The sequence below is a fragment of the Bradyrhizobium sp. Leo114 genome (assembly GCF_055229415.2).
The window spans coordinates 1-111706 of record NZ_JBUYEN020000022.1 but is presented as its reverse complement, the minus strand read 5'-3'; the positions used below and the strand labels follow the sequence as shown (position 1 = coordinate 111706).

The 111706-nt window shown below is 62.6% G+C and carries 111 protein-coding genes and 2 pseudogenes (1 of these 113 cut by a window edge); 90 read left to right on the top strand and 23 right to left on the bottom strand.

Annotated features, from left to right (window positions below; all coding sequences use genetic code 11):
• The 7 genes from ACZIRK_RS25735 to katG all read right to left on the bottom strand — a co-directional run.
• Positions 1 to 965 carry the beginning of a Tm-1-like ATP-binding domain-containing protein gene (locus tag ACZIRK_RS25735; RefSeq protein WP_463328334.1) on the bottom strand. It extends 1255 nt beyond the left edge of the window, so the window shows 965 of its 2220 coding nt (coding positions 1-965); the start codon lies at positions 963 to 965; its stop codon lies off the left edge, out of view.
• A complete protein-coding gene (locus ACZIRK_RS25730) occupies positions 958 to 1740 on the bottom strand; it encodes an ABC transporter ATP-binding protein (protein ID WP_130223928.1) in 783 nt (260 codons plus the stop codon). The genes ACZIRK_RS25735 and ACZIRK_RS25730 overlap by 8 nt, the downstream gene beginning before the upstream one ends.
• Complete coding sequence (locus ACZIRK_RS25725) at positions 1733 to 2803, bottom strand: branched-chain amino acid ABC transporter permease (RefSeq protein ID WP_130223930.1); 1071 nt, start codon at positions 2801 to 2803, stop codon at positions 1733 to 1735. The genes ACZIRK_RS25730 and ACZIRK_RS25725 overlap by 8 nt, the downstream gene beginning before the upstream one ends.
• 1 nt (position 2804) lies before the next feature.
• A complete protein-coding gene (locus tag ACZIRK_RS25720) occupies positions 2805 to 3815 on the bottom strand; it encodes a branched-chain amino acid ABC transporter permease (RefSeq protein WP_463328333.1) in 1011 nt (336 codons plus the stop codon).
• 276 nt (positions 3816 to 4091) lie between these two features.
• Positions 4092 to 4919 (bottom strand): helix-turn-helix transcriptional regulator, encoded by an 828-nt coding sequence (locus ACZIRK_RS25715; RefSeq protein ID WP_028162202.1) that lies wholly within the window; start codon positions 4917 to 4919, stop codon positions 4092 to 4094.
• Positions 4920 to 5043: 124 nt separating this feature from the next.
• A complete protein-coding gene (locus ACZIRK_RS25710) occupies positions 5044 to 6294 on the bottom strand; it encodes an ABC transporter substrate-binding protein (RefSeq protein ID WP_456642701.1) in 1251 nt (416 codons plus the stop codon).
• 319 nt (positions 6295 to 6613) lie between these two features.
• On the bottom strand, positions 6614 to 8788 hold the full coding sequence (gene katG, locus ACZIRK_RS25705) for a catalase/peroxidase HPI (RefSeq protein WP_463328332.1): 2175 nt from the start codon (positions 8786 to 8788) through the stop codon (positions 6614 to 6616).
• A gap of 126 nt (positions 8789 to 8914) precedes the next feature.
• Here katG and ACZIRK_RS25700 point away from each other — a divergent pair, with 126 nt between their 5' ends.
• Positions 8915 to 9862 carry a LysR substrate-binding domain-containing protein gene (locus tag ACZIRK_RS25700; RefSeq protein WP_463328331.1) on the top strand — a complete coding sequence of 316 codons (948 nt, stop codon included), beginning with the start codon at positions 8915 to 8917 and terminating at the stop codon, positions 9860 to 9862.
• Here ACZIRK_RS25700 and ACZIRK_RS25695 read toward each other — a convergent pair.
• Positions 9859 to 10869, bottom strand: coding sequence for a LacI family DNA-binding transcriptional regulator (locus ACZIRK_RS25695; protein WP_463328330.1), 1011 nt, complete (start codon positions 10867 to 10869; stop codon positions 9859 to 9861). The two genes, ACZIRK_RS25700 and ACZIRK_RS25695, sit on opposite strands and share 4 nt — an antisense overlap.
• A gap of 121 nt (positions 10870 to 10990) precedes the next feature.
• On the opposite strand from ACZIRK_RS25695, the gene ACZIRK_RS25690 reads away from it, so the two are divergent.
• Entirely contained in the window at positions 10991 to 11863 is an 873-nt protein-coding gene (locus tag ACZIRK_RS25690; protein ID WP_463328329.1) for a phytanoyl-CoA dioxygenase family protein, read from the top strand.
• A gap of 87 nt (positions 11864 to 11950) precedes the next feature.
• Positions 11951 to 13300: an MFS transporter gene (locus tag ACZIRK_RS25685; RefSeq protein WP_463328328.1), complete on the top strand. Its 1350-nt coding sequence runs from the start codon at positions 11951 to 11953 to the stop codon at positions 13298 to 13300.
• An 83-nt stretch (positions 13301 to 13383) separates the two neighbouring features.
• Here ACZIRK_RS25685 and ACZIRK_RS25680 read toward each other — a convergent pair whose 3' ends face one another.
• Positions 13384 to 14049, bottom strand: coding sequence for a VOC family protein (locus ACZIRK_RS25680; protein WP_463328327.1), 666 nt, complete (start codon positions 14047 to 14049; stop codon positions 13384 to 13386).
• 45 nt (positions 14050 to 14094) lie between these two features.
• Positions 14095 to 15456 (bottom strand): epoxide hydrolase family protein, encoded by a 1362-nt coding sequence (locus ACZIRK_RS25675; RefSeq protein WP_463328326.1) that lies wholly within the window; start codon positions 15454 to 15456, stop codon positions 14095 to 14097.
• 234 nt (positions 15457 to 15690) lie between these two features.
• Here ACZIRK_RS25675 and ACZIRK_RS25670 point away from each other — a divergent pair, with 234 nt between their 5' ends.
• The 6 genes from ACZIRK_RS25670 to ACZIRK_RS25645 all read left to right on the top strand — a co-directional run bounded on the left by ACZIRK_RS25670 (position 15691) and on the right by ACZIRK_RS25645 (position 20407).
• Entirely contained in the window at positions 15691 to 15837 is a 147-nt protein-coding gene (locus ACZIRK_RS25670) for a hypothetical protein (protein WP_165435076.1), read from the top strand.
• A gap of 361 nt (positions 15838 to 16198) precedes the next feature.
• Positions 16199 to 16636, top strand: a complete 438-nt coding sequence (locus ACZIRK_RS25665) for a hypothetical protein (protein ID WP_463328325.1) — start codon at positions 16199 to 16201, stop codon at positions 16634 to 16636.
• The gene (locus ACZIRK_RS25660; RefSeq protein WP_463328324.1) at positions 16633 to 17490 is read left to right on the top strand and encodes an alpha/beta fold hydrolase; all 858 of its coding nucleotides are present in this window, start codon (positions 16633 to 16635) and stop codon (positions 17488 to 17490) included. Before ACZIRK_RS25665 ends, ACZIRK_RS25660 begins: the two co-directional genes overlap by 4 nt.
• Positions 17491 to 17510: 20 nt before the next feature.
• Positions 17511 to 18707 (top strand): ABC transporter substrate-binding protein, encoded by a 1197-nt coding sequence (locus ACZIRK_RS25655; protein WP_028162213.1) that lies wholly within the window; start codon positions 17511 to 17513, stop codon positions 18705 to 18707.
• 51 nt (positions 18708 to 18758) lie between these two features.
• A complete protein-coding gene (locus tag ACZIRK_RS25650) occupies positions 18759 to 19643 on the top strand; it encodes an NAD(P)-dependent oxidoreductase (RefSeq protein ID WP_463328323.1) in 885 nt (294 codons plus the stop codon).
• Positions 19644 to 19651: 8 nt separating this feature from the next.
• On the top strand, positions 19652 to 20407 hold the full coding sequence (locus tag ACZIRK_RS25645; RefSeq protein ID WP_463328322.1) for an IclR family transcriptional regulator: 756 nt from the start codon (positions 19652 to 19654) through the stop codon (positions 20405 to 20407).
• A 13-nt stretch (positions 20408 to 20420) separates the two neighbouring features.
• On the opposite strand, the gene ACZIRK_RS25640 is transcribed toward ACZIRK_RS25645, so the two are convergent.
• A complete protein-coding gene (locus ACZIRK_RS25640) occupies positions 20421 to 21101 on the bottom strand; it encodes a GntR family transcriptional regulator (protein ID WP_463328321.1) in 681 nt (226 codons plus the stop codon).
• A gap of 141 nt (positions 21102 to 21242) precedes the next feature.
• Here ACZIRK_RS25640 and tcuA point away from each other — a divergent pair, with 141 nt between their 5' ends.
• The 3 genes from tcuA (at position 21243) to ACZIRK_RS25625 (ending at position 24112) form a co-directional block, all read left to right on the top strand.
• The gene (gene tcuA / locus ACZIRK_RS25635) at positions 21243 to 22634 is read left to right on the top strand and encodes an FAD-dependent tricarballylate dehydrogenase TcuA (RefSeq protein WP_463328320.1); all 1392 of its coding nucleotides are present in this window, start codon (positions 21243 to 21245) and stop codon (positions 22632 to 22634) included.
• Entirely contained in the window at positions 22621 to 23727 is a 1107-nt protein-coding gene (gene tcuB / locus ACZIRK_RS25630; protein WP_463328319.1) for a tricarballylate utilization 4Fe-4S protein TcuB, read from the top strand. Before tcuA ends, tcuB begins: the two co-directional genes overlap by 14 nt.
• Before the next feature lie 82 nt (positions 23728 to 23809).
• Positions 23810 to 24112 (top strand): putative quinol monooxygenase, encoded by a 303-nt coding sequence (locus tag ACZIRK_RS25625; RefSeq protein ID WP_463328358.1) that lies wholly within the window; start codon positions 23810 to 23812, stop codon positions 24110 to 24112.
• Between the two features lie 12 nt (positions 24113 to 24124).
• Here ACZIRK_RS25625 and ACZIRK_RS25620 read toward each other — a convergent pair whose 3' ends face one another.
• Both ACZIRK_RS25620 and ACZIRK_RS25615 read right to left on the bottom strand, forming a co-directional pair.
• Complete coding sequence (locus ACZIRK_RS25620; RefSeq protein WP_028162218.1) at positions 24125 to 24712, bottom strand: ANTAR domain-containing response regulator; 588 nt, start codon at positions 24710 to 24712, stop codon at positions 24125 to 24127.
• Positions 24709 to 25884, bottom strand: a complete 1176-nt coding sequence (locus ACZIRK_RS25615) for a transporter substrate-binding domain-containing protein (protein WP_463328318.1) — start codon at positions 25882 to 25884, stop codon at positions 24709 to 24711. The genes ACZIRK_RS25620 and ACZIRK_RS25615 overlap by 4 nt, the downstream gene beginning before the upstream one ends.
• Before the next feature lie 420 nt (positions 25885 to 26304).
• Here ACZIRK_RS25615 and ACZIRK_RS25610 point away from each other — a divergent pair, with 420 nt between their 5' ends.
• From ACZIRK_RS25610 to ACZIRK_RS25570, 9 genes and pseudogenes are all read left to right on the top strand, one after another.
• The gene (locus ACZIRK_RS25610; RefSeq protein ID WP_463328317.1) at positions 26305 to 27705 is read left to right on the top strand and encodes an amidase; all 1401 of its coding nucleotides are present in this window, start codon (positions 26305 to 26307) and stop codon (positions 27703 to 27705) included.
• 17 nt (positions 27706 to 27722) lie between these two features.
• A complete protein-coding gene (locus ACZIRK_RS25605; protein ID WP_130223970.1) occupies positions 27723 to 28721 on the top strand; it encodes an acetamidase/formamidase family protein in 999 nt (332 codons plus the stop codon).
• 33 nt (positions 28722 to 28754) lie between these two features.
• Positions 28755 to 29993 carry an urea ABC transporter substrate-binding protein gene (locus tag ACZIRK_RS25600; RefSeq protein WP_456642684.1) on the top strand — a complete coding sequence of 413 codons (1239 nt, stop codon included), beginning with the start codon at positions 28755 to 28757 and terminating at the stop codon, positions 29991 to 29993.
• An 82-nt stretch (positions 29994 to 30075) separates the two neighbouring features.
• A complete protein-coding gene (locus ACZIRK_RS25595; RefSeq protein ID WP_028162223.1) occupies positions 30076 to 30942 on the top strand; it encodes an ABC transporter permease subunit in 867 nt (288 codons plus the stop codon).
• A gap of 11 nt (positions 30943 to 30953) precedes the next feature.
• Positions 30954 to 32027, top strand: coding sequence for a branched-chain amino acid ABC transporter permease (locus ACZIRK_RS25590; protein WP_463328316.1), 1074 nt, complete (start codon positions 30954 to 30956; stop codon positions 32025 to 32027).
• Position 32028: 1 nt separating this feature from the next.
• Complete coding sequence (locus ACZIRK_RS25585; protein WP_463328315.1) at positions 32029 to 32748, top strand: ATP-binding cassette domain-containing protein; 720 nt, start codon at positions 32029 to 32031, stop codon at positions 32746 to 32748.
• Positions 32738 to 33448, top strand: a complete 711-nt coding sequence (locus ACZIRK_RS25580; protein WP_130223980.1) for an ABC transporter ATP-binding protein — start codon at positions 32738 to 32740, stop codon at positions 33446 to 33448. The genes ACZIRK_RS25585 and ACZIRK_RS25580 overlap by 11 nt, the downstream gene beginning before the upstream one ends.
• A 76-nt stretch (positions 33449 to 33524) precedes the next feature.
• Positions 33525 to 34286, top strand: coding sequence for an SDR family NAD(P)-dependent oxidoreductase (locus ACZIRK_RS25575; protein WP_456642681.1), 762 nt, complete (start codon positions 33525 to 33527; stop codon positions 34284 to 34286).
• 92 nt (positions 34287 to 34378) lie between these two features.
• Positions 34379 to 35780, top strand: a pseudogene (locus tag ACZIRK_RS25570) (amidase).
• A 15-nt stretch (positions 35781 to 35795) separates the two neighbouring features.
• On the opposite strand, the gene ACZIRK_RS25565 reads toward ACZIRK_RS25570, so the two are convergent.
• Positions 35796 to 35951, bottom strand: a complete 156-nt coding sequence (locus tag ACZIRK_RS25565) for a hypothetical protein (protein WP_463328314.1) — start codon at positions 35949 to 35951, stop codon at positions 35796 to 35798.
• A gap of 208 nt (positions 35952 to 36159) precedes the next feature.
• Here ACZIRK_RS25565 and ACZIRK_RS25560 point away from each other — a divergent pair, with 208 nt between their 5' ends.
• The 6 genes from ACZIRK_RS25560 (at position 36160) to ACZIRK_RS25535 (ending at position 41741) form a co-directional block, all read left to right on the top strand.
• Positions 36160 to 36729: a cytochrome c oxidase subunit 3 family protein gene (locus ACZIRK_RS25560; protein WP_463328313.1), complete on the top strand. Its 570-nt coding sequence runs from the start codon at positions 36160 to 36162 to the stop codon at positions 36727 to 36729.
• 1 nt (position 36730) lies between these two features.
• Positions 36731 to 36997, top strand: a complete 267-nt coding sequence (locus ACZIRK_RS25555; protein ID WP_463328312.1) for a cytochrome C oxidase subunit IV family protein — start codon at positions 36731 to 36733, stop codon at positions 36995 to 36997.
• Between the two features lie 105 nt (positions 36998 to 37102).
• Positions 37103 to 37555, top strand: coding sequence for a c-type cytochrome (locus tag ACZIRK_RS25550; protein WP_028162230.1), 453 nt, complete (start codon positions 37103 to 37105; stop codon positions 37553 to 37555).
• Positions 37556 to 37595: 40 nt separating this feature from the next.
• Complete coding sequence (locus ACZIRK_RS25545; protein WP_130223990.1) at positions 37596 to 38942, top strand: cbb3-type cytochrome c oxidase subunit I; 1347 nt, start codon at positions 37596 to 37598, stop codon at positions 38940 to 38942.
• A gap of 62 nt (positions 38943 to 39004) precedes the next feature.
• Positions 39005 to 39817 carry an AAA family ATPase gene (locus tag ACZIRK_RS25540; protein WP_463328311.1) on the top strand — a complete coding sequence of 271 codons (813 nt, stop codon included), beginning with the start codon at positions 39005 to 39007 and terminating at the stop codon, positions 39815 to 39817.
• A 10-nt stretch (positions 39818 to 39827) separates the two neighbouring features.
• Positions 39828 to 41741, top strand: a complete 1914-nt coding sequence (locus tag ACZIRK_RS25535; protein ID WP_463328310.1) for a nitric oxide reductase activation protein NorD — start codon at positions 39828 to 39830, stop codon at positions 41739 to 41741.
• A gap of 245 nt (positions 41742 to 41986) precedes the next feature.
• Here ACZIRK_RS25535 and hemN read toward each other — a convergent pair whose 3' ends face one another.
• From hemN to nirK, 3 genes are all read right to left on the bottom strand, one after another.
• Positions 41987 to 43339, bottom strand: coding sequence for an oxygen-independent coproporphyrinogen III oxidase (hemN, locus tag ACZIRK_RS25530; RefSeq protein WP_463328309.1), 1353 nt, complete (start codon positions 43337 to 43339; stop codon positions 41987 to 41989).
• Positions 43340 to 43485: 146 nt separating this feature from the next.
• Positions 43486 to 44349, bottom strand: a complete 864-nt coding sequence (locus ACZIRK_RS25525) for an SUMF1/EgtB/PvdO family nonheme iron enzyme (protein WP_130223998.1) — start codon at positions 44347 to 44349, stop codon at positions 43486 to 43488.
• A gap of 65 nt (positions 44350 to 44414) precedes the next feature.
• Positions 44415 to 45536, bottom strand: a complete 1122-nt coding sequence (gene nirK / locus ACZIRK_RS25520) for a copper-containing nitrite reductase (protein WP_130224000.1) — start codon at positions 45534 to 45536, stop codon at positions 44415 to 44417.
• A gap of 172 nt (positions 45537 to 45708) precedes the next feature.
• Between nirK and ACZIRK_RS25515 the strand changes: the two genes are divergently transcribed.
• The gene (locus ACZIRK_RS25515) at positions 45709 to 45921 is read left to right on the top strand and encodes a DUF1858 domain-containing protein (RefSeq protein WP_130224002.1); all 213 of its coding nucleotides are present in this window, start codon (positions 45709 to 45711) and stop codon (positions 45919 to 45921) included.
• An 8-nt stretch (positions 45922 to 45929) separates the two neighbouring features.
• On the opposite strand, the gene ACZIRK_RS25510 is transcribed toward ACZIRK_RS25515, so the two are convergent.
• Positions 45930 to 46652: a Crp/Fnr family transcriptional regulator gene (locus tag ACZIRK_RS25510; RefSeq protein WP_130224004.1), complete on the bottom strand. Its 723-nt coding sequence runs from the start codon at positions 46650 to 46652 to the stop codon at positions 45930 to 45932.
• A 188-nt stretch (positions 46653 to 46840) separates the two neighbouring features.
• Here ACZIRK_RS25510 and ACZIRK_RS25505 point away from each other — a divergent pair, with 188 nt between their 5' ends.
• On the top strand, positions 46841 to 47296 hold the full coding sequence (locus ACZIRK_RS25505) for a pseudoazurin (RefSeq protein ID WP_130224006.1): 456 nt from the start codon (positions 46841 to 46843) through the stop codon (positions 47294 to 47296).
• Between the two features lie 199 nt (positions 47297 to 47495).
• Here ACZIRK_RS25505 and ACZIRK_RS25500 read toward each other — a convergent pair whose 3' ends face one another.
• Positions 47496 to 47627: a hypothetical protein gene (locus ACZIRK_RS25500; RefSeq protein WP_283806988.1), complete on the bottom strand. Its 132-nt coding sequence runs from the start codon at positions 47625 to 47627 to the stop codon at positions 47496 to 47498.
• A gap of 253 nt (positions 47628 to 47880) precedes the next feature.
• Between ACZIRK_RS25500 and ACZIRK_RS25495 the strand changes: the two genes are divergently transcribed.
• From ACZIRK_RS25495 to ACZIRK_RS25470, 6 genes are all read left to right on the top strand, one after another.
• Positions 47881 to 49188 carry a hypothetical protein gene (locus ACZIRK_RS25495; protein ID WP_245474561.1) on the top strand — a complete coding sequence of 436 codons (1308 nt, stop codon included), beginning with the start codon at positions 47881 to 47883 and terminating at the stop codon, positions 49186 to 49188.
• A 21-nt stretch (positions 49189 to 49209) separates the two neighbouring features.
• Complete coding sequence (locus ACZIRK_RS25490) at positions 49210 to 49716, top strand: DUF2249 domain-containing protein (protein WP_130224010.1); 507 nt, start codon at positions 49210 to 49212, stop codon at positions 49714 to 49716.
• On the top strand, positions 49713 to 50027 hold the full coding sequence (locus ACZIRK_RS25485) for a metal-sulfur cluster assembly factor (RefSeq protein WP_028162241.1): 315 nt from the start codon (positions 49713 to 49715) through the stop codon (positions 50025 to 50027). The genes ACZIRK_RS25490 and ACZIRK_RS25485 overlap by 4 nt, the downstream gene beginning before the upstream one ends.
• Before the next feature lie 234 nt (positions 50028 to 50261).
• The gene (locus ACZIRK_RS25480) at positions 50262 to 52121 is read left to right on the top strand and encodes a flagellar hook-basal body complex protein (RefSeq protein ID WP_130224012.1); all 1860 of its coding nucleotides are present in this window, start codon (positions 50262 to 50264) and stop codon (positions 52119 to 52121) included.
• 43 nt (positions 52122 to 52164) lie between these two features.
• Complete coding sequence (flgK, locus tag ACZIRK_RS25475) at positions 52165 to 54057, top strand: flagellar hook-associated protein FlgK (RefSeq protein ID WP_463328308.1); 1893 nt, start codon at positions 52165 to 52167, stop codon at positions 54055 to 54057.
• Positions 54058 to 54064: 7 nt separating this feature from the next.
• Entirely contained in the window at positions 54065 to 55633 is a 1569-nt protein-coding gene (locus ACZIRK_RS25470; RefSeq protein WP_463328307.1) for a flagellar biosynthesis protein FlgL, read from the top strand.
• Here the strand turns inward: ACZIRK_RS25470 and ACZIRK_RS25465 are convergent.
• Positions 55630 to 56403 (bottom strand): IclR family transcriptional regulator, encoded by a 774-nt coding sequence (locus tag ACZIRK_RS25465; protein WP_463328306.1) that lies wholly within the window; start codon positions 56401 to 56403, stop codon positions 55630 to 55632. The genes ACZIRK_RS25470 and ACZIRK_RS25465 overlap by 4 nt on opposite strands.
• Before the next feature lie 179 nt (positions 56404 to 56582).
• On the opposite strand from ACZIRK_RS25465, the gene ACZIRK_RS25460 reads away from it, so the two are divergent.
• The 34 genes from ACZIRK_RS25460 (at position 56583) to ACZIRK_RS25295 (ending at position 89848) form a co-directional block, all read left to right on the top strand.
• Positions 56583 to 57548, top strand: a complete 966-nt coding sequence (locus tag ACZIRK_RS25460) for a Bug family tripartite tricarboxylate transporter substrate binding protein (RefSeq protein WP_463328305.1) — start codon at positions 56583 to 56585, stop codon at positions 57546 to 57548.
• A 37-nt stretch (positions 57549 to 57585) separates the two neighbouring features.
• Positions 57586 to 58203 (top strand): flavin reductase family protein, encoded by a 618-nt coding sequence (locus tag ACZIRK_RS25455; RefSeq protein WP_463328304.1) that lies wholly within the window; start codon positions 57586 to 57588, stop codon positions 58201 to 58203.
• Positions 58204 to 58226: 23 nt separating this feature from the next.
• Complete coding sequence (locus tag ACZIRK_RS25450; protein ID WP_463328303.1) at positions 58227 to 59549, top strand: MFS transporter; 1323 nt, start codon at positions 58227 to 58229, stop codon at positions 59547 to 59549.
• A gap of 24 nt (positions 59550 to 59573) precedes the next feature.
• Positions 59574 to 60434, top strand: coding sequence for a fumarylacetoacetate hydrolase family protein (locus ACZIRK_RS25445; protein ID WP_463328302.1), 861 nt, complete (start codon positions 59574 to 59576; stop codon positions 60432 to 60434).
• A 4-nt stretch (positions 60435 to 60438) separates the two neighbouring features.
• Complete coding sequence (hpaH, locus tag ACZIRK_RS25440; RefSeq protein ID WP_456642659.1) at positions 60439 to 61242, top strand: 2-oxo-hept-4-ene-1,7-dioate hydratase; 804 nt, start codon at positions 60439 to 60441, stop codon at positions 61240 to 61242.
• Between the two features lie 23 nt (positions 61243 to 61265).
• The gene (locus ACZIRK_RS25435; RefSeq protein ID WP_130224030.1) at positions 61266 to 61658 is read left to right on the top strand and encodes a RidA family protein; all 393 of its coding nucleotides are present in this window, start codon (positions 61266 to 61268) and stop codon (positions 61656 to 61658) included.
• 10 nt (positions 61659 to 61668) lie between these two features.
• Positions 61669 to 62538, top strand: coding sequence for an amidohydrolase family protein (locus tag ACZIRK_RS25430; protein WP_463328301.1), 870 nt, complete (start codon positions 61669 to 61671; stop codon positions 62536 to 62538).
• Between the two features lie 276 nt (positions 62539 to 62814).
• The gene (locus ACZIRK_RS25425) at positions 62815 to 63474 is read left to right on the top strand and encodes an HAD family hydrolase (RefSeq protein ID WP_463328300.1); all 660 of its coding nucleotides are present in this window, start codon (positions 62815 to 62817) and stop codon (positions 63472 to 63474) included.
• A gap of 9 nt (positions 63475 to 63483) precedes the next feature.
• Complete coding sequence (locus ACZIRK_RS25420) at positions 63484 to 64437, top strand: sugar-binding transcriptional regulator (RefSeq protein WP_463328299.1); 954 nt, start codon at positions 63484 to 63486, stop codon at positions 64435 to 64437.
• A 158-nt stretch (positions 64438 to 64595) separates the two neighbouring features.
• Positions 64596 to 65909 carry an ABC transporter substrate-binding protein gene (locus ACZIRK_RS25415; protein ID WP_028162255.1) on the top strand — a complete coding sequence of 438 codons (1314 nt, stop codon included), beginning with the start codon at positions 64596 to 64598 and terminating at the stop codon, positions 65907 to 65909.
• A gap of 63 nt (positions 65910 to 65972) precedes the next feature.
• Positions 65973 to 66881, top strand: coding sequence for a carbohydrate ABC transporter permease (locus ACZIRK_RS25410; RefSeq protein WP_463328298.1), 909 nt, complete (start codon positions 65973 to 65975; stop codon positions 66879 to 66881).
• A gap of 3 nt (positions 66882 to 66884) precedes the next feature.
• On the top strand, positions 66885 to 67715 hold the full coding sequence (locus ACZIRK_RS25405; RefSeq protein WP_456642187.1) for a carbohydrate ABC transporter permease: 831 nt from the start codon (positions 66885 to 66887) through the stop codon (positions 67713 to 67715).
• A gap of 18 nt (positions 67716 to 67733) precedes the next feature.
• The gene (locus ACZIRK_RS25400; protein ID WP_463328297.1) at positions 67734 to 68738 is read left to right on the top strand and encodes an ABC transporter ATP-binding protein; all 1005 of its coding nucleotides are present in this window, start codon (positions 67734 to 67736) and stop codon (positions 68736 to 68738) included.
• A gap of 13 nt (positions 68739 to 68751) precedes the next feature.
• Positions 68752 to 69525 (top strand): SDR family NAD(P)-dependent oxidoreductase, encoded by a 774-nt coding sequence (locus ACZIRK_RS25395; protein WP_463328296.1) that lies wholly within the window; start codon positions 68752 to 68754, stop codon positions 69523 to 69525.
• 28 nt (positions 69526 to 69553) lie between these two features.
• On the top strand, positions 69554 to 71221 hold the full coding sequence (locus ACZIRK_RS25390; protein ID WP_463328295.1) for an FGGY-family carbohydrate kinase: 1668 nt from the start codon (positions 69554 to 69556) through the stop codon (positions 71219 to 71221).
• Positions 71212 to 72147 carry a carbohydrate kinase family protein gene (locus ACZIRK_RS25385; protein WP_463328294.1) on the top strand — a complete coding sequence of 312 codons (936 nt, stop codon included), beginning with the start codon at positions 71212 to 71214 and terminating at the stop codon, positions 72145 to 72147. Before ACZIRK_RS25390 ends, ACZIRK_RS25385 begins: the two co-directional genes overlap by 10 nt.
• Positions 72148 to 72561: 414 nt before the next feature.
• Positions 72562 to 73749: an ABC transporter substrate-binding protein gene (locus tag ACZIRK_RS25380; RefSeq protein ID WP_463328293.1), complete on the top strand. Its 1188-nt coding sequence runs from the start codon at positions 72562 to 72564 to the stop codon at positions 73747 to 73749.
• 10 nt (positions 73750 to 73759) lie between these two features.
• Positions 73760 to 74626, top strand: coding sequence for a branched-chain amino acid ABC transporter permease (locus ACZIRK_RS25375; protein WP_463328292.1), 867 nt, complete (start codon positions 73760 to 73762; stop codon positions 74624 to 74626).
• Between the two features lie 3 nt (positions 74627 to 74629).
• Positions 74630 to 75670, top strand: a complete 1041-nt coding sequence (locus tag ACZIRK_RS25370) for a branched-chain amino acid ABC transporter permease (RefSeq protein ID WP_463328291.1) — start codon at positions 74630 to 74632, stop codon at positions 75668 to 75670.
• 149 nt (positions 75671 to 75819) lie between these two features.
• A complete protein-coding gene (locus ACZIRK_RS25365) occupies positions 75820 to 76545 on the top strand; it encodes an ABC transporter ATP-binding protein (RefSeq protein ID WP_463328290.1) in 726 nt (241 codons plus the stop codon).
• A complete protein-coding gene (locus ACZIRK_RS25360; RefSeq protein ID WP_463328289.1) occupies positions 76542 to 77237 on the top strand; it encodes an ABC transporter ATP-binding protein in 696 nt (231 codons plus the stop codon). Before ACZIRK_RS25365 ends, ACZIRK_RS25360 begins: the two co-directional genes overlap by 4 nt.
• Complete coding sequence (locus ACZIRK_RS25355) at positions 77237 to 78625, top strand: MmgE/PrpD family protein (RefSeq protein ID WP_463328288.1); 1389 nt, start codon at positions 77237 to 77239, stop codon at positions 78623 to 78625. The genes ACZIRK_RS25360 and ACZIRK_RS25355 overlap by 1 nt, the downstream gene beginning before the upstream one ends.
• Positions 78622 to 79431: an SDR family NAD(P)-dependent oxidoreductase gene (locus ACZIRK_RS25350; protein WP_208825907.1), complete on the top strand. Its 810-nt coding sequence runs from the start codon at positions 78622 to 78624 to the stop codon at positions 79429 to 79431. Before ACZIRK_RS25355 ends, ACZIRK_RS25350 begins: the two co-directional genes overlap by 4 nt.
• A gap of 47 nt (positions 79432 to 79478) precedes the next feature.
• Positions 79479 to 80672: a CaiB/BaiF CoA transferase family protein gene (locus ACZIRK_RS25345; RefSeq protein ID WP_474418535.1), complete on the top strand. Its 1194-nt coding sequence runs from the start codon at positions 79479 to 79481 to the stop codon at positions 80670 to 80672.
• On the top strand, positions 80662 to 81456 hold the full coding sequence (locus tag ACZIRK_RS25340; protein WP_463328286.1) for an enoyl-CoA hydratase/isomerase family protein: 795 nt from the start codon (positions 80662 to 80664) through the stop codon (positions 81454 to 81456). Before ACZIRK_RS25345 ends, ACZIRK_RS25340 begins: the two co-directional genes overlap by 11 nt.
• Before the next feature lie 12 nt (positions 81457 to 81468).
• A complete protein-coding gene (locus tag ACZIRK_RS25335) occupies positions 81469 to 82404 on the top strand; it encodes a hydroxymethylglutaryl-CoA lyase (RefSeq protein ID WP_130224062.1) in 936 nt (311 codons plus the stop codon).
• Positions 82405 to 82415: 11 nt separating this feature from the next.
• The gene (locus ACZIRK_RS25330) at positions 82416 to 83618 is read left to right on the top strand and encodes an acyl-CoA dehydrogenase family protein (RefSeq protein ID WP_130224064.1); all 1203 of its coding nucleotides are present in this window, start codon (positions 82416 to 82418) and stop codon (positions 83616 to 83618) included.
• Between the two features lie 10 nt (positions 83619 to 83628).
• Positions 83629 to 84663, top strand: coding sequence for an MmgE/PrpD family protein (locus ACZIRK_RS25325; RefSeq protein WP_463328285.1), 1035 nt, complete (start codon positions 83629 to 83631; stop codon positions 84661 to 84663).
• Complete coding sequence (locus ACZIRK_RS25320) at positions 84653 to 85000, top strand: hypothetical protein (RefSeq protein WP_463328284.1); 348 nt, start codon at positions 84653 to 84655, stop codon at positions 84998 to 85000. The genes ACZIRK_RS25325 and ACZIRK_RS25320 overlap by 11 nt, the downstream gene beginning before the upstream one ends.
• The gene (locus ACZIRK_RS25315; RefSeq protein WP_463328283.1) at positions 84997 to 85821 is read left to right on the top strand and encodes an aspartate/glutamate racemase family protein; all 825 of its coding nucleotides are present in this window, start codon (positions 84997 to 84999) and stop codon (positions 85819 to 85821) included. The genes ACZIRK_RS25320 and ACZIRK_RS25315 overlap by 4 nt, the downstream gene beginning before the upstream one ends.
• A complete protein-coding gene (locus ACZIRK_RS25310) occupies positions 85818 to 86705 on the top strand; it encodes an MBL fold metallo-hydrolase (protein ID WP_463328282.1) in 888 nt (295 codons plus the stop codon). The genes ACZIRK_RS25315 and ACZIRK_RS25310 overlap by 4 nt, the downstream gene beginning before the upstream one ends.
• A gap of 82 nt (positions 86706 to 86787) precedes the next feature.
• Entirely contained in the window at positions 86788 to 87834 is a 1047-nt protein-coding gene (locus tag ACZIRK_RS25305) for a LacI family DNA-binding transcriptional regulator (protein WP_456642170.1), read from the top strand.
• Between the two features lie 632 nt (positions 87835 to 88466).
• On the top strand, positions 88467 to 88922 hold the full coding sequence (locus ACZIRK_RS25300) for a type II 3-dehydroquinate dehydratase (protein WP_130224074.1): 456 nt from the start codon (positions 88467 to 88469) through the stop codon (positions 88920 to 88922).
• Complete coding sequence (locus tag ACZIRK_RS25295) at positions 88919 to 89848, top strand: 2-hydroxyacid dehydrogenase (protein ID WP_463328281.1); 930 nt, start codon at positions 88919 to 88921, stop codon at positions 89846 to 89848. The genes ACZIRK_RS25300 and ACZIRK_RS25295 overlap by 4 nt, the downstream gene beginning before the upstream one ends.
• Here ACZIRK_RS25295 and ACZIRK_RS25290 read toward each other — a convergent pair.
• Positions 89816 to 90763 carry a LysR family transcriptional regulator gene (locus ACZIRK_RS25290; protein ID WP_463328280.1) on the bottom strand — a complete coding sequence of 316 codons (948 nt, stop codon included), beginning with the start codon at positions 90761 to 90763 and terminating at the stop codon, positions 89816 to 89818. The two genes, ACZIRK_RS25295 and ACZIRK_RS25290, sit on opposite strands and share 33 nt — an antisense overlap.
• A 91-nt stretch (positions 90764 to 90854) precedes the next feature.
• On the opposite strand from ACZIRK_RS25290, the gene ACZIRK_RS25285 reads away from it, so the two are divergent.
• The 7 genes from ACZIRK_RS25285 to ACZIRK_RS25255 all read left to right on the top strand — a co-directional run bounded on the left by ACZIRK_RS25285 (position 90855) and on the right by ACZIRK_RS25255 (position 97322).
• Positions 90855 to 92309, top strand: a complete 1455-nt coding sequence (locus tag ACZIRK_RS25285; protein ID WP_463328279.1) for a 4-hydroxyphenylacetate 3-hydroxylase family protein — start codon at positions 90855 to 90857, stop codon at positions 92307 to 92309.
• Entirely contained in the window at positions 92306 to 92812 is a 507-nt protein-coding gene (locus tag ACZIRK_RS25280) for a flavin reductase family protein (protein WP_456642166.1), read from the top strand. Before ACZIRK_RS25285 ends, ACZIRK_RS25280 begins: the two co-directional genes overlap by 4 nt.
• 11 nt (positions 92813 to 92823) lie before the next feature.
• Entirely contained in the window at positions 92824 to 93231 is a 408-nt protein-coding gene (locus ACZIRK_RS25275) for a RidA family protein (protein ID WP_130224081.1), read from the top strand.
• Between the two features lie 176 nt (positions 93232 to 93407).
• The gene (locus tag ACZIRK_RS25270) at positions 93408 to 94445 is read left to right on the top strand and encodes an ABC transporter substrate-binding protein (protein ID WP_463328278.1); all 1038 of its coding nucleotides are present in this window, start codon (positions 93408 to 93410) and stop codon (positions 94443 to 94445) included.
• A gap of 78 nt (positions 94446 to 94523) precedes the next feature.
• A complete protein-coding gene (locus tag ACZIRK_RS25265; protein ID WP_463328277.1) occupies positions 94524 to 95378 on the top strand; it encodes an ABC transporter permease in 855 nt (284 codons plus the stop codon).
• Complete coding sequence (locus ACZIRK_RS25260; protein ID WP_463328276.1) at positions 95375 to 96190, top strand: ABC transporter permease; 816 nt, start codon at positions 95375 to 95377, stop codon at positions 96188 to 96190. The genes ACZIRK_RS25265 and ACZIRK_RS25260 overlap by 4 nt, the downstream gene beginning before the upstream one ends.
• Positions 96174 to 97322: an ABC transporter ATP-binding protein gene (locus ACZIRK_RS25255; RefSeq protein WP_463328275.1), complete on the top strand. Its 1149-nt coding sequence runs from the start codon at positions 96174 to 96176 to the stop codon at positions 97320 to 97322. Before ACZIRK_RS25260 ends, ACZIRK_RS25255 begins: the two co-directional genes overlap by 17 nt.
• Before the next feature lie 11 nt (positions 97323 to 97333).
• On the opposite strand, the gene ACZIRK_RS25250 is transcribed toward ACZIRK_RS25255, so the two are convergent.
• Complete coding sequence (locus ACZIRK_RS25250; protein WP_463328274.1) at positions 97334 to 97987, bottom strand: DUF1028 domain-containing protein; 654 nt, start codon at positions 97985 to 97987, stop codon at positions 97334 to 97336.
• 39 nt (positions 97988 to 98026) lie between these two features.
• On the opposite strand from ACZIRK_RS25250, the gene argE reads away from it, so the two are divergent.
• From argE to ACZIRK_RS25230, 4 genes are all read left to right on the top strand, one after another.
• A complete protein-coding gene (gene argE / locus ACZIRK_RS25245) occupies positions 98027 to 99202 on the top strand; it encodes an acetylornithine deacetylase (RefSeq protein WP_463328273.1) in 1176 nt (391 codons plus the stop codon).
• 17 nt (positions 99203 to 99219) lie between these two features.
• A complete protein-coding gene (locus ACZIRK_RS25240; RefSeq protein WP_463328272.1) occupies positions 99220 to 100212 on the top strand; it encodes an NAD(P)H-quinone oxidoreductase in 993 nt (330 codons plus the stop codon).
• On the top strand, positions 100205 to 100828 hold the full coding sequence (locus ACZIRK_RS25235) for a glutathione S-transferase family protein (protein WP_463328271.1): 624 nt from the start codon (positions 100205 to 100207) through the stop codon (positions 100826 to 100828). The genes ACZIRK_RS25240 and ACZIRK_RS25235 overlap by 8 nt, the downstream gene beginning before the upstream one ends.
• A 71-nt stretch (positions 100829 to 100899) precedes the next feature.
• Positions 100900 to 101325 carry a GlcG/HbpS family heme-binding protein gene (locus ACZIRK_RS25230; protein ID WP_130224095.1) on the top strand — a complete coding sequence of 142 codons (426 nt, stop codon included), beginning with the start codon at positions 100900 to 100902 and terminating at the stop codon, positions 101323 to 101325.
• Positions 101326 to 101680: 355 nt separating this feature from the next.
• Here ACZIRK_RS25230 and ACZIRK_RS25225 read toward each other — a convergent pair whose 3' ends face one another.
• A complete protein-coding gene (locus tag ACZIRK_RS25225; RefSeq protein ID WP_463328270.1) occupies positions 101681 to 103258 on the bottom strand; it encodes a winged helix-turn-helix domain-containing tetratricopeptide repeat protein in 1578 nt (525 codons plus the stop codon).
• Between the two features lie 134 nt (positions 103259 to 103392).
• Here ACZIRK_RS25225 and ACZIRK_RS25220 point away from each other — a divergent pair, with 134 nt between their 5' ends.
• The 10 genes and pseudogenes from ACZIRK_RS25220 (at position 103393) to ACZIRK_RS25175 (ending at position 111493) form a co-directional block, all read left to right on the top strand.
• Positions 103393 to 104142 (top strand): SDR family oxidoreductase, encoded by a 750-nt coding sequence (locus ACZIRK_RS25220; RefSeq protein ID WP_456642158.1) that lies wholly within the window; start codon positions 103393 to 103395, stop codon positions 104140 to 104142.
• A gap of 54 nt (positions 104143 to 104196) precedes the next feature.
• Positions 104197 to 105150 (top strand): helix-turn-helix transcriptional regulator, encoded by a 954-nt coding sequence (locus ACZIRK_RS25215; RefSeq protein ID WP_463328269.1) that lies wholly within the window; start codon positions 104197 to 104199, stop codon positions 105148 to 105150.
• 176 nt (positions 105151 to 105326) lie between these two features.
• Entirely contained in the window at positions 105327 to 106532 is a 1206-nt protein-coding gene (locus tag ACZIRK_RS25210) for an NAD(P)/FAD-dependent oxidoreductase (protein ID WP_463328268.1), read from the top strand.
• 80 nt (positions 106533 to 106612) lie between these two features.
• A complete protein-coding gene (locus tag ACZIRK_RS25205) occupies positions 106613 to 107569 on the top strand; it encodes an MBL fold metallo-hydrolase (RefSeq protein ID WP_463328267.1) in 957 nt (318 codons plus the stop codon).
• Positions 107570 to 107706: 137 nt separating this feature from the next.
• Positions 107707 to 107898, top strand: coding sequence for a DUF3313 family protein (locus ACZIRK_RS25200; protein WP_463328266.1), 192 nt, complete (start codon positions 107707 to 107709; stop codon positions 107896 to 107898).
• A gap of 154 nt (positions 107899 to 108052) precedes the next feature.
• The gene (locus ACZIRK_RS25195) at positions 108053 to 108340 is read left to right on the top strand and encodes a hypothetical protein (RefSeq protein WP_474418534.1); all 288 of its coding nucleotides are present in this window, start codon (positions 108053 to 108055) and stop codon (positions 108338 to 108340) included.
• Positions 108324 to 108815: pseudogene (locus ACZIRK_RS25190) on the top strand (efflux RND transporter permease subunit); the annotation flags it as partial. The gene ACZIRK_RS25195 and the pseudogene ACZIRK_RS25190, both read left to right, overlap by 17 nt.
• Before the next feature lie 49 nt (positions 108816 to 108864).
• Positions 108865 to 110169, top strand: coding sequence for an efflux RND transporter permease subunit (locus tag ACZIRK_RS25185; RefSeq protein WP_463328265.1), 1305 nt, complete (start codon positions 108865 to 108867; stop codon positions 110167 to 110169).
• Positions 110170 to 110262: 93 nt separating this feature from the next.
• On the top strand, positions 110263 to 110712 hold the full coding sequence (locus ACZIRK_RS25180) for a hypothetical protein (RefSeq protein WP_463328264.1): 450 nt from the start codon (positions 110263 to 110265) through the stop codon (positions 110710 to 110712).
• Between the two features lie 469 nt (positions 110713 to 111181).
• Positions 111182 to 111493: a hypothetical protein gene (locus ACZIRK_RS25175; protein ID WP_463328263.1), complete on the top strand. Its 312-nt coding sequence runs from the start codon at positions 111182 to 111184 to the stop codon at positions 111491 to 111493.
• Positions 111494 to 111706: the final 213 nt, after the last annotated feature.

Here is a 111706-nt window from a genome sequence, read left to right as displayed (position 1 = left end):
TGCACGGTGGCCGCAGGTTCGCGTCGCTGCCGGGTGCTCTCTTCGAGCCGTGTGACGCCGGCCGAATGCGTTCGCGCGGCGGCCTCGATGCGGGCGATCGGCACCGGCTGCGACCAGCGCGTCGGCGGCGTGGGGTTGGAGATGTAGATGCGGACCGGGCCCTTGGCACGTGCAGGCTGCGGCGCGGCGTCCGGCTCGGGCTTTGCGGGGCCGGCGTCGATATCGGCTGCAACATCGCCATGGAGCCCGACGCCGAGTAGGCGCTGCTGCAACTCGCGGTCGGCGGCGAGCCGCACGGAATCGATGATGCGGTTGATGCGGCCGTTGACCATGATGGCGACGTTCTTGGAGACCGCCGTCGCCACGCCGATGTTCTGCTCGATCACCAGCACCGACATGTCGCCGTCTTCGCCGAGGCGGACCAGCATCTCCTCGACCTGTGCGACGATCACCGGCGCCAAGCCCTCGGTTGGCTCGTCCATGATCAACAGATGCGGATTGGTCAGCAGCGCGCGCGAGATCGCGAGCATCTGCTGCTCGCCGCCGGAGAGCTGGCTGCCGCCATGATCCTTGCGCTCGGCTAGGCGGGGGAAGGTGTCGTAGATCCGCTCGATCGTCCACGGGCCGCGGCGCATCCCGCCGGCGAGCTGCAAATGCTCGTCGACGCTGAGCGAGCGCCACAGGCGCCGCCCCTGCGGCACATAGCCGACGCCGAGCCGCGCGATCCGGGCCGGGCTCATGTGCGTGACGTCCTCGCCGCGAACGCGCACGGAACCACCGCTGGCCCGGACAAGGCCCATGATGGTCTTGCACAGCGTGGTCTTGCCCATGCCGTTGCGGCCGACCACCGAGAACACGCCGGAATCGAGCGTGAGGTCGACGCCTTGCAGCGCATGCGAATGGCCGTAGTAGACGTCGAGGCCTCTGACCTCCAAGGCGGGCGCGGCGCGGCGGATATCACTCATGTCCACCTCCGAGATAGAGCTCCTGCACTTCGGGATCGGACTCGATCTCGCGCGGCAGGCCCTCCTTGAAGACGCGGCCGTTGTGCATCATCGTGACGCTCTCGACGACGCGCAGCGCGACGTCCATGTCGTGCTCGATGATGATGTAGCCGATATGCGCAGGCAACGAGGTCAGTATCTCGATCAGCTCGAGCCGTTCCGCCGGCGACAGGCCCGCCGCCGGCTCGTCGAACAGGATGAAGCGCGGCGCGCCGGCGAGTGCGAGCGCGATTTCGAGCTGGCGCTGCTGGCCATGGGCGAGCTCGGCGACGCGCTGGTCTTTCACGGCGGTGAGGTGGACCGCCTGCACCAGCGTCTCCGTCGCCTGCATGAGCGCATCGTTCGCTCCCGGACGCAGGAAGGAGAAGCGTCCGCGCGAGACGCCGCGGCAGGCGAGGTAGACATTGTCCTGCACGGTGAGGCCCGGGAACAGCGCCGATATCTGGTAGGTGCGGCGCAGGCCGCGGCGGATCCGCTCATAGGGCGGAAAGCGGGTGACGTCCTCGCCGAAGAAGCGGATGGTGCCGGACGAGGGCGGGAAATCGCCAGTGATGCAGTTGAACAGCGTGGTCTTGCCGGCGCCGTTGGAGCCGAGCACCGCGCGCCGCTCGCCGGGCCGCACCGTCATCGTCACGTCGGTGAGCGCGGCCAGCGCGCCGAACAATCGCGTCACGCCACGCAATTCCAGCGCGGCGCCGGCGCCGACCGCGGAGAGGCGATGGGCGGCGCTATCCATGGCGGCGTCCAACGGTGCTGCTTGAGGTTCGTGTCTGGCGGCGGCCCCAGCGCTCCCAAAGGCCGATCACGCCATCCGACGACCAGAACACGATCGCGAGGAAGCCGAGCCCGATCAGGAGGCGGAAGCGATTGCCGTCGAGTCCGAATTTGATCAGGACATCGAGCGCGAAGGTGCGCAGGATGACGAAGATGAGCGCGCCGATGAAGGGGCCGACCGGCCGGGTGATGCCGCCGACCACGGCGATGATCAGGATGTCGATGCAGCGTTCGACGCCGACCGAGCCGGGCGAGATCTGCCGGTAGTTCCAGACCTGCAATACGCCGCCGAGCCCGGCAATGAAGGATGCGAACGCATAGGCCGCGACGCGGTGCGCGTTGACGTTGAAGCCGAGTGCCGCCATGCGGCGGGAATTGTCGCGCACGCCTTGCAGCGCAAGCCCGAATGGGGCGCGCGAGACATATAGGACTGCGAAATAGCAGAGCGCGGCGACGCCGAGGACTAGATAGTAGAAGGGGATATCGGAGCGCCAGTCGACCCCCCAGAACTGCGGCGTGGCGACCGTGTTGATGCCGGTATGGCCGTTGAAGATGGCCCAGTTCTGGTTGGTGAAATAGTAGAACGCCGCGCCGATCGCGAGCGTGATCATGATGGTGTAGATGCCCTCGGTGCGGACCGCGAGCGCGCCGCCGAGCGTGCCGAAGATCGTCGCGAGTACCAGCGCCATTGGCGTCGCCAGCCACCACGGCCAGCCGAGGCTGATATTGGCGTTGCCGCTGACGCCGAACACCGCGACCATGTAGCCGGCGAAGCCCGCAATGGTGAGCTGCATCAGGCTGACCATGCCGCCATAGCCGGCGAGGAACATCAGGCTGAGCGCGATAATGCCGAGGATCAGCGAGGTGCCGAAGATCTCGATCAGGAAGAAGCCGTTCGCGATCAGCGGCATAATCACGAGGATCAGCGCGACCAGCCAGGCGGCGGGATTGTTGAGCTCGGGCCAGGCACGGAACTTCGGACGTTCCACCGCGGTCGCTGGTGCATGAAGCTGCGTCAACGACATGTCATCGCCTCGCGAGCAGGCCCTGCGGCCGCAGCGCCAGGACCAGGACCATGATCAGGAAGGTGACGACGATGGCGTAGGTCGGGATGTAGACCGAGCCGAGCTGCTCGGCGAGACCGATGATGACGGCGCCGAGCGCAGCGCCCGGGATCGACCCCATGCCGCCGACGATCACGACCACGAGGGAAGCGAGCAGGAAGCGCGTATCCTCGCCCGGCGAAATTGATTGGAAGGTGCCGCCGACCACGCCCGCGATGCCGGCCAATCCTGCGCCGAGCGCGAACACCAGCACGAACACGGCCTGGATCTGCACGCCGGTCGCGGCCAATATGTCGCGATCATCGACTCCCGCCCGCACGATCATGCCGATCCGCGTGCGGTTCAGCGCCAGCCACATCGCGATGCCGATCACGACAGAGGCAGCGAAGATCGCGAGCCGCACCATCGGATATTGCAGATAGACCGGCTCGCCGGAGGATTTGACCGCGGTGATGAACGGAAGCTGCACCGGGCCGATCAGCCAGCTCGGCGTCGGGATCTGGTAGAAATCGCCGCCGAACACCCACAGCATCAAATCGGCAAACACGATCGCAAGCCCGATCGTCACCATGGTTTGCCGCAGGTCCTGCCCCTCCATGCGGCGGAACACCAGGATCTGCAGGAGCACGCCGACGAGGCCGACCGCGAGGAAAGCAACCGCGAAGCTCAAGATCCAGGAGCCGGTCCAGGCGCTGATGGCGTAGCCGACATAGCCGCCGAACAGGTAGAGCGAGCCATGCGCCAGGTTGACGTTGCGCATCAAGCCGAAGATCAGCGTGAAGCCGCTCGCGACGAGGAAATAGAGGCCGCCGAGCGTGATGCCGTTGAAGATGGCGTTGAGGAAGACGCGCTTGCGGCCGATCGCCTGCTCCAGGCCGGGCGGCCACACCGCGAAGACCAGCCACAGCAGGAGCGCGACCGCGATGATCGCGATCAGCGCCCATGCCGGATGGCGTTCGATGAACCGTGCCATCGACGTGCGTTCCCTCAAGGCTCGCGATCGTCTTTTTCGGATCGCGTTGTCCGCATCTTAGTGCGGGCCGAGCGGGCGGATTTGACCGGGAGTATCTTTTATCGGCTCAAGGATCAGGTCGGATTGCATCCGCAGGCCGCGCTGCGCTCCCTCTCCCGCTTGCGGGAGAGGGATGGGGCGAGGGTGTTTCCGCATTGGGACTCCCGATGCGGAGAGAGCCCTCACCCGGCGCTTACGCGCCGACCTCTCCCGCAAGCGGGAGAGGTGAAGTCGGCGTTACGGGCGCAGCACCTTGGCGGCGCGGCGGTAGTCGGTCGGGGCCATGCCGACATTGGCGGCGAAGAAGCGGGTGAAGCCGCTTTGCGAGGAGAAGCCGAGATCGTAGCCGATATCGGCGATCGGCGCTTCGGTGGCGACCAGCGCGTCCAGCGCCTGCTCCATCATCACCGTATTGCGATAGAGGTGCGGCGTGACGCCGGTCTGGGTGCGGAACAAGCGATAGAAGTGCGGCCGCGACAGGCCGGAGGCGCGGGCGATCGAATCCAATTCGATCTCGGCGCCGGGACTTTCGGACAATAGTTTGACGGATTTGCGGATGCGAAAATCGGTGATCGCCGCAGTCGTGCGAATTTCCTGCCGGGCTTCGGTTTGCCGCCAGCTTTCCTCGTAGCTGAGATCGATCAGGCGCCGCAATTCGCCATCGAGGCTCTTGAGCGAGGGGGCACCGCACACAAGCGCCGCGGTGTGGCGGATCAGCCGGTCGAGCGTGTCGCTGCGTTTGAAATGAGTGCGGCCGAAGCGCAGGCCCTGCGTGCACGGCGTGTCGGGCGCAAACCATTCCGCGTTGACATAAAGCACGAAGAAGATCGCGCCCCTGTCCATGTCCGCCGGCAGGAAGTTGTGCGGCTCCCACGGGTTGACTGCGACGACGGAATCCTCGGTGAGGAGCCGCCGCTGATCGCAGACGTCGATCTGCGCCGGTGTGCCGCCGACATGGAAGATCAGATGTCCTTCGCGGTGCGCATGCACGTTGAAGGGACGGTTCAACTGATAGACCGTCGCGCGACCGAACCGGCCGTGGAAGACGGCAAGCGCTTTGCTCATGCCCTCCCTCCCGCGGGATGTTCTTGTCTTTTGCAACCAGCGTTCAACATCCGGGAAGAGAACGCAAGCGCAACGACGCCTCGCTCCCGTCGCCGACGGTCAGTTCGCACCTGCAAAAATTAGGTCAGTACTTCTTGCATTCCGGAATAGTGCGGCTCGGCAGGCCGATCTTGGCGAACACCGCCGGATCGTAACCGAGCGTCTGGTTCACGTTCGGGATCACCTTCACGACCTTGCTGAACAGGGCGCCCTTGCCGTCATCCACCACCTCGGTCACGAAATTGGTGCCGATTGCCTGCCGGTTGGAATCGAGCTTGATCTTGCCGTTGGGCGCGTCGAGCTCGATCTTGGCCAGCGCGTCCTTGAGCTTTGCCTGGTTATTGCTGAGGTCGCCATTGACCTCACGCAGCGCCAGGATCAGCGCCATGGTCGAGCCGTAATAATTGGTGGCAAGCAGCGAGGGGCTCGGGAAGCGTTTGTTCGGCGGGAAGGAGTCCTGATAGGCCTTCACGAATTTCTGCCAGCCGGGATCCTCCCAGGTGTCGGCCTGGCCGCTCGCGGCGATGGTGCCGATCAACGCGTTCTTGGCGTTGCCCTTGGAGGACAGGATGGTCTGGTCGATCATGATCGAGCCGCCCATCAGATGCGCCTTGCCGCCGGCCTGCTGATACTGGTTGAGGAAGTTGACGGCATCGGCACCGCCGAGGCCGAGATAGATCGCATCGACATCGTCGGGCAGAGCGGCGATCACGGAGGCGAAGTCCTTGGTGCCGAGCGGCACCCATTGCCGGTTCGTGACCTGTCCCCCGGCGCCGCAGAATTCAAGCACGAGACCGAACACCTGAGTGTAGATGAAGGAGTAATCCTCACCGACGGTCGCGATCTTGCGATAGCCCTTGGTGTCATAGGCGTATTTGCCGAGACCGACCTGCCACTGCGCGCCGTCCATGTTGTAGCGGAAGAAGTTCGGGGCCGGGTCGACATAGGTCGTCTCCTGCGCACCGGACGCGGCGTTGACGAAGGTCAGCTCGGGGCGGGACTTGGCAAAATTCTTCACCGCGATGCCTTCGTCGCCGGAGAGCGGCGAGAGCAGGATCTGCACCTTGTCCTGCTCGATCAGCTTGCGCACCGCGCGCACCGCGGAATCGGGTGTCGCATCCGTCGAGGCGATGACGAATTCGAGCTCCTTGTCGCCGACCTTCTTGCCGAGCGTATTGAGCGCGGTCTGGAAACCGCGGATGCCGTCCTCGCCAAGCACGGTGTAGGTGCCTTCGAGCGTTGCGGTGACGCCGACCTTGATCTTCTCCTGCGCGACTGCGGCGCCCGAAAGCAACAGGCTGCCTAGCGCGATCAGTCCCACACTGCCTTTCAACATCGCTCTCCTCCTCCCATTTTGCAGCGTCTTGCATGCGGCCCGCGTGTTTGCGACGGCCGCGACGTCTGGTTGTTGGGCGAAAGCTAACCGATGGCGGATGCAGCGCGGACGTCTCCGCGCCGCGCGGCTTGACGGGCAGTCTCATTTTGCATGCTGCGCCGCAGCGGGATCTGGTGGAGGATTGTCGTGCGGGCGGGTCAGTTGAGGCGGATAGGTGGGGCCGACGCCGGCACGGCACGGTGGACGCAAAGAGGGCGGCGCTTCGAGTTGAAACGCCGCCCTGATTTCTTGGTTGTCGCTTGCGACAGCCTCTAGCGCCTCAAGCGGCCGCTCTGAGGTCGTAGCGATCGAGGTTCATGACCTTGGTCCAAGCCGCCACGAAGTCCTTCACGAACTTCTCCTTCGAGTCGGTGCAGGCATAGACTTCGCCGATCGCGCGGAGCTGCGAGTGCGAACCGAAGATCAGGTCGACGCGGGTCCCGGTCCACTTCAGCTCGTTGCTCTTGCGGTCGCGGCCCTCGTATACGCCATTCCCGACGTCACTCCACTGCGTGCGCATGTCGAGCAGGTTGAGGAAGAAGTCGTTGGTCAGCGTGCCGGGCTTGGTGGTGAGGACACCATGCTTCGACTGGCCGACATTGGCGCCGAGGACGCGCAGTCCACCGAGCAGGACCGTCATCTCCGGCGCGGTGAGCCGCAGCAGTTGCGCGCGGTCCACCAGGGCTTCCTCGGGCTGCATGAACTGATGCTTTTTGCCGATGTAGTTGCGGAAGCCATCGGCCCGCGGCTCGAGCGGGGCGAAGGAGGCGACATCGGTCTGCTCCTGCGAGGCGTCCATGCGTCCGGGCGCGAAGGGGACCTTCACGTCGGTGCCGCCGTCCTTGGCGGCCTTCTCCACCGCGGCGCTGCCGGCGAGCACGATCAGGTCGGCGAGCGAGACCTTCTTGCCGCCCTTCTGCGATCCGTTGAACTCGCTCTGGATGGCTTCGAGCTTCTGCAGCACGCTCTTGAGCTGCGCCGGCTCGTTCGCCTCCCAGTCCTTCTGCGGGCTCAAGCGGATGCGCGCGCCGTTGGCGCCGCCGCGCTTGTCCGAGCCGCGGAAAGTGGACGCCGAGGCCCATGCGGTCGAGACCAGCTGCTGCACCGACAGGCCGGAGGCGAGGATCTTCGCCTTCAGCGCTTCGACATCCTTGTCGTCGATCAGCGGATGATCCACGGCCGGGATCGGGTCCTGCCAGATCAGCGTTTCCTTCGGCACCAGCGGGCCGAGATAGCGCACGATCGGACCCATGTCGCGGTGGGTGAGCTTGAACCAGGCGCGGGCGAAGGCGTCCGCGAACTGGTCGGGGTTCTCATAGAAGCGGCGTGAGATCTTCTCGTAGGCGGGATCGAGGCGCAGCGACAGGTCGGTGGTCAGCATGGTCGGCAGACGCTTCTTCGATTTGTCGAACGGGTCCGGGATCGTCGCTTCCGCGCCCTTTGCCTGCCACTGCCAGGCACCGGCCGGGCTTTTCACCAACTCCCATTCGTACTTGAACAGGTTCTCGAAGAAGTAGTTGCTCCACTGCACCGGGGTCTGGGACCAGATCACCTCGGGGCCGCCGGTGATCGCATCAGCGCCGATACCGGTGCCGAATTTGCTCTTCCAGCCGAGGCCCTGATCCTCCAGCGCACCGGCTTCCGGCTCCGAACCGACGAGCGACGGATCGCCGGCGCCGTGGGTCTTGCCGAAGGTGTGGCCGCCGGCGATCAGCGCGACGGTTTCTTCGTCGTTCATCGCCATGCGGAAGAAGGTCTCGCGGATGTCGTGCGCCGCGGCGACCGGGTCCGGCTTGCCGTTCGGGCCTTCCGGATTGACGTAGATAAGGCCCATCTGCACCGCGCCGAGCGGCTCGGCCAACTGGCGCTCGCCGCTGTAGCGTTCGTCGCCGAGCCAGGTACCTTCCGGACCCCAGTACAGTTCTTCCGGCTCCCAGACGTCGACGCGGCCACCCGCGAAGCCAAACGTCTTGAAGCCCATCGATTCCAGCGCGACGTTGCCGGCAAGAACCATCAGGTCGGCCCAGGAGATCTTGCGGCCGTATTTCTGCTTGATCGGCCAGAGCAGGCGGCGGGCCTTGTCGAGGTTGGCGTTATCCGGCCAGCTGTTGAGCGGAGCGAAACGCTGCTGACCGGCGCCGGCGCCACCGCGGCCGTCTGTAATGCGGTAAGTGCCCGCGCTGTGCCAGGCCATGCGGATCATCAGGCCGCCGTAGTGGCCGAAGTCGGCGGGCCACCACTCCTGGGAGTCCGTCATCAGGGCGGTCAGGTCCTTAATGACCGCGTTCAGGTCGAGCGTCTTGAATTCCTTGGCATAGTCGAACTCCGCGTCCATCGGATCGGACAGGTCGGAATTCCGGTGCAGGACCTGGACGTCCAAGTGTCCTGGCCACCAGTCACGGTTGGTAAATCTGTGTTTTCCGCCCGCGACCGGGCATTTTGTCTTGTCATCCATCATCGCCTCCTTCGGCAGTTTCTGGTCGGGTCTGGTTGGCAGTTTCTGGTCGGTCTTGAACGACTCTAAACGACCGTTATCATCAGGTGAAATTGACTTTCGTGATTGTACCGATAAGATATCCTGATGATCCAGTTTACCCTGCGACAGCTTCGTTACTTTGACGCGCTGGCGCGTCACGGCCATTTCGGGCGTGCGGCGGAGGCATGCGCCATCACGCAGCCGGCGCTCTCGATGCAGATCAAGGAATTGGAAGAGGCGCTCGGCGGCGTGCTGATCGAGCGCAGCGCCCGGCAGGTCGTGCTGACGAAGTTCGGCGAAGAACTCGCCCAGCGCGTCCGCGAAATCCTGCGTTCGGTCGATGAACTCGGGGACTTCGCGCGGGCGTCGCGGGACCAGCTCGTCGGGCGCTTGCGCATAGGCATGATTCCTACGATTGCTCCCTATCTGCTGCCCAAGGTGATCGGCAATCTCACGCAGATGCATCCTGAACTCGACATTCACGTCCGCGAGACGGTGACGCCGAAGCTGATCAAGGAACTGGCGGAAGGCCGGCTCGACACGGCCATTGTCGCCCTGCCGGTGTCCGAACCTTCGTTGACCGAGGTCGCGCTGTTCACGGAAAATTTCCTGCTGGTGCGGCCGGGCGAGGATGAGGGAACGCCGGTGCCGAGCAGCGAAGCGCTGCGCGAAATGAAGCTTCTCCTGCTGGAGGAGGGACATTGCTTTCGCGAACAGGCGCTGTCGTTCTGCAACATGAAATCATCGCCGCCACGCGAGGTGCTGGAAGCGAGCTCGCTGTCCACGCTCGTCCAGATGGTCGGCGCCGGCATCGGCGTCACCTTGATTCCGGAAATGGCCATGGGGGTGGAGACACGCTCGGCATCGGTGTCGATCGCCCGTTTCAAGGACCCGCAACCGTCGCGAACCATCGGCATGGTCTGGCGCAAGACCAGTCCTCTCGCCAGACAGCTCATGCAGATTTCCGAAGTGGTTTGTCTGTCAGCCGATGCGTTGCGCGAGCAGCGCATTCCAAAGTCTTCAGCGCGATCACGATCGCCGATCGCGCGCTAGCCGCTGTCGCGCAGCACCAGTTCGAAGCCGAGATCGATCCGGCGTTCGCCGCCGCGCTCGAGCGTCAGTGTCGCCGCGGTGCGGCCGATCGCATCGCCATGGACGCTGATGGTGCTCAGACTCGGCGAGATCAGCCGTCCCATCTCGAGATCGCCGAGGCCGACGACCGCGACCGGCTGCGCCGCGGCCGGGCCGTCGCGCAGCAGCCCGGCCTTGCGCAGGCCGGCCATGAAGCCGATGGCATGAGCGTCATTGGCTGCGAACACGGCATCGACACCGGGCAAGTTCGCATGCGCGGCGACACTGCCGGACGCGTTGCGTTCGAGGATCAGCCGGCGCGGCGGTTGTAACCCGTGCGCCAGTGCGTGGTCCTCAAAGCCGAGCCATCGCCGCGTGCCGCGCGGGTCGTCGCCGCCGATGAAGGCAAGATGCTGACGCCCTTGCGCGATGAAGTGCCGCGCGACCGCGACGCCGGCCTCGTAATTGTCGAAACCGGCAACGGCATCGATCGGATCGATCGGCAGCTCCCAGGTTTCGACGATCGGAATCCGCGCGTGACGCAGCAGGCGCTTGCCGTCCTCGGTTGCGGGCGAGCCGACCATGATGATCGCTTCCGGCCGCCGCGACAGCAGCGCCGCGAGCATGCGGTCCTCGCGTGCGGCGTCGTAGCGCGACTGCGCGAGGATCACGGAATAGCCGAGCGGTTCAAGCTTGTCAGAGAGGCCCTGCACGGTGTCGGCAAAGATCGAGTTGGCGATCGTCGGCACCAGGACGCCGACCGAATTGGTCTTCGCACTCGCAAGCGCTCCGGCGACCAGGTTGGGCACGTAGCCGAGTTCCCGCATCGCCTTCTCGACCCGGGCGCGGGTTTCCGGCGCGACCAGATCCGGCAATCGGACCACCCGGCTCACGGTGATCGATGAGACGCCGGCGCGTTTCGCCACCGCCGACAGCGTCGGGGCCGCCTCTTCGGAAATGATTTCGGTCTCGGTCAGGTTGGAACCCATAGTGGAGGTGAATCTGCACGATTCCGGATTGCGCATCCATAGTGACAGCGCTAGCATTGCATATGATAGCGCTAACATTCGGCCATAGTAGCGCTAGCATAACGAAAGGAGGAACCGCCGTATGATTTCAGACGAAGTGGTCCAGACCTACCGGCGCGACGGGGTGATCGTCGTCCCCGAGGTGCTCGATAAGGATACTCTGGCGCGGGTCCGCACCGTGCTGGCTGAACTGGTCGCCGGTGCCGCTGATGTCACCGAGCACACCGACGTCTATGACCTCGAACCCGGCCACACCCAAGAGAACCCGAGGGTCCGCCGCATCAAGGCGCCGCACAAGGTGCACCCGATCTTCGATCAGATCGTGCGCAGCGAGCCGGTCATCTCCATCCTTACCAAGCTGATCGGCCCTGGCCTGCGCCTGCATGGCTCCAAGCTCAACATGAAATCCGCGCAGTACGGCTCGCCGGTCGAGTGGCATCAGGATTGGGCGTTCTATCCCCACACCAATGACGACATCCTTGCGATCGGCGTGCTGCTCGACGATTGCGATCTGGAAAACGGGCCGATGCTGGTGACACCGGGATCGCATGTCGGCGATACCATGTGGGATCACCACGGCGAGGATGGCTGCTTCGCCGGCCTGATCGACCCTGACTCGATTCAGGACGAGATCAAGCGTGCGGTGCCCTGCATCGGCAAGGCCGGCAGCATGTCATTCCATCACGTGCGCGCGCTGCACGGCTCGGCGACGAACACCTCAAACCGCCCGCGCAACCTTCTGCTCTATGAGGTCGCGGCAAGCGATGCCTGGCCGCTGGCCGGCGTGAAGGACTTTGCCGAGTTCGATAGCCGTCTGCTCGCCGGCGGCTCGGTTGTCGCGCCGCGCATGACCAACGTTCCCGTGCGCATGCCGCTGCCGCCGCCGAAGCGCCAAGGCTCGATCTACGAAACGCAGTCCGCGTCGAAAAAGAGCTACTTCACGCGCGCTGCCTGAAAGACATCTGACGAAGCCCGCGGGGAGCAACACCCGCGGGCTTCCCGCTTGCGACGATCAATAAACAAACAACAGGGATGGAAACCAATGACCGAGCTCAAGGCGGGCGGCGCCGGCCAATCGCGTTTACGTGTGATCCTTGCTGCGAGCGTCGGCTCCGCGCTCGAATGGTATGACTTCTTCCTCTATGGCACGGCCGCTGCGCTGGTGTTCGGCGAGCTGTTCTTTCCCAAGAGCGATCCCGTCGTCGGAACGCTGCTGGCATTCCTGACCTTCGGTGTCGGCTTCGTGGTGCGCCCATTGGGCGGCATCATTTTCGGCATCATGGGTGATCGCTATGGCCGCAAGCCGGTGCTGGTCGCGACGCTGCTGATGATCGGCATCGGCACTACCGCGATCGGGCTGCTGCCGACCTACAATCAGATTGGGATCTGGGCGCCATTGCTGCTGGTCGCAATGCGCGTGGTGCAGGGCCTCGGCGCCGGCGCCGAATATGGCGGAGCGGTGATCTATCTCGTTGAGAACGCGCCGGCGAGGCATCGCGGCTTCTGGGGCGGCTTCGCGCCGCTTGGCGTATCCGTCGGCAATCTGCTTGCCGCCGGCGCCTTTGCGCTGGTGACCATGCTGCCGCGCGAGGCGATGTTGAGCTGGGGCTGGCGCCTGCCGTTCCTGGCGAGCTTCCTGTTGATCCTGGTCGGCATCTTCGTGCGCCTGCGCGTGACGGAAACGCCTGTCTATACCGAGGCCGTCGTCGCGCGCGGCAAGATCGAGCGCAATCCGGCCATGGAGGCGCTGCGCCAGCATCCGCGCAACTTCCTGGTCGTGCTGGGCGCGCGGATGGCCGAGAACGGGCTCGGCTATTTCTTCCCGGTGTTCGGCCTCAGCTACGTCATCACCACGGTGGGCGTCCCGAAATCGGAGGCGCTGAGCGCGCTGATGCTCGCGTTCACCGTTGAACTGTTTGCGATCCTCGGCTTTGCGGCGCTGTCCGATCGCATCGGACGGCGGCCGGTCTACATGTTTGGCGCGCTCGCCGGCGTGGCGCTGGCGTTCCCGTTCTTCTGGATGGTCGGTACCAAAGAATGGATCTGGATCGCGGTGGCCTTCATCCTGGCACGGGCCGTGGTGACGGCCGCGATGTTCGGACCGCAAGCCGCTTACTTCGCCGAGCTGTTCCCGCCGCAGCGGCGTTTTGCGGGATTCGCGTTTGCGCGCGAGCTCGGCTCGCTGCTTGCGGGCGGTCCGGCGCCGTTCGTCGCAACGGCGCTGGTCGCGGCCTATGGCAGTTGGTGGCCGGTCGCCTGCTACGCGATGTTCCTGTCGCTGTGTACGGTGATCGCGGTGTGGATCGGGCCCGAGACCTATCGGGAGGATATCGCCGCCGACGAGCCGGTGGCGCAGCACGACTTGCCCGTGGCGATGCCGCAGCGGGCCTGAGGGCAGCGCAGCCACTCCGCGTCCAGTCGCCGCTCTGCTTCATGGAGCGGCGACTGACCGACGCGCTGCGGGCAACGCCGTTGCTATGATGGCAATGGCTTGCCGGCCTGTTCATTGACGATGTACTCGGCGTACCAGTCAGGCCAGTTCTCATCGCGCTGGCCGCCATTCCGCTTCTCGTGCTCGCCATGTGCGGCCGCCGCACGCCGGAGCGCGCTCGCGAGATCGGTACGCGAGGCGAATGTCGTGCCGTCCGTGTCCACCCGTCCCGGCAAACGCGCGGTGATCTCCTGGAGCAGCCAGCCGTTGCCATCAGGATCGCTGAAGGAGGCAAACGACTGATAGCTGCCACGGTCGGGATCGGGGCCGCTGACCCGCAGTCGGCCAAACAAATAGGGTTCGTCAGTGCCAGTGTGCACGTCGCCGCCGCCGTGGAAGGCCTCGCTGACCTTGACGCCGCGACTGAGCAGATCGTTGCGGGCGGCTTCGATGTCGGAGACGACCAGATAGAGGCCTTGCGCGGAGCCGGGTGCCGCCGCGGTGACGTTCTTGCCGAAGATGACTGAACAGGGCGAGCCAGGCGGCGTGAACTGGATCACGCGCCAGTCACCCGCGGCGAAGTCGGCATCCAGCCTCCAGCCAAGGTTCGCGTAGAACTGCTTCGCGCGGTCGACATCCGAAACGGGAATGACGAGGATCTCCAGCTTCATGTCGACCCGTACTCTCACGCCTTCGGTTGCACCGGTCATGGATATCTCCCTGATGTTGGTCGTCGGTTGGCGTGCCTGTTCATCTCACATCGATTGCCGCAGCGGCCTGAACGCGGCTCGGATCTCCGCGCTGAAGAGCTCCGGCTGCTCCCAGGCCGCGAAGTGGCCGCCCTTCTCGACCTCGTGGAAATGGATGAGGTTGCGATAGGCGCGTCGGGCCCAGGTCTCCGGGGCTTGATAGCTTTCCCCCGGAAATACCGTGATGGCAACCGGCGGCGAGATCTCGGAAGTCTTTTCTCCGGCCGCCAGCACAGGGCTGCGCCCACCGCCGTATTCCCAATAGATCCGCGCCGCCGACGTTGCGCTGTTCGTCAGCCAGTAAAGCGTGATGTCGTCGAGCACCTCGTCAGGCGACTTTTCTGGATCGCTGTTGTCGTAGGTCCAATTCGTGAAGCCGGGATGGCCGAGCATCCATGCTGCGAGACCTGTCGGAGAGTCCGCCAAGGCGTAGCCGATGGTCTGGGGCCGCGCGCCCATGATCACCGCGTACGACCTGTTGCCTTTTTTGGCTGCCGCGCTGAGCGCGTCGAACGCCGCGCGTTCCTTCTCGGACAGTCCCTCCGGCGCCGGCCCACCGGCGGCGATCACAGCGGCAATCTCCGATGGCACGACCGCCGGCAGGTTGATGTGGATGCCGAGCAGGCCTGCCGGCGCCAGGCGCGCCATCGCGCTCGACACGGGCGAGCCCCAGTCGCCGCCCTGCGCGACGTATTTCGTGTAGCCAAGGCGCTGCATCAGCTCCGCCCAGCTTCGCGCGATGCGGTCGGGACCCCACCCGGTGTCGGTCGGCTTGCCGGAGAAGCCAAAGCCCGGCATCGAAGGGATGACCACGTCGAAGGCGTCCTGCGCGCGTCCGCCGTGGGCAGTCGGATCCGTGAGCGGACCGATGACCTTGAGGTTCTCGAACACCGAGCCCGGCCAGCCATGGGTGATGATGACCGGTAGCGCATTGGGATGCTTGGAGCGGACGTGAATAAAATAAATATCGAGGCCGTCGATCTCGGTCATGAACTGGGGCAGAGAGTTCAGCTTCGCTTCCGCCTTTCGCCAGTCGTAGCCTTTGCCCCAATATTCGACGAGCGGCTTGAGCGTGCCGAGTTGGATGCCCTGCGACTGGTCATTGACCGTCTCGCGGTCGGGCCAGCGCGTCGCTACGATCCGCCGGCGAAGCTCAACGAGGTCTTCTTCGGGGACGTTGACGCGGAACGGCCGGATCGCATCGCTTGTGTCAGCCGGCGCCGGATAGGCGGGAAACAGGCTGGCCGCGCTTGCGACAGCGATTCCCATCGCGGTGGCAGTCAGCAACTTGCGCCTGTCCTGGTTGACGATCTCGGGATTTGTTTGCTCCGCCGCGACTGCGACGGGTGTCTCGATGCGAGCGGTCATTGAACTGTCTCCTTTGAATCAGAAGTCGTCGACAAAGCAGCGATCAGTTCGGCAGTCGTCACCGTTTCGAGGAAATGGTCGGGGACCTTCGGTTCCTTCTCTCACGCGACTTCACGATCATTTTATGCCCGCATCGGGACAGATGGGATGCGGATCCAGACAGGATTTACGATCTATTTGAAATGATAGTTGTCATCCAACGGGGAACTGCCCCAATCTGGCTTGGAGCCGCATATGGGTGAAGTCGTTCGATTTGTTCCAAAGTCTGAGCTCGAGCGGGCCCGGCTTATCCGGGAAGCGCGTGCGATCTATGACGCCATATTCCCGGCGGCGGATGAAGCCAGCTCACAGCAGGACGACGAAACGCCGCAACGCCGGTGATTTTACCGTAAGACGGCTGCCTTGGCGCGCATTGAGCGCTCCGGCCTCGATCGAAATATATTATTGGCGCCAGCAGCGGCGGTCGACGCGCTTGCATTCGACGTCTTCCCGCGATCAACCGCGCTGACATCGCCTCATTACAGAGAATCTCCCCGGCGCGTTAGCCGGGCACGGATCATCCCGCCGCCATTGTGGTGATGCCCGCGCTCCCTCGGATCGCGCGGAAATACCTTTAGCGCTGGCTCGACCGCCAACCGCGGCCGAACCCCCTTGAGTTCAGCCAGGAAGTGCGTTTAAACGGGTGGCAGAAAAATAGAACATCGTTCTGTTCTGCAGAACGAACGGCCCGGAGGAATCGAGCGTGAACCCTGATGCGGCATCGACCGACCGGCCATCTGTTGCGTTCGACAATCAGGTGGTCGATGCGTTCAAGACCATTCCAGAGTTGCTGTCGCGCGACGAGAAGCTGATCGGCCGCGGCCGGCTGCTTGACGTGGAGTGCCTGCTCGGACCCACGGTGCAGCCCTTTCATGTGACCATTTGCGGCGGGCGCATCCTCGATATGACTCCCGCGCCGGTGCTGATGCGGTCCTGGCGCTTCGCCTATCGCGCGACGCCGGCCGCGTATCGCGCCTATTGGCAGGCGGTGCCGCCGCCGGGCTGGCACGATCTGCTCGCGCTTACCAAGCGCGGGGAGGCGACACTGGAAGGCGATCTGCATCCCTTCATGTCGCACCTGCAGTACTTCAAGGATCTCCTGGCGCTGCCACGTCGCAGCGGATTGGTGAGCGCGCCATGAGCGGCTTTGTCGAACCGATCGTCGGACGCTACGTCCATGTCGAGATCGATGGCGAGATCAACCGCATCTATTTCGAGGAGAATGGCACCGGTATTCCCCTGGTCTGCCTGCACACCGCCGGCTCCGATGCGCGGCAGTGGCGCCATTTGCTGGTCGACGAAGAGTTCACGAAGCGATTCCGCATCATCGCGTTCGACATGCCCCGGCACGGCAAGTCGAACCCGCCGGACAGCCAGTATGGCAACGAGTACAGGCTGACGACCGCGACCTACACGGCCATCATCCGCGCCTTTTGCAGCGCGCTGAATCTCGATCGGCCGGTGGTGATGGGCTGCTCGATCGGCGGCCGTATCGTCCTCAATCTTGCGATCTCGCACGCCAGCGAGTTTCGCGCGTTGATCGGCCTTGAGGCCGCCGATTTCCAGCAGCCCTGGTACGACACGGCATGGCTGAACCGGTCCGATGTCCATGGCGGCGAAGTTTGCGCGGCGCTGGTCTCGGGCCTGATCGCGCCGAACGGTCCAGTGGTCGCGCGCGACGAGACCCTTTGGGGCTACAAGCAGGGCGGTCCCGGCATCTTCAAGGGCGATCTCTATTTCTACCGAGTCGACGGCGATTTGCGCGGCCGCGTCGGCCAGATCGATGCGCGCCAGTGCCCGCTCTATCTCTTGACCGGCGAATACGATTTTTCCTGCACGCCGGAGGACACGCTGCGTACCGCCGCGAGCATTCCCGGCGCCAAGGCCACGATCATGGAGCGGCTCGGCCATTTCCCGATGAGCGAGAATCCAGCGCAATTCCGCGCCTACATCGCTCCAGTGCTGCAGGACATTCTGAACGGACAGAATACTTGAGTTAGGTAGGGAGCGTATTGATGAAGTTGCGTTTGATAATCGCGGCCGTGCTGGCCGCGCAGGTGAGTGTCGCGTCGGCAGCCGATAACGTCATTCGAATCGGCGTGCTCAACGACCAATCCGGTGTGTTCGCCGACAATGGCGGCCGCGGCTCGGTGGCCGCGGCGAAGCTCGCGGCGGAGGATTTCGGCAACGAAATCCTCGGCAAGAAGATCGAGATCATCACCGCCGATCACCAGAACAAGCCGGACATTGCCTCCGCCACCGCGCGCAAATGGTTCGACAATGAAGGCGTCGACATGATCGCTGATGGTGCCGCATCGTCCGCCGGCTTTGCCATCCTCGAAATCGCGCGGCAGAAGAACAAGATTTTCGTGATCAGCGGCCCAGGCTCGTCCGACTTCACCGGAAAGTCCTGCTCGCCGATCAGCTTTCACTTCAATTACGACACCTATGCGCTGTCGAAGCTGACCAGCGATGCGATCACGCGCGCCGGCGGCAAGACCTGGTACTTCGTTACGGCAGACTATGCCTTTGGCCATGCGTTGCAGCGCGACGCCACCAAGTTCATCGAGGCCGCCGGCGGCAAGGTGATCGGTTCGGCCGCGCACCCGCTCGGCACGGCGGACTTCGCCTCGTTCCTGCTGCAGGCGCAAGGCTCGAAGGCCGATGTCGTCGGGCTTGCTACCTCGGGTGCGGACGTGCAGACCGCGATCAAGCAGGCCGGCGAGTTCGGCATCGTCGAGGGTGGGCAGAAGCTGGCGGGTCTCCTTGTCTTCATCACCGACGTCAACTCGCTCGGGCTGAAGGCGACGCAAGGCCTGCAGGTGACGACCTCCTTCTACTGGGACCTCAACGATGACACCCGTGCCTGGTCGAAGCGCTATGCGGCGTTGATGGATGGCAAGGTCGCCAGCATGGTCCAGGCCGGCGTCTATAGCGGCGTCCACCACTATCTCGCCGCGGTGAAGGCGGCCGGAACGACGGATGCGACCGCTGTTGCCGCCAAGATGCACGAGATGAAGGTCAACGACATGTACAACAAGGATGTCGCGATTCGTCCTGATGGACGGGTGCTGCACACCATGTATCTGGTGCAGGTGAAGAAGCCGGAAGAATCGAAGTACAAGTACGACTACTACCGAATCGTCAGCTCGAGGCCTGGCGAAGAGGTGTTCCGGCCCATGAGCGAAGGCGGCTGTCCGCTGGTCAAGTGAAGTTATCGAGACGGGCGGGGCGCCGCCCCAAAGTGTGAGGAGAATGCCTGCATGACAGGGACAATCGGGTTCATCGGTCTTGGCGTCATGGGCGAGCCGATCTGCCGCAATCTGGTGCGCAAGAGCGGACAGAAGGTGCTGGCGTTCGACCTTTCGGCGGAGCCGCTGGCCCGGGTCGTCGCCGATGGCGGCGTGGCCGCCGGGTCGATTGCCGATGTTGTCAGCGGCAGCGAGATCACCTTCATCTGCCTGCCGAGCGCGAAGCATGTGTCATCGGCCTTCGAGGGCGGCATCGCGCAATCGATCCGAAGCGGTCAGACCGTGATCGACCTCGGTACCTCCGAAGTCGGCATGACCCGCGAGTTTGCGCGGCGCCTGGCGGAAAAGCGCGCGCTGTGGATCGACGCGCCGATCGCGCGCACCCGCCAGGCGGCGCAGGATGGCACGCTCAGCGTGATGGTTGGCGCCACAGTCGATGCGTTTGCCAAGGTCGAGCCGGTGATCCGGCATTTCGCCACCGACGTCACGCTCTGCGGCGGCACCGGCGCCGGCCAGGTGACGAAGATCCTGAACAACATGGTGCTGTTCGAGACGGTCAATGCATTGGCAGAAGCTGTTGCCGTCGCGAGCCACAGCGGCGTCGAACCAAAGCTGCTGCTGGAAACCCTGTCCAAGGGGTCGGCGGACAGTTTTGCGCTCCGCAATCACGGCATGAAGGCGATCGTGCCGAAGGAATTCCCGCTGCGGGCATTCTCGACCGAATATGCACTGAAGGATCTGACCTATGCGCTTGAGCTGGGCGGCCAGGCCGGCCTGAACCTGCGGGGCGCAGCGCTCCTGCGCAGCATTTTCGAGGAGACGATCGACAAGGGGATGGGGGATGCGTATTTTCCAGTCATCGCAAAGCTGATCGATTCCGCCGGCTTCTCCAAATAGGAAGCACCATGCGTTCGCCCGGCGTTGCCGCCGTCGACCGTGCGCTCACTATCCTGGGGGCGTTCGAGGAAAGGCCGGAGCCGATGAGTCTCGCCGAGCTGTCGCGGCACACCGGGATGTACAAGAGCACGCTGCTGCGGCTGATGACCTCGCTGCAGGAATTCGGCTATCTCGTGCAGCTCACCGACGGCCGCTACCATCTCGGGCCGACGCCGTTCCGATTGGGCGCGATCTATCAGCGCGCCAATAATCTGCATGACCAGGTGATGCCGGTCCTGCGGCAACTCGTGGCCGCGGGCACGGAAAGTCCGTCGTTCCACGTCCGACATGACGGCAAGCGCCGCTTGTGCGTGTTTCGCATCGATTCCCAGCACTCGACGCTCGACCGCGTCGAGGCCGGCATGCTGCTGCCGCTCGACCGCGGCGCCGCAGGACGAGTCATCCTGGCGTTCGATGGCGAGAGCGGCGAGGCCTACGATCCCATCAGCAAGGGCGGCATTGCGGTTTCGTTCGGCGAGCGCGACCCGGACTGTGCCGGCATTGCCTGTCCCGTGTTCGGGCCGAACGGCAAGCTCGTCGGCGCGCTGTCGCTGTCCGGCCCCAAGCCGCGCTTCACCAAGGACAGTATCAAGACGATGTCATCGCTGCTGTCGCAAGCGGCGGCGCGGCTGACGCGCTCGCTCGGCGGTCCGACCGAGCTCCTGGACCGCGCCATCCCACCGCTCGAGGGGACGGCGCGTACGCAGCGGCGGGCAAGGAAATAGCGCGCAGCATGCGCTATTGCTTCTGCAGAAGTTTCAGGCGGCAGCGCAGCGCTTCCCGGATATGGGTGCGCGCCAGCTTCTCCGCCTTGTCGCTGTCGCGGGCCGCGATAGCGCTGATGATGGCGCGATGTTCCCTGCGGCTGGTCGACGGGCGGCCGGCCACGGAGAATGTGGTGGGGCCGAGCAGCGCAATCCAATCCTGCAGCTCCCTGGAAGCATTACCGAGATAGCGATTGCGGGCAGCGCGGCAGATCGCTTCATGGAAGGCGCGGTTGAGCTCTGCCATCTCGACTGGATCGTCCGGGTGTTCCGCAAAGGCCTGCTCGATGTCGGTCAGGGCATCGATCTCGGGCTGCGAGGCGTGTTCGGCGGCGAGCCGGGCGGCCGAGCCTTCCAGGATCTCGCGCATGGTATAAAGCTCGAGCACCTCGCCGATATCGAGGCTGCGGACGATCAGCCCCCGTCCGCCCGCCGGCGCCACGAAACCGCGCGCCGCAAGCCGACCCAGCGCTTCGCGTACCGGCGTGCGGCTGACCTTCAGCCGCTGTGCCACCTCTTCTTCCCGCAGCCGGTCTCCGGCCCGATAGGCTCCCGCCTTCAGCGCCTCGCACAATGAGCGGAACACGGCTTCCCCGAGCTGAACGCCGGAACCGCGCGAAATCGATCCGATCGCCTTGTTTGGCCGCTTTGCCATCCTGTCTCCGGTCGCAAAGCGCATCAATCCCATGCAAAGACGGCGCTTGCGGTGCTTATGTATATCTTTGTATACAGAAATGGACAATGGTGCAGGCATCCCGGAAAGCGCCGAAAATGGCCTTTCGGTTGGGCAGAGGGAATGAGCAGCAAATACGACGTGCTGGTGATCGGTGGCGGCAACGCGGCCATGTGCGCGGCGATCAGCGCGCGCCGTGCGGGCGCTTCCGTGCTGGTGCTGGAGGGGGCGCCAAAGTTCTACCGCGGCGGCAATACGCGCCATACGCGCAACATGCGCTGCGCCCACGACGCCGCGACCGAGATCCTCACCGGTCCCTACACCGAGGAGGAATTCTGGGACGATCTGTTGCGGGTGACCGGCGGGGAGACCGACGAGGACCTCGCCAGGTTCATGATCCGCGAGTCCAAGGACATCCTGGACTGGATCGTGGAACAGGGGGTGCGCTGGCAGCCCTCGCTCGGCGGCACGCTCAGCCTTGGCCGCACCAATTCGTTCTTCCTCGGCGGCGGACGCGCGATGCTGAACGCGCTCTATCTCACCGCGGAACGGCTTGGCGTCGACATCCGCTATGATGCCGAAGTCGTCGATATCAAGGTCGAGGACGGCATGTTCCTCTCGGCCGAACTGAGGCGGCCGATCGACGGCACAACGGAGGTAAGCGCCTCAACGCTGGTGGCCGCCGCCGGCGGTTTCGAAGCCAACATCGAATGGCTCAGGGAATATTGGGGCGAGGCCGCCGACAACTTCCTGATCCGCGGCACGCCCTATAATCGCGGCTCGATCCTGAAGATGCTGCTGGCCAAGGGCGTGCACCAGGTCGGCGATCCCACGCAGTGCCACGCGGTGGCGATCGACGCCCGCGCGCCGAAATTCGACGGCGGCATCATCACACGCCATGATTCCGTCGTGTTCGGCATCGTCGTCAACAAACACGCCGAGCGCTTCTACGACGAAGGCGAGGACATCTGGCCGAAGCGCTATGCGATCTGGGGCCGGCTGGTCGCCGCACAGCCCGACCAGATCGCCCATATCATTTTCGATTCGACAGTCGTGACCAGCTTCATGCCGACGCTGTTCCCGCCGATCGCGGGCGGTACGATCGCCGAGCTTGCCGGCAAGCTCGAGCTTGATCCGGCGGCGCTGGAAAAGACCATCACCGAGTTCAACGCCGCGGTGCGGCCCGGCACCTTCGATCACACCATCCTCGATGATTGCCGCACCGAAGGCATCGTGCCGCCGAAGACGCATTGGGCGCGCCGGATCGAGACGCCGCCTTATCTCGCCTATCCGGTGCGGCCCGGCATCACCTTCACCTATCTCGGCACGCGCGTGAACAAGCAGGCGCGGATGCTGATGAAGGATGGCAAACCTTCCGCCAACATGTTCGCCGCCGGCGAGATCATGGCCGGCAATGTGCTGGGACGCGGCTATGCCGCCGGCATCGGCATGACCATCGGCAGCGTGTTCGGCCGGATCGCAGGACGGGAAGCGGCAAAGAATGCACGGAACTAGGATCTTGCAGGAAGCCGATCGTCTGATGACGGTCTGCAATTCGTGTCGCTATTGCGAGGGGCTGTGCGCGGTCTTCCCCGCGATGGAGATGCGCCGGTCGTTCTCCGACGGCGACCTCAACTATCTCGCCAATCTCTGTCACGCCTGCGGCGCCTGCTATGTCGACTGCCAGTTCTCGCCGCCGCATGAGTTCAACGTCAATGTGCCGAAGACGCTGGCGGTGGCGCGCGCCGAATCCTATGCCGCCTATGCCTGGCCGCGCGCGCTGTCCGGCGTGTTCGCACGCAATGGGCTCGTCATCAGCCTGATTGCCGCCTTCAGCATGGCCGCCTTCATCCTCGGCTTTGCCGCCTTCAACGATCCGAGTGTGCTTTTCGGCATCCATACCGGCCCTGGCGCCTTCTATAAACTGATGCCTCATAACACGATGGCGGCGCTGTTCAGCGCGGCTTTTCTCTATGCGATCCTGGCCCTCGTCATGAGCGTGCGCGCATTCTGGCGCGATATTGGCGAGCCGATCGGTGGGCACGCCGACGGCGGCTCGATCTTCCAGGCGATTCGCGATGCCGGTGAGCTGCGCTATCTCCATGGCGGCGGGGTCGGCTGCTACAATGAGGACGATCGGCCCACCGATCGGCGTAAGCTCTATCACCATCTCACCTTCTACGGCTTCCTGCTGTGCTTTGCGGCGACGTCGGTTGCCACGCTCTATCACTATCTCCTGGGACGCGAGGCGCCCTATCCGTGGTGGGACGTGCCGGTCGTGCTTGGCTCGCTCGGCGGCATCGGCCTGATCGTCGGGCCGATCGGGCTGCTCCTGGCGAAAGGACAGCGTGATCCCGCGCTGCTCGATGATACCAGCTATGGCATGGATGTCGGGTTCATCGCCATGCTGTTCCTGACGGGCATCACCGGAATGGCGCTGCTGCTGTTGCGCGAGACGCCGGCGATGGGACCGCTGCTCGCGCTGCATCTCGGCGCCGTGTTCGCGCTGTTCATCACCATGCCCTATGGCAAGTTCGTCCACGGCATCTACCGCTTCGCCGCGTTGGTGCGCTATGCACAGGAGCGGCGTCACGGCTTGAGCGATTAGGCGAACAGATGGCATGTTCGCGCTGCGCGAGCCGGACGATGATCTGGCGCCGCCGATCATCCGTGAGCCGGGGGAGGGCGACATGTTGACCATCACCGCGATTATCCGGGCCAAGAAGGGCCATGAGGCCGTCATGCGTCAGGCGCTGCTCGAAGTCGCAGCGAGCGTTCGCGCGAACGAAACGACGACTGTCGGCTATTACATATCGCAGGACACGATCGACCCGTGTGTGTTCACGACCTACGAGCGCTACGTCGATCGCGCAGCGATGGATATGCACAACAATTCCGACGCCGTCCTCCGCTTCTTCGGCGTCGGCAAGCCCATCATCGATGGCGAGGTGACGCTGGTGACCGGCACCGAAATTTCCAGGAAGAACGACTAGATCATCGCGAATCTATCCTGTCGCGCGGGGTAGGCTGCCGTTCGCGGCGATTTCGGCCGACATCTGCTCGATGGTTTTGCGCTGCTCCATGGCAGCTCGCCGGATCAGCGCAAAAGCGGCAGGTTCGGCAACGGAGTGCGTGTGCATCACCTGAAGGACGGCAGCCAATACGACGCGGCGCGAGCGCAGGCGTTCTTCCAGCTTGAGGACTTGTTGCTTCAATTCGTTGGTGCGCTCGGCCCGCTCGAACGCCATCACCAGTGCGGCGTAGATGCCGGCTGAGCGCAGCGGCTTGACCAGAAATGACGCCGGGTCGAGTTCCAGCACCAGCTTCAGCCGGCTTGGAGTCTCCGTGCCGAGCAGGGCGATGACAGGACATTGTCCAAGCAAGGCCCGCTGCGTCGGCGAGGTCAGCGGCAGGAATTCATCGTCGATCAGCGTCACATCCGACTGACACGCGAGAGCGCTTCCTTGCTCCCATGTCAGGACGTCGATTCCCAGACGTTCGAACTGGCGCCTGACGATCGACAGGTCGCGCTCGTCCTTGATGGCGACGAGGGCCTTGCGGCCGCGGAGGGAAAATGAAGACGGTTTGCTCATTTCACAACCCGCAAATGAAGCGCACTCGGCGACGTTCCGTCCCTTGACTTCTCACGCACGGGTCCGGCGGCGATGTCGAGCTGCGTCAAATAGGGATCCGGCTTAACCGGTGCGTCGGACTCCCAGAAGATGTCGAACTGTCCCTGCGCATTCGAGACGGCCAGACGCGGCGTAAGGACGCAATGGTTATTGGCACCATCGATCCAGACCGGTCCCTGCGGCGAATTGTAGCGATAGCCGGCGGCCGCGCGCCGCACCTCACCAATGTTAGACGTCCCGGCCCGATGCAGCGCGCGCGCCAAGAGATACACCGCGACATAGGTGGATTGTCCATCGACGCAGGGGCTGCTGGCTTCGCCATGACGCGCCTTCCAGCGCTGCACGAAGGCGAGGTTCTCGGGCAGGCGGATGCTCTCGAAATAGGCTGACGACGTGATGCATCCTGCGGATGCGGGTCCGACTATCTTGAGCTCCGGCTCGCAGAGGCTGCAACTCAGCATCGGAATGTCGAGACCGGCCGCCGTGGTAGCGGCATGAAAGGCGCGGATGAAATCGTAGCTCGAACTGCCGACGAGCGTATTGAAGACGACGGGCGGCTTGCGGCGGACGATTTCGTCGACGATGTGCCCGACTGCGCTTTCGCCCAGCTCGAGCAGCCGTTCGGCAAGGATGCTTCCCTGCGCCGCTGTTACCAGTTCGCGGGTGACGCGATTGGTCTCCCAGGTCCAGACATAGTTGGATCCGACGCAGAAGATGTGTCGTGATAAATTGTCGAGCACGTAGCGCACGAGCGGCAGCACATTATGGTTGGGCGACGCGCCGACATAGATGACGTTGTCGGAGCATTCGAACCCTTCGTAACGGGCAGGGTACCAGAGCAGGCGATCGGTTCGCTCGACGATCGGCAGCACTTGCTTGCGCGAGGCCGAAGTGTAGCAGCCGATGATATGCTCGACGCCTGCGTTGCGAATGAGGTCATCGCAAACCGTGTGGTATTCCGAAATGACCCCGCGGGGATCGCGGACATGCGCGGTGAGCGAGAAATCAAAGTCAGGGTGATTGTTGATCTCGTCGACCGCCATGAGGGCGCTCTTCAATATCTCGCGGCCCATGGCCTGATAGGGCCCGGAGTGCGAACATATGATGCCAACTGGAACCGACGGCTTTGTCATTGATGGCTTTCGACGAGACGGAGCCCTGAGGAAATCATCATCGCCGATATCGGTGCAAGAGGTCTTGCCGATTTACTGCGCATGACGCTCGCGAAATTTGTGCAACCTCCCTCGTTGACAATGCGCTAGGCACGAACCTAGAATTTTTGACTGCCGGGCTTACTGTCGAACCGTAATTTGCTTCGGTCAGGCCGATGACGTCCTGATCCCAGCGGCGACTGCTCCGTTCGATCTTGAGCCCATGCGATAGACCATAGCAGCGGCATTTGAGCCATTCGTCACCTCATTCCGGAGGGGCGGGTGGCTTTTTTCTTTTGCCGTACAAGAAACTGGCGAAACATGCGTGTCGCCAGGCCGATGGCGCGTGCGCGACGATCGGCCTGATGCGCCTGGGAAGCGACGAGCGAGGAACAAAAGGCGATGCCGACGACAGATATTTGCTATCTCGGGTTGGTCGAGGTTGGGCAGCAGATACAGGCGAAGAAGCTGTCGCCTGTCGAAGTGACAAAGGCGATGCTTGAACGGATTGATCGGCTCGATCCCAAGCTCAAGAGTTACGCCTGTGTCATGGCTGATTCCGCGCTTGCGGAAGCGACGGCAGCAGAAAAGGAAATCTCCTCTGGTAAGGTCAAGGGGCCGCTGCACGGCGTGCCGGTTGCGATCAAGGATCTTTGCTGGGTCAAGGGCGCACCGGCCGCGCATGGAATGACCATCCATCGCGACTTCCGTCCGAGTGAGGATGCCACGGTCGTTGCGCGCCTGAAAGAGGCGGGCGCGATCATCCTTGGCAAGCTGCAGCAGACCGAAGGTGCCTACGCCGATCATCATCCGAAGATCGACCCACCGAAAAATCCATGGAACGTGGATTTGTGGTCGGGCGCGTCGTCGAGCGGTTCGGGTTCCGCCACCGCAGCCGGCCTCTGCTTCGGCTCGCTCGGCACCGACACCGGCGGCTCGATCCGCTTTCCATCCGCAGCCAACGGCATCACCGGGCTGAAGCCGACCTGGGGGCGGGTCAGTCGCTATGGCGCGTTCGAACTCGCGGCGACGCTGGATCATATCGGGCCGATGACGCGCAGCGCGGTCGATTGCGGTGCCATGCTCGGCGCGATCGCGGGCGAGGACGCCAAGGACACCACCGCCGTGCCGCTGGCCGTGCCGGACTATCTTGCCGGCCTGTCCGGCAGTCTGCGGGGCGTTGCGATCGGTGTCGATCGGCGCTGGACCAGCGAAGGCACCGATGAGGCCGCAAGCAAGGTCCTCAGTGAAGCTTTGCGGGTCGCGGTGGACCTCGGCGCAGAAATCGGCGAGATCGCCTTTCCGGATACCAAGGCCATTGTCGACGACTGGTTTCCGCTTTGCGGCATCGAGGCAGCGGTTGCGCACGAGGCGACCTACCCGTCGCGCAAGGGCGAATACGGTCCCGCGCTTGCGGGGCTGCTCGATCTCGGCCTGCAGCAGTCCGGCGCCGACTATCAGAAGATCGTGCTGCGGCGCGAAGCGTTTCGCGGCGCGGTGCGACGGTTGTTTGAGACGGTCGATCTCATCGCTGTGCCGGCCCAAGCCTTTGCCGCACCCACGCTCGCGACGATGGCAACGCTCGGCGAAGACGCTTCCCTGATCGCCGGATTGCTGCGCTTCACCTGTCCGTTCGACATGACCGGAAGCCCGACCATTACGCTTCCGGGCGGTTTCGCCCCGAACGGCGGCCCGGTCGCCTTTCAGTTTGTCGGCCGCCATTTCGATGAAGCGGGTCTTGTCCATGCGGGTGACGCGTTCCAGCGCGTCACCGATTGGCACAAGCATCATCCCGCTCTCTGATCCAAGGAGCCGTTCGCATGACAGCAGAAGATTGGTTGCAGAGTTCCATCATGTCGAAGCGCGGCCTCGCCAAGGGGGTGGCCGGCACGAAACGTAGTTTGACGATCGAGCAGCAGGGGGGCTTTCACTACGTCTACGGACCCTATGCGAAGCCGACGCTGTCGATCGATCCGGGAGAGGTCGTTGTCGTCGAGACCGAGGACGCGTTCGGCGGCGTGCTTACGAGCGAGAGCGACAGTCCGACGGCGAAACTGAACTTTCCCTACCTCAACCCGCAATGCGGGCCGATCGCAGTGAAGGGCGCCAAGAAGGGCGATTGCCTTGCCGTTTATATCCACGACGTTGAGACTCGCGGCGAGCAGCCGGCCGGAACGACCTGCATCATCCCTGAGTTCGGCGGGCTTGTCGGGACGAGCTCGACAGCGATGCTCAATCCACCGCTGCCTGAGCGCGTCCGCAAGCTGCATGTCGACAGGAACGGCGTGCGCTGGAACGACAAGATCACGCTGCCCTACGAGCCGTTCATCGGCACGATTGGTGTCTCGCCCGAGATCGAGGCAATCTCCTCGTTGCAGCCGGACTATCATGGCGGCAACATGGACCTGCCCGATGTCGCACCCGGGGCCGTTCTTTATTTGCCCGTGCATGCCGAGGGCGGGCTTCTTTACGTCGGCGACTGCCATGCAACACAGGGAGATGGCGAACTCTCCGGCGTTGCGCTCGAACAGCGTGCGACGGTCACGCTCCAGATCGATCTGATCAAGAACTGGAGCTTTGCCTGGCCCCGTCTGGAGACGCGCGATTTCATCATGACCATCGGCAGCGCACGCCCGCTCGAGGATGCGGCCCGCATCGCCTACCGCGAACTCACGCGATGGATGAGCGCGGATTACGGCTTCGACGAGATCGACGCGTACATGCTGCTCAGCCAGACCGGGCGCATGCGGCTCGGCAACATGGTCGACCCGAAATACACGATGGGTGCATCGATCCTGAAAACCTACCTCAAGGCGTAAATTTCAGCCGCTTTTCAACAAGGGGACATTTCAATGAAATCAGGACATCTGCTCCGGACCGCTCTTCTTGGCGTCGTGCTGGGGACGGCAGCGTTCGGTGCCACGCAGGCAGCCGAGCCGCCGCTGAAGGTCGGTCTGCTCGAGGACGTCTCCGGCGATCTGGCATTCATGGGCATGCCGAAACTTCACGGCTCGCAGCTTGCGGTCGAGGAGATCAACAAGAGCGGCGGCATCCTCGGGCGGCAGATCGAGCTCATCCATCTCGATCCACAGGGCGACAATGCCCGCTATCAAGAGTTTGCGCGACGTCTGCTCAGTCGCGACAAGGTCGATGTGCTGATCGGAGGCATCACGTCCGCTTCGCGCGAGGCCGTCCGGCCGATCATCGATCGGACGACCACGCCGTATTTCTACACCAACCAGTACGAAGGCGGCGTCTGCGACGCGAGCATGATCAGCATGGGGGCGGTCCCCGAGCAGCAGTTCTCGACGCTGATCCCCTGGATGGTCGAGAAGTTCGGAAAGAAGGTCTACGTCATCGCTGCCGACTACAATTTCGGACAGATCTCGGCGGAGTGGAACCGCAAGATCATGAAGGATCTCGGCGGCGAGGTCGTCGGCGAGGAATTCATCCCGCTCGGCGTTTCGCAGTTCGCGCAGACGATCCAGAATATCCAGAAGGCGAAGCCGGATTGGCTCCTGACCATCAATGTCGGCGCCGCCCAGGACTCGTTCTTCGAGCAGGCCGCCGCGGCAAAGCTCAATTTGCCGATGGGCTCGTCGATCAAGGTCATGCTCGGCTTCGAGCACAAGCGGTTCAAGCCGCCGGCGCTCAACAACATGCATGCGACCGCGAACTGGTTCGAGGAGATCGATACGCCCGAAGCCAACGACTTCAAGAAGCGCTGGCACGCGAAGTTCCCCGATGAACTCTACATCAACGACATGGGCTACAACGCCTATAACGCGCTCTACATGTACAAGGCGCTGGTCGAGAAGGCGAAATCGACCAAGCTCGAGGACATGCGCAAGGTGATCGCAACTGGTGAGGCCTGCATCGATGCACCCGAAGGCAAGGTCTGCATCGACCCGAAGAGCCAGCACACTTCTCACCGCATGCGTCTGATCTCCGTCGGTCCTCAACATGAGGTGACCGTCGTGAAGGACTACGGAACGATCAAGCCGTACTGGCTTGGCGACATCGGCTGCGACCTCACCAAGAAGAATGACAAGGACCAGTACACGCCGAGTCATTTGCCGAACAAGTCGTGACGCCACTCATCGGATCATGACTTTGAATTGCGCGGACGCCGCATCGCTGCGGCGTCCATGACGAAGGAGCGGGAGACCGACGATGTCGGCTGAACTATTCTCGGTATTTTACCAATTCGCCGACGTCTTCGCGTTTCTAATCCTCTCGGCCGCAGGTCTTGCGATCGTGTTCGGCATGATGGGCGTCATCAACATGGCGCATGGCGAGTTCATCATGTGCGGAGCCTATGTGACGGTCGGACTTGTGAAGCTCGGCGTGCCGCTTGCCATTGCGCAGGGGCTTGCCGCGGTGACGGCTGGATTGATCGGGGTTGCCGTCGAATACCTCATTGTTCGTCGGCTATATAAGAGACCGCTGGATTCCTTGCTCGCCACCTGGGGACTCAGCCTGATCGTCACGCAATCGATGCTGCTGATCGTGGGATCGTCGGTCACGGGGATCGGCACGCCGGAGGGCAGCTTTGCGATCGGCGGCTACACATTCTCGACCTATCGACTCGTGCTGTTCGCGTGTGCGGTCGCTGTGCTGATCGGTCTCTACGTGATCTTCATGAAGACACGGTTCGGCGTGATGGCGCGTGCGACGATGCAGAATGCCGCGATGGCAAAGGCGTTGGGTGCGCGCACCGGGCGGATCTACGCAATCAGTTTCGGCATCGGCGCCGGGCTCGCCGGCCTTTGCGGTGCGCTTTACGCGCCGACGATGACGCTGATTCCGACGATGGGTGCTACGTTCGTGGTGGAGAGTTTCGTCACCGTCGTGGTCGGCGGGGCCAATGTCCTGCTTGGTACCGCGCCGGCCGCCGTGTTCCTGGCGATGATTCGAATGGCCCTCAATGCAAGCTATGGGCAGATCATCGGCCAGATCGGCATGCTGTTTGCAGTGATCCTGATCATCCGTGTCTTGCCCGAAGGCCTTTCCAGCGTGCTGGTCCGTCGCGGACGCTGAGCGGGGGTGTGATGTTCAAACTGCTTGATGGTCCGCAGACCTTGGGACGTGGATGGACGTTCTGGTCCTGCTTTCTCGCCGTGCTGGCAGCCGCGTTGATCTATCCGGTCTTCGCGGACTCCTACGATGTCGGCAACTTCTCCTATTTCCTTATCTGGGTTTTCATGGCGCTCGGCCTCTGCCTGATGTGGGGCTATGGCGGCATGCTGTCGTTCGGCCAGACATTCTTCTTCGGCATCTCCGGTTATGCCTATGGCGTATTGGCCATCAACATGGGCGGAGGTTCGACGACGATCGCAGCGCTGGTGCTGTCGGTGATCATCGCGATGATCGCGGCAGGAATCCTCGGTTATTTCATGATCTGGGGCGGCATCAGCGGCATCTTCTTCGGCATCGTGACGCTGTCGGCGACGCTGGTGCTGGCGTTCTTCCTTGGACAGACGGCCGGACCGGAATGGCACATTGGCACTGCGCGGCTGAACGGCTTCAACGGCATGAAGGGCATGGATCCGCTCACAATCGGCGATTTCTACATCGAGGGATCCGCGCTGTACTACGTCATGGTCGCGCTGATCGTGATCGTCTACATCGCGCTGCGCATGCTGGTGAACTCGCGCATCGGCAACGTGATCGTCGCGACGCGCGAGAACCCGCAGCGCGCCGAGATGCTCGGCTACGACGTCCGCAAGTATCAATTGCTTACATTCGTCATCGGGAGCGGGCTCGCCGGCCTCAGCGGCGCCCTTTATACGTCCTGGGGGCAGTTCATCACCCCATCGAGCATCGGACTGCCGGCCGCCGCCATGCCGATCGTGTGGGTCGCATTCTCCGGACGAAGCGATCTGACGGCGACGCTGGTTGGCTCGTTCCTGCTGCTGTTCGGCTTCCAGACCATCACTGTCTATAGCCAGCAGGCTGCGCTCGTGCTGATGGGTACGCTTCTGCTCGCCACCGTGATGCTGGCGCCGCAGGGTTTTGTGCTCGGTGTTGGCAAGCTCGTGGTCGATCGCTGGACCGGGCGCCGGCGGCGTGACGCGAATTCCACTCTGGCGGACACCGGTCGCCTGCAATCGGATGAGGCCTGACATGGCACTTGTCGATGTGAAGGGCGTGACTAAACGCTTTGGCGGATTGACGGCGGTCTCCGACGTCGATCTGACTATCAATGCCGGGGAGGTTCATTGCCTGATCGGCCCCAACGGCGCCGGCAAGAGCACGCTGTTCAAGCTGATCGTCGGCCTCTATCCGCCGACCAAAGGCAGCATCTTCTTCGACTCCATCGATATCACCGAGGAACGCCCCTTTGCGCGTGTGCAGCGGGGCATGAGCATCAAGATGCAGGCGCCGAGCGTGTTCAAGGAGCTGCCAGTCCGGCAGAATATCCAGATCGCGCTGCAGGGGCGCCTCTCGGGCGCGGAGCGCGACGTTGAGGAGGAGCGGCTGCTCACGCTTCTTGATCTTGCGTCGGACAGCGGCAAATTGGCCGGTGCTCTTTCGCACGGCCAGCAGCAGTGGCTCGAAATCGGCATGGCGCTGGCGCTGCAGCCGCAGCTATTATTGCTGGACGAGCCGACCGCCGGCATGTCGCCGGAGGAGACGTTCAAGACCGGGGAGCTCATCAAGTCGTTCAATGCCGAGGGCATGACGATTCTCGTCGTCGAGCACGACATGGCATTTGTGCGGCAGATTGCGCAACGCGTGACCGTGCTGCATCTCGGCAAGATCTTCGCGCGAGGCAGTCTCGAGACGATCATTCAGGACGAGAAAGTCGCTGAAATCTACCTTGGTAAGACGCATGCCCACTGATCGGATTCTGGACGTATCGGAACTCTGGGCGGGTTACGGCGCCACGCCGATCCTGCAGGGCGTGAGCATGTCGGTGTCCCGCGGCGAGATCGTCGGCGTGATCGGCCGGAACGGCGTCGGCAAGTCGACGCTGATGCGGTGCCTGATCGGGCTTCTGGAGACGTGGCGCGGCACGATCACCTTCTTAGGTGAGGATGTGACCCAGTTGCAGGCCGACGCCCGGGCGCGCGCCGGCTTCGGTTACATCCCGCAGGGACGGGATGTGTTTCCGCAGATGAGCGTCGAGGAAAACCTGCAGGTCGGCGAACTGATCGGCGGACCAGAGGGCAAGAAGCTGCCCGAGCTCGTCTATGAGTATTTTCCACGATTGAAGGAGCGGCGGCGGCAGGTTGCCGGCACCATGTCCGGAGGCGAGCAACAGCAACTTGCGATCGGCCGGGCTCTGATCGGAAATCCGACCTTGATGATCCTCGACGAGCCGTCCGAGGGTATCCAGCCGTCGATCGTGCAGCACATTTGCGACGCGCTGAAATCGTTCCGGGCTGAGCTGGGAACGACGATCGTTTTCGTCGAGCAGAACCTGGATACGATCCTGGAGATCGCCGAGCGCTGCTACATCATGGAAAAAGGTAAGATCACGCGATCGCTGGCCGGCGAGGACGTCAACGCAGACAATGTCCGCGCGCAACTGCTGTTATGAGCCTCACCTTTGCAGGAGCGCGCCTTGTTCATGAACGCGTCATTTGAAATCAAAATGATCAGGGAGGGAGACGAACATGGATTTAGGTCTTAAAGGAGCCAACGTTCTCGTCACGGGCAGCACCAAGGGCATCGGCAGGGCGATCGCCGAGACCTTCGCCAATGAGGGCGCCAATGTCGGAATTTGCGCGCGCAATCAGGCGGACGTGGACAGCACGGTCGCGGCGCTCAAGGCAAAGGGCGTTGCGGCGTTTGGCGGTTCGGTCGATGTATCCAATGGTGCGGCACTCAAGGCCTGGGTGAGCAACATGGCATCGAAGCTCGGCGGCATTGATGTCGTCGTCGCCAATGTCAGCGCCCTGTCCATAGGGCAGGACGAGGAAAGCTGGGAGAAGGAATTCTCCACCGACATGATGGGAACGGTCCGCCTGGTGAATGCCGGGATGCCATATCTGGAAAAGAGCGGCGCTCCTGCGATCGTGACGATCTCCAGCGTGTCGGGACGCGAGGTCGATTTTGCGAGCGGCCCCTACGGCACTTTCAAGGCGGCGATCATCCACTATACGCAGGGCCTGGCCTATCAGCTCGCCGCGAAGGGCATACGCGCCAATTCCGTGTCTCCGGGCAACACCTATTTCGAGGGCGGTGTCTGGAACATGATCAAGGACAGCAATCCCGAACTGTACAAGAGTGCGTTGGCGCTCAATCCGACAGGACGGATGGGCACGCCACAGGAGATGGCGAATGCCGTCGTGTTCCTTGCGAGCCGGGCGGCCAGCTTCATCACGGGAACTAACCTTGTCGTGGACGGTGCCTTGACACGAGGCGTGCAGTTCTAGGTAGGCGCGGCGGAATTCGAATGAAAGGTCCCGACGCCGGAGCGTCCGGTGCTGGCGCGCGAGCGCATTCCCGATGACAACAGGAACTCGACATGTCTGCGGATCAACTGCACTACAAGTCCATATCTGAACTGTCCGAATTGTTTCGCCGCAAGGAGGTGTTGCCTTCGGAGGTCACTGAAGCAACGTTGAACCGCATCGACAAGCTCGATGGAGGCTTGCACGGATATGCCGTCGTCCTCGCGGAGCGGGCCATGGCGCAGAAGGCAGCATGACAGCGAGATCGGCAAGGGCATTTGGCGCGGCCCGCTTCATGGCGTTCCGATCGGTCTGAAGGACCTGTGCTACACGACATTTGCGCCGACGGCGGGCGGCACGAAGGTTCATGCGACGTTCGTGCCGTCCTTCAATGCGACGATCGTTGATCGGCTCGAGCGCGCCGGCGCGGTCACGCTCGGAAAGCTCAAGATGACGGAAGGCGCCTATACGAGCCATCATCCTGATGATCAGGCGCCGCTCAATCCCTGGAATGCGGACTATTGGGTCGGCTCCTCATCGACCGGATCGGGCGTCGCCACCTCCGCCGGTCTCTGCTACGGATCGATCGGAAGCGACACCGGCGGTTCGATCAGATTTCCTTCGGCGACCTGCGGGTTGACCGGAATCAAGCCGACATGGGGCCGGGTGAGCCGCTATGGAATTTTCCCGCTGGCGGACTCGCTCGATCATATCGGACCGATGTGCCGAAGTGCTGCGGACGCCGCAGCGATGCTGGGCGTCATCGCAGGCGCTGATGTCAACGACCCGACGGCTCTGCAGGCTCCCGTTCCGAATTATCTGGCCCGAATCGGCGATGGCGTACGCGGCCTCAGGATTGGTGTGGATCGCAAATACACGCAGGATGGAATCGACCCGCAGGTCGTGGCGGCCTTGCTGGAGGCCGAGCGCACGCTGGTGGAGCTCGGTGCCGAAATCCGTGAGGTTCGATTTCCCTCCTACGAGAAACTCGTCAGGCTATGGATCCCGATGTGCTCGGTCGAGACAGCCGAAGCGCATCTGGAGACCTATCCATCACGCAAATCGGAATACGGTCCGGACCTTGCGCAGTTGATCGAGCAGGGCAGGTCGGTGAGCGGTGTCGAGATCGCGGCCATTCATCATGAGCGCCTCAAGTTCTGCGGCAGCCTGGCAGCATTGTTCGGGGATATCGATCTTTTGCTCATTCCGACGATGCCGGTGCCGATTCCGAGCCTTGCGAAGATGAGTGAATACGGCGCCGATCCGAACGTGCTCTTGAGCATCCTGCGCTTCACCGCGGTGTTCGACTTCAGCGGGAGTCCGACGATCACGCTCCCCATGGGGATGGCGTCGGATCGGATGCCGCTGAGCATGCAGCTGGTCGGCCCGCATCTCTCAGAGGATATGCTCGCGCGCGCAGCTCACGCGTTCCAGTCGGTCACGGACTGGCATACCCTCCGGCCGCCGATTGGATGACCGTTCGGAGACCGGCTACTGGGTCAAGAAAAGCAACGCGGCGATTGCGGCCGACAGTGCAATCGCCGCGACCGTCGCGGTGGTCGACAGGACACCCACCGCGCGCAGCGCACCGGCGAAGATCATGATCAGAGGCGTCGCGGTGATGAGGCCTACCTGCGCGTCGCTCATGGTTCCAACTCCGATCTCGTCTCTTTGTTTGGGCATGATCTTTTCGGAAAACCGGTTTCCACTTTTCCGCATCGTGCTCTAGCAACTCGATGCCGCCCGCCTTGTGCGACCGTGCTGACCGGACCCTACGCGGCAGGCTGCCCCCGTCTTTGTCCGGGGACAAAGATCGCGGCTAGCGATCCGAGGCACAACCCCGCCCGGAGGATCCATGTCGGCTCAAGATTGCGAAGTGCAGGAAAGCGGCCTGCTGGCTGAACTCCCCGGCGACCCCATGATCTGGGTGCTGATCTTCAGCGAGCTTGCGGTCTTCGGCCTGCTGCTCGGCGCATTCGCCGTCGCCCGCGCCGTCAATCCTGCCATCTTCGCCTCCGGCCAGGCCGTCCTTGATCCGGGCCTCGCGGCGCTCAACACCTTGGTTCTGGTGACCAGCGGGTGGGCCGCCGCACGTGGAGCGGCAGCCGCTCGCGCGCGTGCAGCGGCGGCGTGCCGTCGCTGGCTGGGGCTCGCGATCGCGCTTGGAGGCGTATTCGTCGCGATCAAGCTGCTCGAATACGATAGCGAGATCGCGGCCGGTGCGGGACTGGAGACCAGCACGTTCTTCACGCTGTATTTCCTGCTGACCGGCTTCCACCTGCTGCACGTCGTGCTCGGCATGGTGATCCTCGCAGTGGTTCAGCGCGGTGCGGAAGGGGGCGCGGTCGAGACCGGAACGTCGTTCTGGCACATGGTCGACCTGGTCTGGATCCTGATGTTTCCGATCATCTATTTGGTGCGCTGAAATGATGGCCCGTCATCCGCTCGAAACGACCCTGATCCTCCTGATTGGCCTCGCGATCGCGACGCTGATCGCTTCCCGAAGCGTACCGATTGCATGGCTCGGCAATATCGTCGTGCTCGGGCTCGCGGCCCTGAAGGGGCGATGGATCCTGCTCGACTTCCTCGGACTTCGCTCCGTGCCCGCGATCTGGCGCGGACTGATCACCGCTTGGGTGCTCGCCGTCGCATCGTTCACCTGGGCGGCCTCCGTCGCCAGATTGCTGATCTGAGGCGTCGAATGTGGCGCTGGTTGCTCCAGCACAAAGAACCGACGGGACTGCTGCGTAGATTGGCCGGGCGCTCGCACCACTCACAAGAACGGGAAAGGATAGGTGATGGCTGAACGCCTCACGAAAACGGCTGCCCGGAACGTCTTCTACGGGGGATCCGCCTTCTTCTTTGCGATCTTCCTCGGCCTGACGGCCCACAGCCACTACTACATGGTGAACACCTCGACCAACGCCTCGACGCTGACGGATTCGGTCGCGCGCGGCAAACATGTCTGGGAGAAGAACTCTTGCATCAACTGCCACACGCTGCTCGGCGAGGGCGCCTATTTCGCGCCTGAGGTCGGCAACGTGTGGGATCGCTGGGGCGGCAAGGAAGATCCGGCCGCGGCAAGGGACATCCTGAAGTCGTGGATGCAGTCGCAGCCGTCAGGCGCGCCCGGCCGGCGGCAGATGCCGCAATTCAACCTGACCGACCAGGAACTCAACGATCTCGCCGACTTCCTGCAATGGACCAGCACCATCAAGCGCCAGGACTGGCCGCCCAACAAGGCCGGATGAGCACCGCGTCCCGACAGCCCTTCAACAAGAGAGCTTTTCGATGAAGTACCAGACCCAGAAAGTCGCGATGCTGTATTTCTACGGCGCGCTGACGCTTTTCCTTGCCCAGGTCATCTTCGGCCTGCTTGCAGGCACGATCTACGTCCTGCCGAACACGCTTTCGGTCCTCCTGCCCTTCAATATCGTCAGGATGATACACACCAACGCCCTGATCGTGTGGTCGCTGATCGGCTTCATGGGCGCGACCTATTACCTGCTGCCGGAGGAGACCGAGACCGAGCTCTTCAGTCCGCTGCTCGCCAAGATCCAGTTCTGGATGTTCTTCGGCGCCGCGGGCGCCGCGGTCGTCGGCTATCTCTTCCACTACCATGAGGGGCGTGAATTCCTCGAGCAGCCCTTCATTATCAAGGTCGGCATCGTCGTCGTCTGCCTGATGTTCCTGTTCAACGTGACGATGACGGCGTTGAAGGGGCGCAAGACCACGGTGACGAACATCCTGTTGTTCGGCCTGTGGGGCGTTGCGATCTTCTTCCTGTTCGCGTTCTACAATCCAGCAAATCTCGCGGTCGACAAGATGTACTGGTGGTACATCGTGCATCTGTGGGTCGAGGGCGTCTGGGAGCTGATCATGGCCTCCGTGCTCGCCTTCCTGATGATCAAGCTCAACGGCATCGACCGCGAGGTGGTCGAGAAGTGGCTCTACGTCATCATCGGCCTGGCGCTGTTCTCGGGCATCCTCGGCACCGGCCACCACTTCTACTGGATCGGCGCGCCGGGATACTGGCAGTGGATCGGCTCGCTGTTCTCGACGCTGGAGGTCGCGCCCTTCTTCACCATGGTGATCTTCACCGTGCAGATGACCTGGAAGGCCGGACGCAAGCATCCGAACCGCGCCGCGCTGTTGTGGTCCGTCGGCTGCTCGGTGATGGCGTTCCTCGGCGCAGGCGTGTGGGGATTCCTGCACACCCTGTCCTCGGTGAACTATTACACGCACGGCACCCAGGTGACCGCCGCACACGGGCATCTCGCGTTCTTCGGCGCCTATGTGATGCTGAACCTCGCGGTGATGGCCTACGCGATCCCGGAGATCCGCGGCCGCGCGCCCTACAACCAGTGGCTCAGCATGGCAAGCTGCTGGATCATGTGCACGGCGATGCTGACGATGACCTTCGCGCTGACCTTCGCCGGCGTCGTCCAGGTCCATCTGCAGCGCGTGCTCGGCCAAGGCTACATGGAAGTGCAGGACCAGCTCGCAATGTTCTACTGGGTCCGTCTCGGCTCCGGCGTGTTCGTCGCGATCTCTGCGCTGATGTTCGTCTGGGCCGTGCTGGTGCCCGGACGTGAGAAGCGGTCCTTCGCCGGCGGAGCGCTGCAGCCCGCCGAGTAAAGCAACGCGGCGGCCGCGCACGTCGCGGCCGCCATTCCCCTGGATGTCCCGGAGAACCAATCATGAAATCCGTCCTTCAGGCTGTGGCAGGCCCCGCTTCTGAGGTTCCGGCCTATGTGCCGAGCGGAAATGAGTGCGCGTTGTTCGAGCACGCGTGGCGTCACCGCCTCCCGGTGCTGCTGAAAGGCCCGACCGGCTGCGGCAAGACCCGCTTCGTGGCCCACATGGCCGCACGCCTCGGCATCCCCTTGCATACCGTCGCCTGCCACGATGACCTCACCGCGGCCGATCTCACCGGCCGCTACCTGCTCAAGGGCGGCGACACGGTCTGGACGGACGGTCCCCTGACCCGGGCGGTGCGCGAAGGCGGCATCTGTTATCTCGACGAGGTGGTGGAAGCCCGCAAGGACGTGACGGTGGTGCTGCATCCATTGACGGACGACCGCCGGATCCTTCCGCTGGAGCGCACCGGCGAGGAGCTTGTCGCGCCGCCAGGCTTCATGCTGGTCGTCTCCTACAATCCCGGCTACCAGAGTCTGCTGAAGGCATTGAAGCCGTCGACACGGCAACGCTTCGTTGCCATCGAGTTCGACTTTCTGCCGCCGGAGCAGGAGATCGCCGTCGTATCGGCGGAAAGCGGGCTTCCACCGGATCGCGTGCGGCCGCTGGTGCAGCTCGCCGGACGTCTGCGCGCGCTCAAGGGACATGACCTGGAGGAGGGTGTCTCGACGCGCCTCATCGTCTACTCCGCCACCCTCGTCGCCGCCGGTGTTTCCGTCACCGAGGCCGTCCTCGCCGGCATGATTGAGCCGTTGACTGATGATAACGACGTCAAGGCCGCGCTGGTGGAGGTCGCACGGGCCGTCATTGGATAGGTGAGCGTCGATGCTGGATTTTCTCGAGCTGGAGGAGACCGTCGGCCGTGCGTGGCATCGCCTGGTCGGCGCGACCGCGTCCTATCCGGTTCACGCCGATCACGCGGTCGCACTCTCCGAGATGCAGGGACAGATCGCCGTCATGTTCCGCGCGCTCGGCGGCGAGGCGGGCGTCGCGCTCGCCGGCGCGGGCGCCCGCAAATCCGGACACCGGCTCGCCTGGAGGCAGCGGATTGGCCTCGGTGACGAATCCCTTGCCCATCCCGGACGCGACGCGGCGACCGTCTTCCTGCCCGAGCGCATCGCTTTGTTTCCGGATCGCGCCCTGAACGCGGCTCTCTATCGTTGGCTCGCTGCCTGGTTTGCCACCGTGCCGCTGGAGGCGATAGACGAGACCGATCCGCTGCGGCGCGATCTCCTCATCCTACGTCGCGCCCGTGCCACGGCCGCCATGGTCGCCGCCCGTTTTCCGGGACTGGCCGGCTCCTACACACGACTTGCGGCGGCGGTGGCATCTGCCCGGCCGCAGCGGCCATTGCCTCGCGCGGAGCGCGAGGTCGAACAGATCGTGCTTGCGCTGCTGGGCGCCGCGGCGCCGCCACGAGGGGACCTGTGGTTTTCGCTGATCGGCGAGAACGCGTTGCCGGAACGCGCGCCGCCCGGATATCGCCCGGTGCTGCCGTGTCCGTTGTGGGGCGATTGCTGGACCCGCGACCTCGCCCAGATATCTCAAGATCAGGACGATGTCTCGCACGACGCCCAGGCGGACGCGCCGGACTCGCGAAAGCGCTTTGCGACCCGCGAGCGGGAGAACGGAGCCGACAAGAGGGATCCGTTCATCCTCAACCGGTTCGAGAAGATCCTGGCTATGGCGGAGATGGTGAACGTTGATCGCCCCTCCGACGACACCGAGGACGAGAACGCGCGCAAGGCGGCCGACGATCTGGAGGAGCTGTCGATCGGGCGGCGCAGCGGAAAGCCTGCGACGAAGTTGAAGTTCGATCTCGACCTGCCGCCGGAAGCGGTCGACCCCTCGCGGCTCGATGGCGAGCGGCTGTACCCGGAATGGGATTATCGCGGCCGCATCTATCTGCAGGACCACTGCCGCGTGTTGACGGCGCATGCGAGCCAGACCGGCGAAAGCTGGGCGGCCGACCAGGCCCCGCGCCGCCGCATCCGCCAGGTGCGGCGCCAGTTCGAGGCGCTGCGGCCTCGCCACGAGCTCGCAAGGGCCCAGCCCGACGGACACGATCTCGACATCGACGCGCTGGTCCGTGCGCGTTGCGATCTCCGTGCCGGCAGCGGCACGCTCGATCGCGTTCACCTCGCGATGCGGCCGCAAGGTCACGATCTGGCGGTGACGCTGCTCGTCGACGTGTCGCTCTCGACCGACGCCTGGGTCGATGGGTACCGCGTCCTGGACGTGGAGAAGGAAGCGTTGCTTGTCCTGGCTCACGGACTGTCGGCCTGCGGCGATCACCACAGCATCCTGACCTTCACCTCGCGCCGTCGCTCCTGGGTGCGGCTCGAGACCGTCAAAGCGTTCGGAGAGCCGATGAGTGCGCAGGTCGAGCGGCGCATCGGGGCACTCAAGCCCGGATACTACACTCGCATCGGGGCGGCGGTGCGCCACGCCGCGTCCGAACTCGCAGCGCAGCCGCAGCGGAAGAAATTGCTGATCGTTCTCACCGACGGCAAGCCGAACGACGTCGACCACTATGAGGGGCGGTTCGCCATCGAAGACACCCGCAAGGCCGTCCAGGAAGCGCGCCGGCTCGGCGCCGCAGTCTTCGGCGTCACGATCGATGCGACCGCCCAGAGCTATTTTCCGACGCTGTTCGGGCGCAGCGGCTACGCAATCGTCGGCAACATCCGGCGCCTGCCAGCCGCCTTGCCGGCGCTCTACCGCCAGCTGACGCAATAGTTAGAGCGCGATGACCTTTGTTTGAATCGGGGTGATTGCGCTTGTTCACCTCTCCCATAGGGAGAGGTCGGCGCGCAGCGCCGGGTGAGGGGTTACGGTCCCTCGATTGAGCGCATCCCCCTCACCCGGATCGCATTTCGCTCCGCTGCATGCGATCCGACCTCTCCCCGATGGGGAGAGGTAAGACACTTCCGACGTGGCGCCCACTTAGCCTGATCTCAGTACGCCCTAACCTTCCGGCAGGTCTAGACAGCACGACTGTGTGTGGCCGCGGATCGTGGAAGATGCGCGTCGAATGCCGAGGCGACGCTGCGGACCAGGAATTCGGCGCCATCATTGACCGCGAGGCGGTCACCGAACATCGTCACAGCGCCATCGGCGATGAGGCTCTCGATCCGCGAACGATCGACGATAGCTGACTGTGGATCACGGCCGTGCAGCCGCGATACCTTGGGGAGGTCAACCGCAAGATCGCACATGATCCGCTCGATGATGTCGGCGCGGAAGCGGTCTTCCTCGGTGAAGGCGTAGCCCTTGACCGTGGCGAGCCGGTCCTCGACGATGCGCGCAAGATAGTCACGCGTCGGCACGGCGTTCTGCACGAAACCTTGCGGCATGCGGCCGATGGCGCTGGCGCCGAGGCCAATGAGGGTGTCGGCCGAATCGTCGGTGTAGCCCTGGAAATTCCTCCGCAACCTGCCTTCTTGTCTCGCCACGGCAAGATTGTCGGTGGGAAGGGCGAAGTGATCGAGGCCGATGCGCATGTAGCCCGCATCGAGCAACGCCTGCGCGATCGTTTCGGACTGAAGATGCCGCTCGATGCTGTCAGGCAAGGACTCTTCGGCAATCTTGCGCTGGTGCTTCTTGAAGGACGGAATGTGCGCGTAGCCGAACACCGAGAAGCGATCCGGACGCAGCTCGACACATTTGGCAACCGTGTCCAGGCACGAATCCACCGTCTGCAGGGGCAGGCCATAGAGCAGGTCGAAATTGAGCCTGCGGACGCCGGCCCGGCGCAGCCGCTCGACGGATGCTGCCGTCTGTTCGAAACTCTGGTGCCGATTGATGGCGCGCTGCACGGCCGGATCGAAGCTTTGGACGCCAAGGCTCGCGCGGTTGACGCCGCAATAGCCCAGCGCCTCCGCCATCGGCTCGATCAGCGTGCGGGGATCGATCTCGACGGCGATCTCGGCTTCCGGCAGCACGAAGAACGAATAGCGCAAGGCACCGATGAGGTCCGCGAAGGTCTCCGGCGACATGATTGTCGGCGTGCCGCCACCGAAGTGGATATGGGAGAGCGGCAGCCTTTGCCCAATCGTCTCGGCGACAAGGAGTGCCTCCGTGCGCAGGCCCGACGCGTAGATCGCAATCGGCTCGTCACGCTTGCTTACGGATGTATGACATCCGCAGTACCAGCACATGGCTCGGCAGAACGGGACGTGGAGATAGAGTGACGCCGGCTGGCGAATGGGTATCGATTTGAGCCACTGCCGATAATCGACTTCGCCGATCGCAGGTGAAAAATGCGGGGCCGTCGGATAGCTGGTGTAGCGCGGCAGCCGGTCCTGCCCGTAGGATTGCGCCAAGTCGGATCGCATCTGCCTTCCTCCTTCGTCTCCGCATGATCTATCGGACCCGTGGTGGAATGACTTTGTTCTAGCTCAATCGCATATCAGGTTGAGAGGTAGCCCCGGTGAGGCTGCGCTCCCTCTTTCGCAAGCGGGAGAGGTGAAGATTCGGCCGCTCAGGTTCGCGGCAGCAGCGTCGCCACATTCCGGGAGATCGCAGCAGTGATCGAGCTGGAAGGCTCGACGACCAGCCTGAAGCCGAGATTGGTCGGCGGAATGCCGACGGCGCATCCGCCGGACTTGGGATCACGGATGAAGTCGGTCATGTAGGCGCGGTGGGCTCCCTCCACGACGCGGACCCCACAATTCGTGTTGGTGATCCGCTCGCCTCTGTCGTCGAGCGAGGCGCGAACGAAGCAGCTATCCGTCCACTCCCAAACATTGCCGGCCAGGTCGTCCAGTCCGTTGCTGTTCGTGCCGAACGTGCCCCCCGGCTGCGCGGCCTTTTCGGCGGGCTTGGAGCGGGCGGATTCGGCTTCATATCGGGCGATCCAGGCCTGCGCCGGATCCGCGGGGTCGACCAGCGGCAACGCTTCGTCGCGCGCCTTCTCGGCGGCCGCGAATGTCCACTCCTCGTCGGTCGGTAGACGATGGGTAATGCCGGTCCTGCGCGAAAGCCATGCGGCATAGGCCGAGGCGTCGTGCCAACTGACGCCGACGACGGGCACGTCCAGGGAGCCGTTGGGGACCGGCACCTTTGGACAGGCTCCGTCGTCGACGCAGCGCACGTACTCGGCGACCGTGACCTGCCGCTTCATGACAGTGAGTTCAGCAGGCAGGCGGAGTTTGCGCAGGGGCCCTTCGACCGGTCTGTCATTCCGCGAGAAATCGCCGGCAGCCCGATAGCTGAACGAAACAGGAGAGAGGCGCACAGCACCGTTGTCATCATGCGGAGGCGCGGGCGAGAACACGGTGGCCAGGATCGGCGCAGCCAGCGCGCCGGCGAGCATGGCCGTTTTCATTTTCATCAGGATGAGCATGATGTCGCCTCCACTTGGTGAAACGGCCCGCGGGTAGGGACCGCGGGCCGTTCCTTCAGCTCCACCTACCGGCTTAGGGTTACCGGGTCGGCGGCGCCGAGCTTGTCGGCCGGGATCGGGCCGGGAGGAGAGACCTGCTTCATGAGGTCATCGCTCCATTTGCCTTCCACCTTGATGTGCGCTGCGGCTCCGAGTTCGAAGGCCTCGATCAAGTTGTGGTTGAGATAGGCGTACACGCCGGGCTGACGAAAGGTATACAGCGCGGCTGCCGCCGAACCGCCGCGCACCAGCCAGGTCTCGAGATCCTTCTCCGGCGGGTTGTTGAACTTGCCGGTCTCCCAGACATAGTCGCCGTGCCCGCCGATCAGGTGCGGACGAGTGTCGCGGTTGGCCTGCGAATGCACGATCATCACGGTCTCGCCGACCTTCGCGGTCAATGCATTCTTGCCGGTCAGCGCACCGACCCGCCCGTTGAAGACCACGTGCGTCGGGATCAGCTTGCGCATGACCTCCGTGGTATCAGCATAGGACTCGCCGACCGTCTCGTAGGTCTTGTACTTGCCGTTCACGTCCTTCGGTATGTAGAGGTCGTTTTCGCCGATGTAGAAAATCTTGTCGTAGTGCAGCGGCTTGCCGTCACGGTCCTTCAATCCATCACGCGGCAGCACCATCACTGTGCCATGCATGCCGGAGACCACGTGCCATGGGACCATGCCCTCCGGAGCGCAGTGATAGACGAAGACGCCCGGACGGGTCGCCTTCCAGCGCAGTACCGCCTGTTCGCCCGGATTGACCTTGGTCAGCGCGCCACCGCCCAACGCTCCGGTCGACGAGTGAAGGTCGATGTTGTGCGGCATGGAATTGGTTGCGGGATTGACCAGCGTCAGCTCCATGTAGTCGCCTTCGTGCACCACCATCATCGGGCCCGGCATCGAGCCATTGAAGGTCATCGCATGAAACTTGGTGCCGGCGTCGTCGACCACGACTTCCTTCTCCTGGACCGTAAGCTTGAACTCCACGATCTTCGGTCCGGCCTTGGTCGCCTGTTCGTGCGGATGTACGAAGGGCGGCGCGACCAGCTCTACTCGTTCGCGCGGCAGCTTGAGGTCGTCGGCAGCCAACGCCGGCGCGCTTATCATCAGCGCCGCGATCGCGGCTCCCATCAGGGCGGTCCTTCTCGTCAGCATGATGCACTCCATCGCTTAATTCGTCCTAATTCGATGCGTGCATCATGTGCGATCTGGTGGCCAGACACTTTGCTCTGGAACAAGGAGATGTCGATTTATTCGACGAAGCGATCTGCTTAAGAATTTGCGGACGATCAAAGATAATTGGAAGCAGACACGTTAAGGTAGCAGCATGAAATCGAATGCAGTACCTACCGCGGATATGATGGTCGACGACGTGATGCGTCGATGGCCGCTCGCGATAGGCGTCTTTCTCGACTTCAGGATGTTATGTGTCGGCTGTCCGATCGGCGCTTTCCACTCGATCGAAGAAGCATGCGGCGAACACGGCGTAGACACCGACGTCTTCGTATCGAAGCTTATGGATACGGCCCGAGCGGCTTAGATCATGATCTAAGGCGCGCGCTTGTTTGCCTGAACGGCTTCTTCACCTTCGGCGAGACTATGCAGCCGATGTGTGTCGCACAGAACGATGCGCTGCCTCCCACCCTCGACCAGGCCCTGCTGCTCCCACGCGCTGAGAATCCGGCTGACGGTATGCAGCGTCGTTCCGGTCATCTCGGCGACGTCCTGCCGGCTGATCGGGAAGTCGATCTCGACACCGGCATCGACTTTCTTGCCGGCCTGTTTGGCGAGGCGCAGCAGCGCATGGGCGACGCGCTGCTCGACCTGCTCGCTCGACATCTCCATGACGCGTGCCTGCGTATCTTGAAGACGGCTGCCCACAGTCTGAAGCGCGGTGCTGGCGAGGCTTGGATATTTGACGATCAGGCGGTGCCAGGAAGAGGAAGGCCAGGCGAGCGCGATGCTGTCCACGGCGGCGACGGCGGTTGCCGGATAGTGCGTCAGGTTCATGGCCTGTGCGACGCCGAAGAGCTCGCCGGCCGAGACGTAGCGGACCACAGACTGCTGCCCCTGCGATGTGGTCTTCTCGACGCGAAGATGTCCATGAAGCAAAACGAAGAAGCGATCCGCTTCCGCACCCTGGTCGAACACCGCGGCTCCCTTCGGGTATCGAATCGAGCGCGCCTCGCGCAGCAGTTCGTCCTGTTCGGTCGGCGTAAGCCCGGCGAACATCGGCAGGTTCGCGACCAGCGAGCGGTCGACTGCGGCCATGGATATCCTCGTTCCAATATGCCGCGGGGACTGTCCGCGGCCGATGCAAGCCTCAACGGCTCGTCAGGTTCTTAGTCCAGGATTCTACGACGAAGTTGAGCTGGCGCAACCTGGGCCGGGCGAGGCGGGGATATCTGACACGCGGGAGCCCGGTGGAGTTCGGGCGCAAGTTTCAGGAAATGGAAAGCATGAGACAGATTGCGATATTGGCGGGCGCTGCGGCGGTTCTAATCCTGGCCGGAAGCGCCCAGGCGGCGGACGTGGAAGTCAAGCTCCTGAACAGGGGGACCGAAGGTGTGATGGTATTCGAGCCGTCCTTCGTGAAGATCGCACCCGGCGACACCGTGAAGTTCCTGTCCACCGACAAGGGTCACAACGCCGAGTCCATCAAGGGCATGCTTCCCGACGGCGCAACGCCCTTCGTCGGCAAGAACGGCGAAGATATCGCCGTCAAGTTCGACAAGGAGGGTGTCTACGGCGTGAAATGTCTGCCTCACTACGGCATGGGCATGGTCGCCATGATCGTGGTCGGAACGCCCGGCAACGTCGATCAGGCCAAGGCGGTCCCACAGAGCGGCAAGGCAAAGCAGGTGTTTGCGACGCTCTTCGACAAACTCGAAGCCGGCAAGACCGCGTCCAAGTGACGGTTGACCGGCCCCAGCTTCGCTTCCGAGCCGGATGGACGAGTACCGCCTCGTCCATCCAAACGTCGTAACAGACGCCGGAGTCGCCGGCACGAGAAACGCAGCGCCAGAAACCCGTCCGTGCGTGCACGGTCGGGTTCAAGATCGCAATCCTCATTGCGAAAGGCCTCAGGCGCATTGATATAGCGCAAAGCCGGACCTACTGACGCACCTTCTCTTCGACCGGACAGCAGGCAGCCTTGCTCTCGGGGAAAATCAGGATCGACGTTCGGTCCTCGAGCTTCCGTAGAATATCGTCGGTGATGGCCTCGAAAAGTTTGCGTTCGATCACGCGATCTCTTCGGCTGCGTCGTCGCAATCTTTCGAAAATCCGCATCGCGTCCTCCGTTGATGACGCATCCAATATTGCAGATCAGGGGCGTTGCGATCTTTGTCGGGGATCAAACACCTACGTGAAGGACACTGCAATTTGTGCTCCGACAAAGAGCCTGTGATCGCGGCGACCTACGGTTACCGCCATCAAGCGACGATGCAGAGAAAGTTCTGAGATCACTATGATCGGCGCCAGCATATCACGATGGACGATGAGCTACTTCGCGATGGCGATCGCCTGGCTGTTCGTCGCGCTGGCGCTGATGGTTGCGGGCGTCGGCTTTCCCGCGGCCGATCTTGCATCGCCGGACACGCTCGTCCTCGTGCACGTGGTCTGCATCGGATGGCTGAGCCTCGCAATGTGCGGCGCGCTGTTCCAGTTCGTGCCTGTGCTCGTGGCGAAGCCGCTGTTCTCGGAGAAGTGGGCTTTGCCTGCTCTGGGTCTTCTGACCGCCGGTCTCGCCTCGCTGCTCGCGGGCTTCCTGGCATTGGGTGGTCGGCTGCCGGCCTGGCTGTGGCTGCTTCCGCTCGGCGCAGTCCTGCTGGTCGCTGGATTCGGGCTGATCGTCGTCGATCTCGGGCTGACCGCATGGCTGCGGCCGGTGGGGCCGGCTCGCTTTGTCCTCGTTGGCTTGGCCTCGCTCTGTGTCACCGTCGTCTTCGGCGCGATGTTCGCGTTCGCGCTGGCGGGGTGGGCGGGATCGGCCGGGCAATCGATTCTGGCTGGCGGCGTGCCGCTGCACGCGATCGCCGGTCTTGGCGGCTGGCTGACGATGACGGCGATGGGCGTCAGTTACCGACTGTTGTCCATGTTCATGCTTTCGCCTGACGTCGACGACCGGAAAAGCGGCACGACGCTATTGGCCGGCGGGCTCGCGATCGCCGTCACGGTGGCCGGCGGTGTCCTCGCGGTCGAGCTCTTGGCCGGATTGGACGTGGTGCTATCGATTGCCGCCGTCCTCGGCCTCGCAGCTGCCGCTCTATACGGGCGCGATGTGTTCGCAATCTTCCGCACTCGCAAGCGGCGCCAGCTCGAGCTCAATATGCGGATGGCGACGCTGTCCTTCGCGAGCCTGGCGGGGACTGCGCTTCTGGGTGCAGCGCTTGTCGTGACCGGCGACTTTACCGCGCATGTCGGAGCGTTCGTCTTCCTCGCTGTCTTCGGCTGGCTGTCTGGCCTGGTCCTCGCCAAACTCTACAAGATCGTAGCTTTCCTGACCTGGCTCGAGACCTATGGTCCGGTGATGGGACGAACTCCGACTCCCCGCGTTCAGGACCTCGTCGCAGAGCGGAGGGCATCGAAGTGGTTCGTGATCTACTACGCGGCCGTCTGGACCGGAACGCTGATGCTGCTGGTCGACCAACCGTCGGGATTCCAAGCGGCTGCGATGGCGATGACGGCCGGAGTTATCGGCATCGTTCGCGAAGTGATCCGGACACGGCAGCTCACTGATGTCGCGAACCCGCTGCGCTTTCCGGGCGGCGCCCGCGCGCCCCATCTGCTGTTTGCAAGGAACTAAAACGAAACGGAGGGAAGAAGCATGACCGAATACATCGACGTAGATGTCCGTCCGATCCTGCGCACCGGCGGCGAGCCGTTCTCGGTCATCATGGCCGCAATCGAACGCCTGGAGCCAGGGCAGGGGCTCCGCCTTTACGCCACGTTCAAGCCGATCCCGCTATTCGCCGTGATGGCAGAGAGAGGGTTCATGCATTCCGAGCGCGCGCTCGACGGCGGCGAATGGGAAGTTCTGTTCACGCCGGCGGAGGCGACGGAGAACACGGCCGCTCCGAGCGGAACGCCGAGCTTCGACAATTGGCCGGAGCCCGCCGTGAAGCTCGACAATCGCGATCTCGATCCTCCTGAGCCTATGGTCCGGATCCTTGCGGCCGCCGAGAAACTGGGTCCCGGCGAGACTCTTTCCGCGCTGCTGCGCCGCGAGCCCGTCTTTCTGTTCCCGCAGCTCGAGAAGCGTGGATATCGCTGGCTCGGCGGGTTCACGCCTGATGGCGCGACCTACGAACTGACGGTGAGGGCTCCGTCATGACAAGCGAACTCGCCAGCCGGATTCGGGACGCGCTGCGTGTCGTGATCGATCCCGAGCTCGGTCACAACATCGTCGATCTCGGCTTCGTCTATGACATCTCGGTCGTCGGAGACGCCGTCCGCATCACAATGACGGCGACCACCCCGGGATGCCCCGCGACCGGTTTCCTGCAAGAAGGCGTGACGAGCTGTGTCGCGGAGGTGCCGGGCGTCGGCTCGGTCGATGTCGAGATGACGTTCGATCCGCCGTGGACGCCAGAACGCATTGAGCCGGCCGTCCGCGACTCGCTCGGCTTCGCTACAGTCAATTGACCTCGGGAATACGACATCCCCGGCAAGGGACGTCGCATTCACGACACGCGAACAGGTCGGCAAAAGTTGCTCGGTCCGGCAATTTTGATCCGGCTTCGCCGGTATCTCGCAGATTTATCTATCTGACTTCATTGTGCTTTTTCGTTGGCAGGCGGCTTGCAACGATCGCAGCGGTTGCGGCCATGACACCCAAAACATCCCGGCGGCCGCCCGGATCCAATTGGAGATGATGTAATGGGTATCTTCGGCGCCCTGACCACGTCCGTCGCCGGACTGCGGGCAAACTCGTACGCGCTGGAAAACATTTCCGGTAACATCGCGAACTCGCAGACGACCGGCTTCAAGCGGATTGACACCAGCTTCCTTGATCTCATTCCAGACACTGGCACGAACGCACAGCTCGCGGGCAGCGTGGTGGCAAACTCGCGCAGCACCAACACGATTGCCGGCTCGGTTCAGTCGGCTTCGGTCTCCACCTACATGGCGATCAACGGCGACGGCTTCTTCGCCGTGCAAAAGCCGGGCAGCATGTCCGACAACCAGCCGATATTCGACGGCGTCAACCGGTACACAAGGCGCGGCGACTTTACGCTGGACCAAAACGGATACCTCGTTAACGGTGCAGGCTATTATCTCGAGGGCGTGAAGATTGATCCGACGACCGGAAATCCCGCCGGAAGTACGCCGGAAGTCCTGAGGTTCCAGAACGATTTCCTGCCGTCGCAAGCAACCACCAAGATCGACTATCGCGCCAATCTCGCCAGCACCCCGCTGACAGCCAAGCGCCAAGCGTCAGTGCCAGGCTCGGAATTGCTGAGGCCTGCCGATTTCATATCCAATCCACGAACCCTTGGAACGGCCGCGACGCCGTTTGCCAATACACCCGTGACCGGTAATGCGCGGAACAACCTCGAGACGATCGCGAAACCTATTTCCGCAGCAACGTCCCTCGTGAGTGCGGCGGGCACGGATTCGCTCACGGCGGGCTTTGCCAGCGGTGACACTCTGGTGCTGAAGACCACCACGGGCGGTGTCACGACAACCAACACGATCTCATTCTATACTGGAGCCGCGCCCGCGCCTGTCGCTGGCACTACCTTTGTCGATCTCTCCACCGCGACGGTTGGAAGCCTTTTAACCACAATTGACGGTCTCACAGGCAATGCTTCGCCATCACCGGCGTCCAGCGTGTCGAGCACCGGTGCAATCACCTTGAATACGGGTACGGCAAATGACTTCAGCCTGGCCGCAGGTTCATCCGCATCGGCTGTCGCAGCGTTTCAAGCGTTGGGCTTCTCGGGCACCGTTGTCGGGATGCGCGCCGGCGGCGGGACAGCCGGCACCGGCGTCGTCATTGGCAGCGACAAGCAAGCCTTTCTGGATGAGTCGATCAGCGGGGGCGCGAGGACCGTGTATGACGGCAATGGCGCTCCGGTGAACCTGCAGTTCCGATGGGCCAAAGTCGAATCGTCCACCATGGGTGGGACAGACACCTGGAATCTCTTCTACCAGGTCAATTCCAACGCGACCGGAAACACCGTTGCCTGGCAGAACGTCGGAACGGACTTCAAGTTTGGTCCGAACGGACAGATGCAGCCGGTGGTCAGTCAGATCACGCTGTCCGGGCTTACCGTGGATGGGACCAGCCTCGGTAACGTCACAATGGCATTTGGCACCGGCGGACTAACGTCGTTTGCGGACACCAATGGCAACGTGCAGGTGAACCAACTGCAGCAGGACGGTTACGCCGCGGGTCAACTGCAAAGCGTGTCGGTCAGCGACGAGGGACGTGTCGTCGGCACCTACTCGAACGGCCGCACCATCGATCTTGCGGAGGTCTCCATTGCTACCTTCAACGGCGCCAACTTCCTGAAGCGTGTCGACGGCGGCGCCTTTGAAGTGACCAACGAATCCGGAGACGCGCTCTATGGGAAAGGCGGGAGCATTTCGGGCTCGTCGCTGGAATCGTCGAACACGGATATCGCCGACGAATTCACGAAATTGATCGTGACGCAGCAGGCCTATTCCGCAAACACCAAGGTGATCACGACAACGAACACGATGGTCCAGGATCTCCTCAACGTGATGCGGTAATTGACACCGGGCGCGCACGTAACCGCTTGAGAGCAGTCTTGTCATGAGTCTGAATGATGCCCTCGCCATCGCCATGTCCGGCCTCCGCGCCAATCAGGCGGCGATTTCGCTGGTCTCGTCGAACGTCGCCAATGCGGAAACGCCCGGCTACGTTCGCAAGACGGTCGACCAGGTCACGTCCTATGCCGGTGCGCATGGCAGCAACGTTGTCGTCGCCGGGATCAATCGTGAACTCGATCAATATATCCAGGCGCAGTTGCGCACGGAAACGTCGGGCGCGTCGTACGCCTCGCTTCGCTCGAACGTTCTGCAGCAACTGCAAAGCCTCTATGGAGATCCGGGTTCAATCGGAACGCTGGAGAGCGCATTTAACAACCTCACGACAGCGCTGCAGGCGCTCAATACCAGCGCTGACAGCCAGTCGGCCCGAATAGGCGTTCTCAACGCGGCGTCGACGCTGACGCAACAACTGAACTCGATGACGCAAGGTATTCAAACCTTGCGCGGGACCGCAGAGACCGGCATCAAGGACTCGGTCACGACGGCGAACAATCTGCTCAAGCAGATAGCGTCAATCAACAACAAATTGATGGCTAATCCATCCGGCGGCACGTCTACCGATGCGTCGACCGCCGCATTGCTCGATCAACGCGATCAATATGTGAATCAGCTTTCAGAGCTGATGGACATCCGTGTCACGACCAATAGCGTCAACCAGGTCACGGTTTTTACCGGCTCCGGCATCCAGCTCGTGGGCAACGAAGCCGCGACCCTGTCGTTCAATGCTCAGGCCACCGTTGGTGCAAATACGACGTGGAGCAGCGATCCCAATCAGAGCCAGCTTGGCTCCGTCGTACTTGAGTTTCCGGGCAGCGGCGCATCGATCGATCTCACGGCTACCGGTGCGATCAAATCGGGCAAGATCGCGGCTTATACCGAGCTACGAGACAAGACGTTAGTCACGGCACAGAACCAGCTCGACCAGTTTGCTGCGTCGTTGTCGAGCGCGTTGTCCGATCAGACAACAGCGGGCACCCCGATAACGGGCTCGCCAGTCCCGGCCGGAACGCCTTCGGGGTTTGCGCTCGATATCTCGGGCATGAAATCCGGCAACGTCATCCATCTCACTTACACTGATGCGGCGACCAATCAGCAGCGCGAAATCTCCTTCGTGCGCGTTGATGACCCCGGCGTGCTGCCGTTGTCGAACGATACGACCGCGAATCCGAATGATCAGGTGATCGGGATCGATTTCTCCGGATCGTTCTCGTCGGTGCTCGATCAGCTCAATGCTGCACTGGGCGGCAGCGTCACATTCAGCGGAACAAGCACATCGCTGAGCGTTCTGAGCAATCCCGCTTTCGCCCGGATCGATAGCGCTTCGGTTACGGTCACCAAGAACCCGAATGCGTTGAACGATGGCAGCCCGCAGATCGCCCTCTTCACTGACAGCGGGGCACCTTACAGCGGTGCGATCAGCGCGTCCGGATCTCAGATAACGGGTCTTGCGGGACGCCTGACGGTCAACAGCGCGCTGATCAATGATCCTGCCAAGCTCGTGACGTACGGGAGTTCGACGCCCGCAGGAGACACCACACGGCCCTCGTTCATCCTCAATCAGCTAAGCAACGCGAGTTACACGTTCGGAGCGCAGAGCGGGGTTGGTACTGCGAGCGCACCGTTCAAGGGCACGCTGCTCAGCTTCATGCGGCAATTCACCAGTCAGCAGGGGGCGGACGCCGACGCGGCGAAGCAGCTTGCCGATGGTCAGAACGTCGTGCTCAGTACGCTCCAGCAGAAGATGTCGACGTCCTCGGGCGTGAACATGGATGAAGAGATGGCGCATCTCTTGTCGTTACAGAATGCTTATTCGGCAAACGCGCGCGTGATGTCGGCGGTCAACGACATGTACAAAACCCTGATGCAGGTATTGTGAGGCAGCAATGACGATATCCGGGGTTAGTCAACGCACATCCTACATCGGCTCGGGCATTCTCGATTTGCGCAGTCAGCTTGATACGCTGACGCAGCAACTCGCGTCCGGCAAGATCTCCAATACTTACGCGGGGCAGGGTAGTGGTCGCAGCCTTGCGATCGCGCTACGCGCGCAGATCACAGGGATAGGAGCCTATTCCGATACTGCGACCAATCTGAACACGCGCATTGGTGTCACTAACCTTTCACTGCAGCAGTTGGTGAAGATCGGGTCGGAAGTGAAGGGCGCCGCCGTCAGCGCAAGCTCGGATCTCGACGATGCGGGTCGTACCTCGGGGCAGAAGACCGCATTGCTCGACTTCACCGATTCAGTCGACATGCTCAACGCGAAGTCAGGCGATCGCTATCTGTTTTCCGGCCGTGCTACGGATACCGCCCCTGTGGCATCGGCCGATGAGATCATGAACGGTCGTGGCGCGCAGGTCGCCGGACTGAAGCAGGTCATCGCCGAGCGAAAGATCGCTGATCTCGGTGTCAATCAGAACGGTCGCGTCGGCAGTGCCGTCGGTACGCCGGCAACTTCAGTTGTTCTCACCGAGGAGGATGCAACACCGGCGCCTCCGCAGCAGGCGCAGCCGTTCGGGATCAAGCTCACCGGCGTATCTACAAATATAACGGGCGCTACTGTCACCCAGCCCGTCGACCTGCCCGCGACTGTTCCGCCGGCGCCGCCGGCGACACCGGTGCAGAAGTCCATGTCGGTCGATCTTGGCGCGACCAATCCGAAGCCGGGTGACCAGGTCAAGTTCACCTTCACCATGCCTGATGGCACCAAGGAAGATATCGTCATGACGGCATCGAACACCACGCCGCTTGCCGCCAACAGCTTCCTGATTGGTGCCGATACCACCGCGACCGCGGCCAATCTGAACACGGCGCTCGGGACCTCGATGAAGAATCTGGCGAACGGTCCGATGGTGGCGGCGTCGGCGATGGAAGCCGGTGAGAACTTTTTCGATCAACCTCCGCTGCGCGTCGGGACGACGCCGCTTGCGTCGGCCACCACGCTTGTGGCCGGCACTCCCGACAACACCGTGATCTGGTACAACGGCGAACAGAATACTGCGGCGAACGGACCGGCGCGCGGATCGGCGGTAGCCCAGATCGATACATCCATCACGGTGCAGTATGGCGCCAGAGCCGACGAACCGGCATTGCGGTCACAACTACAGACGGTGGCAGTATTCGCGGCCGTAACCACGTCGGCGACGGACCCCTATGCCAATGCCCAGGTCACTGCGCTGAACCAGCGCGTCGCGAACAGTTTGGCAACGGTCCCGGGGACCCAGACGATTGAAAATATCCAGGCCGACTTCGCCGGCGCGCAGGGCTCGATCAAAGCGGCCACCGATCGGCAGGTTCAGACCAAGGCGATGGCCCAAACGATGCTGGATTCGATCGAAGGCATCAATGACGACGAAGTCGCGACCAAAATCCTGGCACTGCAGACTGCACTGCAGGCGTCTTATCAAACGACATCGATGCTTTACCAGATGAGTCTGGTCAAGTTCCTCTAAGGGAGAGACTCAATCTTCTTCTCGATCGCGAGTGCCGCCTCCAGCAAAATCTCGGCGACCTCTTGCTCTCGGCGCGGTCCGAGTCTCGTGCGAACGGCTGATACGGTGATCGCCGCGGCCGGCTGGCGATCGGGGGTCTTGATCCAGGTGGACAGCGATTTCGTTCCCTGCACCAGACCGGCCTCGCGCAGATTATAGCCTCTGCGCTTAGCCAAGGCGATTTGTGAAAGCACCGTCGCCACGCTGGTGCGATACCCGGCAAACCGCACTTCATTGGCAGTCACGATCTTGCGGGCGTCGGGCGTCGGCATCGCGGCAAGAATCGCAACACCTGCACTGCTGACGCCGAGCGGACGTCTGGCACCGACTTCGATCGACAGCACCTGGATCGGATAGAAGCCGATCCTGCGATCGACGCATAGCGTATCATTGCCGGTACGTACCGTCAGGAACAATGTGTCGCCGATCCGCTGCGAGGTTCGCGCCAGGATATCGTCCGCCGCGGCAAGCAGGGGTGAACGCGAGGGGCGCGCCAGCGCCAATTCCGGCACCTGTCCGCCGATCGCATAGCGGCCGGTCTTCTCGTGCCGTTCGACGATGCCTTCCTCGATCAGCACGTGAACGATCCGGTGCACCGTCGGCCGCGTCAGCCCGGTCGCCTGCACCACTTCGGTAAGCGGTACTCCGCTCTCCCTGCCAGCGGCGAGGATGCGCAGCACCATCAGCGCTCGTCGGATCGCCTGGGCACCTTGCCTCGGTTCCGTGGTCATGGCTTGCCGTCCATAATGTGGACAGAATTGGCGCAAAGCCGTCGACAAGTAAAGCCCGCTCGCTGAATGATCTCGCATCGCATCGCATCGCATCGAGGCGTCGGCTAGACGATCCCGATCGGACACTCAACAAGAACAGGGTGGAGACCTCATCCGCCGCGGCTTTGGGAGGATGTCACATGAGGTTTCTCGCTGTTGCGGTCGCAGCCGTCGCGGTGATGGCCATTGGACCGGTCGCGGCCCAGACATGGCCGGAGCGCAATGTCCGCTTGATCGTGCCATATCCCGCCGGCGGCAATGTCGACAGCGCTGCCCGCATCGTGGCTGACAAGCTGCAGCAACGGCTCGGGCAGGCCTTCATCGTCGAGAACAAGTCCGGCGCCGGTGGCCTGATCGCGGGCGAGGCGTTCGCGAAATCGGCGAAGGATGGCTACACGCTGTTCATTGGCGCCAACGGCCCGGTGCTGTTCGCCCCCGAGATCAACAAGCGCGAGGCCTATGTCTGGAAACGGGATTTCCTCCCGATCACGACCATCTCGATGACGCCCTTGGTGCTCGAGGTTCATCCCTCCGTTCAAGCAAAGACGTTGAAGGAGTTTCTTGACTTGGCGCGCCGCGAGCCGGGCAAGCTCACCATGGCCTCCCCGGGGGCGGGGACGACCAATCATTTGCTCAGCGAACTGGCGCAATCGGAGCTCGGCCTGCACTGGGTCACAGTGCACTACCGTGGCAACGCGCCGGCGACCAATGACTTGATCGGCGGGCAGGTGCAGTTTGCGTTCGACCAGGTTTCCGTCGCGCTGCCCTTCGTCAAGAGCGGCGCGGTCCGTGTGCTTGCAGTCACCAGCGCGCATCGCCTCGCCTCGATGCCCGACGTGCCGACCTTCGCCGAACTCGGCTACAAGGATTTCGACGCGCAGACCTTCACCGGCCTGTTCGCACCGGCCGGTACGCCGGACGCGATTGTGACGAAGCTGCACGACACCATGGCGGAGATCCTGAAGGATCCCGCGGTCGTCGAGAAATTCGACAAGCTCGGCGCCGAGGCCGTCGCCATGTCACCTGCGGAGTTCACGGCCTATTTGACACGCGAAGACGCCAAGTGGATTCCCATCGTCCGCAAGGCGAACATCCGGGCCGATTGAGGCCGGCGCGCATACGCCAGTCAAGCTTCGAGGCAGCATGCAGATTGACCCCTCAGAACTCGGCGCGGAACGCATCTACCGGCTGATGACCGGCATCGTCGTGCCGCGGCCGATCGCCTGGGTGAGCAGCATGTCGCGCAGAGGTGTGCTCAATCTTGCCCCCTTCAGCGCCTTCACCTTTGTCTCGCAGAAGCCGCCGATGCTCGCCATCAGCATCGGCCGCAAGGCCGGCGTCTACAAGGACACCGCGCATAATATTCTCGATACCGAAGAATACGTCATTCACATCGCCGACACGCCGCTGATGACGGCATTGCATGAGAGTTCGGTCGAGCATCCGCCCGAGGTGAGCGAAGTCGAATTGCTCAAGCTCGAGACCGTGCCGAGCGAACGCATCAAGGTGCCGCGGCTCGCCGCGCCGCCGGTCGCCATGGAATGCCGGTTTCACCAATGTCTCGAATTCGGCGAGGCTCGCAGCCGGCTGATTGTCGGCGAGGTCCTGATGTTCCATCTCCGGGATGGGCTCGTGAACAACGGCAAGGTGGAAACCGAGGCGCTTGATCCGATCGCGCGTATCGCAGGCCCACGTTATGCCCGGCTCGGAGAGATCGTCACCCTGCGCGCCGTGTTCCAGGCGCCGAAGTCGACAGATTGAGATCGTAGATCAGCAAGACAGACATGACCGAACAATCCTCGCTTTCCGCAATCGGCACCTATACGACCGGCGAACGCGCCGCGATCATCTTCTCCTGCATGCTCGGCTTCGCGCTCGATCTCTACGATGTGCTCATCATGCCGTTTCTGATGAGCTCGATACAGTCGTCGTTAGGCTTTTCGCTGACCCAGGTCGCGAGCGTGACGAGCCTGACCTTGATCGGGTCGGTGATCGGCGGCGCGCTATTCGGCTGGCTCGGCGACCGCATTGGCCGCAAGCAGGCACTGCAGCTCACGCTCGGCGTGTTCGCCGCCGGGTCGATCGCATCGGCGTTCGCCTGGGACTATTGGAGCCTGGCATTGCTCCGCTTCATCACCGGCATCGGGCTCGGCGGCGAATGGGGCGCCGGCATGGTGCTGTTCAATGAGGCCTGGAACAAGGATCGGCGCGGTATCGGCAGCGCCTTCATCCAGGGCAGCGCGGTCGTCGCGAGCGCCGGCGCCTCGATCATCGGGGTCTGGGCCACCACCTCGTTCAGCGTGGAATGGGGATGGCGTATTGCGCTCCTGACCGGTGGCTCGCCGATCCTGCTGATGATCTTCATCCGCTTCTTCATGCCGGAATCCAAGGCGTGGCTGCAGTTCGATCGCGCGCGCAAGAGCGGCTTGGTCGAGCGCAAGGTCAAGACCACCAATACGATGCTGCTGATGTTCCAGGGCCGGTTGCTGCCGATCTCGCTGATGTGCCTGGCGTGGATGATGGCCTACATGTTCTGCTACTACGGGATCGTCGTCTTCATGCCGACACTGATGCAGAAGTCGCTCGGTGCGCCGCCTGAAGTCGTGCGCAACATCTCGGTGATCGCCTCCGTCGTCGGCGGCTGCTCGTATATCAGCATGGGCCTGCTCAACGACGCCTTCGGCCGGCGGTTCGGCGCGCTGTTGCCGGGTCTTGCGTGGGGCGCGATGGCCTGCGGCCTCTATGTCTTTGCGCATGACAGGTTCGCCGGCAGTCTGTTTGGCTTCCCGATGTTCTGGGTTTACATCGCCTTCGTGATCGGCAACTCGGCGCTCGGCGTGGTCGGCACCTGGCTGTCGGAAATCTATCCGATCGAAGTGCGCTCGACCGCGGTATCCTTCATCTACATGGCGGGCCGCGGCATCGGCAGCTTTGCGCCGATCGTCGTTCCGCTGGCGGCCGGTTGGTTCGGTGGCCAGCTTGCGCTCGGCATGATGATCGTCGTGCCCGCCATCGTCATCTTCCTGGCGATGACCCTGTCCTTGCCCGAGACGCGCGGGCGCGAACTGGCGGCCGCCGGTGCCCAGCGTAGCGGCCAGACTGCGTGAAACTCTCGCCGAAGGAAGCATGCGATGCGACTATTGAGCTATCTCGTGAATGGCCAGCCACATTATGGTGTGGCTGATGACAATGGGGTCGTCGATCTGACGGTACGGATCGGCGCAGAATTTCCCGATCTGAAGACGCTGATCGCACGCGATGGCCTTTCGTCGGCCCGGCAGGCTTCGGCCGGCCAGCGTCCCGATCATGCGCTGGACGAATTGACGCTGCTGCCGCCAGTATTGGCGCCGGAAAAGTTCTGGTGCATTGGCGTGAACTACAAGGACCGCAACGCCGAATACAAGGACAACTCGGACCTGCCGAAATATCCGAGCCTGTTCGTACGCAATTCCTCGTCGGTGGTCGGATCGGGGCAGGGGATCGAGAAGCCGAAAGTCTCCGACCAGCTCGACTATGAGGGCGAACTGGTCATCGTGATCGGCAAGCAGGGTCGGCACATCGCGCGCGAAGATGCCTTCTCGCATATCTTCGGCATGACGCTGTGCAACGAGGGCAGTGTGCGAGACTGGCTGCATCATGGCAAGTTCAACGTCACGCAGGGCAAGAATTTCGATCGCTCCGGCAGCATCGGCCCCTGGATTGTGACGTCGGATGAATGCGATCCGCGAGGACCGCACGACATTATCACCCGCGTCAATGGCGAGGTCAGGCAGCAGGACAGTACCGAGCGGCTGATGTTCCCGTTCGATTTCCTGATCGCCTATCTCTCCACATTTGCGACCCTGAAGCCCGGCGACATGATCGCGACCGGTACGCCGACCGGCGCCGGCGCCCGGTTCGATCCGCCGCGTTGGCTCAAACCCGGTGATGTGGTCGAGGTGGAGTCGTCGCGGATCGGCGTGCTGCGCAACGCGGTGGTTGCGGAGCAATAGCGCCATGCTCGATCCCTCCATCATCCGGCACCTCGCAGAGCGGCTTGACGAGGCCGAACGGACCAAGACACTCATCACCATGTTCACGCGCGAGCATCCCGATCTCACGATCGAGGATGCCTATGCGATCCAGCGCGCCTGGACGCGTCTGCAGCTCGATCGTGGCCGCGTCATCAAGGGCCACAAGATCGGCCTGACCTCGAAAGCGATGCAGAACGCGGTCGGCATCGCCGAGCCCGATTATGGCGTTCTGTTCGCCGACATGTTCTATCCGGATGCGAGCGCGATCCCGTTCGATCGCTTCCATGCGCCGCGGATCGAGGTCGAGCTTGCCTTCGTGCTGAAGGCGCCGCTGCGTGGCCCGGACTGCTCCATCTTCGACGTACTCAACGCCACCGATTACGTGACGCCCGCGCTCGAAATCCTCGAGACCCGCATGCATCGCGTCGATCCCGAGACCGGCCAGACCCGTAAGGTCATGGACACGATTTCGGACAATGCCGCCAATGCCGCTCTCGTGCTCGGCGGCCGTCCGTTCCGGCCGCTCGAGGCGGATCTACGCTGGATCGGCGCGCTGCTGTTCCGCAATGGACAGGTCGAGGAGACCGGGCTTGCCGCCGGCGTGCTCAACCATCCGGCCAACGGCGTCGCCTGGCTCGCCAATCGCCTGGCGCCGCATGACGAGCAACTGGCCGCAGGTGAGGTCGTGCTCGCCGGATCGTTTACGCGACCGGTCGATATCCGCCGCGGCGATACCTTCCACGCCGACTACGGACCGTTCGGCTCGGTGTCCTGTCAATTTACCTGAACCAGACCAGCAGAGGGAAAGCGATGACCGGCCAAGCACGGCGCAGAAGCATCCACATCGGCGGATTCAAACACGCCAATCCGATCCCGAACGCCTCTCGCATCGGCAATCTCGTGATGTCCGGCGTCATCCTCGGCCGCGATCCCGCGACCGGAGCGATGCCGGAGAGCCTGGAAGCGCAATGCGCCAACATGTTCGCGCATATGAAGGCGACCGTCGAGGCTGCCGGTGGCAGCACCGACGACATCATCAAGATGACGGTCTGGCTCAAGGACCGTTCGCAGCGCGGGCCTGTCAATGCCGAGTGGCTGAAGATGTTTCCCGACGAACACTCACGCCCGGCGCGTCATGCGCTGCCGATGGACATGGAAGGCGGCGCGCTGGTGCAGTGCGATTTCACCGCCGTGATTGACTAAGGAGTTTGCCGTGCCGACCTACTTGCCCTTCGATCCAAATCCGCGCCGGCCTTCGAAACTGCCGCCGCCAAAGACTGTCGACAGCCAGTTTCACGTGCTTGGGCCGCTGGAGAAATATCCGGTACGTCCGGGCGCTGCCTATCAGATGCCGACCGCAACCTGGGAGGCGGCGCTGCGGATGCACAAGGCGCTCGGGATCGAGCGCGGCGTGATCGTGCAGACCACGACCTATGGCGCGGACCACACAGTCGTGCTCGACGGTCTCGCGGCAATGGGCCCGAACTATCGCGGCTGCGCCAACGCGCTGGTGTTTGCCGAAGCCGATGATGCCTACCTCGCCAAGCTGCATGAGGCAGGGGTCCGCGGCGCGCGCTTCAGTTTCCGGCAGGAACTAGGGGCCGTGCTGTCGGACAAGGATTTTGCGCGGGCGATCGCGCGCATCCGCGAGCTCGGCTGGTACGTCAAGATCCAGCCGGAGAAGGACGGCATCATCTCCAGCGTCGAGAAGTACCAATCCCTCGACGTGCCGGTGCTGATCGATCACATGGCGCGTCCCGACCCGACCCGCGGCAAGAACGATCCGAATCTGCAGAAGATGCTTGAGCTGCTGTCGAAGGGCAATTTCTGGGTCATGCTGTCGCTCGGGGAAAAGACCTCGAAGGCCGGTCCGCCCTGGGAAGATGTCATCCCCATCGCGCGCACCTATATCGAAGCGGCGCCGAACCGCTGCATCTGGGCCACCGACTGGCCGCATCCGGTTTCGGTCGTGCAGCCGCCCAACGACGCCGATCTGCTCGAACTCATGTACAAGTATGCGCCTGACGAGACGACCTTGGAAAAGATCCTTGTTCACAATCCGGCAAAACTATTCGGATTCTAGAGCTCGGCCTCGGGACGTCCTGCTTGCGGTCTGCCGCGCGTAGTTGCGCCCGCCGATCTGGCGGCCGCCGGGCTCCTGGCCGCAAGTCTTGTGCTTCACAGTCAGCGGCGCGGTAAGCGAGTCACGTGCGCTTTGGGGTAACAGGGCAAGTCGAGCAGGGTTTGCGAAAAGGATTCGGCTGCTTGAACTCTATCCCGGAGCGGACACATTGCTGTGCCGCCTCAGATGGATCGTTGGGCTATTGCTCAACTGATGAGCATATGATCCTATTGTGGGATGGAACCCCTACAGCCTGATCTGGTCATCTTCGACTGCGACGGCGTCCTCGTGGACAGCGAGATATTGAGCTGTCAGTGCCTGTCAGAGGTCCTTGGCGAGTTCGGCATCGAGCTCAGCAGGGACGATGCGCTCGAATTGTTTCTTGGCCGCAGCACGACGGCGATCTTGCAGCACTACCAGGGGGACCAACGCCTCGTCCCCGAGAACTTTCTGGTCGCGTTGAAGGCGCGGGTGCTGCAACGGTTCAGGCATTCGCTGCGGCCTGTCCTTGGAGTGGGCTCATTGATCTCCAGCCTGAAAATGCCGTTTTGTGTTGCCTCGTCCAGCGATCTCGACCGGGTATCGCTTTCGCTGGCATTGACCGGTCTTGGATCGCATTTCGGCGCCAGGGTGTACACGGCGCAGATGGTGGCGCGCGGCAAGCCGGCCCCCGACCTTTTTCTCTATGCGGCTGCGCAGATGCGCGCCGCGCCGCAGCGCACGCTTGTCATCGAAGACAGTGTCAGCGGCGTGACCGCAGCAAAGGCCGCCGGCATGACCGTATGGGGCTTTATCGGTGGCAGTCACTACCAGTCTGGCGATCGGCATAGCAAGCTGCGCGATGCCGGCGCGGATCGTGTCTTTGACCGGATGGCGGACTTCTGGGACGAAAGATAGCGGGCTTTCATGGCAGCACAGGAGAACGAGAAATCCCGTCTTGACGACGCCGCGCGCGCCGGCTGGCTCTATTTCATCGCCGGCCATACGCAGGATGAGATCGCCAAGATGCTGCAGGTCTCGCGCGCGTCCGCGCAGCGTCTGGTATCGCTTTGCCTCGCAGAACGCCTGATCACCTTCCGCCTCGAACATCCTATTGCCGCATGCATGGAACTGGCGTCGAAGCTTAAGGATCGCTTTGATCTCGTTCATTGCGAGGTGGTGCCGTCGGACCCGGCATCGCCGCATTCCACCGCCGGCATCGCGGAACGTTGCGCCAACCTGCTGGACTCAACCCTGCGCCTGGAAACCCCGGTCATTGTCGCATTGGGCACCGGGCGCGCGGTGCGCGCTGCAGTGGAGCGAGTCACGCCGATCGAGCGGCCGAATCACCAGATCGTCTCGCTGGTCGGAAACATCTCGGCCGACGGCTCGGCGAGCTTCTTCGATACGGTGGGACGCCTTGCCGATCGCACCGGTGCCCGCCACTATCCGATGCCACTGCCATTCCTGATGTCGACGGAAGACGAGCGCAACCGCATGAACCGGATCGAGCCAATCGCCAAGATCCAGGCGATTGCCGCGAGAGCCGACCTGCGTCTCATCGGCATCGGTCAGATGGACCAGAAGGCCCAGGTGCATGTTGACGGCTTCGTCAGCCGCGAAGAGCTGTTCGAGATGATGCGGCTTGGCGCCATCGGCGAAGTCACGGGTTGGGCCTATGACGCCAAGGGCCGGCTCATCAAGGGGGGCACGAACAAGCGGTTGACCAGTATCCCCCCGCAAGTGCCGGCGCGGACCACTACGATCGCCGCGGCGATCGGGCAGGCCAAGGTTCCGGCGATTAGCGCCGCGCTGATCGGGCGCCTCGTCAACGGTCTCATCACCGACGAAGCAACGGCCCGGGCTATCCTCGATCGATAGCGCCGGCACGATCGTCGTGCCTTCCTGAACAAGGCGGATTTTCTCTCCGGCGCTGCGGGCAGCCGGATCGCGTGCGTCAGCTTGACAAGCTGAAACGTTGATGTGAACATACGCCCAACGCGTGGGCATATGCTCAAACGCGATGATGGGAGGTTACCGTGAAAAACGTCCATGGCGCCCTTCTGGGCGCGGCTGCGCTCTTGCTCTCAACTCCCTCACTCGCCCAGACCGCCCTGACGATTGCCACCGTCAACAACGGCGACATGATCCGCATGCAGGGATTGACGAGCGACTTCACCAGCAAAAATCCGGACATCACGGTCAAATGGGTGACGCTCGAGGAGAACGTGCTGCGCCAGCGCGTCACCACCGATATCGCGACCAAGGGCGGCCAGTTCGACGTCCTGACCATCGGCACCTATGAGGTGCCGATCTGGGCCAAGAAGAACTGGCTGGTGCCGCTCGACAAGCTCGGCGCCGACTACGACGTCGCCGATCTCTTGCCGAGGATCAAGGACGCGGTGTCCGTCTCCGGCAAGCTTTATGCGGCGCCGTTCTATGGCGAAAGCTCGATGACCATGTATCGCACCGACCTGTTCCAGAAGGCCGGGCTTACCATGCCGGAAAATCCGAGCTGGGATTTCGTGATCAGTGCGGCCAAGAAGCTGACCGATAAGGAGGCCGGCGTTTACGGCATCTGCCTGCGTGGCAAGGCCGGCTGGGGTGAGAACATGGCGTTTCTCACCGCCATGGCCAATTCCTACGGTGCACGCTGGTTCGACGAGAAGTGGGTGCCGCAGTTCGACAAGCCCGAATGGAAGAAGACACTGGCAACCTATGTCGATCTGATGAAGGAGGCGGGGCCTCCCGGCGCCAGTTCGAACGGCTTCAACGAAAACCTGGCGCTGTTCAATGCCGGCAAATGCGCGATGTGGATCGATGCAACGGTTGCGGCGTCGTTTGTGACCAATCCAAAGGACTCCACGGTCGCCGACAAGGTCGGTTTTGCGCTCGCGCCGAACGCCGGGCTTGGCAAGAACGCGAACTGGCTGTGGGCCTGGAACCTCGCGATTCCCGCCGGCTCCAAGAAGGTCGAGGCCGCAGAAAAGTTCATCGCCTGGGCGACCGGCAAGGACTACGCAAAACTGGTTGCGTCGAAGGAGGGGTGGGCCAACGTGCCGCCGGGTACGCGAACGTCGCTGTACCAGAACCCTGACTACCTGAAAGTCGCGCCGTTCGCCAAATTGACGCTGGCGTCGATCGATGCCGCCGATCCGAACAAGCCGACGGTGCAACCGGTGCCTTACGTTGGCGTGCAGTATGCGGCGATCCCGGAATTCCAGGGTATCGGCACCTCGGTCGGCCAGCAGTTCTCCGCGGCGCTGTCGGGCTCGACCAGCGTGGACGCGGCGTTGTCGGCGGCGCAGGCGTCGACGGAGCGGGAAATGAAGCGCGCCGGCTACATCAAATAGGTGGCTCCCTTGGCTCAGACTCCCGAGCTAAGCCCCTCGCAGCCATCCGGCAGCTTGCACCGGATGGCTGCACCTGCTTTGCAGTCGACGGAAACGGGAACCGGGACCCGACAAACGCAACTGCTCGCACGGATGCTGCTGACGCCAGCGGTCGCGCTGCTGTTCATCTGGATGATCGTCCCCTTGGCGCTGACGATCTATTTCTCACTGCTGCGTTACAATCTGCTCGACTCCGAATCCGCGCAGTTCGTCGGCTTTGAGAATTTTCGCTATTTCCTGACCGATCCGGCTTTCCTCGCTTCGCTGCAGAACACACTGGTTCTGGTTGGGTCCGTGCTTGGACTGACCATCCTGCTTGGAATTCCGCTCGCGCTGTTGCTCGACCAGCCGGTCATCGGCCGCAACATCGTGCGGCTGATGGTGATCGCGCCATTCTTCGTGATGCCGACGGTCAGCGCGCTGATCTGGAAGAACCTTCTGATGCATCCGGTTTCTGGCCTGTTCGCCTGGATCGCAAAGCTGTTCGGCGCGCCACCGATCGACTGGTTCAACGACGTGCCGCTATTCGCAATCATCCTGATCGTCTCCTGGCAATGGCTGCCGTTTGCAACGCTGATCCTTCTGACGGCGCTGCAATCTCTCGATGAGGAGCAGAAGGAGGCGGCTGAGATGGACGGTGCCGGCGCGCTGTCGACCTTCATCTACATCACGCTGCCGCATCTGGCCCGACCGATCACTGTCGTGATCCTGATCGAGACGATTTTCCTTCTGACCGTGTTCGCCGAGATCTTCGTCACCACCGGCGGAGGGCCGGGATTGCAGACCACCAACATCGCCTTCCTGATCTATTCGCAGGCGCTGATCCAGTATGATGTCGGCGGTGCCTCCGCGGGCGGGTTGGTGGCAGTGGTAATCGCCAACATCGTGGCTTTCTTCCTGGTCAGGATCGTCGGCCGGAATTTGGAGGCCTGACGCATGGCGCGGATGGCAACAAGCAGGCATGTGGCGGTCTCGACCCTTGCGGCGTGGCTGGTCGGCTTCCTGATCTTCTTCCCGATCCTGTGGATGGTGTTGGCGAGCTTCAAGACCGAACTCGATGCCTTCGCCATACCGCCAAAATTCCTGTTCTTTCACTGGACCACGGAAAATTATGCCGCCGTGCAGGAGCGCAGCGACTATGTCCATCATGCGCTCAACTCCATCATTGTGGCAGGCGGCTCGACGCTGATCGCGCTGCTGATTGCGATTCCCGCCGCGTGGTCGATGGCGTTCTCGCCGACCAAACGCACCAAGGATGTGCTGCTCTGGATGCTATCGACAAAGATGATGCCGCCGGTCGGCGTGCTGGTGCCGATCTACCTGATCTACCGCGATTTCGGCTTGCTCGATACTTTGACTGGTCTCGTCTTCATCCTCTGCCTCGGCAATCTGCCGATCGTGATCTGGATGTTGTTTACCTATTTCAAGGAAATCCCAAAGGACATCCTCGAAGCCGCACGCATGGACGGAGCAACGATCAGCCGCGAACTCGTCTATGTGCTGACGCCGATGGCCGTACCGGGGCTCGCATCAACGTTGCTCTTGAATTTAATCCTCGCCTGGAACGAGGCGTTCTGGACGTTGAACCTCTCGACGCTGCAGGCCGCGCCGCTGACCGTGTTCATCGCGTCCTATTCGAGTCCCGAGGGGCTGTTCTGGGCCAAGCTCTCGGCCGCTTCCACGCTCGCGATCGCGCCGATCCTGGTGCTCGGCTGGTTCAGCCAGCGCCAGCTCGTCCGCGGCCTGACTTTTGGCGCGGTCAAGTAAAACGGAAAGGCTGGAGCCATGGGTCAGATCACGCTTCAGAATGTCCAGAAATCGTTCGGGCCCGTTCACATCATCAAGGGCGCCGATCTGGATATCTCGGATGGTTCCTTTGTCGTTTTCGTCGGCCCCTCCGGCTGCGGCAAGACCACTCTTCTCCGCCTGATCGCCGGGCTCGAGGACGTCAGCGGCGGCAATATCCTGATCGACGGCAAAAACGTCGTTGACGTTCCGCCTGCCAAGCGCGGCTTGTCGATGGTTTTCCAATCCTATGCGCTCTATCCGCATATGAGCGTGCGCGGCAACATCGCCTTCGGCCTGAAGATGGCGGGTCTGCCGAAAGTCGAGATCAACCGGAAGGTGGAGGCCGCGGCAGCGACCCTTAATCTGACGCCGTATCTCGATAGAAAGCCGCGCGAATTGTCGGGCGGCCAGCGCCAGCGCGTCGCGATCGGGCGCGCTATCGTCCGTGAGCCGAAGGCGTTTCTGTTCGACGAACCGCTGTCCAACCTCGACGCCGCGCTGCGCGTGCAGATGCGCCTGGAGGTCACGCGGCTGCAGAAGCAGCTTGGCACGACGGCCATCTATGTCACGCACGACCAGGTGGAGGCGATGACAATGGCGGACAAGATTGTGGTGCTCAATGGCGGCAAGATCGAGCAATACGGGACGCCGCTCGAACTCTACGAAAAGCCGGCCAATCTGTTCGTCGCCGGCTTCATCGGCTCGCCGAAAATGAACTTCATCTCCGGCGAGGTCGCAGGCCGCCATGGCGCGGCCACCATTGGCGTTCGCCCCGAGCATCTGAAAATCGCACGCGACGGCGAGGGATGGCCGGGAAGCATCCTGGTCGCCGAGCATCTCGGCAGCGACACCTTTCTCTATGTCGACGCTGGCGCAATCGGAACACTCACCGCGCGCCACGTCGGCGAGCTCGATTTGAGCGCCGGCGACCGTGTCCTGCTGTCGCCGGATCCCGGCCGCCTGCATCGGTTCGATGAACGCGGCAAATCGCTGCGGGCTTAACAGGAAGACCAAGATGTATCTGGAAAAATTCAAACTACCCGGCAAGACCGCAGTCGTAACCGGGGGCGGGCAGGGGATCGGCCTCGCCTGTGCCGAGGCGCTGGCCGAGGCCGGCGCGAGGGTTGTGATTGCCGATCGCGATGCGGCGGTAGCCGGCGAAGCGGGTGCCTATCTGAGCGGGAAGGGCTATCAGGCCGAGGTCGCGGTCGTGGACGTGACGGATTCACGGCGCGTTACCGAGATTGCCGACGAACTCGTCGCTCGCTACGGCCGGGTCGATGTCCTCGTCAACAATGCCGGCATCGCGCGCAGCGAGACGCCGGCCGAAACCGTGACCGACGAGCACTGGCTGAATGTCATCGACGTCAATCTCAACGGCACCTTCTGGTGCTGCCGCGCCTTCGGCAAGCACATGCTTCAGGCGCGGACGGGCAATATCGTCAATATCGGCTCGATGTCCGGTTTCATCGTCAATAAGCCGCAGGAGCAGTGCTACTACAACGCCTCCAAGGCTGCGGTGCACCATCTGACCAAATCGCTCGCAGCCGAATGGGGCGCGCGCGGCGTGCGCGTCAACGCGGTGGCGCCGACCTACATCGAGACGCCCCTGAACGCGTTCGTGAAGGACAACCCCCGCATGTACGACGCCTGGATCGGCGGCACCCCGATGGCGCGGATGGGGCAGGTGGAGGAGATTGCCTCGGTGGTCCTGTTCCTGGCATCGGAAGCGGCCAGCCTGATGACGGGAAGCATCGTTCTTGTCGATGGTGGCTATACTTGCTGGTAAGCTTGCGTCAAAACTGACGGGAGCGAACATGCGGCAAGCCTTCATCGGCATCGACGTCGGAACCTCCAGCACGCGTGCGGGCATCTTCGACGACAACGGAGCCCTGCTCGGAACTGCAAAACAGCCGATCGCGGTCTGGCACGAGGCAGGCGACATTGTCGAGCAGTCGTCGTCAGATATCTGGGCGGCCAGCGTCTCGGCCGTCCGCAGCGCGATGGCGGAAGCTGCGATATCGCCGGAGCTCGTGAAGGGCATCGGGTTCGACGCGACCTGCTCGCTGGTCGTGCTCGATCGGCATGGCGGACCGCTGACGGTGAGTGCGTCCGGCGACAAGCAGCGCAATGTCATCGTCTGGATGGATCATCGCGCGATCGAGGAAGCGCGGCTGATCAACGATACGCAGGATGAGGTGCTGCGCTATGTTGGCGGCTCCATCTCGCCCGAGATGGAGATGCCGAAGCTGCTCTGGCTGAAGCGGCACCTGCGCGACAGTTTTGATCGCGCCGGGCATTTCTTCGACCTGGCCGACTTCCTCTCGTGGCGCGCGACGGGGTCGTTCGCGCGCTCGACCTGCACGGTGACCTGCAAGTGGAACTACCTCGCGCATGAAGGGCGTTGGAGCGAGCCATATTTTCAGCGCGTGGGCTTGCAGGAATTTGTCGAGGACGAATATCGCAGGATCGGCACCGAGATCGTCGCTCCTGGAACGCCGCTGGGGTTGGGCCTGACGGAACAGGCGGCACGGGATTTCGGGCTGAGACCGGGGACGCCGGTCGGCGCCTCGCTGATCGATGCGCACGCCGGCGGGCTCGGCGCGATCGGCGGCCGGGACGCATCGGGTGCTGAAGTCGATGTCTGCGATCGCCTCGCCTACATCATGGGGACCTCCGCCTGTATCATGGCGACAACGGTCGATCCCTGTTTTGTCCCCGGCGTGTGGGGACCGTATTACTCGGGCATGGTGCCCGGCTTCTGGCTCAACGAAGGCGGACAATCGGCGGCGGGTGCTGCGATCGATTATTTGATCCGCTCCCATCCCGCCTACGCCGAGGCAAGCGACGCGGCAAGGCGGAACGGCGTGGAGATCATCCAGATCCTCGAGGAGCGGATCACGGCCCGTGCTGGGCAGGCGAGCAGGGCGGCGCTGCTGGCGCGCGACCTTCATGTGCTGCCGGAATTCCTCGGCAACCGCTCGCCTTATGCCGATCCCGATACGCGCGCCGTCATTGCCGGCCTCGATCTCGATACGGATATCTGCGCGATGGAGCGTCTGTTCGTGGCGGGATTGTGCGGGCTCGCCTATGGCCTCGCCGACGTCATCGATGCCTTCAAGGCGCAGGGGGTCAACAGCAAGCTGATCGTCATGGGCGGCGGCGCAGGAAGGAGCCCGCTGGTGCGGCAGATCATGGCCGATACGACCGGCCTCACGGTGGCACTGCCGCAAACGGCGGAGCCGGTCCTGCTCGGCGCGGCCATGCTCGGCGCCGTCGCAGCCGGCGCCTATGCCTCGCTCGGCGAGACCATGGCCGCGATGTCGGCGCTCGGTCGCCTGACCGAGCCGGCCGCGCCGGGCATGGAAGAATTCCACCGCCGAAAGCGGGACGTGTACAGGTTGCTGCGAGGGCTTGATCGCGGAAGCCGTGAGGCGATGCGCGGTTTTGAGATCATCTCGAAAGGTCGCGAACGATGCTGCTGAGCTGTGGCGATGCGCTGATCGATTTTGTGCCGGTTACGACCGCAGACGGTCACGAAGCGGTACGACCGGCGGTCGGCGGGTCTTGCCTCAACGTCGCGGTCGGACTGGCGCGGCTTGGTGCGCCGACCGGCTTTGTCGGTGGCATCTCGACCGATCTGTTCGGCCGCATGATCGCCGACCACGCCGCCGCATCCGCCGTCGACCTTCGCTATGCCACCCGCAGCGATCGCCAGACCACGCTTGCTTTCGTCCGAATGGTCGCAGGCGAGTCGCAATATGCGTTTTATGACGCGGAGACGGCCACCCGGGAATGGACCTATTCGCACGGCAAAATTCCGTTCGAGACGATCGAGGCCGTCCACATCGGCTCAACGACGCTGGTCAACGAGAGGGGAGCCGCGGAAACCGCCGCGATGATCTCCGATGCCAAATCATCGGCGACGATTTCGTTCGACCCGAACTGCAGGCCCAATCTGGTCAAGGACAAGACAGCCTATCTCGCGCGCATGGACGAGTTTGTCGACAGCGCGGACATCGTTCGCATGTCGGACGTTGACTTCGACTATCTCTACGGGAAAGAGGCTTACGCGGCGAAGGCGGAAGAGTTCCTGGCTGGAGGCGGCAGCCTGTTTGTCGTTACGCGCGGAACGAAGGGAGCCCAGGCCTGGCATTCGGCGGCCGGTGCCATCGAAGTCGGGTCACCCGCGATCACCGTCGTGGACACGATCGGCGCAGGCGACAGCTGTCAAGCCGCGCTGCTGTTTGCGCTGCATAAGCAGGGCAGACTCGGCAGGAGCGGACTGAGGGACACCAACGCGAACGAGCTTCGCTGCGCGCTGGCATTTGCCTGCAGTTGCGCTGCGCTGACCTGCACGCGGGTTGGGGCAGATCCGCCCCGCAGCAACGAAGTTGCTTGGACGTGTTAGAGGCGTTGGGCGCCTCTAGGTGCAAGGCGGCTTAGGCGACCGCAATAAACATCGCGACGCTCGAAAGATACGCGCGGCCAATGATCGACGTTATGCCACCGGTGAGCCAACCCTCATGGTTTTGTTAAATCGTTTCATTGACAGGCCGTCCATAACGGCACATAGTCTCTAACCAAGTGCTGAAAGAACAATCAGAGGGAAAGGGGACGCGGACGCTCGGGCTGAGTGCAGACTTCGCTCAAGCGGCCAGGCTGGAACAATTACAAGCGACATCAATATGTTGCTTGAATGTTGCGTCCATCCTCTGGTGGGGTGACGCGACTGCGCGAAGCTAAAAGTGTCGCGCGCCTCGCAACGCGCGCTGGCAGAAAAACAAGCAAAATAAATGAAACGATCCATAGCGGGAGGGTGGAAATGAAGATAACGCGTCGTGACTTGCTGTTGGCCGGCGCCGCAATCAGCGCTTCGAGTGTCGTGTCCGGGCCGTCCGCGCTCGCCGCCGGACCGGAGCTCAAACTCGGCGTCGTCGGTGTGCTTTCCGGGCCGGCTGCGCAGTGGGGGCTCGCCCTCAAGGGCGCGGCGGAGTTCGCGGCTGCGGAGGCCAATCGCGACGGCCTGGTCAAGATCGACGGCGCGCCCTGTCAAGTCAGTGTCGTTGCGATCGATAGCAAATACACCGCAGAGGGCGCCGCCGCGGCAGCAAATACGCTCGCGGGGCAGGGCGTGAAATTCATCATCGGTCCCATCGGTTCACCCGAACTCACCGGGCTGAAGCCCATCGCCAAACGCAATTCGATGCTGGTGATGGGCAATGGTTACGCCAAGGATGCGCTGGGTCCGCAATGGCCGTTGGTGTTCCATGTCGGCCCTGGTCCGTCGGGATGGGCCGATCCGATCATCAAGATCGCCAAGCAGAAATTCGGCATCAACAGCGTTGTCCTCGTTGCTCCGAACGACCAGGGAGGCACGGATATCGCAAGCGTCGATGCGGACGCCTACAAGAAGAACGGTATCGCTGCGACTGAGGAGTACTACCAGCGCGGCACCACCAATTTTGCGCCGATCGTGACGCGCATCATGAACGCAAAACCGGAGGCCGTGGATCTCGCGTCCTCACCGCCCGGCGACGCCGGCATCATGGTCAAGCAATTGCGCCAAGCCGGGTTCGAAGGACCGATCGGGCGCCTCGGTGGCCCAGGCTATGGCGAGATCTCGCGGGTTGCCGGCGGCGACGCCGTGCTGAAGGACTTCTATTGGTACGAGCCGGTTCTGGTCGACGAGAAGGTCCAACTGATCGCCGACGAATACAAGAAGCTGTTCGGCACCGAGCGGCCTGAGAACAATTTGTTTTTCCAGTGGGTGTCCGGCACTCGCATGGTCTTAAAGGCGATCGCGAAAGCGGGCACGATCACCGACACCGAAAAGGTGGCTCAGGCTCTCCGTGCATTGCCCGTGGACGATCCAAATGTCGGTTCAGGACATTGGATCGGCAAGGAATTCTTCGGCATCAACCAGGAGCTATCGTTCCCCTTCGGCGTGGGATTGGTCACTGACGGAAAATTGCAGCCGATCGTTCCGGTCGAAGCGGCCACGGGCAAGTAGCGGAGTTCCTGTGGAAGGCATCGTCGCCACCGGCCTCATCGGCATCAGCCTGGGCGCGCAGTATGCGCTGCTCGCCCTCGGCTTCACCCTGATCTTCGGCATTCTCGGCGTGGTCAATTTCGCCCATGGCGGATTCTATGTGCTCGGAGGCTATCTCGCTTATTCGGCGGTCACCTATCTCGGTCTGCCCTATGCGCTGGCAGTGATCGCAGCCGCACTCGGCACGACGGCGCTGGGTTATCTCTTCGAGCGTTTCATCCTCGATCACGTGATCGACGATCACTTGGCGACACTGATGCTGACGCTCGGTCTCTATTTGATGATGTCGAGCGGCCTTCTGGTGATGTTTGGACCGCAGTCGCCTGCATTCAGCTTTCCTCTGACGGGCGTCCTGCGCGGGCACGGCTTCTACGTTCCGATCGAGAATCTCGTGGTCCTTGCCGTCTGCCTGGTGGGTATCCTGTCGATCTATGCCCTGATTTACTACACCGACTTCGGCCGCGCCTTGCGTGCGCTCGCTGACGACCGTGCCGTCGCCACGGCGCAGGGACTGCGTCCAAAGCTTCTGTTTCCGACAGCGTTTGCGCTGGCCACCGGGCTTGCGGGTCTCACTGGCGCGCTGGTCACGCCTATCCTCTCGCTTGCACCGCATGTCGGCGATCCCGTGCTGGCGACATCGTTCCTCATTGTCATTCTTGGTGGTCTCGGAAGCATTGGCGGTGCAACCGTTGCGGCCTTTCTCGTCGGCATGGTGGAAGCGTTCTCGGCGGTCTATCTCGGAGGATCGAAAGGCGCTCTCGCATTGTTCGTGCTCGTCCTCATCATGTTGGTGGTCAGGCCGTCCGGCCTGTTCGGCCATCGAGTACGTGGAGCGTGAGCCATGGCAAGCATTGATCTTGGCGCCGCGCACAGGGGCTCCATCGCCGAGACGGCAAGCGTTGTCGTCATCGCCGCTGCCTTCGTCATCCCCTGGGTCAGCCAGAACCCCGCAGTCTACTCGCTGGCCAATCAGATCCTGATTGGGGTCACCGCTGCGTTGAGCGTCTACATCATGCTGCGCATGAACCTGATGACCTTTGCAGTGCCCACGTTCATGGCGATCGGAGGCTATACCGCGGCAATCCTCGGTCTCCGCCATGGCGTGACGGATGTTCTGCTGCTCGGCACAGCCAGTTTCGCGGTGCCGGCGCTGTTTGCATTGCCGCTGGGCGCGTTGGTGCTCCGTCTCACCGGCGTCTACTTCGTGCTGGTCACCTTCGTCCTCACCGAGATCACACAGCTCGTGCTGTTCGAGATGCCGGGCTGGACTGGAGGCGCCAACGGTCTGGTCGGCATGCCCGCCGTGACCTTCTTCGGGATCGAGCTCGGCGATAATCGTGCGGTGCTATTGGTCACGACCGGCCTGGCGATCGCCGGTGCGCTGATCACGGCCGCAGTCACTCGCCGCTTGCGTCAGCATTTTGCGGCGATCGAAGAGAACGAGTTGCTGGCGCAATCTCTCGGGCTCGTGGTCTGGCACTACAAGGCATTCGGCTTTGCGATCGCGGGCGGTGTCTCCGGGCTCGCTGGCTTTGCGTTGGTCAACATGCTGCTCACCGCGCATCCGACCTCGTTCAGTCCACTCTCATCGGTGAACTACATCGCCTACACGATCATCGGTGGGAAGAGCACCATGCTCGGGCCGCTCGTCGGCGGGGCCTTGCTGATCTGGGCAGGAGAAATCTTTGCGCTGCGCGGTGAATTTTCCCAGCTCCTGTTCGGATTCCTCATCGTGGTCGTGGTGCTGGCGGCGCGAGAGGGCATCGTTGGCACCGTGTCTCGGTTTCTCCTGTTCTTAAGTTCGCGCGTTCTCCGCCGATCCACCATCAACCCTGGCTCCGGCGCCCTGGGGGCCCCGGCCGCCACGGAGTCGCAGCCATGACGAGGAGCAGAGAGCCGCTTCCCAGAGAAGCGGCACGAACCGAGAGCAGTTTCGGCGAAGCGTTTGTAATGCCCCCGGGCGATGTCCTTGGTGTCATGGGACCGCGGCTCGACCGACGCGAATCTGTCGTTGGCGTCGCGAACTCATCGATGCGTCTCGAGGTCACCGGCATCTGCAAGCGTTTCGGCGGACTGCACGTCTTCAACGACGTGAGCTTCTCGATCTCGCCCGGCGAGGTGCTCGGCGTGATCGGCCCCAACGGTGCCGGCAAGACCACCTTGATCAACGTGATCTGCGGCATGCTTCCGCCAACCAGTGGCCGCGTCCTGCTCGGCGGCCGCGACATGACGGGAAAGCCGCTCCATGCCGTGAGCCGCGCGGGGATCGTGCGCAGCTTTCAGCAGACCAATACGTTCCGCGCGGCCACGGTGCGCGAGAATATCTCGTGCGCGGTGCGTTTCAGCAATGGCGGAGAGGACGCGTGGCAGGCCATCACGCCGCTGATCGATGAATTCGAGCTTGTCGCGCACCTCGACGAACAAAGCGACAAGCTGCCTTACGGTTTGCAGAAGATGCTCGGCCTCGTGCTTGCCTGCGCGGTGCGGCCGAAAGTGCTGCTGCTGGATGAACCGGCCGCCGGCCTTGAACGGCGCGAGCGCCTGCGTATCGACGCCTTCGTTCGCCACGCCGTGACGGAATTGGGATGCGGCGTTCTGATCGTCGAGCACGACATGGAGCTCGTGCGCAGGCTCTGCCCGAAGATCCTGGTGCTGGATTCCGGCCGCGTGCTCGCCGAAGGCACGCCAGCAGACGTGCTGTCGCGCAAGGACGTCATCGACGCCTATCTCGGGACGATGGACGAGGCAGAGGCATGATGCTCGCGGTGCAAAATCTCGAAGTCCGCTATGGCGGCATCACGGCTCTGCGAGGCGTCTCGATTGAAGTTACCGAGGGCGAGACCGTTCTGTTGGTCGGTGCCAACGGGGCTGGCAAATCAAGCCTGATCAATGCCGTTATCGGTCTTGCTGGCGCTGCGCGCGGCACGGTGCGTTTCGCAGGCCGGGACATCAGCGCGCTCGCATGCGACGGCAGGGCGCGGGCCGGCATGGGTTATTCGCCGGAAGGCCGCCGGGTATTTCCGACCATGTCGGTCGCCGACAACGTTCTGAGCGGCGCCTGCGGGCGAGGCCGGGCCGCACAACGCGAGGCCTGGGACTGGCTTCGCGGCCTCTTTCCGATGCTGCAGGAGCGTGCGGGCCAGCCGGCGGGACAGTTGTCTGGCGGCCAGCAGCAGATCGTGGCTCTGGCCCGGGCCATGAGTTCGTTTCCCAAGCTGCTGCTGCTGGATGAGCCTTTCCTCGGGCTTGCGCCGGTGTGGATCGCGCGGATCAGCGAGGCGATCCGCCACATGCAGGCGCGTGGCACCACGATCCTCATGACCGAGCAAATGGCCCGGCCGGCGCTCAAGCTTGCCACCCGCGGCTATGTGATGCGCGGCGGCGAGATCAGGCGAAGTGGCTCGGTGGCCGAAATACGCGATGTCGCGTTGGCCGAGGAGTATCTGTAATGGCTCAAATCAATGCAACAACGCGTCTTGGCGCCTTTGTCGCGTCGGCGGCTGAAGCAGAACTCGCGGCCGAGATCGCGGTGAAGGCGGCGATCTGCCTGCTCGATTCACTTGGACTTGCTTTGGCGTCACGGGACGAACCAACGGCCACGGCGGCGCGGGCGATGACGACGGATGTCGCACCTAGCTCGCGAAGTGCGCGGATCTGGGCCAGCGGCAAACACGTACCACTGTCCGAAGCGGTGCTTGCCAATGGCATTGCCGTCCATGCGCAGTTCCAGGACGATACCGATCACGATTCATGGACCCATCCCGGATCGTTGATCTCGCCGGTCGTCGTGTGCTTGGGCGAGGCGCGCGACGCGCCGTTGCGGGTCGTCCTCAATGCGCTCACGGCCGGATATGCCACGCTGAAATGGCTCGGCGCCGGCGAGAGCGTTGCGCGCGGTCTGATCGTGCGAGGCGTGCGCACAAGTCCAACATTCGGCACTATAGCCGCGGCCGGGGCCGGTGCCGCGGCGCTTGGTCTCGATTCGCTGAAGGCTACGTGCGCGGTCGCGATTGCGGCTTCCACGACAGGAGGTACGCTTGAGCCGGTGCGCTGCGGATCCGACGAATGGCGTGTGCAGAATGGGCGCGCCGCTCACGGCGGGTTCATCGCCGCTGAGCTCGCCGCGCGCGGCGTGCAGGGTGCACCCGATGCGCTGGAAGGGCCGAAGGGTTTTCTGCGCTCACTTGGTGGCCTCGACCGCACGCCCGAGACCTGGCTGAAAAATCCCGATCCCGCGACGATGATCGGCGTCATGGCCAAACCGTTCGCCACGCTCGGCGATAACATGTCCGCTGTGATTGCAGCCAGCCTGCTCAACGGCGACGGCATCGACCTTGCGCGCACCAGGCGGATCACGGTGACGATCTGGCGTCCCTACACCGAGTATCCCGGAACATCGTTCAAGGGACCATTCACGAGCATCGTCCAGACGCAGGCCAGCACCGCCTTCGCGGTCGCCGCCATGCTCCGCTACGGCCGGCTCGACTACGAGATGGGCGCCGAACACCAGCGGGATCCGGAGATCCTGGCACTGGTCGAGAAGACGACGGTGCTGCCTGACGATGTCGGAACGCATCTTGATGCAACCGTCGAAGTCGAGATGGATCACGGTGGCCGCTACCGTCGCACCGCGCGCGAAGCGCCCAGGACATTGGTCTTCCAGGACGAGGCGCGCGCCACCGAAGTATTCGAAGCCCGGATGGCGCGATTGGGATTCCCATCCGGCGCCGCAAGCCGGCTGGCCGCGGAGGTCTTCGCCTCTGCGCGCAATGGCGGAGCGATGCCGATCCGCGCGCTGCTCGATCGTGTCACCTCGTTTCAGGGAGAAAACAGATGAAACTCGGATTGGAAGGCAAGACAGCCATCGTCACCGGCGGCAGCAAGGGTATCGGACTCGAGACGTGCCGGCTGCTGGCCGAAGAGGGCGTCAAGGTGCTCATCTGCGCACGGCGCGAGGACGCGCTCGCCGAGGCGCGCGCCGACATTGAGAAGACCACGGGCGCGAAGGTCGAGACCTTGTCGCTCGACGTGACTGATTTGAAGCAGATCGAGCAACTGCCGATGGTCGCCCGCGACCGTCTCGGTCGCATCGATATCCTCGTCAACAATGCCGGCACCGGCACCTACAAGCCCTTCCTCGAAGTGACCGACGAGGAATTGCAGTACGGCATGGCGATCAACTTCTTCGCCCAGTTTCGCATCTGCCAGCGCATCATTCCCGTCATGATCCAGCAGAAAGGCGGCAGCATCGTCAACGTCTCGGGCGAGACCGGCATCATGGTGACGATGCCGCCTTTCCTGTCGTCCTGTACCGGGCCGGCCAAGTCGGCTGAGATCAGGTTCTCCAAGATTCTGGCCAATGAATTCGGGCCGCACAATATCCGCATCAACTGCGTGGTTCCGGGGTTCGTCAACACGCCGGAACGGTTCGCGAAATGGGAGCGCGAGCTCGCCAAGCGCAATCTCAGCGCCGAGGAAGGGGAGGCCGAACGGCGGCGCTGGTCGGAGAACAATTCGATGCGCAACACGCGCTGGGGCACGCCACAAGAGCTCGCCAATCTGATCGTGTTCGCGCTGTCGGACCGGGCGAGCTTCGTCAACGGCGCGGTGCTCGTGGCGGACAACGCGATGGACAAGTCCTGAGGCGTGGGGGCGGAAAGCTTGGACGGAATGATGATGGCGAAACGGGGATGCTGCATCCCATCGAGGAGAACGTAATGGCCGAGATCGACAAGCCGCTGAAAGGCATCACCGTCGTGGAGCTCGGTCACAGCGTGGCCGCGCCTTACGCCGGGCTGATCCTGGCCGATCTCGGCGCGCGCGTGATCAAAGTCGAGAACCCGAAGAGCGGCGACTATGCGCGCGGCTGGGGGCCTCCGTTCTGGAACGAGATCGCCAGCGCCTTCCATTGCCTCAACCGCGGCAAGGAGGACGTCACGATCGACTTCAGCGATGCGCGTGAATGCCGCGAGTTGAAGTCACTCATTCTGTCGCAAGCCGACGCCGTGATCCAGAATCTGCGGCCCGGCATTCTCAGCAAGTTCGGGCTCACGGCCGAGGCGTTGCGTGCCGAGAAGCCTGCGCTGATCTGGTGTGACATTGGGGCGTTCGGCAGCAAGGGGCCGCTCGCGAGCAAGCCGGGTTACGATCCGCTCGCGCAGGCCAGCACGGGGATCATGAGTGTCACGGGCGAGGGCGGTCGGCCACCGGTGCGGGTCGGCGTTTCCCTGATCGACATGGGCTCGGGCATGTGGGCCGTGATCGGCTTGCTCGCCTCGCTGGTTGCGCGCAAGAGCGGCGCCGAAGGACGGATCGTCTCGACGTCGCTGTACGAGACCGGCCTTGCCTGGATGACCGTGCCGCTCGCCGGTTACGCGGCATCCGGCGAAGTGCGCAAGCCCTACGGCTCGGGCACGGCGGAGATCGTGCCCTATCAGGCTTTCGAGGCATCCGATGGCTGGCTGATGATTGCCGCCGGCAATGACAATCTGTTCCGCAAACTGTGCGGCGCATTGCGGCTCGATGCGCTTGCGTCCGATCCGGCCTTCGCCACCAATGCAGCGCGCGTCGTCAACCGCGAGCGGCTGTTGCCGCAGATTGGAGCCGCGGTTCAGCGATATTCGGGTGAGGCGCTCGGCAAGCTGCTTGATGAGGCCGGGGTGCCCAATGCGCCGCTGCTTGGCATTGATGAAGTCGCCAAGCATCCGCAGACCCGCGCGCTCGACATGACGGTGCGTTGCGATGACGACGACATCGACCTGGTCGGCATTCCCCTCGCGTTCAACGGGGCCCGCCCTCGGGCGCGCACGCCGGCTCCGACACTCGGTCAGCACAACGCTATCCTTCGGACATCCGCCAGCAGGGAGACCGCCAATGCGAAGTGATTTCGAAACCATCACGTTGGAACGGCGGGACAATCACATCCTGCTGGTTACCTTGAACCGGCCCGACGCCGCCAATGCCATGAACACCCAGATGGGCCTCGATCTGATGGAGCTGTTCGAAGGGCTGACCGTCGATCTCGAAGGACTCCGCGTTGCGGTTCTGACCGGCAGCGGCGCGAAGGCGTTTTGCGCCGGCGGTGATCTCAAGCAGCGTAACGGCATGACGGATGATGCATGGCAGGCCCAGCATCTCGTGTTCGAGCGCATGCTGCGCGCGATCCTGGCTTGCCCGATTCCGGTCATTGCAGCGGTGAACGGCGCCGCATATGGCGGGGGTTGCGAGATCGCGGCGGCGGCCGATTTCGTCTACGCCGCCACCAACGCACGCTTTGCGCTGACGGAGGTGACGCTCGGCATCATGCCCGGGGCGGGCGGGACGCAGAACCTGCCGCGTGCCATCGGCGAACGCCGCGCCAAGGAAGTCATCCTCTCCGGCCTGCCGTTCTCGGCCGAGGAGGCGGAGCGCTGGGGACTGGTCAATCGCGTGCTGCCGCCCGACGAATTGCTGACGGCAACGCTGGCCATCGCCGAGCGGATCGCCGGCAATGGTCCGATATCGGTGCGCCAGGCCAAGCAGGCGATCCACCGCGGCCTGCAGATGTCGCTTGCGGACGGTCTTGCTTTCGAAATCGAGGCCTACAACCGGCTGGTTCCGACGTCGGACCGTCGCGAAGGCGTCCTCGCATTCAACGAGCGTCGCAAGCCGAACTTTCAGGGCAAGTAATGGAGGCGCGGGATGCGTGAGAGAGCTCATGTTCGCGAGGTTGGGCCGAGGGATGGATTGCAGCTCGTGAAGGCGATCCTGCCAAGTGCGCGCAAGCTTGCCTGGTGTCGAGGTATGGTCGAGGCGGGCATCAACGACATCGAGGTGACGTCCTTCGTGCCGCCAAAGGTGATCCCTCAGTTTGCCGATGCGGAGGAGGTGGCGCGCGGCGCGACCGCGATCACCGGCTGCCGCCCTTCGGTGCTGGTGCCGAACCTGCGCGGTGCGGAGCGCGCATTGGCGCTGGATCTGGCGCAGGTCAACTATGTGCTGTCGGCGAGCGAGGAGCACAACCTCGCCAATGTCCGTCGCAGCACCGAAGAGTCGCTGCAAGATTTCGCGCGCATCGTCGCAGCGCGTGATCAACACGCCGGCGCGCGGATTGCGCTCGGCGCCGGGATTGCCACGGCCTTCGGTTGCACCATTTCCGGATCGGTGTCGGAGGCGCGGGTCGTCGAGATCGCGGTGCGGCTTGCCGAAACGGGAGCCGATGAGATCATCGTCGCCGACACCGTCGGCTACGGTGATCCGGGCCAGGTCCGCCGGTTGATGAAGGCGGTGATCGCCGCTATCGGCCGCGTTCCGGTTGCCTGTCATTTCCACGATACCCGGGGCCTCGGCCTCGCCAACGTCACCGCCGCGCTCGAAGCCGGCGTTCGTGCCTTCGATGCGTCGCTCGCGGGACTTGGCGGCTGTCCCTTCGCACCCGGAGCGACCGGCAACATCGATACCGAAGACACCGTGTTCCTACTGGAGCAACTCGGCTTCGATACCGGCGCCGATGTCGAAGCGCTGATTGCATTGCGCGGGGAAGTCGAAAGCTGGCTGCCGGGCGAGCGGTTCTCTGGCGCCATCGCTCGCGCTGGATTGCCGAAGACCTATCGCACGCCTGCCAGGGTTGCCGGCTGAAAGGATACTGCATGAACTATCACGACACTTCCCATCAGCCTGAGGCCGAAGTCACCGTTGTCGTGGGCGAGGATTTTCCGGAGCTGCGCAGCACGGTTCGAAAAATCTGCGAAAGATTCCCCGGCGAATACTGGCGCGCGCTCGATGAGCGCAGCGGCTATCCGGCCGAATTCGTCGCCGCTCTGACCGAGGCCGGCTTTCTCGGCGCCCTCATTCCGGAGGAATACGGCGGCTCGGGCCTGCCGCTGCGCGCGGCTGCTGTGATCCTCGAAGAGATCAATGCCAATGGCTGCACGGCGAGCCCAGCGCATGCGCAGATGTACATCATGGGCACGCTGTTGCGTCACGGCAGCGAGAAGCAAAAGCGCAGCTATCTTCCGAATATTGCCGCCGGAAAGTTGCGGCTGCAGGCCTTTGGCGTGACCGAGCCCAACACCGGCTCCGACACCACCCAGCTCAAGACACGGGCGGAGCGCCAGGGCGACGTCTACGTCATCAATGGCCAGAAGATCTGGACCTCGCGCGCGCTCTATTCCGACCTCATGCTGCTGCTTGCACGCACCACGCCGCTCGATCAGGCGAAGCGTCGTACCGAGGGACTTTCGGTGTTCCTCGTTGATTTGCGTGAGGCCAAGGGCAATGGCGTCGAGATCCGCCCGATCAAGGCGATGATCAACCACAACACCACCGAAGTCTTTATCGAGAACCTGCGAGTCCCGGTGGAGAATTTGATCGGCGAGGAGGGAGAGGGCTTTCGCTACATCCTCGACGGCATGAACGCCGAGCGCATCCTGGTCGCTTCTGAATGCGTCGGCGATGGGCGCTGGCTGCTCAACAAGGGCGTCGCCTACGCCAATCAGCGCAGCGTGTTCGGCCGCCCGATCGGACAGAACCAGGGTGTTCAGTTTCCGCTGGCGCGGGCCTACGCCGAGCTTGAGGCGGCCGATATGATGTGCCGCCGCGCCGCGGCGCTCTTCCAGGCCGGCCGCCCCTGCGGTGCCGATGCCAATATCGCCAAGCTGCTTGCCTCCGAAGCGACGTGGAAGGCGGCCGATACGACGTTCCAGACCCATGGCGGCTTCGCCTTTGCGCAGGAATACGACGTCGAGCGCAAGTGGCGCGAGGTCAGACTTTACCAGACGGCCCCGATCTCGACCAACATGGTGCTCGCCTATGTGGCGCAGCACGTGCTCGGTCTTCCCCGATCCTATTGAGGAGGCGACCATGCTTGATATCACACGCGAGACAGCAAGTTTCGTCGCGGGGCTGAGGCCGGCAGACTTGCCCGATCGGTGCAAGGAGGCCGCGCGTACCGGCATCATCGATTGTGTCGGCGTTATGATCGCAGGCGCAGCCGAGCAACCGGTGCGCATCGTCTCGGCCATGCTCGCACCGTCCACACAGAACGACGGGGCGCCTGAACTTCCCTCGGGCCGCAACCTCGCGGCGTCAGATGCCGCGCTCGTCAACGGCGTCGCGGCGCATGTGCTCGACTATGACGACGTGGCGCTTGCTGGTCATCCGAGCGCGGTGCTCGTTCCAGCCATACTTGCCGAAGGCTGGTCGCTTGATTCGAGTGGTGCCGATGCGGTCGCCGCCTATGTCGCGGGCTATGAGCTATGGGCGCAGCTCGCAGATCTCGAACCAGGACACCTGCACGAGCGTGGCTTCCATCCGACAGCGGTGATGGGCGCGCTCGCAACCGCAGCAGCATGCGCCCGCCTGCGCGGGCTCGGTCCCGAGAAAACGGCGCACGCCGTGGCCATCGCCGCCTCGCTGGCCTCAGGTCTTGTCGCCAATTTCGGCACGATGACGAAATCGCTGCACGCTGGCCGCACCGCGCAATCGGGCGTGCTCGCTGCACGGCTGGCGGACCAGGGATTCACCGCTTCGCTGGATGTGCTGGAACACCGAACCGGGTTCCTGCGCGCCCATTCTCCGTCCGGTACCCCAAGGATCGAGGACGGCACGCTCGACATCGGCAGGTGCTGGCGGCTGGCCGAGCTCGGAATCAATGTGAAGCGCTATCCGACCTGCTATGCCACGCATCGCTCGATCGACGCGATGCTCGGCCTGGTCGACCTGCACAAGCTGAACCCATCCGAAGTCAGCGAGATTCGGGTTCATACCGGCGTCACGCAAAAACTGATGTTGCGCAACAGCAACCCGCAGACGGGGCTCGAAGCAAAGTTCAGCATGGAATTCGCGATGGCCGCCGCACTCATCGCGCCGGGTCGGTCTTGCCGAGTTGACCGATGAATTCGTTACACGGCCGGATGTCGGTGCCACCTTCGCAAAGGTGCGCTGCACGACGACCGATGAGATTATGCCCGGCGACCAGCCTTTTGCGCCGTCGGACCAGGTGAGCGTTGTGCTCACTTCAGGCGAGGTGTTGGAACACACGCCGGTCGTGCATGCCAAGGGCAGTTGGCAGATGCCGCTCACGCGCGAGGAGCTGAGGGAAAAGTTCCTGGATTGTACGACGCGCGTGTTCAGCCGCGCCCACGCGAGCGACTTGTTCGAGCAGCTCTGGCGCCTGGAAGAGATCGGCTCGTTGCGCTCGCTGCGCCTGACAAGCGATCGGACCGACGCATGACAAGAGCAGGATACGGCGGAGGCTCGAAGCCTCGCATCTGGCACCAGTCGGTCAACGAACTCGACCATTTGGCGGTTTACAAGCGCGCGCTGGAGGCGCACGCGGCCGACATCCTCGGTGACGATGCCGAGCTTGTCGTGCATGGCCTTCCCTCGGGGAGCTATCGTGGAGCGTCGGCCACGGCGGTGCTCGGCAATGCCTATGCCTATCACCGCATTCTCGGCCAAGTGATCGATAATGCGATCAAGGCGGAGCGGGAGGGCTATGCGGCCTTCGTGATCGGTTCCTTCAGCGAGCCGTTCTTGCGTGAGATCCGTTCCGCCGTCGACATTCCTGTCGCCTCGCTCACGGAGAGCGGCCTTCTCGTCGGTTGCTCGCTCGGACGCTACGTGGCGCTGGTGTCAAATGCGCCGGCCGTGCAATGGATGACGAAGGTTGCGGTCGACAAGCATGGGCTTGCCGCACGTGTGCTCGATGTCGTCGCTCTTGATCCGCCGCTTGATGAGCCGGCGCTGGCCGCCGCCTATGCCGACCCTGCGCCTGTGATCGGCAATTTTGCTGCCGCAGCCGAACGCCTGGTCGCGCGCGGCGCCGATGTGATCATTCCGGCCGAAGGCGTGCTTGCCGAGCTTCTCGTTCGTCATGGCCTGCGCGAGATCGCTGGCGCACCGGTGATTGACGTGTTCGCGGTCACCTGGGCTTACGCGCTCATGGAAGTTCGACTTTGGTCGAAGGCCGGGCTTCGCGTCGGCCGAAGCTGGCATCACAGACGCGACGATCCTGCCGTGATCGCGCGACTTTGGGAGGAGAGTGTCCGATGAGCAGGTTTCCCGAGACGCAAGTCGCTGGCGTCTACCACCGCAGACTGGGAGACGTACTAGTCACGGGCTTAAGTGACGGTTACGTCGACATGGGGTACTCGATCTTCCGCAACATTCCGGAGCAGGAGACCAAGGCCATTCTCGCCCGCGATCACCGGATCTCGCCGCCGCGCATTTCAGTGAATGCTTTCGCGTTGCGGGTGAACGGCCGGACCTACCTGATCGATTGCGGCTCCGCCGATCTGATGGGACCGACCTGCGGTCGCCTGCCTGACAATCTCGCGGCTGCGGGCATCGAGCCGGCCTCCGTCGATGGCGTGCTGCTCACCCATGTTCATCCCGACCATTCCAACGGCCTGACCGATGCGGCGACTGGCACGAGACTGTTCCCCAACGCTGAGGTCATCGTGCATGAAAACGAGATCAATCACTGGTTCAACGACGAGGCGATGGCGAAAGCAGCGGAGCGTCCCCGCCGCCGCTATTTTGAGGCCGGCCGGACTCAGCTCAAGCCTTATATGCCTGCCGATCGCGTCCGCACTTTCCGCAATGGCGAGGTGCTGCCGGGCGTCACCGCAATTCTGATCCCCGGTCATACGCCCGGCCACACCGCTTACGTCGTCTCCTCCGGCGGCCGGTCGATGGTTGTGTGGGGCGACACCGTGCATGTGCCCGAAATCCAGGTGGCGCTTCCGCACGTCACCATGGAGTTCGACACCGATCCCGATGCTGCGGCCAAGGCGCGCCAGATGATTTTCGACATGGTGGTGACTGACGACATGCTGATCGGCGGAATGCATTTGCATTTTCCCGGCTTTGGCCATATGCGACGCGAGGGCGGACAATATACTTTGGCCGCGGAGCAGTGGGCCTTCGAGATCTGATCGGTGCGTCCGATGGTTGAGGCCGCGGAATTCACTTCAGCGCCGCATGCGCTAAAATGGTTTCCGACCTCAGGTGGACACGATGACAAATCGGCAGATGGTGGGCCGCGGAAGTAAGCTGACGATCCGCGATGTCGCGACCGCGGCCGGCGTTTCGACGGGCACTGTTTCGCGTGTCCTGAATGCCAATGCCACGGTTCGTCCCGATGTCCGCCGAAAGGTCCAGCGCGCGATCGACGAACTCGGCTATGCGCCGAATGCGGTGGCGCGCAGCATGCGGATACGCTCGACGCACACGATCGGCTGCATCTTGCGTGAGATCAATATCCCGCAGCTCGCCGGCTTCGTGAAGGCCGCGCACGACGTGCTCGACGACGAGGGGTTCTCCTTGGTGATCTCCAACTCGGAAGGCCGGGAGGAGCGCGAGCGCGAACTGCTCAGCCGCCTGTCAAGCCGACAGGCCGACGGCGTCATGATGGGCCCTTACACGCCGATCGAAGGCGAGTTTGAAGCATTCCTGCGCGGGCTCGATATCCCCATCGTGCTGATCGATCGTGCCCAACAGCCGTGGGCCGACGCGGTCATGGCGGATCACGCAGGCGGCATGCGTGCCGCTGTCGGTCATTTACTAGATCTGGGCCATCGCCGCGTGGCACTGATTACAGGTGAGCGCGGGCTGTATCCGGCAAGTGAACGCATCCGCGGTTATCAGGAGGCTTATGCGGCGCGCGGCCTGCAACCAGATCTGTCTCTGATCCAGGCAGGCAGTTTCTTGCCCGGTGCAGGATTCCGTATCACCTCGGCGCTGCTCGGCCAACGCAATCCGCCGACCGCGGTGATCTCCGGCGGCATCGACATGCTCTCGGGCGTGCTGCGCGCGGTGCGGGGAAGGGGCTTAAGGATTCCCGAGGATGTCTCGGTCATCGCGTCCGGCCATTCCGAACTCGCGGAGCTCGTCACGCCGCCGATTGCCGTCATCGGATGGGATCAAGGAGAAATCGGCCGGATTGCCGCCGGCATGCTTCTCGATCGAATCCGGAACCGCGACGTGCAGGAGGCCCATCAGGTGCTGGTGCCAAGCGAATTCATTCCCCGCGCATCGGTCGGTCCGCCGAGACGGGCGCCGTAGTGTCCTGAACCAGAAGTTCAAGGCATTTTGGCCTGGGCTGGCACATTGTAAGCGCAGAAGCGTTCGTCCTCCTCAAACAATAAGGACAGTTCGCCGTCTTCGAGTTGATTTGGAGGCCGTAGAACTTCAGATTCGGGACACGATAGCCCGGCCGTACGGACGACCGAGCTTCATCGGCGGCGATCAAGTCGCTGGGCTGGTGGCCCAACTCTTGCTTCTGACAGGTGACAACAAAGGCTATAGAGAGAGTTGGATTTGAAGAAAGTCCTGATTCGGAATGTCAGCAATTGGTGCGCGAAGATCTGGCGCGGGATCAAGGATTCCGTCAAGCACGCCCCAATGCAGTAGCCGAAGGCGAACCAAAGCTGGCAGCTCAAGGCTGCGAGCGCCGTCAATTGGTCGTCTCGTGCTTCTCCGCGGCGATATTGGTGCTTGATGACGGCTTCGCCGTCAACTGGTCGCTGCGAAGAAGATCAACCCTCGTGCCATACTCAAATCCGTCGAAGCGCATAGTTTCTTTTGATTTCTGCTGCGAGGAAAGGCTCTCTAAGCTTTTGCTCGCGCGCGGGGGCCGGCGTCATGTTTGCCCTGAGCGATACCGATTTCCCTGCGACAGATGAGAAAGCGCGGTTATGACCTCTGCCACCGTTTATTTCCTGAATGGTCCCAATGCGAATCTCTACGGGCTCGATAAGAACGGAACCTATGGCCGGGAGAGTTTCGTCTCCATCAAGAAGCGCTGTGAAGATCACGCGGCATCACTTGGCTTGACCGTCGATTTCCGTCAATCAAATCACGAGGGCGTTTTGGTGGACTGGATCCAGGAGGCGAGGGAGAAGGCGGAAGGCATCGTCATCAATGCCGCCGGGCTGACTTATTCCTCCGTCCCGATCCTCGATGCCTTGCTCGCTTTCGAGGGCCCGATCATCGAGGCGCATATGAGCAATATTTGGAAGCGCGAGCCGTTTCGTCACCACTCCTACGTTTCGCGAGCGGCGACGGGCGTGATCGCAGGGTTGGGCGCGCTTGGCTATGAATTGGCATTGACGGCGGTGTCGCGCCTGATCGCCGAAAAGGCCGCCCAATGACATCGGAAGTCATGGCGTTCTACAGCGCCTTCGATGACTTCGAGACGTGGCGTGATGCGCTTGCCGCAGAGGGTATCGATCTGCGCCAGGCAGACGACATCGCAGATCCCCTCAAGGTCAGGCAGGCGCTGGTGTGGAAGCCGCCGCATGGCTTTTTCGCCCGCTACCCAAATCTCGGGCTCGTGGTCAATCTCGGCGCCGGCGTGGATGCGCTGGTCGGGCGCGATGATCTGCCGGATGTGCCGATCACCCGCCTGTCCGATCCGAAGATGGCGCGGATGATGGCCAGCTATGTGCTATTCGCCGTGACGCGTCATGCGCGCGATATCGCGGCCTTCGAGCGCGCTCAACGCGAGCATCGTTGGCACTACATTCATCCGCGCGATCCTGAGACCATCACGGTCGGCGTGCTTGGTCTCGGTGAGCTCGGGCTGACGGCGGCGTTGGAATGCGCGCGGCAGGGTTATCGGGTGCGCGGCTGGTCCAACACGCTGAAGTCGGTGGATGGCATCGAGACCTCTGCCGGCCTGGCCGCATTGCCGGACATTCTGGGCGATAGCGACATCCTGGTCTGCATGCTGCCCCAGACGCCGCAGACCCGCGGCCTTCTCGATGCCGAACGGCTGGCGCAGATGAAGCCGGGCGCCGTCTTCATCAATGTCTCGCGCGGCAGCATCGTCGATGAGCCGGCTTTGATCGAGGCGCTTCGTTCGGCTCATATCGCGGAAGCGACGCTGGACGTCTTTGCCTCCGAACCATTGTCACCGGAGAGTCCTTTGTGGGCAATGGACAATGTTCTGGTGACGCCGCATCTTGCATCGGTGGCGCTGCCGCGGTCGGCTGCACGGCAGATCGGCGAGAATGTGCGCCGGCTTCGGGCCGGGCAGGAACTGCTAAGCCGTGTCGATCCCCGACGGGGCTATTGAGCCCGGCGCGAACTGGCCGCCAACGGCAAAGGCCTCGCGCGCGTACTCGGCAAATGTCTGCACCGCCGGCCGCAGCGCGTGACGCTTCAGGCGGAGCGCCATGACATGCGTCGGCGGCAGTTTCTCGGTGATTGGCACCACCGCGACGCGGCTGCCATCATAGCCGATAGTGGTGCGCGGAACGGCGTTATGGATCGAATATCCTTGGCCATGCCCGATCAGTCCGCGGATCAATTCGAATGACCGGGTCCGGAACGAGATGCGCGGTTCGATCCCCGATGCCGTGAACAGGCTGGAGAAGTAATCGCGGGAATGGGGCAGATCCAGCAGGATGAACGGTTCGTCGCACATTTCGGTCAGGCTGATCGAAGACCGGGTCGCCAAAGGATGACTGGCCGACAGGACGATATAAGGCGGCAATTCGCAGAACTTTTCGCCGACGATTTCATCGGGGACGGCAAAGGAATAGGACAGCGCCAATTCCGTCCGCCCAGAGATCAGACCGTCAATGATCTCCTGCTGGTCGCCTTCCTCCAGTTTCACCGAGATGCCTGGCTGGCGCGTGCGAAAGCCGGCCAGCAGCCCAGGCATGAAGCGCGTCGCAAGCGTCAGGAAGCTGCCGACCACGATCTCGCCATGCAGGGTACTGCCAAGCGATTGGGCACTTTTGGCAAAATCGCGAGCATGGTTGAGCAGCAGCCTCGCGTCATTCACCAGCCGCTGGCCGGCCGGTGAGAGCGTCACACCCTTCGCGAGGTGACGGATGAATATCTGGATACCGAGTTCCGCCTCCATCTGGCTCAGTGCAGCGGAGATCGAGGGCTGAGAGACGTTCAGGCGCTTGGCCGCCTCCGTCACGCTGCCCGCGTCGGCTGTCTCAACAACGTAACTCAGCGCCCGGAGCGAGAACCTCATCGCATTTTCCTATGTATCTCCAAACATAAAAATATTTTTCTTATGATAGGGCCTCCGGCACCTTGTCGTCCAGTCGAACAGGAGCCGATTAATGATCCGCACGGGTGAAGAGTACAAACAGGGCATTCGCGATGGTCGCGAGGTCTGGGTCGATGGCGAGCGCGTCAACGATGTGACCACTCATCCCGCGCTGAAGCCGATCATCGATATCAAAGCCCGCATGTACGACATGGCGCGGGAAGAGCGCTACAGCGGCGATCTGACCTATGTCGAAGGCAATGAGAAGTATTCGATCTTCTACCGGCCGCCGACGGAACAGAAGGACTGGCACGACAAGATCAAGGCTGTCGACCATGTGATGAAGGATATCGGTGGCGTCGTCACCCGCGTGGGCGACGAGACGATCGGCGAGATGTGGTCGCTCACCGACGGGCGCGACGTGCTGGCCGAGATTGATTCGCGCTTCGCCCCCAATATCGACCGGCATATCCGCGCCGTGATCGAGAAGGACATCTTCCACGTCTCGGCCAATACCGACCCGAAGGGCGATCGCTCGCTGCCGCCGCAGCAGCAGGATCCCGACCTGATGGTTCACGTGACCCGCGAGACCGATGCGGGCATCATCATTCGCGGCGCGAAATATGAAACCGCGGCCCCCTATGCCGATCAGGCCTATCTGAAGCCGACCGTCGGCGCCTGGGCGAATGAAAAGTTGTCCGACTACGCGGTGGGCTGCATCGTCAAGATGGGCGCGCCGGGCGTCAAGCATATTTGCCGCTCTGGCTTCGCCAATCGCAGCAGCGCCAAGGATTATCCGCTCTCCAACCGCTTCGACGAAGTCGAGGCGCTGGTTGTGTTCGACGACGTTCTGATCCCGTGGGAGGACGTATTCTTCTATCGTCATACCCGTGCGGCGCAGTTCGTGCGCTCGACACTGCACCGTTATTCGGCATTCCCCTATGTGCTGCGGCTGCTCTACACGGCTGACATGATGATCGGCGCGGCGATGTGGAATGCCAAGCAGACCGGTCTGGACAAACTGCAATCGGTGCGTGAGAAGCTCGCCGATCTCGTTTGCTATCGCGAAGGCATCAACGCGCATCTCACCGCCTCGATCGCTATGGCGGAGAAGAGCCCCGGCGGTCTTCTGATGCCGCAGCAATCGATGCTCTATGCTGGCCGCGTGTTTGCCTGTTCGCAGCTTCCGGCGATGATGCACATCGCCCGCGAGCTGTGCGGCGGGCAGATCTGCATCACGCCGAATGCCGATGCGTTTGAGGCCGAGGGTAGCGGTAAATGGCTGAACAAGTTCTATTCACTCAATGAGCAGTGGCAGGCCGACGATCGCCGCAAGCTGCTCGCTTTCGCGCGCGATCTGCTGAACTCCGACTATGCCGGCCATCGCCTGACCTTCGTGCAGTTCGCGCAGGCGCCGCACTTCAATCATCTGGCGGCCGTCTACAACAGCTTCGACTTCGCCGGACCGCTCGACTTCGTGAAGAAGTCGGCGGGTCTGTCGGACCGTATCGACGGGGGACAATCGTGAGCCGCGCGTCGCACGACATCGTCGCCGTCGATGAATTTCGCGCCGCGATGCGGACGACCGCGTCGGGCGTCGCGGTGGTGACGACGGATGGTGAGGCCGGCCGGGCCGGCGTCACGGTCTCGTCGTTGTGCTCGCTATCGATGGAGCCGCCGTCGGTGGTGTTCAGCGTTCACCGCGACAATCGCGGCCTCGCTCTGCTGCTCGCCAACGGCGTGTTCGTCGCCAATGTTTTGTCCGATGCGCAGGAGCGTGTCGCCAACAGCTTCGCCGGGCTGATCCCCGAATTGCGTGACAACCGCTTTCTCGCCGGCGAATGGTCAGAACTGCTCACCGGAGCGCCAGCGCTCGATGGTGCGTTGTGCAATTTCGATTGCCGCGTGGCCAGCCTATTCGATTTCGGCTCGCATCGCATCGTCACCGGCGAGGTGCTGAGTGTCCGCAAACAAGCTGCGCGTCCTTTGCTCTTCTGCGATCGCACATTCCGTCGTCTCGCTGCCGCCTGAGGATTTGGTTCATGACCCATCAGCGTTTCCGCAAGTTCAATACCAAAGATGCCTATCCCGAGCAGAGCCTCGACAACGATGTCTGCATGGTGGTGCGTGCCAACAACACCGTTTATGTGCGTGGCCAGACGGCGATGGATCTCGACGGCAAGATCGTCGGCATCGGCGATGCCGCTGCGCAGACTGAAAATGCCATGTTTTGCGCCAAGGTGCTGCTTGAAGAGGCAGGCTCGGGTCTGCAGGACGTGGTGAAGATCGTCATCTACATCACCGATCGCGCCTATCGCGAGCCGGTCTACCGGGTTGTCGGCAAGTGGTTGAAGGGCGTCTATCCGGTTTCGACCGGAATTATCGTTCAGGGGCTCGCCAAGCCCGAATACTTGATGGAAATCGACATCATTGCGGAAATTCCGACGTAGCACTGTGTCGATCTTCGACGCCGAAGTATAGCTACGATCATTCTGAAATCAGATCTTTCGAATGAAAGGTCAACGGAGTTCCTTGCGCTGGAAATACTTGAAAATATTGTCGAATTCGTTCGCTTGGCATGGTGTTTGCTTTTCTCTCGGCGTCATAATTCTTGTGAGGTTCCGAGATGAAGCGCGCCTTGAAGCTTACTGCATTGATGTTGCTGTCGACGCTCGCGATCGGCGCGCAGGCATCCGCCCAGGAGAAGCTGGTCGTCAGCACCTGGGGTGGAAGTTTCCGCGATCTGATCGATGAAGCGATCGCGAAGAAGTTTACTGCCGAGACCGGGGTCAAGGTCGAATACATCACCGGCGGCACGATCGACCGGCTGAATCAGGCCAAGCTCGCCGCGGCCAAGCCCGAGAGCGACGTCACCTTCACGACGGCCCATGTCGGCTGGCTCTATGCCAACGACAATCTGTTCGAGAAGCTCGACACGGCGAAGATTCCGAATGCCAGCCATCTGGTCGAGCAGGCCAGGATCAGTCCGTACCACATCGGCGCCTGGGCCTATGTCTACACCATCGGCTATTTGCCTGACCGGCTACCCAAGGGCGTCAGCTTCGATAGCTGGGAAGGCCTGTGGAATCCTGCACTCAAGGGCATGATCTCGTCGCCGGATTTCGACCCGAGTCATGTGATGGTCGTCGCGGCCAAGCTGTCGGGCGGTGATGCTGCGAATTGGGAAGTCGGCGAAGCCAAGATGAAGGCGCTGAAGCCGAACTACAAGGCATTCTACACCAATGACGCCAACAGCCAGCAGCTATTCGCCACCGGTGAGACGCCAGTCCAGGTCGTGCTGTCGATGAATGCCTATTACATGCAGAACCAGGGCGTGCCGATCAAGCTCGTGATCCCGAAGGAAGGCGCGGTGCTCGGTGTCGACACCATGGCCATCACCAAAGGTTCGACCAAGGCGGAGCTGGCCTACAAGTTCATGAACATCGCCCTCGATCCGGAAGTGCAGGCCAAGATCGCCGAACTGAAAAAGGGCAGCCCGGTGGTCGACAATGCCAAGCTCAAGCCGGAGATAGCCTCTTTGACCGGCGTCTTCTCCACGCCGGATCAGTGGGCAAAACAGAGCCTTGTGATCGACGCCAAGCTGCGCGCCGAAAAGACCGGTACCTGGCGCAAGTGGTTCACCGAGAACATCATGGCTCCATAACATGGTCCTGGTCGCGATCCGGCTGATACTGCCGGATCGCGCTCCATCGCTTTGAGTTTGCCCACGTCGAGTTTGTCCATGAACACACGTCCGTTTCTGGGTTGGTTCGTTTCGCCGGCCGGCCTCGTCGCCGTGGGCCTGATCGCGGCGATGCTGGCCGTCTTTCAGTATAGCGTCCGGGCCTATATTCCCGGCTCGCTCGAAGTCGGTGGGTTCACGTTGCAGAATTTCGCGGCCATGCTGCGGCCGCTCTATGCTTTGGCATTCTGGAATACAGTGTTGTTGTGTTTCGAGACTGCGGTGTTCACGCTGATCCTGGCCTATCCGTTGGCTTATGCGCTGGTGCGCACCAATAGTCCGGCGCTGCGCTCCTTCATTCTGGTCGTGTCGGTCACGCCGCTGTTTCTCGGCGAGGTGGTGCGGACCTATTCGTGGATGATCGTGCTCGGTAACAAGGGCTTTCTGAATACGCTGCTGCTCAACCTTGGTCTGCTGGATCGTCCGGTGCAGATGATGTTCACCGCTGGCGGAGTGGTCGCTGCGCTGGTGCATGTGACCATGCCGATCATGGTGATCATGCTGGCCGCAGCGCTCTCGCACATCGACCGCAACTACGAGAAGGCCGCCGAAAGTCTCGGCGCCGGTCCGGTCCGCGTTTTCCTCACCATTACCCTGCCGCTGTCGATGCCCGGAATTGTCGCTGGTTTCTCCACGGCCTTCGCGTGGACGTTCAGTGCTTTCGCGACTCCGCAACTGATCGGCGGCGGGCGTGTCAGTACGGTGTCGACGCTGATCTATCAGCTCGGCTTCTCGTCCTTCAATTTTCCCTTTGCTGCCAGTCTCTCCATCATTGGCCTCGCATTATCGCTGGCCGTGATCGCCTTGCTGAAGAAGGCCGCGAGCCCACTCGAACGTATGGCAGGCACGACATGAAGCGCTCTCCCGGCACCCTGCTGCTTCGATGGTCGGGACGCATGCTCATCGCCGCCATTCTCCTGTTCGTGCTGCTGCCAGGCATCGTAGTGGCGATTTCGGCCTTCAACGACCGTGCGATCTTGTTGTTTCCCCCGCAATCATGGTCGCTGCGTTGGTTCTGGCGCGCGTTCTCTTATCCCGATTTCGCTAAGGGCTTCTGGAATGGCTTGACGGTGACGGTGTGGGCGTCGAGCATCGCGCTGGTGGTCGGCTCGGCCTTCGCCTTCGCCATTCACCGCTACAAATTCAGACTCAGGAATCTTCTCGAAGGCATTTTGCTGTCGCCGCTGATCATCCCGCACTACACAATCGGCCTCGGCGTTCTCATCCTCGCCTCGCAGACCAATCTCGGGCGCGGCTTTCCACTCGTCATCTTCGCCCATGTGGTCATGGTGCTGCCGTTCGTGATGCGCAGCACTTACATCTCGCTGCAGAATCTCGACATCCGGCTCGAACTGGCGGCGTCCAGCCTTGGCGCCACGCCGCTGCGGATCCTGTTCACCGTGACGATCCCGCTTTTGATTCCGGGCTTGCTCAGCGGCTGGCTATTCGCAGCAATTCTATCGTTCAACGAATTCACGGCGACTCTGTTCGTCAGCAGCCAGGCCACGCAGACGCTGCCGGTCGCCATGTACAATTACGTCCGCGAATTCGCGGATCCCACACTGGCCGCCCTGTCGGTCATCTACATCGCCGTGACCGCGACCTTGCTCACGATCGCCAATTCCTTCCTGGGCCTCGGAAAAATCCTGAATGTTGATGCGCACTAATCAGATGGCTGCCAATACGTCAGTCGCCGCAAACGAAAAAATCCGTCCGGCCGTGCAGCTCGACGGCGTCACCAAGCGCTTCGGCGATTCCATCGCGTTGCATGAGGCCTGGCTGAAGATCGGGTCGAGCGAGTTCATGACCTTGCTGGGACCGTCGGGTTGCGGAAAGACCACGCTGCTCAATCTTGTTGCGGGCTTCCTCGAAGCGGACAGCGGCGAGATCTTTATTGAAGACGCCCTGGTCACCGAAACGCCGGCGCACATGCGCGAGATCGGCATCGTGTTTCAGAATTATGCGCTGTTTCCGCATATGAGCGTCGCGAAGAACGTCGCTTATGGACTGAAGACCCGCGGCGTCGACAAGAAGGAGATGGCGCGCCGTGTCGACGAAGCGCTGGCGCTGGTCAAGCTCTCCGGTTTCTCAGACCGCAAGCCCCGGCAATTGTCGGGTGGTCAGCAGCAGCGCGTTGCGCTCGCGCGTGCGCTCGTGATCAGGCCGAAGGTGTTGCTGCTGGATGAGCCGTTCTCGGCGCTCGACAAGAATCTGCGTGGTTCCATGCAGGTCGAGCTCAAGCAGATTCAGCGTGAGCTCGGCGTCACCACGATCTTTGTTACCCATGACCAGGGCGAGGCCCTGTCGATGTCGGATCGCATCGCGGTGATGTCGGCCGGACGCATCCGCCAGATCGCCGCGCCTGACGATATCTATCGTCGTCCCGCCGATCGCTTCGTCGCGTCCTTCGTGGGTGATGCCAACGTACTCAACGGTCGGCTCGTCGAGCGGAACGGCGATGCCGCGGTGGTCTCGATTGGTGATGTGCGCGCGAGCGTTCCTGCAGCATCACTTGCGGAAGTATCGATTGGCGGTTCCGTAGATGTCTTCGTACGGCCGGAACATCTTTCCGTGACGTCGCGAGGGGCATCGGGATCGCTGCCTGGCACTGTGACGACGCAGGTGTTCCAGGGCGGCCATGTCGATCTCTATATCGACGCGCCAGGTAGCGCGCGCGATCATATTTTGCTGCGGTCGCCGGGTATTGCGGCGCTGTCGTCCTGTCCGGTCGGAGCCGAGGTCGGATTGTCGATCGGCTCCGCCGACATCGTGGCGTTTCCGCCGGGCGAGGCGCCGTGAGGCGTCTGCGTCTAGAACGACGGCGCCGCGCCCGGATTCTTCGCGCGTGCGACATAGTCTTTTTGCTGCGGCCGATAGCGCTCCCACAACGCGCGCAACTCGCCGATCGGCGCGTCGTGCCAGTCGATACGCAGGTCGACGACCGGCCAGTCGAAGATGTGAGCGACATGCAGACCCGCCGCATGCTCGTCGTCAGTCTCACCGCCGGCGTCGAGGCCGGCTTCCAGCGCCGACATCAACCGCTCCGCCAGTGGCTGGCCAGCGGTCGCCTCGAACCGCGCAATCATTGTGCTGGGCACCTTGTCGTCGGCGAGCAGATTGCCGAGCGCGAGGCAGCCAGCGCCTTCGGCAACTGCCGCCGTGGCCAATGCCTGAGCGCCGGAATGCCAGGCCACCTGACCGTAACGATCGATCACGCCGACCTGTCGCCATGCTGGCTGCGGTGTGCCGAGTGTGAGGCTATTGAGAACGGCAGCGGCACCGAGGCCCTGACGCAGCAGCGCAAGACCGGTCGGGCCGAGCGCCGGGTCGGTCACATTCTGCGACACCACGAGGCCCAGAGGCCCGACCCACGCGCAGCGCGCCGGCACCGCGATACTGGACGACGTGATGGCGATGCCGAATGCGCCGGTCTCCGGACAACGCGCCGAGATAGAATAGGTCATCGTGATACTCCCGTATTCGTAAAAGTAATGGTAGTATAGATGATCGAAAAGATAGCTCAAATACTTTGCGAGCTAATCAGTATTGAAAGTATAAGCTCGAATTCCAATCTCGATATCATCAATTATATCGAGCGGATACTTACGTCATCGGACGTGCCGGCGTGTCGCGTGCCGTCGCCTGACGGACGCAAGGCATCGCTGCTCGCGACCATTGGTCCGGCGGACCGAGCCGGTGTCGTTCTGTCGGCACATACGGACGTTGTGCCGGTGGAGGGGCAGGCCTGGACCGTGCCGCCATTTGCCGGGGTCATCCGTGATCAGCGCGTCTATGGTCGCGGCGCGACTGACATGAAGGGCTTTCTGGCTGTCGTTCTCTCCGCCGTGCCGAGTCTCAAGGCGGCGGCTCAGGCCGTTCCGGTGCATCTGGCGTTTTCCTATGACGAGGAAGTCGGATGCCGTGGCGCGCCGGATCTGGTGCGTGCGCTGATGCAGTCCGTCGCGCCGCCGGCGCTCGCCATCGTCGGAGAGCCGACCGCGATGCGCGTCGTTCGCGCGCACAAGGGCAAGGTGGCGCGTCGCTTGACGGTGATCGGGCGCACCGGCCACTCGGCGATGCCGCATCGCGCGGCCAATGCCGTCGATTCCGCGGTGGCGATCGCTCATGCGTTGCGCGGTTTCGCCGATCAGGAGATCGCACGCGGCGGCGATGCGGCCTTCGACCCGCCATTCACCACCATTCATGTTGGATCGCTGCATGGCGGCAGCATGGTCAATCTCGTGCCGGAACGCGCCACGCTGGAATATGAGATCCGCACCATGCCGGGCCGTGACACTGGCGAAATCCTTGCACGGATCGATGAGTTGGTTGCGCGCGAGCGTGACCGACTTCGTGACAGCGCGCCAGAGGCCGACATTATCTCCGAAGAACTGTCGGCCTATCCCGGCCTGGATACCAGCGCCGATGCGCCTGCGGCACGTCTGGTTGCGCGACTTGCAAGCGATACGTGTCCCGCAACGACAGTGGCATTCGGCACCGAGGCTGGCCTCTACGCGGAAGCGGGCATCCCGACGCTGGTTTGCGGACCCGGCGATATGGCGCGCGGGCACAAGGCCGACGAATGGATCGGTTTTGATGAACTCGCAGCGGCGGGCGCGATGATCGACAGGCTGGCCGTTCTGCTAGGCCGGCCGCGTGCAGACTGGATGCGGGAATGAACAACGGAGTTTTGACAATGACGTCCACCATGCAGGCCATCATCGCAACGCAGGCGGGTGGTCCCGACGTGCTGATGCAGGTCGCGCGACCCGTGCCCGTGCCCGGTCCCGGCGAAATCCTGATCGAGGTTGCCGCAGCCGGCGTCAATCGTCCCGATCTGATGCAGCGGAGCGGCGCCGTCCCGTTGCCGGCAGGTGTTACCGATGTGCTCGGCCTCGAAGTTGCAGGGCGCGTTGTCGATGGCGACGCCGGCTTGCGCGGTCAGGCGGTTATGGCACTGGTCAAGGGCGGCGGTTATGCGCGCTATTGCCTTGCCAAGGCATCGCATTGTCTGGCTGTGCCCGAGGGCCTGACGATGGAAGAGGCGGCAGCCCTGCCCGAGGCGCTCTTCACCGTCTGGCACAATCTGTTCGAGCGCGGCCGGCTGTCGAAGGGGGAGGCCCTACTGGTGCATGGCGGCGCCAGCGGCGTCGGTACGATTGCGATACGCATGGCCATCGCTCGCGGCGCTACGGCCATCGCGACGGTCGGCAGCGACGCCAAGAAGAAGGCAGTCGAAGCGCTGGGCGCCACCGCGATCAATTATCGCACCGACGATTTCGTTGCCGCAGCGCGCGGTGTCACCGGCGAGCGCGGCGTCGATGTCGTGCTCGATATCGCGGGCGGTTCTTACGTTGCACGTAATCTCGACGTGCTGGCGCCGGGCGGACGCCATGTCAGCCTGTCCTTCATGCAGGGTGGCGTTGTTCCGATTGATCTTGGGCTGGTGATGCGGAAGGGGTTGTATCTGACATCGTCGACGCTGCGACCGAAGTCGGACGAGGAGAAGACGGCGATCGCCGCCGTGCTTCGGGCCGAGGTGCTGCCGCTGGTCGCGTCTGGCTTGGTGAGGCCGCTGATCTGGCGGCAATTGCCGCTCAGTGAGGCCGCACAAGCCCATCGCATTCTGGAAGCCAACGAGAACATCGGCAAGGTGTTGCTGCTGCCGACGGGAGACGCTCATGAGTGATGTCATCGAACTGTTTTATGCGCCGACATCGCCCTATGTCCGCAAGGTCATGGCCTGCGCGATCGAACTCGGCATTGCTGATCGCATCGTACGGTTGCCAAGCGCCGCGCATCCGTTGAAGCGCGATGAGAGGATCGCCACTTTCAACCCACTCGCCAAGGTCCCGGCCGCAAAACTGGCGGACGGAACGCTGCTATTCGACAGCCGGGTGATCTGCGAGTATCTCGATGACCTCGGAAATGGCTCGTTGTTTCCGCGCGGGCCGCAACGTTGGCAGGTCCTCACCGAACAGGCCCTCGGTGACGGCCTCCTCGATGCCGCTCTGCTGACCCGCTACGAGAACACCTGCAGAAGTGATGAGCATCGATCGGCCGACTGGATAGACGGCCAGATGACCAAGATCGCCGCAGCACTCGACCAGATGGAAAACACGGTCGCTGAATTCGGCGCACGCATCAGCATCGGTAGCCTCACCATCGCCTGCGCGCTTGGCTATCTGGATTTCGGTTCGCGTCATTCGACTGGCGCACAACGCGGCCGGCGCTGGCCGTTTGGTTCGAAACCATGTCGCTGCGTCCGTCTTTGCGAGACACGTTTCCAGCGGATGGATGATTGAGACATTCGTCTGGAGCATGCCTCCGCATGCTTCATCGAGCCGTACAAGGCATGATACCGGAGCTATCGAAAATGGCGATGACCAAACCCTCTCTCAAATTGACACATGACGGCGCGCTCAAGGCGTTGGCTGGTGCCATAGCCAAAGCGGAAGAGCTTAACGCACCGCAGAACATTTCGATCGTCGATGACGGCGGCAACCTGCTGGCATTTGTCCGGATGGATGGCGCCAAACTGCTGTCCCGGGAGACCTCGATGTCCAAGGCCATCACCGCGGCTTCGCATCGTCAACCGACGTCGCGACTCGATCCGGCCAATGAGATCAAGCTTGCCATTGCAGGTGGGGGCCGACTCACCAACCTCGAAGGTGGACTGCCAATCATTATAGGAGGCCAATGTGTCGGTGCGGTCGGCGTGGGGTCTGGCACCGGTGCACAAGACGTCGAAGTAGCCCGCGCCGCATTGGCGGCGATCGGAGCGGAGGATCAAAAGCCATGAAACCGTGCGAGGCGAACCAGGTTCTGCCTCGCTCAAGGTAATAACAAAACCTAGTCACCTGAATGTTTTCGATACGGTCAGGCCGGACGCCTTGATCCTGTTGCTGCGCTGATCGGCAAAGGCAGCGACGGGATATCGACCATATTCGCTGATTATGGTCCGTTTTCATTCGCGCTCGTTGCGTTTTGGCGTCGTTGTTTCTTGTACCAAACTGGTGCGACCCGTGGACATTCGTCACAAAGGTCGTGGATGAGCGTTGAAGGGTTTCCGCCATTGCAGGAGAAGCGGAAGTGACCTGTTCAAGCTGTTTTTGCTCTATAGCGAATGACGAATCCTGCTAGAGCCCGAACGGAGGTCACGCCGGCAGGCCTGCCAGCCGCAGGCCGGTTTCGAACTGGACGAGATGCTCCGGCCGCCGGATCGGAAGCCAGTCTGTGAGGCGGGTGGCACGAAACGTGGGATCCAGCTTCCGCAAATGTTCGACCGCGATGTGCGCCTGCTCGGTCCGACCAGCGAGCGCGTGACTTGCAGCGATGATGGCCGCGGCCATCAAAAAGCTGGGCAATTGCCTGAAGGATTGTTCGGCCCAGGATGCGGCCATGTCAAACCGCCCTGCAAATAAATGAGATAGGGCCATGCCTGCCTGCATGCGGAACATCTCCGGATCCAGCGGGCTGAAACGCATCGCGCGCGTAAAGAACTCGATTGCAGCATCGGGGTCACCGCGCTCCGCTCTGAGAAAGCCTCCCAGGAACCAGGCCGACGCTAGGTTCGGATTGAGCACCAGCGCCTTGTCGACCAGCGTGATCGCGCCCTCCACGTCGCCAGCGAGATGGGCAAGGGCATGTCCGCCCCTGGTGAGCGCGACAGCGTCGTCCTTGCCCAATTCCACCGCAAGGCGGGCCAGTCGAACGCCTTCCGCGATTTCCTGTGCCCGGTCGGTCATCCAGCCATTTACCTTTCGCCAGAAATGACACCAGGCCGCCATTGCGTGGGCAGAGGCAAACTCCGGATCGAGCTGCATGGCCTTGTAGAACAGCGGCAGCGCCTCGTTCATTGCCTCCCGCGTGCCCCGATGCAAATGAGGCATGGCACGCAAATAGTTGTCGTAGGCACTGAGGCTGCCGGTCGGCTTCCGCCTCGCACGATCGATCTCCGCCCGCTCGAGCTGCGAGGCGATCGCTCCGACGATGCTGGTTGCGATCTGATCCTGAAGTTCAAAGATGTCGTCAAGCGTCCCTTCGAATCTCTCGGCCCAAAGATGGGTGCCTGTCGCCGCATCCACGAGCTGGCCCGTGATACGAATCCGGTTTTCGGACTGGCGCACGCTGCCTTCGACGACGTAACGCACGCCAAGCTCGCGTCCCACCTGCTTCTCGTCTACCGTCTTGTCTTTGTAGGTGAAGCTCGAGTTACGGGCGATCACGAACAGCCAGCGAATGCGCGACAAGGCGGTGATGATGTCCTCGACGATGCCATCGGCAAAATAGTCCTGCTCGACGTCGCCACTGAGGTTCCGAAATGGCAGGACCGCGATCGATGGGGAATCCGGCAGGGTCAGAATGGGTCCGAGCCTTTCGCCTGCGTTACTTGAGTCCATGACCAAAGCGTTCGCGGGCAATTTTTCTTCGGCAATCTTGCCGACGAAGCGGATGCCCCTGCGTGCAACCGTCCGGATCAGGCGCTGCTCCTTGCCGGTGTCGCCGATCGCCTTGCGCACCGCATTGATGTGGCTCGTCAGCGTCGACTCGGAGACGATCCGTCCTTCCCACACGGCCTGCAGCAGATCGTCTCTTGTTACGACCTGATCCCGGTTCTGGACCAGAAAGAGCAGCAGATCGAACACCTTCGGTCCAATGGCTATGAGCTCGGAGCCTCGCTTGAGTTCGCGCCGGTCGGGGTCCAGGCAATAGTCTTCAAACGAGAACAGCACTTCCGCGCTCCCCTTGGACAAGAAGCCAAGCAAAATTCAACCGCAATTCAAGACGCCTACAAGGCCTTTCCGGCCGTAGGGGCGCATTCTCATCAGGAGCAGGGCCATTGGTGGCCACCAAATCGAGGAGCGTCATGAAGATTGTTGTTGTTGGCGGCACCGGCCTCATCGGAACGAAGCTTGCGAGCAAGCTGCGTCGGAAGGGCCACGAAGTGATTCCAGCAGCTCTCGGCAGGGGCGTCAACACGATAACGAGCGAGGGCCTCGATAATGCACTTTCCGGCGCTGAAATTGTCGTCGACGTCGCGAACTCTCCCTCGTTCGAGGACGACGCGGTTCTGAGTTTCTTCGAAACTTCGGGTCGCAATTTGCTCGCGGCTGAGGCTGCCGCCGGCGTGCGTCTCCATGTCGGGCTGTCCATTGTCGGGGCAGACCGGCTTCCGGAATGCGGTTACTTCCGTGCCAAGCTAGCGCAAGAAAATCTGATCAGAGCTTCGAAAATTCCCTACACGATCCTGCGCGCGACGCAGTTCTTCGAGTTGGTGGGCGCGGTCGTCGATTCCTCCACGGATGGACAAATCGTCAGGCTGTCGCCCGCTTTGTTTCAGCCCGTGGCATCGGACGACGTTGCCGATGCGCTGGCCGACGTCACGCTCGCAGCTCCAATTAACGGCATAGTCGAACTGGCCGGTCCGGAGCGATTCAGCCTCGATGAATTCGGCCGGCGTTACCTGACGGCGACGAAGGACCGCCGCAAGGTCGTCGCCGACATCCACGCCCGCTATTTCGGCGCGGAACTAAACGATCGGTCTCTTATGCCGGGCAACAACCCCTGGCTCGGCTCGGTGCGTTTCGAGGACTGGTTGAGAAGGCTTAGCCAGTGAGAAGAACGAGCGACGAACGCTCTTCACGTGCCTACATCATGCGAGCATGAAATCATGAGCAAGCCTATCTTGCGCGATCCCTCGCAGGAGGATCCGCCGGTCGAATCTGAGGCGCGCCAGGGCACCCAGCCCACCGCCGACCGGCATTCTGCCGATGCGGAAATGGCGCGTGTTCTCAACACGGCTCCGCTCCGTATGGCGTTGGACCCCTCCGGTGGCGGGATCGCCCACTGGAAACACGAACCACTGCACGACGTCGTCCAGCCCATGACCGATCACGTCATCATGGCTTACAACGGCTCGATTCAACGCATGGGGCGGCGGTCAGGAAGATCGGCTACGATTGGAACGTTTCGTCCTGGGGTTGTGATAATCATTCCGGCCGGATCAAGCTCCCGGTGGGATATTCCGAAACCTGTCGATGTCGTTCAGCTCTATCTTCCGCACACAACGCTCGATCGCGTTGCACGCGAAGCCGATACTGCCACATCGGTCGATCTTCTGGAGCGAACGGCGCATCCCGACCCGATTACATCCCGATTGCTCTTGAGCGCGGCCGACGTCCTGGAGGGCAATGGGGCTCTGGATAGGTTGTTCAGGCATCAACTGACAGACCTCCTGGCCACGCGCATCCTGGTCGCGCACACCGGCTCGCCAAACACGTTCCGGCCAACCTTGGGTGGGCTTTCGCCGAAGGTCCTGCTCCGTGCCATCGAACGCTTGCGCTCGGACAGCGATGCCGACGTCTCACTGGCTGCACTGGCTGCAGATGCCGGCCTGTCGCGCTTTCACTTCTGCCGTGCCTTCAAGGAAAGCACCGGACTTTCACCTCACGCCTGGCTGCGCCAACACCGGCTCGAGCAGGCAATGAACATGCTTCGCGACACCGACGCGTCGATCGTCTCGGTCGCAGCGGCACTTGGCTACGCCTCTCAAACAGCCTTCGCGGCGGCGTTCAGGCGTTTGACCGGCGAAACTCCGAGCAATTGGAGACGGCGCGCGCGTTAGCAGCAATTCCTCTGCAATTACCTCAATCGCTCGGGGGCGGCTGCACACCTCCTTCGGTAAATCGGCATGTGCACGACCCATGCCGACCTCGTCAACGCTGAGTTGCTCTCGTTCATCGCGTCCCAGCGTCTCTGGTTTCTTGCGTCGGAAAAACTCAAACCACAGGAGTAGGTCACATGCGACTTGTCATCATAGGCGCCGGCTTCGCCGGCATGTACGCAGCGCTTTCCGCTGCCCGGCTGCGCGACATCAGGGGCGCTTCACCTGAAGAACTCGAGATCGCGCTGATCGCGCCGGACCCGAGGCTGGTCATTCGCCCGCGACTTTACGAGCCGAAGCCAGAGACGCTGACCGCGCCTCTGCTGGAGGTCCTCGAAGCCATCGATGTCGTTTACGTGCAAGGCAGCGCAGAGACGGTCGACACCAAGTCTCGCACGGTGGAAATCGCCACCGCAAAAGGTGCGAAGAAGAACCTCTCTTATGATCGGCTGGTCGTCGCCACCGGCAGCCGGCTGTTCCGTCCGAATATTCCGGGCCTTGCCGAACACGGCTTCAGCGTCGACCAACTCGACGATGCGATGGCCCTCGACCGGCATCTGCACAGTCTGGCCGATCGGCCGGCAAAGAACGGGCGCGACACTGTCGTCGTGGCCGGCGGCGGGTTCACCGGCATTGAGGCGGCAACGGAGATGCCTGCGCGGCTTCGCGCGATTCTCGGCAAAGATGCCAGGCCGCGCGTCATCATCGTCGATAGGAACAGCGCAATCGCTCCCGACATGGGCGAAGGCCCTCGGCCGCTCATAGAGGAGGCATTGCGCAAACTCGGCGTGGAGGGTCGGTTCGGCGTCGGCGTCGCCGAGTTGGACAAATCCGGGGTCACGCTTTCGAACGGCGAACGCATCGAATGCGGGACCGTGATCTGGGCTGCCGGCATGCGTGCGGCTCCATTGACCACGCAGATCCCCGCCGAGCGCGACAATTTCGGCCGGCTGCTGGTCGACCGCGATCTGCGCGTGCTGTCGGTGCCCGGTGTCTTCGCCACCGGCGATGCCGCTCGCGCAGCGTGCGACGATGTCGGCAACTATGCGCTGATGTCGTGCCAGCACGCTACGCGGATGGGCGCCTTTGCGGGCAACAATGCCGCCGCTGAACTCTTGGGAGTTCCGACTATGCCGTACCACCAGAAGGCATACGTCACCTGTCTCGACCTCGGAGAAGCCGGCGCGCTCTTCACGCGCGGCTGGGACCGCAAGGTCGAGATGGTTGGCGACGAGGCAAAGAAGACCAAGCGGGAGATCAACACCGTCTGGATCTATCCGCCGCGCGCCGAGCGCGCCGCTGCTCTGGCGTCGGCTGACCCCGAGCGTGTCACCGATCTCTGAACACCCAACCAGCATTGAAGCGCTTCCCGCGCGGGAAGCGTGGCCCGCCCAGGATCGAGCACCAAGATCGAACGCAGGAGATGAATCAGATGATCCACAACACTCAGCAGGAGACACACATGAGCCTAGATATCACCGCACACCCCGTTAGATCGAAGCCCGACGAATTGGTTCCGTCGCGCTACGCGCTGAAGGTCGGCGAGATTGACGTGCTGGTGGTCAGCGATGGGGTACTACCGCTGCCCACCAAAATGTTAGGACACAACGCCGACCCGGCCATCCGGGCGGCCTGGCTGAACAACATGTTCCTGCCGCCGGACGCTTTCGACTGGGCGCTGAATGCGGTCGTGGTGCGTAGCGGCGGTCGAACCATCCTCATCGATGCTGGACTAGGGGGCGACCCGGACTTGCACTTGCCGCGGGCCGGGCAGTTGGTCAAGCGACTGGACGCCGCCGGCATCGATCTCGCGTCCGTGACCGACGTGGTGCTGACCCACATGCATATGGATCACGTTGGCGGGCTGCTCGTCGAGGGCGTGAAGGAGAGGCTGCGTCCGGACCTGCAGATTCACGTGGCGGCCGCCGAGGTCAAATTCTGGGAGTCACCCGATTTCTCCCACACCGCCATGCCGCCGGGGTTCCCGGACGCGCTTCGGTCGGCGGCCAAGCGATTCGTCAACCAGTACCACAACCATCTGCTTCAGTTCGATGAGGAGCACGAGGTGGCTCCGGGCGTGGTCGTCCGCCGCACCGGCGGCCACACCCCCGGGCACAGCGTGGTCCGCCTGGCGTCCGGCGGCGACGCCCTGACGTTCGCCGGCGACGCCGTGTTCGCGGTCGGGTTCGACCAGCCCGACTGGCACAACGGCTTCGAACACGACCCCGAGGAGGCGGCGCGCGTTCGGGTCCGTCTTTTGCGGGAGCTGGCTGCGACCGGCGAGATGCTGGTGGCCACTCACCTGCCATTCCCGTCTGTCGGTCGGGTCGCGGTGGACGGCGACGCGTTTCGTTGGGTACCGGTTTTCTGGGACTACTGACCGCTTGTTGGCTTAAATCCGAACTAGGGCGCGTGCTCATAACGTAAAGAGTTCACGCCCTAGTTTGCGCGCTGCTGATTGCGGTCCGCGACCCAATTTACTTCCCGTTCCGATCACGGGCCGATAGTTCAGTCGGAGTGGGGCGGAACGCTGTGAACCGCGCCTTGTGCGTGAGCCTCAGCGATCGCTTCAAAGTTGTCACGCCGGACGTCCCAGCGGACCTCACGGTGCGCGCTGCCGTTACCCGTGCAACAGAAACAGACGAGATTGCAGCGGGCATTTCGGTCGCAACCTCGATAGGGGCAAGTTTTGTGGATACGGGCACCTGATGGCGTTGCGACCAATCCAGCAACATCTCGACATAAATCTGCATCCGCCGAGACAATCCGACACGAATTGTTCTACGCGAGCAAAGCTCTCGTTCTAACGGAGTATCTGCCAGCCGTCGCCGAAGCGGGAGTCCGGCTTACAAAAGAGCGCAGGGTGCAGAATGATAGCTATTACCGAACGCAGGCGCATGAGGATCGCTACCATCGCGGCATTGCCGCCACGGGAAACGTCGTTGCCAGGCGCGAGATACCAATCAGCTCGGAAGTCGGCGGTTTGGCCGTCACCGAAGTGAGGATCGGCTCAGGGGCAGTCGACAACGTTGAAGTCGTACGGGGAGTGGATGCCGGCGATCGCATCGTGACCCAGGGCGCCGGCTTTCTGAACGACGGCGACGTAGTGAACGTCAAAACCGCGACCGTTAGAAATGGTGCCGTGCGATGAAAAAGCGCCTACGATGCCGCCATCGATGCTGCCGACGAAATTGGTCTGGCTGTCGTCGACGACATTCGCGATCATCGTGGTTTTCGCGCCCGTTGGACTGATGCCGGGCATTCCGGGCCAATTCTTCAAGGCCTTCTCGGTAGCCGTCTGCAGTTCGGTGTTCTTTTCCCTGATCGTCGCACGTCTTCTCACGCCGTTGATGGCGGCATTCCTACTAAAGGCAACCGGCAAGGAGCACCGTGAGCCGGCGTGGGTGCGGCACTACACCCGAATGTTGGATTGGACCCTACGCCATCGATGGATCACGATCTTCGCGGGCGTGGTATTCTTCATAGCCTCGCTGTCGCTCGTTCCATCTCTTCCCACCGACTTCATGCCGGCGTCCGACCGAGGCCGCACGATACTTACTGTTGAACTGGCGCCGGGTGCGACGTTGCAGGAAACCGACTCTGCGACACAGAAGGTCGTGTCCCTTCTAAGAGCGCAGCCGGAAGTGGCGTCCGTCTACTCGGCGCTCGGAACGGATGTCGACGCTATCCGGACCGGGCGACCTCTCGACATCGGTCGGCGAGGTAAGAAGAGCGACGATCACGGTCAACCTGATCCCAAGGGCGAACAGAGTTCTTTCGCAGCAAGCGTTCGAGGCCTCGATTGGCCGACACCTGTTGACGGTTCCCGGCGTTCGGATACGTCTCGGGGAGGATGGATCGTCCGGCGCGAGGATCCAGCTATCGTTGTTGAGCGACGATCCCGTAGCGCTGGCAGACGCGGCGAGGCAATTGGCCCAGGACATGCGTGCTACGCCCGGATTTCATCGCGCGAGGGTGACAAGCAGCGTCGCGAGACCCGAGCTGCAGATCGTGCCCAAAGGGGATAAGGCGGCGGTTCTTGGGGTCTCCACGGCGACACTCGCGAGAACCGTGAACATCGCCACCGTAGGCGATATCGAACAGAACCTCTCCACGTTCAGTCTGGGCGCCAGACAGATACCCGTCCGTGTGTTGTTGAACGAAAATGCGCGCACCGATCTTTCTCGCCTGTCGCTTCTTCAGGTGCCGGCCTTTGAGAAGTCGGTGCCGTTATCGTCGGTTGCCGACATCATCTTCGGTTCGGGCCCGGTCCAGATCGAGCGGACGGATCGCACGCGAAGCGAGACGATAGAGGCGGAATTGAGCGGGCTCACCGTTGGGGAAGCCGAACGTTTGGTAGCGAACTTGCCGTCGATCAGGGGACTGCCAACAGGGGGCGTTTACAGGCCGGCAGGGGACTCCGAGCGCATGCAGGAGTTGTTTAATGGCTTCAAGCTTGCGGTGAGTTCGGCAATCGTCCTGCTCTTCGTCGTTCTTGCCCTCCTTTTCAACGGCTTCGTTCAGCCTGTCACCATCCTGACAGCTCTCCCTCTGTCCATTGGTGGCGCGCTCGGCCTACTGCTTCTGACACGAACGTCGATATCGATGCCGGTGCTGATCGGCATCCTGATGCTGATGGGAATCGCGGCGAAGAATTCGATCCTCCTGGTCGAGTACGCGATCGTCGCCCGGCGCGACAGCGGTCTGGATCGTGCGCAGGCCCTCTTGGATGCAGCTCGCAAACGAGCCCGGCCGATCGTGATGACAACGATCGCGATGAGCGCTGGCATGCTGCCGATTGCACTAGGTATGGGGGCCGATGCAGAACGGCGCGCACCTATGGCAATTGCTGTGATCGGAGGGCTATTTAGCTCAACAGTTCTCAGTCTGGTGTACGTCCCTGCCTTTTTCACGGTCATGGACGATCTGCAACGCTGGATCACGAAACGCGTCGAAGCAACAAAAATGAAAATGGCTTGATGGTCGGATGATCTGATCTCGACGCAACGACGAATGATAAAGATCATGTTTAGGCGTGGGATACTCATCTTGTGGATTATGGGATGGCCACTCTTGACCGCAGTCGTAGCCATGACGCCTGCTTCCGCGCAGCAGGGATTCGATAATCTGGCCGGCTCATGGTCAGGTGTGGGGTCGATGAAGCCCAAGGATGGACCGCGGGAACGTGTCCGCTGCAAGGTGGACTACGCAGTTAAAAACGAGGGGCACTCCGTGAAGATGAATGTGCGCTGCGCGAGCGATGCTTACAAGATGGAGCTGAGTGCCAATATTGATCAGAGGGTTCAGAACTTTCGGGTAACTGGTTTGAAAGCCAGTACCGTCAGGGAGGCAAGATTTCGGGCCAAAACATTGATGGTCTCATCGATGTGGAAAATCGAGAGCGATACGATCACGGCATTGCTGGCCGTTCGCACAAAAGAAAACCGCCAATCGTTTGCGATGGAATCGCCGGGGGCGTGGGTTTCACAAGTCTCGATTGATCTTCTTCGAGATACCCGATGAATCGCCTGAGGTCCGACAGGCACGCCCTGCTGCGTCGTGAGCGTCGGCACATCGTGGGGCTAGCCATGACGCCTCGCAGTTTTGTCCAGGGGAAAGCGCGGAAACAGGGTTGTCTGCCGGTTCAAACGCCGCGCGCCGAAGAACGATCAGTTCGCGGCGGAAAAAATTCCGCGAGGGCGGCGCGGCTATAACCCAGGTTAAGTGAGTGCGACCGCATCAGCGCGGATCGACCTGACATGAGCCATAAGAACTTCGCATCGCACGCTGCGTTGTCCAGTCCAATCATGGCATCGCGCAGCGGGGACATTCCGTGGGCAAGATCGTGCTTGTGGTTGACCGAGTTTCTATTCCTCGGTCGCAGCGAGCGCGATCGGCGCGGAAGAACCAATTGGCAACCGGAGGTTTTCGCCAATAGCCTGACGCGAAAGTCTGGGATGTTCGTCAGGTCGAACGAGGAAAGGAGGCACCAATGATCGCCAGCCATACCAGGAACAAGGAAAGCGAAGCGCACACCACCACCGATCACGAACTGATCCGCGATTGGGTGGAAGAACGCGGCGGCCATCCGGCAACGGTCAAGGTCACCGAACAGCACGGCGCTGCCGGAATCCTGCGCATCGACTGCGCGCCGAAGGATGAGGCACTTGACGAGATTGGTTGGGACGAGTTCTTCCGCAAGTTCGATGCGTCTGAACTGGCGTTCCTTTACCAGGATGTGACCAGGGAAGGTAGGCCGAGCCGGTTCCACAAGTTCGTGCGCCGATCGCCTGGCAGTAGCTAAGAACGGATCCGGTAGGCCTGGATGGGGACAAGGCGTAACTTCCCTGTTTGGCTTTGCGCCTGCGGAACTGGCGCCGAAGCGGCTAACAGTCTGCTGAAAAACCTTAAAATGGAGAGTTTTCGCCTTCTCGGCGGTTGTTGTTGGAGCGGCGGGGTGGGCGGTTGGATTTTTAGCCTGTTGTTAGGGGCACCCTGACGCGAGGCGGCTAAACGG

What these genes read in the sequence shown, in the direction of transcription:
- ACZIRK_RS25660 (WP_463328324.1), top strand. Translation starts at nt 16,633, where the DNA reads ATGAGCGGCTTTGTCGAACCGATCGTCGGACGCTACGTCCATGTCGAG.
- ACZIRK_RS25360 (WP_463328289.1), top strand. Translation starts at nt 76,542, where the DNA reads ATGATGCTCGCGGTGCAAAATCTCGAAGTCCGCTATGGCGGCATCACG.
- ACZIRK_RS25640 (WP_463328321.1), bottom strand. Translation starts at nt 21,101, where the DNA reads ATGGCAAAGCGGCCAAACAAGGCGATCGGATCGATTTCGCGCGGTTCC.
- ACZIRK_RS25650 (WP_463328323.1), top strand. Translation starts at nt 18,759, where the DNA reads ATGACAGGGACAATCGGGTTCATCGGTCTTGGCGTCATGGGCGAGCCG.
- ACZIRK_RS25335 (WP_130224062.1), top strand. Translation starts at nt 81,469, where the DNA reads ATGCGTGAGAGAGCTCATGTTCGCGAGGTTGGGCCGAGGGATGGATTG.
- ACZIRK_RS25580 (WP_130223980.1), top strand. Translation starts at nt 32,738, where the DNA reads ATGCCCACTGATCGGATTCTGGACGTATCGGAACTCTGGGCGGGTTAC.
- hpaH (WP_456642659.1), top strand. Translation starts at nt 60,439, where the DNA reads ATGCTCGATCCCTCCATCATCCGGCACCTCGCAGAGCGGCTTGACGAG.
- ACZIRK_RS25410 (WP_463328298.1), top strand. Translation starts at nt 65,973, where the DNA reads ATGGCTGCACCTGCTTTGCAGTCGACGGAAACGGGAACCGGGACCCGA.
- ACZIRK_RS25720 (WP_463328333.1), bottom strand. Translation starts at nt 3,815, where the DNA reads ATGGCACGGTTCATCGAACGCCATCCGGCATGGGCGCTGATCGCGATC.
- ACZIRK_RS25270 (WP_463328278.1), top strand. Translation starts at nt 93,408, where the DNA reads ATGAAGCGCGCCTTGAAGCTTACTGCATTGATGTTGCTGTCGACGCTC.
- ACZIRK_RS25550 (WP_028162230.1), top strand. Translation starts at nt 37,103, where the DNA reads ATGGCTGAACGCCTCACGAAAACGGCTGCCCGGAACGTCTTCTACGGG.
- ACZIRK_RS25235 (WP_463328271.1), top strand. Translation starts at nt 100,205, where the DNA reads ATGAGTGATGTCATCGAACTGTTTTATGCGCCGACATCGCCCTATGTC.
- ACZIRK_RS25285 (WP_463328279.1), top strand. Translation starts at nt 90,855, where the DNA reads ATGATCCGCACGGGTGAAGAGTACAAACAGGGCATTCGCGATGGTCGC.
- ACZIRK_RS25260 (WP_463328276.1), top strand. Translation starts at nt 95,375, where the DNA reads ATGAAGCGCTCTCCCGGCACCCTGCTGCTTCGATGGTCGGGACGCATG.
- ACZIRK_RS25210 (WP_463328268.1), top strand. Translation starts at nt 105,327, where the DNA reads ATGCGACTTGTCATCATAGGCGCCGGCTTCGCCGGCATGTACGCAGCG.
- ACZIRK_RS25355 (WP_463328288.1), top strand. Translation starts at nt 77,237, where the DNA reads ATGGCTCAAATCAATGCAACAACGCGTCTTGGCGCCTTTGTCGCGTCG.
- ACZIRK_RS25275 (WP_130224081.1), top strand. Translation starts at nt 92,824, where the DNA reads ATGACCCATCAGCGTTTCCGCAAGTTCAATACCAAAGATGCCTATCCC.
- ACZIRK_RS25385 (WP_463328294.1), top strand. Translation starts at nt 71,212, where the DNA reads ATGCTGCTGAGCTGTGGCGATGCGCTGATCGATTTTGTGCCGGTTACG.
- ACZIRK_RS25230 (WP_130224095.1), top strand. Translation starts at nt 100,900, where the DNA reads ATGGCGATGACCAAACCCTCTCTCAAATTGACACATGACGGCGCGCTC.
- ACZIRK_RS25350 (WP_208825907.1), top strand. Translation starts at nt 78,622, where the DNA reads ATGAAACTCGGATTGGAAGGCAAGACAGCCATCGTCACCGGCGGCAGC.
- ACZIRK_RS25730 (WP_130223928.1), bottom strand. Translation starts at nt 1,740, where the DNA reads ATGGATAGCGCCGCCCATCGCCTCTCCGCGGTCGGCGCCGGCGCCGCG.
- ACZIRK_RS25315 (WP_463328283.1), top strand. Translation starts at nt 84,997, where the DNA reads ATGACAAGAGCAGGATACGGCGGAGGCTCGAAGCCTCGCATCTGGCAC.
- ACZIRK_RS25715 (WP_028162202.1), bottom strand. Translation starts at nt 4,919, where the DNA reads ATGAGCAAAGCGCTTGCCGTCTTCCACGGCCGGTTCGGTCGCGCGACG.
- ACZIRK_RS25535 (WP_463328310.1), top strand. Translation starts at nt 39,828, where the DNA reads ATGCTGGATTTTCTCGAGCTGGAGGAGACCGTCGGCCGTGCGTGGCAT.
- ACZIRK_RS25540 (WP_463328311.1), top strand. Translation starts at nt 39,005, where the DNA reads ATGAAATCCGTCCTTCAGGCTGTGGCAGGCCCCGCTTCTGAGGTTCCG.
- ACZIRK_RS25300 (WP_130224074.1), top strand. Translation starts at nt 88,467, where the DNA reads ATGACCTCTGCCACCGTTTATTTCCTGAATGGTCCCAATGCGAATCTC.
- ACZIRK_RS25545 (WP_130223990.1), top strand. Translation starts at nt 37,596, where the DNA reads ATGAAGTACCAGACCCAGAAAGTCGCGATGCTGTATTTCTACGGCGCG.
- tcuA (WP_463328320.1), top strand. Translation starts at nt 21,243, where the DNA reads ATGAGCAGCAAATACGACGTGCTGGTGATCGGTGGCGGCAACGCGGCC.
- ACZIRK_RS25215 (WP_463328269.1), top strand. Translation starts at nt 104,197, where the DNA reads ATGAGCAAGCCTATCTTGCGCGATCCCTCGCAGGAGGATCCGCCGGTC.
- ACZIRK_RS25590 (WP_463328316.1), top strand. Translation starts at nt 30,954, where the DNA reads ATGTTCAAACTGCTTGATGGTCCGCAGACCTTGGGACGTGGATGGACG.
- ACZIRK_RS25575 (WP_456642681.1), top strand. Translation starts at nt 33,525, where the DNA reads ATGGATTTAGGTCTTAAAGGAGCCAACGTTCTCGTCACGGGCAGCACC.
- ACZIRK_RS25480 (WP_130224012.1), top strand. Translation starts at nt 50,262, where the DNA reads ATGGGTATCTTCGGCGCCCTGACCACGTCCGTCGCCGGACTGCGGGCA.
- ACZIRK_RS25525 (WP_130223998.1), bottom strand. Translation starts at nt 44,349, where the DNA reads ATGCTCATCCTGATGAAAATGAAAACGGCCATGCTCGCCGGCGCGCTG.
- ACZIRK_RS25470 (WP_463328307.1), top strand. Translation starts at nt 54,065, where the DNA reads ATGACGATATCCGGGGTTAGTCAACGCACATCCTACATCGGCTCGGGC.
- ACZIRK_RS25465 (WP_463328306.1), bottom strand. Translation starts at nt 56,403, where the DNA reads ATGACCACGGAACCGAGGCAAGGTGCCCAGGCGATCCGACGAGCGCTG.
- ACZIRK_RS25340 (WP_463328286.1), top strand. Translation starts at nt 80,662, where the DNA reads ATGCGAAGTGATTTCGAAACCATCACGTTGGAACGGCGGGACAATCAC.
- ACZIRK_RS25695 (WP_463328330.1), bottom strand. Translation starts at nt 10,869, where the DNA reads ATGGGTTCCAACCTGACCGAGACCGAAATCATTTCCGAAGAGGCGGCC.
- ACZIRK_RS25425 (WP_463328300.1), top strand. Translation starts at nt 62,815, where the DNA reads ATGGAACCCCTACAGCCTGATCTGGTCATCTTCGACTGCGACGGCGTC.
- ACZIRK_RS25555 (WP_463328312.1), top strand. Translation starts at nt 36,731, where the DNA reads ATGATGGCCCGTCATCCGCTCGAAACGACCCTGATCCTCCTGATTGGC.
- ACZIRK_RS25250 (WP_463328274.1), bottom strand. Translation starts at nt 97,987, where the DNA reads ATGACCTATTCTATCTCGGCGCGTTGTCCGGAGACCGGCGCATTCGGC.
- ACZIRK_RS25725 (WP_130223930.1), bottom strand. Translation starts at nt 2,803, where the DNA reads ATGTCGTTGACGCAGCTTCATGCACCAGCGACCGCGGTGGAACGTCCG.
- hemN (WP_463328309.1), bottom strand. Translation starts at nt 43,339, where the DNA reads ATGCGATCCGACTTGGCGCAATCCTACGGGCAGGACCGGCTGCCGCGC.
- ACZIRK_RS25325 (WP_463328285.1), top strand. Translation starts at nt 83,629, where the DNA reads ATGCTTGATATCACACGCGAGACAGCAAGTTTCGTCGCGGGGCTGAGG.
- ACZIRK_RS25310 (WP_463328282.1), top strand. Translation starts at nt 85,818, where the DNA reads ATGAGCAGGTTTCCCGAGACGCAAGTCGCTGGCGTCTACCACCGCAGA.
- ACZIRK_RS25680 (WP_463328327.1), bottom strand. Translation starts at nt 14,049, where the DNA reads ATGACCGGTGCAACCGAAGGCGTGAGAGTACGGGTCGACATGAAGCTG.
- ACZIRK_RS25670 (WP_165435076.1), top strand. Translation starts at nt 15,691, where the DNA reads ATGGGTGAAGTCGTTCGATTTGTTCCAAAGTCTGAGCTCGAGCGGGCC.
- ACZIRK_RS25295 (WP_463328281.1), top strand. Translation starts at nt 88,919, where the DNA reads ATGACATCGGAAGTCATGGCGTTCTACAGCGCCTTCGATGACTTCGAG.
- ACZIRK_RS25595 (WP_028162223.1), top strand. Translation starts at nt 30,076, where the DNA reads ATGTCGGCTGAACTATTCTCGGTATTTTACCAATTCGCCGACGTCTTC.
- ACZIRK_RS25485 (WP_028162241.1), top strand. Translation starts at nt 49,713, where the DNA reads ATGACAAGCGAACTCGCCAGCCGGATTCGGGACGCGCTGCGTGTCGTG.
- ACZIRK_RS25655 (WP_028162213.1), top strand. Translation starts at nt 17,511, where the DNA reads ATGAAGTTGCGTTTGATAATCGCGGCCGTGCTGGCCGCGCAGGTGAGT.
- ACZIRK_RS25265 (WP_463328277.1), top strand. Translation starts at nt 94,524, where the DNA reads ATGAACACACGTCCGTTTCTGGGTTGGTTCGTTTCGCCGGCCGGCCTC.
- ACZIRK_RS25605 (WP_130223970.1), top strand. Translation starts at nt 27,723, where the DNA reads ATGACAGCAGAAGATTGGTTGCAGAGTTCCATCATGTCGAAGCGCGGC.
- ACZIRK_RS25460 (WP_463328305.1), top strand. Translation starts at nt 56,583, where the DNA reads ATGAGGTTTCTCGCTGTTGCGGTCGCAGCCGTCGCGGTGATGGCCATT.
- ACZIRK_RS25220 (WP_456642158.1), top strand. Translation starts at nt 103,393, where the DNA reads ATGAAGATTGTTGTTGTTGGCGGCACCGGCCTCATCGGAACGAAGCTT.
- ACZIRK_RS25620 (WP_028162218.1), bottom strand. Translation starts at nt 24,712, where the DNA reads ATGAGCAAACCGTCTTCATTTTCCCTCCGCGGCCGCAAGGCCCTCGTC.
- ACZIRK_RS25305 (WP_456642170.1), top strand. Translation starts at nt 86,788, where the DNA reads ATGACAAATCGGCAGATGGTGGGCCGCGGAAGTAAGCTGACGATCCGC.
- ACZIRK_RS25495 (WP_245474561.1), top strand. Translation starts at nt 47,881, where the DNA reads ATGAGCTACTTCGCGATGGCGATCGCCTGGCTGTTCGTCGCGCTGGCG.
- ACZIRK_RS25445 (WP_463328302.1), top strand. Translation starts at nt 59,574, where the DNA reads ATGCGACTATTGAGCTATCTCGTGAATGGCCAGCCACATTATGGTGTG.
- ACZIRK_RS25380 (WP_463328293.1), top strand. Translation starts at nt 72,562, where the DNA reads ATGAAGATAACGCGTCGTGACTTGCTGTTGGCCGGCGCCGCAATCAGC.
- ACZIRK_RS25685 (WP_463328328.1), top strand. Translation starts at nt 11,951, where the DNA reads ATGACCGAGCTCAAGGCGGGCGGCGCCGGCCAATCGCGTTTACGTGTG.
- ACZIRK_RS25615 (WP_463328318.1), bottom strand. Translation starts at nt 25,884, where the DNA reads ATGACAAAGCCGTCGGTTCCAGTTGGCATCATATGTTCGCACTCCGGG.
- ACZIRK_RS25585 (WP_463328315.1), top strand. Translation starts at nt 32,029, where the DNA reads ATGGCACTTGTCGATGTGAAGGGCGTGACTAAACGCTTTGGCGGATTG.
- ACZIRK_RS25600 (WP_456642684.1), top strand. Translation starts at nt 28,755, where the DNA reads ATGAAATCAGGACATCTGCTCCGGACCGCTCTTCTTGGCGTCGTGCTG.
- argE (WP_463328273.1), top strand. Translation starts at nt 98,027, where the DNA reads ATGATCGAAAAGATAGCTCAAATACTTTGCGAGCTAATCAGTATTGAA.
- tcuB (WP_463328319.1), top strand. Translation starts at nt 22,621, where the DNA reads ATGCACGGAACTAGGATCTTGCAGGAAGCCGATCGTCTGATGACGGTC.
- ACZIRK_RS25700 (WP_463328331.1), top strand. Translation starts at nt 8,915, where the DNA reads ATGATCCAGTTTACCCTGCGACAGCTTCGTTACTTTGACGCGCTGGCG.
- ACZIRK_RS25515 (WP_130224002.1), top strand. Translation starts at nt 45,709, where the DNA reads ATGAAATCGAATGCAGTACCTACCGCGGATATGATGGTCGACGACGTG.
- ACZIRK_RS25455 (WP_463328304.1), top strand. Translation starts at nt 57,586, where the DNA reads ATGCAGATTGACCCCTCAGAACTCGGCGCGGAACGCATCTACCGGCTG.
- ACZIRK_RS25205 (WP_463328267.1), top strand. Translation starts at nt 106,613, where the DNA reads ATGAATCAGATGATCCACAACACTCAGCAGGAGACACACATGAGCCTA.
- ACZIRK_RS25185 (WP_463328265.1), top strand. Translation starts at nt 108,865, where the DNA reads ATGTCGACGCTATCCGGACCGGGCGACCTCTCGACATCGGTCGGCGAG.
- ACZIRK_RS25420 (WP_463328299.1), top strand. Translation starts at nt 63,484, where the DNA reads ATGGCAGCACAGGAGAACGAGAAATCCCGTCTTGACGACGCCGCGCGC.
- ACZIRK_RS25395 (WP_463328296.1), top strand. Translation starts at nt 68,752, where the DNA reads ATGTATCTGGAAAAATTCAAACTACCCGGCAAGACCGCAGTCGTAACC.
- ACZIRK_RS25435 (WP_130224030.1), top strand. Translation starts at nt 61,266, where the DNA reads ATGACCGGCCAAGCACGGCGCAGAAGCATCCACATCGGCGGATTCAAA.
- ACZIRK_RS25175 (WP_463328263.1), top strand. Translation starts at nt 111,182, where the DNA reads ATGATCGCCAGCCATACCAGGAACAAGGAAAGCGAAGCGCACACCACC.
- ACZIRK_RS25400 (WP_463328297.1), top strand. Translation starts at nt 67,734, where the DNA reads ATGGGTCAGATCACGCTTCAGAATGTCCAGAAATCGTTCGGGCCCGTT.
- flgK (WP_463328308.1), top strand. Translation starts at nt 52,165, where the DNA reads ATGAGTCTGAATGATGCCCTCGCCATCGCCATGTCCGGCCTCCGCGCC.
- ACZIRK_RS25560 (WP_463328313.1), top strand. Translation starts at nt 36,160, where the DNA reads ATGTCGGCTCAAGATTGCGAAGTGCAGGAAAGCGGCCTGCTGGCTGAA.
- ACZIRK_RS25450 (WP_463328303.1), top strand. Translation starts at nt 58,227, where the DNA reads ATGACCGAACAATCCTCGCTTTCCGCAATCGGCACCTATACGACCGGC.
- ACZIRK_RS25345 (WP_474418535.1), top strand. Translation starts at nt 79,479, where the DNA reads ATGCTGCATCCCATCGAGGAGAACGTAATGGCCGAGATCGACAAGCCG.
- ACZIRK_RS25370 (WP_463328291.1), top strand. Translation starts at nt 74,630, where the DNA reads ATGGCAAGCATTGATCTTGGCGCCGCGCACAGGGGCTCCATCGCCGAG.
- ACZIRK_RS25240 (WP_463328272.1), top strand. Translation starts at nt 99,220, where the DNA reads ATGACGTCCACCATGCAGGCCATCATCGCAACGCAGGCGGGTGGTCCC.
- nirK (WP_130224000.1), bottom strand. Translation starts at nt 45,536, where the DNA reads ATGCTGACGAGAAGGACCGCCCTGATGGGAGCCGCGATCGCGGCGCTG.
- ACZIRK_RS25390 (WP_463328295.1), top strand. Translation starts at nt 69,554, where the DNA reads ATGCGGCAAGCCTTCATCGGCATCGACGTCGGAACCTCCAGCACGCGT.
- ACZIRK_RS25405 (WP_456642187.1), top strand. Translation starts at nt 66,885, where the DNA reads ATGGCGCGGATGGCAACAAGCAGGCATGTGGCGGTCTCGACCCTTGCG.
- ACZIRK_RS25565 (WP_463328314.1), bottom strand. Translation starts at nt 35,951, where the DNA reads ATGAGCGACGCGCAGGTAGGCCTCATCACCGCGACGCCTCTGATCATG.
- ACZIRK_RS25505 (WP_130224006.1), top strand. Translation starts at nt 46,841, where the DNA reads ATGAGACAGATTGCGATATTGGCGGGCGCTGCGGCGGTTCTAATCCTG.
- katG (WP_463328332.1), bottom strand. Translation starts at nt 8,788, where the DNA reads ATGGATGACAAGACAAAATGCCCGGTCGCGGGCGGAAAACACAGATTT.
- ACZIRK_RS25645 (WP_463328322.1), top strand. Translation starts at nt 19,652, where the DNA reads ATGCGTTCGCCCGGCGTTGCCGCCGTCGACCGTGCGCTCACTATCCTG.
- ACZIRK_RS25290 (WP_463328280.1), bottom strand. Translation starts at nt 90,763, where the DNA reads ATGAGGTTCTCGCTCCGGGCGCTGAGTTACGTTGTTGAGACAGCCGAC.
- ACZIRK_RS25710 (WP_456642701.1), bottom strand. Translation starts at nt 6,294, where the DNA reads ATGTTGAAAGGCAGTGTGGGACTGATCGCGCTAGGCAGCCTGTTGCTT.
- ACZIRK_RS25510 (WP_130224004.1), bottom strand. Translation starts at nt 46,652, where the DNA reads ATGGCCGCAGTCGACCGCTCGCTGGTCGCGAACCTGCCGATGTTCGCC.
- ACZIRK_RS25490 (WP_130224010.1), top strand. Translation starts at nt 49,210, where the DNA reads ATGACCGAATACATCGACGTAGATGTCCGTCCGATCCTGCGCACCGGC.
- ACZIRK_RS25675 (WP_463328326.1), bottom strand. Translation starts at nt 15,456, where the DNA reads ATGACCGCTCGCATCGAGACACCCGTCGCAGTCGCGGCGGAGCAAACA.
- ACZIRK_RS25610 (WP_463328317.1), top strand. Translation starts at nt 26,305, where the DNA reads ATGCCGACGACAGATATTTGCTATCTCGGGTTGGTCGAGGTTGGGCAG.
- ACZIRK_RS25625 (WP_463328358.1), top strand. Translation starts at nt 23,810, where the DNA reads ATGTTGACCATCACCGCGATTATCCGGGCCAAGAAGGGCCATGAGGCC.
- ACZIRK_RS25690 (WP_463328329.1), top strand. Translation starts at nt 10,991, where the DNA reads ATGATTTCAGACGAAGTGGTCCAGACCTACCGGCGCGACGGGGTGATC.
- ACZIRK_RS25255 (WP_463328275.1), top strand. Translation starts at nt 96,174, where the DNA reads ATGTTGATGCGCACTAATCAGATGGCTGCCAATACGTCAGTCGCCGCA.
- ACZIRK_RS25330 (WP_130224064.1), top strand. Translation starts at nt 82,416, where the DNA reads ATGAACTATCACGACACTTCCCATCAGCCTGAGGCCGAAGTCACCGTT.
- ACZIRK_RS25365 (WP_463328290.1), top strand. Translation starts at nt 75,820, where the DNA reads ATGCGTCTCGAGGTCACCGGCATCTGCAAGCGTTTCGGCGGACTGCAC.